This window comes from Methanogenium sp. S4BF (assembly GCF_029633965.1).
GTDB lineage: Archaea > Halobacteriota > Methanomicrobia > Methanomicrobiales > Methanomicrobiaceae > Methanogenium.
The window spans coordinates 1-115343 of the sequence record NZ_CP091277.1 but is presented as its reverse complement, the minus strand read 5'-3'; the positions used below and the strand labels follow the sequence as shown (position 1 = coordinate 115343).

The window sequence follows — 115343 nt, the reverse complement described above, 5'->3', positions numbered from 1 at the left end:
ATCCTGGATACCGTCAGTGAAGGTGAAGAAGGCGTTGCCGATCTTGTTAATGTCCTGCGTGAGGATGAGGTCACCCCTTCACTGACACAGGAAGCAGCATGTGCTAACGCCCATGAGACGGAAGACGGGCATATCAGGGCACCGCGGGTGATGTGACAATGGCAAAAGAGTACTTCTTTGATGAAGCAGACCGGACGAATGCATTTATTACCCGTCTGGACGTGGCCATGTACGAGGAGACAGGCGGCCCGCTTGAAGGAAAAGGAATTGCTGTCAAAGACAATATCTCGACAGCAGGCATCCCCACCACCTGTGCATCCCGTATCCTTGCCGGATATGTCCCGCCCTTTGATGCACATGTAATAACACGCCTCAGGGAGGCAGGCGCTGCCATTGTGGGCAAGACCAATATGGACGAGTTCGGGATGGGGACAACCACCGAAAACAGTGCATACGGCCCGACCACAAATCCCCACGATGCATCACGCGTTCCCGGCGGTTCATCCGGCGGAAGTGCCGCAGCAGTCGGCGCCGGTATGGTTGACATGGCGCTCGGCAGTGACACAGGCGGTTCAATCCGGTGCCCCGCGGCATTCTGTGGCATTGTCGGCCTCAAACCAACCTTTGGCCGTGTCTCGCGCTACGGCCTCATAGCATACTCCAACTCGCTGGAGCAGATAGGCCCTCTGGGCAGGACCGTCACCGATGTCAATATCCTGATGTCTGCCATTGCAGGCCCTGACCCCCGTGATTCGACAGCCTATGACCGCCCGTATGCGCACACCCTGTCCGGAGATATTGCAGGCATGAAAATCGCTGTCCCGGACGAATTTTTCGGCGAGGGCGTAGACCCCGCGGTGGCAGAGTGCGTGCGCACAGCTATCGGGAAGCTGGAAGATGCCGGTGCCGAGACAATGCCCTGCTCCATTCCCTCGATGGCATATGCGCTTGCTGCATACTACGTGACCTGTACGAGTGAAGCATCCTCAAACCTCTCCCGCTTCGACGGAGTGCGTTTTGGCCCGTCCGTTGAGACAAAGCGCTCATGGCACGATGAATTCCGTGACCACCGGGGTGCACTCTTCGGAAAGGAGGTGCAGCGCCGTATCATGCTGGGGACATTCGCCCTTTCTGCCGGATACTACGGCAAATACTATGCTAAGGCACAGGTGGCACGGGAGAACGTGCGCAAAGACTTCCTGAGAATATTCAGGGAGGCTGATCTCATCGCAGGCCCGACCATGCCGCAGATCGCATTTAAGCTCGGGGAGAAGAGTGAACCCCTCTCGATGTATCTCGCAGATATCCTGACGGTACCTGCAAATCTCGCAGGAGTGCCTGCCATATCGGTTCCCTGTGGAACCGTTGAGAAGATGCCTGTCGGCCTGCAGTTAATAGGCCGACACTTTGAGGATGAACGTGTTGTGGACGCTGCATTTGCCTACGAGACGGAGGTGCTCTAAAAATGACTGACAAAACCGTCATCATCGGCCTTGAGATTCACTGCCAGCTCAATACAAAGACAAAGCTCTTCTGCGGCTGTTCTACCGATTTCCAGGGAGATGAACCAAACACCCATGTATGCCCAATCTGTCTGGGGCTCCCCGGTGCAATGCCGCGCCTGAACAAACAGGCGGTGCTGTATGCCCTGAAAGTCGCAAAGGCCCTGAACCTGACCGTGCCGGAAGTCTCAGAGTTTTCCCGTAAGAATTACTTCTACCCCGATCTCCCCAAGGGCTACCAGATATCCCAGTATGACAAGCCGATCGCAGAGAATGGCATCATGGAGGTGGATGACGACGAGGGCCACCCGAAAAAAGTCCGCATCACCCGGATTCATCTTGAAGAGGACCCCGGACGGCTGGTTCACAAGTCATCACGGGACCGGGCAGGCTACTCCCTTGTTGACTATAACCGAAGTTCCATACCCCTAATCGAAATCGTAACCGAGCCTGACCTCCGGTCCCCCAAGGAAGCACGCCGCTTCCTGAACAAACTCCGATCAACACTGGAATACCTTGAGGTCTTTGACGGGGAGCGGGAAGGGTCCATCCGTGTAGACGCGAATATCTCCATAAAAGGACATAACCGGGTGGAGTGCAAGAACATCTCCTCCTATAAAGGTGTGGAGAAGGCACTCAACTTTGAGATCACCCGCCAGCGCAACCTCATCCGGAAGGGACAGAAAATAGAACAGGAGACACGCCATTTCCTGGAAGGACGGGGCATCACCACCTCTTCAAGAAGCAAAGAGGATGAGAACGACTACCGGTACTTCCCGGAGCCGGATCTACGCCCCCTGAGAGTCTCAGGATGGGTGGACGACATTGAACTGCCTGAACTTCCGGATGCACGCCGGGAACGGTTTATGGCACAGTACGCCATCTCTGAGAACCATGCCCGCACCCTCACCGGTGACCTGAAGGTCGCAAATTTCTATGAGTCCGTCGCGGATGCAGACCCCGCCATTGCAGCCACATGGGTGGCAGACATCCTCCTGGGCGAGATTAACTACCGTTCGATGCGCATTGATGACGTGCCCGCGATGAACATCGCAGACCTCATCGCACTCATCCGTGATGACACGATAACCGACAAATCCGGCGTTGAAGTGCTCAGAACGATGCTTGACCAGTGCATGGGAGAAGACCCTGAATCCTGTGAGATGCCTGCTGATATTGTGACCCGGCTGGGCCTCACCAAGGCTGCCGGAGATGATTTCACCGATATCATCCGGGAGGTCATTACCGCAAATCCCAATGCCGTTGCTGATTACCGGGCCGGGAAAAAAGGAGCTGTAAACTTCCTCGTGGGGCAGGTCATGAAAGCGACTCGCGGACGGGCTGACCCCAAAGAACTTAATACCGCAATGGCTGCCGCTCTGAAAGAAGCGGAGGACTGAACACCGATGCATCTTATCATTGCGGAAAAGAATATTGCAGCCCGGCGCATCGCAGATATTCTTGCTGCTTCAGCGGAATCGGGCAAAGGGACAAAGGTTCACACCGGAAAAGAGAATGGTGTCAGCACCTACCGGTTTGATGACGCCATCACCCTGGGACTGCGCGGCCATGTGGTGGAGATTGATTTTGAACCGGGATACAGCAACTGGCGCTCAGAGGTGAATACCCCACGGACCCTGATTGACGCGGGGACTATTAAAAAGCCAACCGAGAAGAAGATTGTCTCCCTGATAAAAAAACTCTCAAAAAAGGCGACGCTTGTCACCATAGCCACTGATTTTGACCGGGAAGGAGAACTCATCGGGAAAGAGGCCTTTGAGATTGTGCGTACCGCCAATGCAGATGTGCCCGTCCAGAGAGCACGGTTTTCCGCAATCACGCCACAGGAAATAACAGCTGCGTTTGCAGAGCCTGCGGAGATTGATTTTGATCTCGCAGCAGCAGGTGAGGCACGCCAGATCATTGACCTCATATGGGGGGCATCCCTCACCAGGTTCATATCAATTGCCGCCAAAAGGGGCGGGAAAAGCATTCTTTCCGTCGGCAGGGTCCAGAGTCCGACCCTCGCGATGATCGTCGATCGCGAAAAGGAGATTGAGGCGTTTGTACCGGAGCCCTACTGGATGCTCTCGGTGGATACCGAAAAGGACAAAACGCCGGTCACCGCACGCCACACCACCGACCGATTCCACGACAAGAGTGAGGCAATAAAAGCTGAACAGAACACCTCTGCACCCCTCGTTGTCACCAGCGTAAAGGGAGGAACGAGGATCGATCGGGCACCGGCGCCCTTTGATACCACGTCGTTTATTGTCGCAGCAGGCCGTCTGCGATTTTCTGCGGCAAATGCGATGCGCATCGCAGAAGATCTGTATATGAACGGTTATGTCTCCTATCCGCGTACGGACAATACCGTATACCCAAAGTCACTGGATCTCGAGGGTGTCTTACAGGAACTAAAGAAGACCAGCTTCTCCCGTGCGGTGGAGTGGACGCAGGCGCACCGCAGAAAAGAACCGACTCACGGCAAAAAATCAACCACTGACCATCCCCCGATTCATCCGGCAGGGGCCGCAAAAAAGGAGGCACTCACTGACGACCAGTGGAAAATTTATGAACTCATTGTCAGGCGGTTTCTTGCGACACTCTCACCGGATGCACAGTGGACGACACTGAAATACCTCTTTGACGCAGGGGCTGAGACCTATACCGCCACCGGATCACTCCTTGCAGAGGCAGGATACCGGGAAGTCTACCCCTATAGTGAGGCAAAAGAGACTATTCTTCCGGAGATGCAGGTGGGGGATCGTCTCCCAATCCTTGCCGTCAACAATGAGGAGAAGTATACCACACCGCCCCCCCGATATTCTCAGTCAAAACTGATTCAGCGGATGGAAGAGCTGGGGCTTGGCACAAAGTCTACCAGGCACGAAGTTATCGGCAAACTGGTCTCACGCCGATATGTGGAGGGGACCCCGGTCCGCCCCACCCTTGTCGGGAGGGGTGTTATTGAGGCGATGGAGAACCATGGAGTGCCCATCACAGACCCGGAGATGACAAGCATCATTGAACAGCACATGGAGGAGATAAAGGAGGCAAAACTCTCCCGTGATGAGGTCATCTCAGAATCCCAGACAATGCTGCGCCGCGTCTTTGACGCCCTCGAAGCAAACGAGGACCAGATCGGCCGTGAAATTATGGACAGAAACGATGAGGAGAGAATCATCGGAAAGTGTCCGGTCTGTGGCCATGACCTGATGATACGCCAGACCAAGGGCATGTCACAGTTCATCGGATGTACGGGATACCCCAACTGCACCTTTAATATCGGCCTCCCCGGTGCGGCATGGGGCACAGCCATTCGGGAAGAGAAGACCTGTGAGGAGCACGGTCTCAACTATGTCCGCCTCATTCGGAAAGGGGCACGCCCATGGGAGATCGGGTGCCCGCTCTGCAACCACATCAACTCCAACCGTGAAGCACTCATGATGATGCCCTCCGCAGACGAAGAGATGATTGCACGCCTGCATGCGGCCCATATCTACAGTGTGTATGAGGTGGCTAACATCGGGTCGGAACGGCTGGAGGCAGCACTCACGACCGATGCGGCAACAGTGGCATGCATGCGTGAAGAGGCTGAAGGGGTCCTTGAACTCCTCCGGAAACGCTCAGAATTAAAGAAATTCGTCCGCAAACATGTGGTGCCCCGCCGGGGCCGTTCACCTGCCAAAGTCGCTGCAGCCCTTGTTGAGGCAGGGGTCGGGGACCTGGGAGGTCTGGCTGCGATGACACCTGAGGCACTCACCCGGATGCACCTCTCCGCAGCAGAGGCAGAAGCCCTGCTGCATGAGGCACGGGCGGTCTATAACCGCGCCGCACTCCGTGAATACGGGGTGCCCGCGGTGAGTCTGAAGAAATACTTTGAGGCGGGCATCACCACACCGGCAGACTTCTGCGCCCTCCACCCCGCATACCTCAGTATCATCACCGGCATTAAGCCGGAGACGGCCTGGAAGCATGCTGCAGCGGTCTGCACAGGGATGGGTGTTGCACCACCGCAGAAGGTTACAGCAAAGATTGTGGAGACCGGCCGCAAAGAACTCCTGCAGATCCCGGGTCTGGGTGAGGCAATGCTGGAACGGCTGTACCGGGCCGGGGTTATTGACCCGGCAGGGCTGAAGGGTGCAGATGCCGGACACCTTGCACAGATGACAGGGATACCGGCAGAGAAGATTCGTGCATTTCAGGATGCATGCAAATAAAACTGATTGATAACGATGGATGACAGCTGGAAAGACTGGGTTCATATCACAAAACTGGACCCGGACAAAGTAATCGGCAACGATGCAGTCGCAGAGATTGCGACAAGCGGAACGGACGCCCTGATGCTCTCAGGGACACTGAATGTAACCAGGGAGAATATGCAGGAGCTTTTGGCGCAGGTGAAGGAGTATGACCTGCCCATCGTTGTTGAACCTGCTGGCCCTGAGGCAGTTATCCTGAATGAAGTGGACGGCCTTTTTGTACCCAGCGTACTCAACACATCCGATATCCGCTGGATGGTGGGCAAACACCAGTGGTGGGTAAAACATACCCGTGTCGACTGGTCAAAAGTGGTTCCTGAGGCCTATATCGTCCTGAATCCGGCGTCATCCGTCGGCAAAGTGACAGGTGCCAGGTGTGACATCTCAGCAGCAGATGTTGCCGCCTATGCTGAGGTGGCAGACCAGTATTTCTCGTTCCCCGTGGTATATATCGAATATTCGGGAACGTATGGCGACCCGGCAGTGGTGGCCGCAGCAGCAGAAGCTGTCTCTGACGCCCGCCTGTTCTATGGCGGCGGCATCAATAATGCAGAGAAGGCTGCAGAAATGGCACGGTATGCTGACACCATTGTCGTCGGCAATGCCGTCTATGACGACGGTGTTTCCGCACTGAAGGCAACCGTGAAAGCAGTCCACTGAAAAGAGAGAACAAAAACCATGCCAGAGGTCGAAATAGTCCTTGTTGAACCCCTGTATGAAGGGAATATCGGATTTGCCGCGCGGGTAATGAAAAACTTCGGGTTCACCCGGCTTGTCCTCATTAACCCGCCGGAGATGAGCATTGAGGCAACTGCCCGTGCATCCCATGCAAAGGATGTGCTGGAATCGGCAGTCATTGCAGAGTCGCTTGATGACGTGATTGCAGAGTCCAACATGCTTGTTGCAACAACAGGTGAACTCTCAAAGACAATATCCCATGCAATGCGCATGCCCTATTATACGCCGGGCGAACTGCGGGATATCGTAGCCCCTGTTGACGGCAGAATATCCATTCTCTTCGGGAGAGAGAACTGGGGGCTCTCCAATGAAGAGATCCGCCAGTGTGATGTCATCTGCACCATCCCGACATCACCGGTGTACCCGATTGTCAATATCTCTCATGCAGTCGGCATCATCTGCTATGAGCTTGCACACCTTCCGCGGGGAGAGTACATCACCGCCTCCCGGTGCGAAATGGATGCCCTCTACGACCATATCGACGAATTCCTTGATCTCGTTGACCACCGCGAATACAAGCGGGCAAATACCATGACAATGATGCGGCGGATCTTTGGCCGCACTCTCCTTACCGGGCGGGAAGTGACCACCCTCCATGGCCTCATCCGCCGTGCCGAGTGGCACATCAATGGGGGGAAAAGCACGGGAGATGATGATTCAACAACCGTGGACAGTGGGGTGGTCCCTGAATGACCGGGACAGAGACCGGCAATTTTTCAAGATAAAATAAATACCGCTCACAACCCATTTTCTATCAGGTATTATGATTCTCGTTGACTGGCAGATAGAGAACCGCATCGAGCGGGGATTTATAAAAATCGACCCGTTCGATCCGAAGTTTATTCAGCCCAATTCAATTGACATCCGGCTGGGGGACCATTTTGTATGGTATGAAGAGTCTGATGACGTTATCGACCCGTACGAACAGGATTCAATTGTCTCCCACGTGAGCGAGAAGCATGCAGAGTACATTGATGTTCCGCCCGGTATGTTCCTTCTTGCAGAGACGCATGAGTGCATTACGTTGCCGGACGACATCGTGGCAACCATCGAAGGAAAATCAAGCATTGCGCGCCTGGGCATTGCCCTGCACCAGACCGGCGGATGGATCGATGCAGGATTCTGCGGGACAATTACTCTTGAAATCTCAAATGCAAACCGCCGTCCGGTCCGCCTCTATGCGGGAATGCCAATCGGTCAGCTTGTATTTTATACAACAGAACGTGCAGAGAAGCCATACGGTTCAAAAGGGGATGCAAAATATCTGAACCAGCGGCAGGCAACCCTCTCACGCTACCATAAAAATATCAGGTGAACCGGTCCATACCAGGAATCCATACCCTAATTACGGAAAAGATCAAAACGGTACTCGCGACATATATACCGAGGAGTATCAACCATGCGGATTTTGCTGATTCATTCCGACCAGATAACATATGAGGCCCAGAAGAAGACACCGGTAGCAGAAGAGAACATTGTGCCGGCCGACGGACTTGAAGAGGCACTGACAGCATTCTGTGCTGTGGAAGCGCCGGACGAAGAGAATATCCCGGGTGTTGCGGCCAAAACCGCAGCGGAGATCCTTGAGGCGGCTGAGAAGCTCGGCACAACAAATATCATGATCTACCCGTATGCCCACCTCTCCAGTGACCTGTCGTCCCCAAAAGCGGCGATTCAGGCACTGACAGCAATCGAGGAGATCTGTTCCCAGGCAGAAGGGATGACCGTCAAACGTGCACCCTTTGGCTGGTACAAGGCATTCACCCTCTCCTGCAAGGGCCACCCCCTCTCTGAACTCTCCCGGACGATTACTCCGGAGGACGCAGAAGAGAAGGCAGAGAAGAAGAAAGTCACACATACCTTTTTTGTCCTCACCCCTGAAGGCGTCCGGGAAGATTCTGCGAAATATGCAGATGACACACCATTCGGGAAGCTGGTCATAAAAGAGACCGGAATCGCCGCAGAAACATCCGGTGACTCTGTGCACTGCGAACTGATGCGGGCAAAGGAACTCGTTGATTATGAGCCTCTCTCTGATGTCGGAAACCACCGGTGGATGCCACGGGGAAAGATCATCCGCGACCTGCTCAGTGATTATGTCCTCGGACTGGTGCTTGACTATGGCGGCATGCCGGTTGAGACGCCGGTCATGTACGACCTTGACAACCCGGCAATAAACGAACATGCAGGAAAGTTCGGCGAACGCCAGTACAGGTTCAAATCAGGCAACCGCAATATGATGCTCCGGTTTGCCGCCTGTTTCGGGATGTTCTCCATCATGCACGACATGCACATCTCACCGAACACGCTCCCGATGAAGATGTACGAGCTCTCCACCTACTCCTTCCGTCATGAACAGAAGGGAGAGTGCATCGGCCTGAAGCGCCTGCGGGCATTTACGATGCCAGATATGCACTCCCTCTGCCTCGACATGGACCAGACGCTCTCCTGCTTTGAAGAGCAGCTGATGATCGGCTGGCAGACCGGCCGCGACCTCGAGACACCGCTGGCCGGTGTCTTCCGGTGTACGGAAGGATTCTACGAAGAGCATGAGGACTGGGTCAAGGGCATCGTAAAGGCATCCGGTGTGCCGATGCTCATTGAACTGCTCTCTGACCGTGTGCACTACTGGGTGGCAAAGGTGGACCTTGCAGCGATTGACGGACAGGGCCGCCCCATCGAGAACCCGACCGTCCAGATTGATGTGGAATCATCAACACGGTTCGATATCAAATACTTCACCGACGAAGGAGAGGTACATCCCCCCATCATCCACTGTTCTCCAACCGGTTCGATTGAGCGGGTTATCTGCGCCCTTTTGGAGAAGACCGCAACACAGGATGTCCCGATGCTTCCGGTATGGCTCTCCCCGACACAGGCACGTATCGTGCCGGTGGCCGAGCGCCATATCCCCTACGCCACTGAGGTATGTGCAGCCCTGACAAAGGCAGGCATCCGCTGTGACATTGACGACCGCGAAGAGTCGGTCGGCAAGAAGGTCAGGGAAGCAGGCATGGACTGGGTGCCATACGTGGCAATCGTCGGTGATGCAGAAGCTGAATCCGGCACACTCACCGTGACCATCCGGAAGGAGTCACAGCCAAAGAAGCCATACAAGGAAGAGATGACACCGGAAGCACTGGTTGAGGCAATATCTGCGGTGACTGCAGGCAAACCGGTGCGGAAAATATACACCCCAAAGAACCTCTCCGTGAAACCACGGTTTATCTGAAATTTCCTTCATTTTTTTCACTCATTTCAGACACATGGTAACGGATTCATCCGCCAGTCATGAAGCGAACGCTCCATGCAATTATGCCGGATATGCTGATGAACAATGCCTGCGGACAGAGCGTCAACCGAAAGATTACACTACCGTGCCTGCCCAAACCTACACTAGTACGAGCAAAACGGAGCATCAATGACGCACCCAGATTCAGCTAACCGGATATATCAGACGAGCTTCGCCAGTGACAACAACACAGGGGTCCATCCTGCGGTGATGGAGGCCATCGTGGCTGCAAATGAAGGGGACGTTATTGCCTACGGCGATGATCCGTTTACCGGGAGGGCGGTGGACGTCTTCCGGCAGCACTTCGGTGCCGATACGGAGCCGTTCTTTGTCATGAACGGCACCGGGGCAAATGTGACCGCCCTTGCAGCCATCACACGGCCCTTTGAGGCGGTCATCTGCACGGACTGCGCCCATATCAATGTCGATGAATGCGGAGCGCCGGAGCGGGTAGCAGGCTGTAAACTCCTTCCCGTCAGCGCACCTGACGGAAAACTGACCCCGGAGGACATCGAATCGTGCCTCTCCGGACGGGGGGACGAACACAATGCACAGCCGAGGGTGGTCTCTCTGACCCAGGCAACCGAGACAGGGACAGTCTATTCACCGGAGGAAATGCGGGCCATCGCAGAGACTGCACATGCAAACGGGATGCTCGTCCACATGGACGGTGCACGCATCTGCAACGCGGCAGCAGCCCTCGGGAAGCCCTTGCGGGAGATTACCCGTGATGCGGGGGTGGATGTACTCTCCTTTGGCGGTACAAAAAACGGCCTCATGTACGGCGAGGCGGTACTATTTTTTTATCCTGACCTTGCCGCAGATTACCGGTATTACCGCAAACAGGCAACCCAGCTCGCCTCTAAGATGCGCTTTGTTGCCGCGCAGTTCACCGCCCTTCTGGAAGGGAACCTCTGGCTGGAGAATGCATTGCATGCAAACCGGATGGCTTCCCTCCTTGCAGCATCCGTCCGGGAGATTCCGGGCGTGGATATTGTACAGCCGGTGGAGAGCAATGCAGTCTTTGCGGCCATCCCAAAAGAAACAGTGACTCCATTGATGGAGCATTCGTATTTCTACCTGGCCGGCAGTGACACCCCAATACCGGTGGCCCGCTGGATGACATCATGGAGGACAACAGAAGAGGATGTGCACGCGTTTGCAGCGGCAGTTAAAGAGACGGTGCAACGTGCAGGCAAAATGGGGTGATATCCGGAAAAAGGAGAGAAAGAGTCTCAGACACCCGTCACCGTCACACTGCTGCCCATCGATACCAGCCGTTCCGTGATCTTGCCGTCCGCGACCGTGATCTGCAGGGTAACATCATCCATAGTATGCTGCGGATCCTTCAGGGACGGCATCGTGTGCCGGAAGGTATAGACAGAGTAGGGCCGGGCACCATCACCAGGCTGGTAACTGCTGCTTTCAACCGCCACAAGCGGTGTATCGTTATAGAAATCCTGCACCGTATACCCGGCAAGGGCGGGGTTTTGTGCAATCTCCTCTTCAATGAGGCGGGTCAGGGTCTCTTCTGCATCCGCCTCTGCCACCTGGAACGGGATGATGGAATCAGGTTCGCCGGCTTGCGGGGGAACCATCTCCTGCGGGCCCGGTGAGGCGAGACAGCCTGCCCCGCAGATAGCGGCACAGATGCAGGCAGCACAGAAAATGAAACTGGATGTTTTGGGTGCCACCCTATACATCCTCCATTCCATATTTTTTCACCATACTGCCGAAACAATCATTCAGCCCGCGTTGGGACATACATTCTGCACTCATTCCCTGAAATTGATCCTTCAGATACTTGGCAATAGTGATTTTTTACACGTGCCTGCCACTCCCATGCTGGTGCAGATCATCCGACCACATCAAGTGTCATCTGCCGGTCACAGATCACCCGTCCGTTCTTCCACTCACAGTCATGTTCGATATAGAGATACCGGCCGGCATACGGCCAGATCACATCGAGGTATGCATCTCCCGGACGGGCAAGAAGCACGATGCGATTTGCGCATGACCATGCGTATTCCCTGAGCATCGCTGCGACACGGGCGGCGCTCTCTTCATCATCTTCGTATATCTCAGGGTCATGCACGACCACAAAAAGCGGTGCATTCCGCGTCCGGACAAGAGAGGTCAGTTGTGACGGAGTACCGGCGCGAAGGGCTGCGGCACCGGCACGCCCGTTGACTGCCTGCACAAAGGCCCCGTCCCGCACCCGCCCACAGGTTATGACCACTGCGCCGCCTGATTCACGCAGAAGCAGGGCCGCAAGTGTCTCTTCGAGGAGCGGCCGGGGTGCTGTGACCACGGTGAGGAGCCCGCGTTCGCAGTACTCCGCAGGTTGTATGACATTCTGCTGCATATGCACATATGCGGCCCGGGGTGCATATGAATACGCGTGAGAGACGGGGTGAAAGTGTGTGTCACACGACGGGAGGAATGTTCCGGCAGGCACCGGGAGGAATCGTGAGCGAGAAGGCCGCTCCTCTGCCCACCGTGCCTGCCTCTTCGATGCCAATGCCGGTGAGATCCAGAATTTCACGTATGAGATAGAGACCATACCCGGTGTTTGAGCCAAAACCTTTCTCAAATATCCGTTCTTTCATCCCATCAGGCACTCCCACACCATCGTCCGCAAATGTGAGCGTACCGCTGCCATCTGCATTCGGCATCCAGGTGACCGCCACAGAAGAGGCATTGAATCCGTGCCTGAGAGAATTCTCCATGAGATTGAAGGCAACCTTCTCAAAGAGAGGATCTGCATAGATCTCCAGGTCGCCCGTATTGCACGAGATGGTGAGTGCAGAGAGCTCTGCATCCTGTGATACATTCCTGATGACAGAACAGATATGCTGCCATTGAGGTGTTTGCATCCCAATATCCTGATAATCTCGTGAGAATATAATCTGCCGCTCAATTGTCTCTGCAATCTCAAATAAATCTGACACATACTCTGCATCAACAGGGTCTCCTGCTGCAAGAGAATCCGCAAGCAGTTCTTTGAATAGCAGCATCGCGGTTACCTGGTTCAGGATGTCATGCCGGGTGACAGAGGAGAGGAGGGCAAGTTTCAGGTTCGTCCTGCGCAATGCCTCTTCGGCCATCACCTGATCACTGATATCGATCACCGCCCCATGGATGCCGCCAAACTCCCCGTCGCGGATAATGGGGCTGCTGTAGACCAGTGCAGGAAATGTGGTTCCGTCCATGCGACGGATCGTGAATTGCATCGCCTGTATCCGGTCCCCTGACGCAATGTCGGCGATTTTTTTCTCAGCACGGGTGACATCTTCAGGGATCACACAGTCTCTGAGAAGAAGGCCGGACTCAGGCAATTCAGGACCAAATTTCATGGAAGAAAATGCGGTCTGGTTTGCAAATGTCACGGATCCTTTTTCGTCCGATTCATAGAGAATGATGGGGATGAAATCGGCAAGTTCCCTGAACTGCTGTTCGCTCTTTCGCAACTGTTCAAGCATCTCTTTCTTTTTTTCCGTGACATCAATGCTAAAAAGGGCAACCGCGTCAATATCCCCGCGACTGCAAAAGACAGGAGACAGATGCACCTCAGTGACGCGGCTTCCCCACTCCACTTCAATAGTTTCAGACGCCATATTCTCGATAACCCGGATAAATCCTTCCTTTACCCTGTTCATCACAGGTGAATCATACTCCAGAATACCGGATTCTGGCGACGCGTTCCGAAGAAGGGAATGGTGCCGGAGGAAGGCCTCATTGCCGATGATAACCGATCCGTCCCGTCTGAACAGTGCTGCATTTTCAGGAATGCTGTCGATGAATGTCTGCAGTGCATTTTTTGAATATTTCAGACGTTTTTCAGCAGCAGTCCGCTCCCGAACTTCATCAACAAGTGCCTTATGGGAGAGACAGCCCCGTACAGATACCGCAAATTTCCGTACGACATTGCGCAATTGCGCCATTTCTTCCGCACTGAACGCTTCATTCCTGTTCTGGGCATAAATCTTGAGAATGCCATAATCTCCCAGAGGATAGAGTGCATATGCCCCTCCCCGGATCTGCTTTTCCGTTACCAGCGATGAAAATACCAGATCATGAACAGCATATGAGACCGCCTTCCCGTCGGTAAGCGGAGTAAAGAGAGGGTGCGTTATGGGCAGTGTCACAAAGTCTGCCATCACCAGCGGGTAGGCATAGACACATGTTGCATCTCCTGCATCCCCCCCGTTTTTCAGCACATCATTTCTGAGCCAGAGTGAAACAAATGAATAGTTCTTCCGGGCCAGCAGAAGTGTACAGAATGTGTCACTATTTTCCTGAAGATCAAGGGAGTTGCCTATGGAAAAAGCGAGTTCATTGACTATTGAGAGATTTTTCGAGACTTCAGACGTCTGATCAGTCCTCATAAAACCGTCCGGCCACACAGGTATAATTCAGGCATTCAAGCATCCCTGTCCCCATTGAACTGATTTCCCCGAATGAGAAAATCCCTTCCATCTTAACAGGTGCTGGTATTTCAGAGACAGCCGCTTTAACCGTCTCCAGTTCACGGAAGTATCTCTCACCGGTTATCCATTTTCGGCAAATACAGTTGATCAGAAACAGAACAGCAGATCTGTTCTCCATATCCCCGGTTGCAATCTTCGCAGAGATGGCCGCTGCATTCAGCAGAGATTCATAGGAATATTTCGCAACGCGAAAAACAGCATTCTCCGGCACATCACCTGCACAAACAAGCGACCCGTCAGGCGTGATCTGCAGCACCGCCCTGCAGACAGATTCGGGAAAATCGGTCTGGAGTAGCATCGGGTGATATGCAATCCATTCTTCCGGGCATTTAGAGGGAAAAACTCCCTGGCAATCTTCTTCAATGACTGTGAGATATTCATTCAGCGGATTTCTCCAGTTTATCTCTCTCACACAATTATGATCAGTTGCTGTTGATATCATCGATTCAGAGATCGGAATAAACCCATGCCTGGCTGCAACCATGCAGTCAGCAGAGAGAACCGCAAATACAGCTGCAGTATTTGAGAATGCTTCATTTGAAAAGACAGAAGGCCGCAAAACCATATCCTCGTATCCCATAACGGACCCAATATAGGTCACCCCGTTCCCGAACAGTCCATATATCTGCCGGAGAAAATGCGTGGAAGAATTCGGCCCGGGAAAATATATCATCACTGTCCCACCCCCTTCTGCAAAAGGCATTTCCAGGTCCTGAACAATGTCCCGTGAGATATCGTCTGTGATAAAATCCGGTACAATAAAAGGCCCTGCAGCACATGAAAACCTGCGAATTAATGCACCGCAGTCCCTGACGGTTGTCCCGACAATGAGGCCGGGTGCAATACCACCCATAAACCGGATACCCGCCCCGGTAAGTTCCCTGCGCAGCAGTTCAATATCCGGCACATCCGTATCCGCAAAGAAAAGCGTAAAAATGTCATCCTGACCGGTGTAAAGAGCCTTTGCAGCAGCAAGAACGTCGCTGACAGCTGATGATGAAATATACAGATCAATGCCCCCCCAAACGGCACCTGATATGCATCTATTCATTTACGCCAGCATAAATATTTGCCTGCAAAATGCCCGAAATACAGGTCCTGAAGCCATTTACAGATTTAAAATGTCAGATACCGTTTTAATCAAAATTTAAAGTGAAATATCTGAAAAAAAGACGCAAATCAGTATTAAAAAATTATGAGGTATTACAGTGCCCCACAGTTCCGGTATATCTCATCCTGCATATCTTTTCCGAGCTTTCCGATGGCATCAGAGCGGCACCGCTGGCAATGCCGCATCTGGCGGACATACGGGGCACATGCATCATGCATTGCCTTCTTGTCCGCAGGGGTGGGCGGAGTGATATGGGCAAACTTATACTGTGGAATGACCGGGATGATATTGAAGGTATAGACTCCCATCTCTCCCATCTTCTTTGCGATATCGACGACATGGTGGTCATTGACGCCTGGTATCAGGACTGTGTTCACCTTGACGAGCATCTTGCGTTCCACTGCCATCTCAATACCTTTGATCTGCTGTGCAAGGAGGCGTTCTGCTGCCTCACGTCCGTGCAGCTTCTTTCCTTCCCATTCGACAAAGGAATAGATCTTCTCGCCGATTGCCGGGTCAATTGCATTGCAGGTCACCGTGATGTTTCCGACATCATACTCTTCGAGGAGGTCAATAGACTCGGGAAGCATCAGTCCGTTTGTGGAGAGGCATTTGATGGGAACCGGGAATTCCTCCTTCAAGAGACGCAGCGTCTCAAAGGTCTCCTCATTTGCAAGCGGGTCGCCCGGCCCTGCAATGCCGATGACCTTGATGTAGGAGAACTTCCCCATCACTTCCCGGACCAGCGCAATGGCTTCCTCAGGTGAAAGCACCCTGCTGCAGACGCCGGGGCGGCTTTCGTTGACACAGTCGAAGTCACGGACACAGTAATTGCACTGGATATTGCATTTTGGTGCTATGGGAAGGTGCATTCTTCCAAACTTGTGACATGCTTTTTCGCTATAGCACGGATGTTCCTGGATCTTCCTGAGAACTTCGGGGTCGTACGGGATCTCCTCTCCGTTAACCGTTGCAGTGGGATATTCGCCGGATGCCATTGAATAGCCAATTTTGTTACAGATAAATAATAAACGTATGGAAACAACGCAACGAAACTGAAAGGGGACCAATATACTATATATACTGTATCTGGATCTTCTACTAGGAATCAGAAAGGACAAATTAGCCTTGCCATATTCGTGCTTTTCCTCGCTGCATTCGTGTGCGGATGTGCCACAACGGATGAACCTGCTGAACCAACACCGGTCATCACACCGGCCCCCACCGTAGAGGAGGCATGGGCTGTTACCGATCCCATCTTAATCAAATCAGCCGGCGTGCCGGACTACAAAACAGAGATACGGGCAGAACCGATTAACAATGTCTTCGGCATCTATGTCAGCCTTGATATTGATGCCACCGGAACGGGGGGCAACATGGCAAGTGAGGGAGACAATCTCTTCATGGTGGCTTTTGCATACAATTATGCAGCAGTGCCGAAGGACTTTACCATCACATCCTATAGCGACGTCATCGCATCCGGCATACCCTATAAATCATTGACAGACCGCATCTTCCCCATGAATGTGAAAACAGAAAATTTCGCCGTTGTAGGGCTGAAAGACGGGATGCAGATTAATCCCGCTGAGCCCTATAACTATGGCGTCATCATCATGCTCAGGGATGACGTGTAAAAACCATCCTCAGGGATTCTCTTTTTTTGGTGCCCGCTGAATCATCACATCAAGATTGGGGACGATCATCCACACCGGAAAATATCCGGCAAACGCCTGATCATCCACCTTGAACATATGCAGGCGGGTATATGCCTTGCTGATGGTTTCAAGTTCTTTTTCCGCCTCCTCACCAGGAGTTTCCGGAAGTGCCCGGATTCCACTGAGCAGGGTATTCTGCAGAAGCCCGTGGTTATATTCAGAGAGTTCAAGCACCAGTTTCCTGCTGTATATCCCCTGGAAGTAGCGCACAACAAGAAGCTGTGAAAGAAATACCAGAAGCAGAGGAATGGCATTCGGCCCGAGGGCAACAAATCCTTCAATTCTCATTACACTGGATAGCGACTGGCCCGGAAGGAGCAGGACACCCAGTATCAGCACCCCCGATATGGCCGCAAGGAATGCCAGGATAAGAATAAATTTCATGCCATTTGCAATTCCCTGATTCAGGCGGCGTGAGATATCAGTGCGTATTCCCATAATCCCTGAAAAGAAACCGGGAGAGTACGGTTTGATCTTCAGTATCCCGGAGTAAAATGCAATAATCGCAAGGGACTGCACAATCAGTATGACCGCTGACCGGAGTTCAAAGAATCCGGTGATAAGACCGATGAGAGCAAGGATGATGCTTACTGAAAAGAGCAGAATAAAGCCGGGAGCTATTGGCTGGCAGTTAATGAAGAAGAGGTTCCAGAGCGTCTCTGCATAGAGCTTGCGTTCACGCGTAACTGCCGTTCCGGCACTTGCCGCCGCATCCCGCACGAGGTCGGTAAAACCCCCGTTCTCTTTGCCTGACGGAAAGGCAATATCTGCTTTTTGCGTGGGAAGCATCAGAATGATGGGGTTGAACATCAGCAGAAGGAAGGATGCCACCACCCAGAATAGGCTGTAATTGGGCAGTTCTGCAAAGAAGATGACATTCATAATAAATGCGAAAAAAATCAGAACCAGTGCATATTTTCCGGCCCCGTGTGTTTTGCTGTATTCCGATATCTTCCGATCAGTATCGATAATTTCTGCCTGCATCTCTGTCATAAGACGCCGGCGTTCTGCTGTATAATTGTCACTCATTTCAGTATAACTCCCTGATATAGCTGCACTCCTGCGGCCCTCACATTCAGATATGTTCTCTCCCCGTATTGAAATTACTTCAGGAGAACGACGAAAGGGGTGCATCAGGAAGAGCGCACGGAACTCACTATACCCTTCCCCTCCGCCATTTATGCGCCGGCAGGCATCCCCGGAAGTCATTTCCGACTTCAATAGACCCTCCTGCACGGACCTCTGCATCAGCCCTTTTTCTGCATGACCGTGCCGCATGCGACACACCACAAAAAAACAGGAACAGGGAATATGACCGGAAGTCATTTTAGTTACCTGAAGTTACATTAGCTAGTATTAGCGGACGGGCAGGGAAATGGATACCATACAGAAGACTCACAGGATGATTCGATATGTTTGTGTGCTCTGCATCTGCATAGCAGCACTGACAGGAATTGCGGCAGGAGGGTTATATGAACCGACCGTCACAGCAACTGAAAGCACAGTCACACCCACAGTCCTGATGCCGGGGGATACCGGGATGATCACCGTGATTCTGAAGAACACAGCGCAGACATCGACGGCGACGACGGCTGATGCGCAGATCACCACACAGACTGATGTAAATCCGACGATCACAAGCGTCTATCTGGATGGCAGAGGTGATATCGAAGTCCTCGGCGGCAATTCACAGTTCACCGGAGACCTTGGGCCGGGACAGGAGATAACGCTCTCCTTTCTGATTCAGGCCCCGGAAGAGTCTGGCATCTATTTCCCCGTCCTGCGGGTCCGGGTCAGGGGTGCAGAAGGACTCACCTACCCGGTGCCGGTGAATGTAAATATGCCGATAGCAACCCTCAGCACGGCGATGCTTGTCGTAACACAGGAGGAGAACGGGTATGTGGTGCCGGGAGAGACCATCCACCGCACTGTGACTATTACGAACAGCGGCAGGAGCGCTGCAGAAGACATCCGTATCCGGATTGCAGACGACAACCCCTACATCGGACCTCTTGAAACAGGGGCCTTCTATCTGGAGTCACTTGCACCCGGAAAATCAGACGAAATTACGGTCAGCCTGATAACCAGCCGGTTGCTGGAAAACAGTGTGCAGGAGATCCCGCTCGAGATCACCTACGCAGTGGTGGACGGGATAGCGGTGGCGCAGACAGACTCCCTCACCCTTGATGTGCACGGGCATGCCGAGCTTTCCATCGCATCAGTGCGCACCGACCCGGCCAGGGTTTCCGCGGGTGAACCCTTTGAGATGACCATCCGGCTGGAGAATACCGGCACAGATGAGGCCATTGCAACCACTGCAGAAATGGATCTGCCTTTTGCTGGCTCAAAAGAGGCATATATCGGCAAAATAAAGCCGAACAACGATGCCCCCGCGGTTTTCTCCCTTGACAGCGGAAAGGGAGGGGACTATCCCTACACCCTGACAGTCACTTGGGAGGATGACTGGGGTATACATACAGAATCATTTGACCTCACCCTTCCGGTGAAAACGAATGACTCAACCGCAGCGATCGTTGGATTCCTGATCGTCCTGATTCTTGCAGTGGGCGGCGCCTATTACTTCCTCGTATACCGGAAGAAGACCGGGCAGGCATAAGCGATGTTTGACGATCTGAGAGTCTCTGCCTTTCTTGCCGCCCGGTCCATCCAGCGGGGAGGGAGTGGCAGGAATGCCATGAATATCATCATCATTGCCCTGGTACTCACCAATATGATCTTTCTCCCGTCGGTGATTATGGGGGCAATGGACGTATATTATGTGCAGACCGTCGATTACATCTCATCAGATGTGATTATCAAACCCCCCGAAGACATCCGGTATATCGATGATGTGGAGACGCTGCTTGCAACGGTCAACCGGGTGCCGGGTGTGGTGCGCGCCTCCGCACGTTATCCCATGGCAGGATCGATAGACTTCGAGGATAAGACGGTTGCAATGCAAATTGATGCTTTTGACCCGCGGGATGAGACGGAAGTCACCCTCTTTCACAAACACGTGAAAGAAGGGGATTTTCTTGGCAGCGGGGACCGGGACCAGATCCTCGTCGGCAGTCTTGTGGCAGGTACCAAGGATGACACCGGAGAATTCTATGCATCCCTCGGCGGAGCCACTGTCGGGGATTCAGTCGTTGTCCGGTATGCAAACGGTGTCGTGAGGGAATACCGCATCAAGGGAATATTCACTACCAAGTCATACCAGGCAGATTACATGGTCTTCGTGACAAAAGATGAGATGGACGCAGTCACCGGCCTGGGTGGTGCACAGGCAACAGAGGTGCTGGTAAAGACCGTTGCCAATGAAGATGCACCACTTGTCAAAAAGCGGATCCTCCAGTTTGGTGTAGGAGAGGATGTCGAGACATGGGAAGAGGCACTGCCCGATGTCGTGAGTGAATCGGTTGAGTCCTTTGCCATTATCAACATGATCAGTGTTCTGGGAAGCCTCGTCATCGCCGTGGTGCTCATCTTCATCATGACCACGATTAAGACCTTCAACAACCGCAAACAGATTGGCATTCTCAAGGCAATCGGTCTGAAAAAAAGCATCATTATAAACTCCTATGTGATGCAGGTGATCTTCATCTGCCTTATCGGTGCCATCGTAGGGTCAATTCTCATCGGTACCATGGTCCTCTATTTCACCACCTATCCAATTGAGTTCCCGGATGGCGATGTGACACCCATCGTAACCTGGACAATGATCGTCGAGAATACCGCATTGCTCTTCATCTCATCTGCCGTCGCCGGATTCATCCCTGCCTGGCGGGTGACAAACGAAGGGATTCTGGAGGCGATTCGCGGTGGATGATTACATCCGGGCAGAAGGACTCCGGAAATTCTATACGATGGGAACCGTCGAAGTCCGGGCAATCAACGGAGTCTCGTTTTCTGTCAGAAAGGGGGAATTTCTGGGCATCACGGGTTCATCAGGGTCGGGAAAGTCAACACTCCTCCATATGCTCGGCCTGCTTGACCCGCCGACCGAAGGGACGATCACCATCGACGGCAGGGATGTCGTTTCCCTGTCGGAAGCTGAAAAAGGGATATTCCGCCTCTCCCGGTTCGGGTTCATCTTTCAGGATTATGCACTGGTGCCTGAGCTCACAGCAGAGGAGAATGTTTCCCTTGTCGCAATGGCACGGGGGGAAGAGAGAGAATCATATTCCCGCCGCAGCAGAGACCTCCTCAGCCAGGTCGGTCTGGGAGAAAGGGTGGCCCACCTCCCGTCCGAACTCTCAGGAGGAGAACAACAGCGGGTGGCAATTGCCCGGGCGCTCATCAACTCCCCCGAAATTCTCTTTGCAGACGAGCCCTGCGCCAATCTTGACAGCGCCAATTCACGCGCAGTGCTTGATTTATTCCGGGACATTAACCAGAAGATGAACCTGACCATTATCATGGTCTCGCATGAGAACTGGCACAAAGAATACTTTGAGCGGATTATTCGCCTCCGTGACGGAGAGATAGATGAGGATTTCCGGCCCGAAAAGCCGGATGCACCCCTCGCATACGACCCCTGAACTTTCGCCCTGCACGGCCTGAATGTAAAAAGGATTTCCTGAAACCATATCACAACCAGATATGGCCCGGCCAAAACAGCCAATCGAACTCCAGCGCAGTCTTTTTTCATTTCATACCGGAGGTAACCCACCCTGCAGGGACATGCCCGGAAAAAATGCATACCGGCGCCTTTGCTATTCCTGTCCCTATGCTGAGCGCAGCGGGGGTGTTCTCTTCTGCCACCGTCATGCCATGGCCGTCACCGTACGGGATAAATACGGTCTGAAAGAATGGAAAGAGCTCAGGGAAGTCATTCTGAGACGGGATGGGCACCGGTGCAGGCTCTGCGGTGCTGAAGAATATCTCCACATCCATCACCGGGACGGCGATCCGACCAATGACGGGCCGGAGAATCTCGTCACCCTCTGCGAACGATGCCATTCCCGCGTCCATGGCCATAGGAACCGGCAGGCGTGTCAGCCACGTATTCAGGAGAAGTGGAGACTGGAGAAATAAGGTCCGGTTGCAGCGGGTGCCGGCACATAGTCCAAAAAAAAATAGCAGGTACAAACCTTCAGCACTACACGGATGAATTCTTCCCACCTTTTCATAAAGAAGTAGTGCTCCATCGTCCTCAACGGACCACCTCCCCGGAAACCAAAATACTAATAAGCAGTACGTCAATGTCCCCCTGATAGCAGGCACTGAATTATGGGGACAGTGACTGCTGCACACCAGATTACTGCGATCAGGGGGTATTAGGTATTCATTATTTGATATTGGGGAAATGGAAGGCCATAGCAGTATTAGTAATAGTTCTGGCAGGCATTTCAGGCAGCTGGGCTGCAGAGATTACCGTTCCGGCAGACGGTGCCGCCATTTATGGCGTGGATTACTATGCACAGGCAGAAGGCATCATCACCGTCGATGATGACAACGCCGACATTCCGGTGCCGCCTGCAGACTTTGCAACCATCACCGATGCACTCGCCGCATCAACGGACGGAGACACCATTCTGGTGTATGCGGGCAGGTACAGCGGGTATCATGAAGTCACCAGCAGGGTCACCCTGGCAGGCATCGGATGGCCGGTGGTCACCGGGAATGCAAATGACCCCACCAACCAGATTGGCGATGTCTTTGCATTCCGTGCGGACGGCTGCACCCTCGAAGGGTTTGATATCCGTGACGCAGAGTGGAGAAATGTGACCATCTCTTCAGCACAGGATTCTGCCGGTGTCAGAATCGGGTATGCCACAGGGAGCATATCCTCGTGGAGTTTTGGTGATGCAGATAACACCATCATCCGCAACAACCGTATTGAGGACGGATGGTATGGTATCATTGCCACACAGGGGTCAGATAACAATCAGATCTACAACAATACCATCAACGCCACCCGCTACGGCGCGTGGTTCCTGTATGCACGAAACAACAATTTCACCGGCAATACCGTGACAAACACGGCATACAGTCCTCTCAAAAACACCTATCGCACCAGTTCTGTGGACAGTTATTCAACCAATAACCGGTTCACAAACAATCTCTTTGATACTGCCGACTGGACACCATGGGGGCCGGATGGCAGCTATGGACGTGAGATTCTCATTGAGGACACCAGCGGGAATGTTTTCACCAATAATACCCTCAAGAACCGGACATATATCCGGATTGCAGGTGAAGGAAACACGGTTTCGGAGAATGCCATCTCAGGCCCCTCGGAATACCATTTTGCCGGAATTGACATCAGTGAGGACGGAAATACGGTCCAAAACAATACCGTCAGCAACCATAAATACGGCATCCTGCTGAAAGGGAGTGCCGACAATCTCCTGATGGCAGGCAATACCATTGAAGACTGCACCTACGGGTTCGGATATGCAGGCGACCTGAATTATGCCACCAACAAGCCAAAACGATATAGCATCGATACCACCAACACCGTGGATGGAAAACCCATCCACTGGATCGTGGGGCAGACCGGCAGGACTTACAATTACTCCACGCTCACTCCCGCACCCGGATATCTGGCCCTCATCGGGTGCAGCAACTGTATGGCAGAGGACTTTTATCTGGAGAAGAATGCCCAGTCCCTCCTCATATACCGGTCTGACAACATCACCCTGAACAGTGTCTCCGCCCACGGGAATGGCTATCAGGGTATCCTCATCGGGGAATCTGCAGATATTATAATCGCAGATTCACACGCGGATTCAAACGGGCAGGATGCGGTGAGTAACAGCGGCTATGCCGGCATCTTTGCAACGGACACAAAAAGACTGCAGATAATCCGCTCCACGGCAACCGCCAATAATCCGACCGGGATATTCCTCCAGTACAGCTGTCCGGACGTCTCTGTTGAAGACTCCACAGTCACTAACAACGGCCACTCCACCGATGCGGGTGAATCATACGGGATACGGAACTCCGGGTCGGATAATGTTCGTCTGACGGTGACCGGCTGCACGATAGGCAATGATTTTACCTCCCGGCAGGGAATTGGAGTCGCAAACCACGGCCGGGATGCACTCATCTGTGACAACCGTTTCTTCAACCATTCGGTTATTCACGCACAGAACTGGGGCGCAGACACCCGCTGGAATGTGACACCCGCATCCGGCACGAATATCCTCGGCGGGCCATGGATTGCAGGGAACTTCTGGGACGACTATGCGGGGGCAGACACTACCGGTGACGGACTGGGCGATACACAGGTACCGTATACTACCGGCGGGGGAACACCCGGACAGGACTTCCACCCGCTGGTTGACACGTTCATCCCGGACACAGAGCCGCCGGTGATCATCATCCATGCACCAATCGGAGGAGGAACCTACCCGGCGGCCAGTGTGCCCCTCACCGTCTCCAGCCCGGACAGCGATGTAGCCGCATGGTGGTATGCGCTTGACGGCGGGGCAAACGTGACGTTTGTCCCGGACATCATCCTTCCGCCACTCAATAACGGCTCCCACAGCCTGCTCGTGGGGGCACGGGATGTCTCAGGCAATGAGAACAGTTCGGTTGTCACATTCACCGCAGAAGTGGACACCACTCCGCCACGCATATCTGTCATCTCGCCTGCGGAGAATGCCACCTATACCACCCATGACATCCCCCTCCAGGTCGTTTCACCCGACTCCGATCTCTTCGCCTGGTGGTATACCCTCGACGCCGGTGCAACAGTTTCATTCACCCCGAATACTACGCTCTCCTCCGTTGCAAACGGCACGCACCTGCTGCGTGTCTTTGCCGATGACATCACTGGCAATGTGAACAGCACCGCAGTGAACTTCAACGTGCTGGCCACCGGCCCGACTCCCACTCCTACCCCAACCCCTCCTACACCCACGCCTGCACCCACCACCGACGACGGAGGCGGTGACAGTATACCGGCAGATGCCTACCCCTTCCCGGTGGTGGAGGAACCGGCCTTTGGGATTACCATTCTTACACCGAAGCCCGTCCGGATGACCGAACGCTTCACCGAGGTCACCTACACCGCACCCCGGCCCCTTTCACGTGCATACTACCGGCTGGATGAACAGGAGATGGTGCTGGTGGCACCCGGTGCACCCATCCTCCTCGGCCGCCTGACGCTCGGCACCCATACCGTCACGGTGACCGGTGTCGATTTCTTTGGCCGCTATGGGGAAGGGAACCTGGTCTTCGAGACAATCCCCCTGGCACTGGGAGAGGCGGGCACCGTGGGCACCGCAGCGTACCCCGACGAGGCGGCATTCAGCTTCACCGGCCTGAAGGTGAATTATACCCTCACCTTTGAGGCGCAGACCGCTGCAGAAGAGACCACCGATGTCTTCATAAACCGCCGGCTGACCGGAACCGCAGGTGAGGATGCGGTGGTCGCCTCCTCCGCTTCACGAAACGGACAGGTGGCAGTTATTGCAAATCAGGGAACAGAGTGGCGGACATACACCGTGCCAGTGCCGTCTGAGATGGTGGTGCCGAATGCAGAGAATCTCATCTCCTTCATCCACCAGAACAACCCGTACCGGACCGAAGATTTTGCCGAGTGGCATGTCCGCAATGTAGTCCTTGCACCGTCCCTGCAGGCATCCGCACCCTCCATTGAGGTATTCACGCCAAATCAGGCCTGCGGACCGGATGAGGAGTTGATGGCATGGGTAAAAATAGCAGGCGTCGCGCCGGATGACCGGTATGAGGGCACCGTCTGCCTTATTGCACCGGACGGAACAGAGTTGCCGTTTCCGGGAGGGGCCGGTGAGGTGGCACCCCTTGCCGCAGACTATGTCACGAATAACCATCACGGACGTCTGCCGGGATCATTTGTCTTCACGGGAGGCATGGAGAACGGGACATACCTCTTAAGAGCAACCCTCACGCCTGAGGGGAACGAGCGGCTGGTATCGCTCTCATCCGTTCCGGTGTACTTCAGCACGACCCCTTCCGTGCATCTCTACCGGAACCGTGCAGACCTCTCGGACGGTATGATGCTTCGTGTCACCTCCGCGGTCACCAGAGGAGAGGGGGACAGGAACGCCTTACTGACTGTGCTCATCGAACCACCGGAAGGGCCCGTTCTCTACCTGCCGGCGGGAAGCGAAGAGTATGCCTCCACCCGGATAGAGCCCCTTTCCTCAGAGTACATGCTGCTCTTAGATGAACGCATAAACGATGCGTGGCAGGACGGCACCTATACCGTCCGTGCCCGTCTCACCGGTGAAGACGGCGTACTCCTCGCTGAAGACACTCTCACCCTCTCTGTGTCACGCGATGACGGGACCCTTCAGCTGGTATTCCCCCGTGATGCCAGAGCGAAAACGGTCTCCGGGAGCAGAATCAGGCTGACGGATACATCCACACGGGAGATCGTGCAGGACCAGAGTACCGGCGGGCCACATACCGGGGTCACCCTGACCGTGCCTGCAGGGACTTATCTCATCAGCGGTGACATCACCACGACTGACGGCAGCCTGTGGATCATCTCCGGCGGCTCCTCCAACCGGGCTGTTGTCCGTGCAGACGAAACAACGGTAACAGAACTCTCCCTCATGCCACCGATGACCGACATGGCCACGGAGGTGGGCATATGAACCTAAAGAGATGCCTGCTGGTATTCATTCTCCTCGCCGTACTCTCAACACCGGCTCTCGCTGATACCGACATGTGCTCCGCACCGACCGTCTATGTGCCGCAGACCGCCGAGGGAGACAGCATACCGGCAGAAACAGCAGCACTCCTGAACCTCCGGTTCACCCAGACCCTGCAGGGGGCAAACCCGGGCGTCCGCATCAGTTCAGCAGCAGAGATTGGTGAACTCCTCCGGGACGAACAGGAGAGAATGGCTGCCGGCACCGATAACGGAGATATCAGAGTCTCAATCGGACAGAAGGTCAATGCAGAGTATGTGGCTGCATTCTCTGTCGGGCAGGTGGGATCCCGCTATGTGGTCACCTCATCAATCGCTGACGCCGACCTCTTCATCGTAGTGGCGCGGGCAGCCGTCGAAGCCGCTTCAGCAGATGGACTGGACGGTGCGGTGTCACAAGCGGCAGCAGACCTCGGCGATCTTTCAGGCCGCATCCGGGCGCATGAAAAAACCCATCCGGTCCCTCCACGGGGCCCATCGCTCTCTGCTATCATCAGTCCCACATCGGTCACGTCGGAAGACATCCGCGAGACCACGACCATAACCGTAACCGTCACGAACTGCGCCGGGAAGCCGGTGCCGGACACCAGGGTCTATTTTGAGGCCACAACCGCGAGAGGGCAGGTAACAGGCGAAGGGAAATCCGAAGAGCCCGGCTGGTACGGATGGCAGTATGCCGTCACCGGCCCGGACGGGACGGCACGGGCCACCTATCGACTGGTTGCCTCGAAGGGTACAGGTGCCGGGAAGGACACCGTCACCATCGGAACGGACGGACGCGGCGGAATGGACGCAGCGGCCCGCGTGGATATCCCCATCACCGGCGTGATGCTTGAGGCACGCCCAACAAAACCGGAGATCCCGCCGGAGGGCCAGACCGACATCACCGTCACCCTCTTTGAACTGTCGCCGGACGGAGACCGCCGCCCGCTTGCTGACCGGACCCTCAATCTCGAGAAGTTCCGGCTCTCCGACGGGGTCCGTGTCATTGTGGCCGGAGAAACGGATACAAAGGGGAACCCGGTCACCGATGCAAACGGTGAGGTGCTCCTGAAGTTTATCGCCGGAACGAAGGAGGGCACGGAACAGATGCGCATCCTCTTTCAGGATGTTGGAAGGGGATATCCCGATGCGGTGGATGCATGGGTGGAGATTCGTGTGAAAAAGGATGAGTATGCAGGCACCGTGAACTGGAAAGAGTCCGGGCGGATGGCGTATGAATACTCGTTCCAGAGCATGCATGATTTCATCGCCTATGATTATTCATTCAGCCTTACCGGGCATACCATCAAGGAGAAGAGCACGGGAAAAGAACAGACCGATGCCTCATATACCTTCACGGATTCTTCCGACATCTTCTCCTCAGGCTATACTCCCTATGAGACCTCACCCACCGGTGACCACTACGACATCGTGCCGTTTGAGGAGGAGTGGCTGGTGGAATCGTCCATCCGGGGCCGGGTTAACGATTACCCGACCATCAACAGGGTGATGAACGAAAAGTTCTCATCATATGAGATTCCGGTCAGCCCCTATCCGGTCCTGCTGCCTGCAACGGGTGCCCATTCGTATGATGTTGCGGTGACATGGTTTGTCCACGGCACCCCCCACACCGGGACGGACAGCGGCACGATTCCCGCAGTGGGAACACTCGCAGTCGGGGGGGCAAGGCCGGTGACTGCCATCCGCATGAAGAGTCTGCCGAACCTCGATTCTGAGGACCCGGACAGATGGGTCCGTGACACGCTCATGCGGCAGGGGGACGGGATTAATGAAAAGATGTCTGCACTCAGCGATGCAAGGATCACCGGCCTGATGAAACAGACCGGGAAGAACGTCTATGAACGGTCATGGTCAACACGCGACGCCGGGTCATATCATGACACGCTCTTCACGTTCCTCGACTCTGATGCGATAATGGATCTGGAGCAGTCGTTTACGCGGGACGTTACCCTCAGGGTGGTGAAATTATGAACGGAAAAACGACAACGGCGGCCGCCATTCTTCTGCTCGCCTTCTTCGTGTTTGTATGCGCTCAGGCCCAGACCATCTCTGTCACGCCCTCAGGAGGAGACTATCCCGTCCTGCAGCAGGCACTGGATACCGCCTCACCGGGTGATGTGATTATGATTGCAGCAGGCACCTATCCGGGCGGGGTGATGGTCAATGTGCCGGTCACTCTCTCGGGCGAAGACGGCGCCATGGTAGGGACCAATGCTGACACGGTCGCTCTCTATGTGAATGCAGATGATGTTGTCATCCGTAATCTGGCCTGCACCGCATCGGGTGCCGGCATCATCGCAAACGAGACGGACGGGCTGCAGGCAGACAGATGCCGGGTCATCAGCGATGACACCGGCATCCTCCTTACGGGCTGCAGTAACTGTGCAATCACCAGCACCGAGGTCACGGCCAAAAGGACAGGCATCGAAACAACATTCTGCAATGCCACAACTATCTCCAAATCCCGTGTTTCAGCCGGCAGTGTTGGGATAGCCATGAAAGACTCCTCTGATGCCGCAGTGGAAGAAGTACGCATTCTTGGCGCTGAGATTGGAATTCTGATGGAGAATTCAGGCGGATGCAGACTGGATGCCGTCACCTTCGCAGGGATCGGCGACGCTGTCCTCGGAATTGGCATCACCGACTGCACCATCACCGGTTCCGTATTTACGGATGTCACCCAGTATGTCCAGTTCTATGCGGCGTCCGGATGCAGTATTGAAGCCCCTTCTCTGCAGGGACCTGCGTTTTTTGCGGCAGACATCTTCTCCGACACCGGGTACCGGTGGGGCCCGTATTCCGTTACCGGGCGGGACTTCGCTCTGCTGTATGATTCATATGAGACTCCTGAAGGCTACCTGCTCTTCGGGGACGCAATGAACATCACGTTCATCGCAGCAGCAGAATCACCGGAACCGCCTTCAGTCACCATCACTGCAGACCTTCCGGCGAACACGACCGGAATTGCAGAAAATACCTATGGACTGTACCGCACCGATGGCACCGCACCGGTACTGGTGGCAGTCCCGGAGGTATCAGACTCAGGGCCGGAGATACTGCGGATGAACGTAACAGAACCCGGACATATCGCCCTTATGGCCCGGGCAGAAGCGGAGGAGACACCGTATTATTACATCTTCCTCTGGGTGGTTGTCGCCCTCGGTGTTTTGCTGCTTCTGGTGCTGTGGCGAAGGCGCTGACGGCAGAAGGAATAACCCACACCATTTTCCAGATGAGGTGATGAGTGCAGGGGAGTTCGTAATTATCGCTTGGTTTATCAATCAGCCCGCCGATACTCCACTGAGCACCTATGAAAACAATATATGGAATACTGATGGCAGTCACCCTCGCAGGCATTCTCTGTGCGGCAGGGTGCACCACAACTGAAACAGCAGGGGGAGATACACCGACACCTGTTGCAGTGCAGGATAAAATCGTCTCGGTTGCGCAGGACAACAACGGCGACATCATCCCGGTGGACATGCACACCGAGATCCGGATAAGACTCCCGGAGAACCCGACAACCGGCTACTCCTGGAATGTGACCGGTGCTGACGGCCTTGCCATTACGGGCGACACCTTTGTCCCGCCCGAAAAACAGATCCCCGGTGCAGGCGGCACACATGTCTGGACGCTTGAGCCGAAAGTCACCGGCATTGTGACATTCAGCGCCGTATACGTCCGCCCGTGGGAAGGCATCCAGCCGGATGACGAGACCTACACCATCACCTTCTACGTGGCTCCTGAGGGGACGTCTGTGATGGATGTTATCAGCGCAAATAACGGCACCACCATCTCCGTGTCAAAGGGCGATGCCGTCCTTGTGGCACTGGATGAGAACCCGACGACCGGATACCAGTGGACAGCTGCAGTCTCAGGCACCGCAGAGATTGCCCTTGAATCGTTTATTCCTCCCTATTCGGAAACACCCATTGTCGGTGCGGGCGGCGTGCACAAGTGGCTTGTGACCTTCACCGGCGAACCGTCCGGCACCTTTGACGCGGGATACGCCCGTCCGTGGGAAGAGACGGTGGAAGATGCAGAGTCGTTCACCGTCACCTTTGCCGGGGTTTGACACCTTCCGGCATCTTCTTTTTCGCATACCAATTCCAAAAAGATGAGAAATTACGGCAGTGGCACATCTCACACCCCTCCGGATTCAGTCTGATTTGCAGCCAGTGCAAAAAACCCATCCACAGTTTCAGCCCGCCGGGCCAACTCATAAATAGAGAATCCTGCCAATCTTCGCACGAACACTCATGACAGATTTTACCATCGCCGAGATTGCACCGCAGATGGTCATCGGCATGCGCCGCCAGGGATTTTATCAGGAACAGATTCCGGCGATGATTATGGAGCTCTTTCTCTACGTAGAGGAAAAGGGGATTGAGATTGCCGGCATGCCAATCTTTGTCTGCCACGAAACATCCCCGGAAGAAGCGATGCGGGCAGCAGAGGAGGGGAACGCCGACATTGAAGTCGCACTGCCGGTGGCGGCACCGGTTGCCATCACGGATGACGGCCCGGCGGACCTGACCTGCTATGAACTCCCAGGAGGACCGATGCTCAGGGCAACCCACAGGGGCCCGTATGAGACGTCGGAAACGACCTATTACGAGATCTTCGCGTGGCTCGAACAACAGGGAAAGCAGATCACCGGCCCGATTCGCGAGGTATACCTGAATGACCCGGCTGAGGTGGCAGCGGAGGATATTCTGACGGAGATTTATGTGCCGGTGGGATGAAGGGGTGAAAGAGAACTCCGGGTAACGTTTAAGGATGGGACAGACAGCCTGATTCATGAATGTTCAGAAATATTTTTTTCCTTCATTTGATTGGTATTTCTGAACATAATCACGTTTGTCGAAGTCATGATCAGGGATAAGAATCTGGCACAGGTATTTTTGTGAAAAAATGAACCGGATATCTGTTAAATACTTTCACAAAAAGGATGAACAGAGTATATATATCAAAAAACGAATGGGCCTGCCCGGATTCGAACCGGGGATCTTCGCCGTGTAAAGGCGATGTCATAACCAGCTAGACCACAAGCCCTGCATGCACCTTGTGCCTTAACTTCATTTTTTTCAAAGATATTAAGCCTTGCGGATTCTTCAGACAGGGATGGCTCTCATACGCCAGGATGCCCTTTCTTCCCCCTAACCCGCCCGGTGTTTCCTCACCTCACGGCACCTCCTGTCCCCCCTCCACTCTGCTGCCCCTTGTTCTGCGGTTTTCGTTCTGTGGTCTTTATAAGAGACCCCGTCATACATCTATCAAAAGGGAAACGGCGGATTTGTGCCCGCTTCGGGCCGTTTCCATCACCGTTCCCCCGGCAGGATAAAGGACCCCCCATGGATACCCTCATCATCGCCGCGGCATGCTATGTCGTGGTAAATATCATCGCATTTCTGGTCTACGGGCGTGACAAGCGGCAGGCAGAAAACGGTGCATGGCGCACCCCGGAAAAGACACTCATCATCGCGGCATTCCTCGGGCCCTTCGGGGCATATGCAGGCATGCAGAAATTCCGGCACAAGACACAGAAGCTGAAGTTTAAGCTGGTCCCGTTCTTTCTCGTTCTCCACTGCGGTGCAATCATCTGGTTCGGCATCATCCTTTTCTCCGTGTGAACGGCAGGAAGAGCCGCAGAGACACCTGCCCGCACCCGCCGGAGAAGGCAGAAAGGAAGGCACAGAGACACACCCTTTTTTGTTTCCCGTCACATCCCCCGTTTCTGGGCTCCCTCCGGTCACCAGCCTCAGATACCCGCACATCGTCCTCCCGCATAGACGGGCAGAAGAAACCCCTCCTGTGACCCGTCGCACCTGATTAAGGGGCAGTAAGAGAGAAGGGGGTCTTCCCACTTGTTAAAAAGTGATGACGTTAAAATCCCCAGAGGGACCAGACCAGAGAGGCACTCACCATCATGACAATAAAAAGAGCCGCCACGATCTTGTACCAGCAGGACGTGCAGACGCCGAGAGGGCCCATGCAGTCATCGCAGCAGCTCGTTTTGCAGGCGGCACAGGAAGCGGTTGCCGGGACATCGGGGTGCTTTTTGCAGTGCGTATGTGTCATACGTCCTGAATTGGATTAAATAGCAAAAAAGATACCGAAATCCTTTTTTTTAACTCTTTTTTCTGTCTTAAATTGTCCCGTTGAGAAACGGATTCACAAGACCATCACCTGCACCGGACGGTCACCTGAGCTGTTCACCTGCATGCAGAAAGAAGCGGAACCCGAAAAAAGGAGATATTTAGAGGTAGCCGAAGGACTGGAGGGTCACTTCGGGGTTCACTGCACCGCAGCGGTAGACCTTTCCTTCGGAGATCTCATTGATGGTCACTTCAGCAGGTGCAAAGAGGCCCTGATCAATCTTGAAGAAGTCGAAGTTTGCCTCCTTGAACGTGTCGTAGAACGGCTTGCCGTAGGAAGAGGAGGTGCTGGACGGAATCTTGTCGACATAGTCTGCGATGTCGGCACCATCGATGGTCAGGTTGATCTGGCCGTAGTAGATGGTGGCGTCATTGGTGCATCCCATTGCCTTGGTGGAGTCTGCCTTTACCGGAGCGATTGGCGCTGAACCGCATGCACAGATGACCTTCTTCGGGTCATAGTGGAGCTGCTCGAGGCGGTAGATAGCGGTCTCGACACAGCGGCCGGCGACCTGGATGGAGCCGACAACGGATGCAGTCGGTGCAACCACTGCACAGACGTTTGCAACATCGACATTGCATGCGTCTGCAATCTTCTGCATCACTGCCTCGTTGGGGAGGGTGTCGGACTCAAGGCAGATGACTGCGTAGTCACAGTCGTCTTCGTACTCAATGAGCTCGTAGCACTCCTTCGGGTTGAGGGAGAGGGCACGGGCCGGGCCGCTGCCCATGGCGAAGTACTTCTCGTGGGTGATTCTCCAGCCTGCTTCCTGTGCACCCAGGCATGCCAGTGCCGGGAAGTCGGTGTTGACCTCTATGAAGGGCATCGGGACGTGGTTAATCTGACCCATCCGGAATGAGACCTCTGCAAGGCCGCCCATGCAGATCTCGGTGAAGCGTTTTCCTGCTGCATAGCCGCCTTTTGCCTGAACACCACAGTCAACGATGCGTGCTCCGTTGTCGAGCTGGTGGAAGACCGCGTTGAAATCTTCCGGATATTCTGCAAGCTCCTCAAAGAGCTCAAGTGCAAGTTCATTAATGCTGATCATGAGAGTAAACTCCTAACGCATTAATTGTTTAAACAAAATAGATAAGTATTGTTAATTGGTGGAGTCAGCAGCTATCGATCTCTTCAATGACCCGTTCCGGATCATACCTGAGCGTTATCAGGCGGGTCCTGCCCCGCCCCTCACGGTAGTGCAGATTGACGAGCCGCATTGAGTCTAATTTTGTGACCATCTCATAGAACCGGGTATAGCCCAGTTTCATCGAAGAGGCCTTCACCGCCTCGTGCACCGTTCCTGCGGCCATCTCCTTCTTTTCGCGTGAGCATTCGGCAATCACGCGCAGAAGCGCACGCTCCTCCGGGCGGAGGGCACGGATGGTCGCCGTAAGATGCAGATACTTTGATACCTCATAAGCGCGGCAGACATCATCCCGCTCCACACTCCGGCGGGCATCCCTCTCTGCATTAAGTCCGGCCCGCTTCAGGAGGTCGATACCCACCCGGAGATCCCCGCCTTTCAGCGTCTGCTCGGTGATGAGGTCCAGCATCGCCTCACTGATGACCCCCGGATAGAATCCCTGCTTCACCCGCTGGCGGAGAATCTCTTTGATCTCGTCCTCGTCATAGGGCGGGAAGTAGATGTCCGTCGGCTGAAACACCGACGCCACCCGTGCATCCACCGTCTTCATCAGATCAACCGACATATCGGAGATCACGGTAATAACCCCGATTTTTGTGCCGGGACAGGACTCATGAGCCCGCAGGAGGGTGTAGAGCACCTTGTTGATCTCGTTTTCATACATCAGGTAGTTCGCATCGTCAAGGCAGACCAGAAGAACCGTCTCATCCTTTACCAGCAGGCGGCAGACCGCATCAAAGACCTGTTTAAACGACGTCCCCGAACCCGGGGGGAGGTGCCCGGAGAGGCGCCGGAAGATCTGGGAGAATATCGCAAATTTGGTATTGTCTATCTGGCAGTTGATATGCACCGGCACTATCTTTCGGGTGTGCTCCTCAATCTCGGTGAAGAGTTTCCGGATACTGGTTGTCTTCCCGGTGCCCGGCAGACCACGGCAAATGGTATTCAGCGGCCGCCCGCCGCGGAGACCAGGCTGTATCTGGAACGCAAGCTCCTGCTCCTGTGTGTCACGAAAATCGAACTGCCCGGGGACAAAGTCAAACTCAAATACCTCCATGTCCTGAAAGATTGACTCGTCCCACATCAGCAGGTTCTTCTTCATACCAGAGAATCTCACGGCGGGATATATAAGAATAGGTGTTTGTTCCGTTCACCCCTGTGCATCGTCAGTGCTGCGCCTTCTGGAGAGCCTCCAGACAGGGCCTGCAGAGAGGGCGGTCCACAAAGAGGCGGCCCAGTTTATTTTCCTGTCTGGAGATGGGAGCCCCGCAGTCTGCACAGAACAGTCCGGTTTCAGCCATTGCCGGAACAGTCGCTGCAGCGGCCGCCGGTGCACAGATGCCGGATGTGCTCTCCCCTCCGGCAGGTGTATCAGGCTGCACCGGCACCCCCGTGTCTGCCCCCGGTTCCGCAGGTTCTGCAGCTCCTTTCGGTTCCGGCCCGGACAGGGCCGCATCCTCCGCCGCATCCCCTCTTCCGGGCAGGACACGGAACCGGTAGTTTGCAATCTGCTTCTCGGTTTCCGGATCATTTTTCCCGAATCCGGCAAGGACGTCATCAAGATAGCGGGCCAGATTTGCTGCATCCTCAGGCGTATCGACATCTCCTTCCACCGCCACACGGAGATTTTCGTACCGCTCAAGGTTCACCGTCACGCCAATTGTCAGTCGTTTTCCCGCTGTCATACTGCTGTCAGATATAAGATATGTCTGCCCTCGGTAGTTATCTCTTCCCCGCGGAGGGCGCGAGTATTTATCACCTGATGAAAAGAAGTAGTAGTGCAAACGGCAGGGGTGCCCTGTCGGGCAGATGATGACAGTTACCCCCACTGACGCAAGAATGATGATGCTGGGGTCTGATGCCCGATTATAAGGCACCCGCCGCATTCTGTATGCTATTTTCCCCACAATGCATGTTCAGACATACCGGTCCGTCATGCCGCATTATTCGCGTTTCGCCGTCAGCATCGGAATAAAGTCAAGCGCGTCCATCAGCCCGAATGAACCCTTTTCCGCCGCTTCTTCCGAATAGGAGTCCACATTATCCGTGCCAAGCCCCATCACCGCAAATGGCACGGGATCGCTCGTATGCGTCTTCAGGGCAAGCGGCGTCGGGTGGTCCGGCAAAAGGGCGATGACCCCGTCCACATGCGCAAGGATATAGCCCACCGCCTCGTCCAGCCGTTCAATGGCACGCACCTTCTCTTCTGCGCTTCCGAGATGGCCAGCCTCATCAGGCGCCTCCACATGCATATACACAAGGTCTGCTGTTTCCAGCGCCGCAACCGCATACCGTGCCTTCGCCATGTAATCCGTATCAAGATACCCGGTTGCACCGGGGACGGTAATGATATCCATGCCTGCACACCGGGCGATGCCATTCAACAGGTCCACCGCCGAGATCATCGCACCGCGGACACCATACCGCTCTTCAAACGACGGGAGCTGCGGCTTCTTCCCTCCGGACCACGGCCAGATACGGGTTGCAGGCGCCTTGCCATCTGCAATGCGCTTTTGGTTCACCGGGTGGTCTGCAAAGACCTCCCTGCTCACCCGGACACATTCGGCAAGCAGGGGGGCATCTGCGCCTTTCGGCAGATACTCTGCAATCTCCTCGTCCACAATGTCATGCGGCGGGGTCGTCTCTGCACCCGCCCCGCCGGGCACCACCAGCAGGTTGCGGTATGAGACGCCAGGGTAGAGCGACACGTCCGGCAGTGCGGCATCAAGGGATGCCAGTAAAGCGGCACCCTCCTCCGATGAGATGTGGCCCGCCGAGAAATCACGCATCACCCCGTCCGTCACTGTCACCAGATTGCAGCGGTAGGCAATCTCGTCAGGACCCAGATCAATCCCCATCGAGACTGCCTCAAGGGGCCCTCTGCCGGTATAGTACAGTGCCGGATCATATCCCAGGACAGAGAGATTTGCGATATCACTGCCCGGTTCAAACCCGTCTTTTACTGTCTTCAGCATCCCGGAACGCCCCTCGCGGGCAATCCGGTCCATATTGGGGATATTAGCGTATGCAAGCGGGGTCTTGCTGCCCAGTGCCTCACAGGGCCAGTCAGCCATCCCGTCGCCAAGGATAATCAGGTATTTCATCTCGGAATTCCTCTGGTATGCCACTCGTATTCTGATATTCTTCGGATATTCTTCCGGTGCTTACTGAACAAAAATTCTCTGTCACCGCAGGCTCAGGGGGTGGACGATGTCATCTCCTGCAGCAGGGCACGGACAGCGGTGCGCACGGACTCTGCAGATGTCACGGGAGGCACCCAGCCGAGCGCCTTCATCTTTTCCACACCCAGCTGCATCTTCGGCACATCGCCCACCCAGCCGCGGTCGCCACCGGTAAAGCGGTAGGTGACATCGGCAAGACCCATCTCCTCCACGATGATATCGGCAATATCGGTGACACTGATCCAGTCCTCGGACCCGACATTATAGAAGTTGAAGGTATCATCCGAGTGATCGGCCGCATACAGGATACCCCCGATACAGGCGCTGACTTCAAGGTATGACTTGGTCTGCTTCCCGTCCCCGAGGATCTCAAGTTCAAGAGGATTATCCCTGAGCTTGTGCATAAAGTCCCAGATGACCCCGTGGTTGCTGCGTTCGCCGATGATGTTTGCGAACCGGAAGACCCACGCCTTCATGCCGTATGTGGCTGCATAGGCGGAGATCATCGCCTCGTCAGCCAGTTTGGTGGCGGCATAGATGGATATGGGAACCATCGGTGCATAGTCTTCCGGTGTCGGGATGACCGATGCCTCGCCATAGACGGTCGACGTTGAGGTGAAGACCAGCTCCGGCACCTCATACAACCGCATCGCCTCCAGAACCCGCATCGTAGCCTCGGTATTCTGCCGGTATACCTCGTATGCCGCCCCTGCGCTTGCCCGCACATCAGGATCTGCTGCGACATGGTACACCCGCTGTGCTCCTGCAAACGCATCCTGCCAGCCGTCTTCAAGGAGGTCGTCTGTCAGAAGCAACAGGGAGTCTGCTGCAATATGTCCGGAAAGATGGTCAGCTGTCCCGGTTGAAAGATTGTCGATGACAATGACCTCGTCCCCCCGGGCGACCAGTGCATCTGCCAGATGGGAGCCGATAAACCCGGCACCGCCGGTGATGATCGATTTCATAGCTGACGAACTATCGTCTGCTATACCATTAAAAACTCTCTTTTCACATAGAATAGTGTGACTCCTGACCCTATAAGCCGTGAATATATCTTCATATTTCTCAAAGGAATGGTGATGGGTGCTGCAGACATCATCCCCGGCGTCTCCGGCGGGACGATGGCACTGATCACCGGCATCTACGAACGGCTCGTCAATGCCATCGGCAATATCCATATCCATACCCTGCAGCACCTCATCCGGGGAGACAAAAAAGCATTTCTGGACGGCGTGCGAGCTGTTGATCCGCTCTTTATGGGCTCACTCGTCGCAGGCATCGGGGTGGCGGCCCTCATCATGTCCCGGATCATTCTCTTCCTTCTGAACGGATACGCTGTTGAGACCTATGCACTCTTCTTTGGAATCATCCTTGCATCCTCGGTGCTCATATTTGCAGAGGTCAGCCGTCGGGGAGCAGACATCATCGTATTTCTCATCGCCGGATTTGCCGTAGGATTTGTCATCGCAGGGCTAAACCCCACATCCCTCGGCCACTCCCTCCCCGTGCTCTTCATTACCGGTGCCATCGCTCTCTGCGCGATGATCCTCCCCGGCATATCGGGTGCATACATCACCCTCCTCTTCAACCAGTATGAGTATCTCCTGAATGCCGTCCACACCCTCGCCCTTCCGGAGCTCATCACCTATATGACCGGCGGGATCATCGGGCTGCTCGCCTTCTCCCGGACACTGCAGTATCTCCTGCGCACACATCACGCGGTAATGCTTGCGTTTCTCACCGGTCTTATGCTTGGGTCCACCCGGATGCTTGCAGGCATCATCATGCAGGAAGGGGGATTCGGGATATCCGCCATCCTCTTCACCGTTGCAGGGATAGCGCTTATCGGACTGATGGAGTATGCAAAACGGCGGATGGCAGCCTCTCTCCATTAACTGAGACGGATGGGGGTTAAAATACCCCGGCACATCTCATCTCACCCGTATAAATGGATTAAATAGCTGTTCCCCGACATAACAGGCAGGCATCAACAGATTATCTATAATATCATTAGCATCCACTTTTTTACGACATCATGCCTCAATGATGATTGACTTTCAGGGATTGAAAGAATGAATATTGGAATTGGTGAATTTGGAATCAAGGAGGTCTTTGGCGGCCTCCAGATTATTTTTGTGGCATTCGGCTCACTCGTGCTGGTGCCCCTTTTAACCGGGCTTGACCCCGGTGTTGCGCTCTTCACGGCTGGTGTGGGAACCCTCATCTTTCAGGTGATTACCCGGTTTAAAGTGCCGATATTTCTGGCATCGTCCTTTGCGTTTATTCCGGCAATCACGTTTGGAATCGCAACATGGGGTATCCCCTCGACGCTCTGCGGTCTTGCCTGTGCAGGTCTTTTTTATGTCCTTCTCAGTCTGTGTGTGCGCTACTTCGGTGTGGGAGTCATCACCCGGGTATTCCCGCCGATTGTGGTAGGTCCTGTTATCGCTGTCATCGGTCTCTCCCTTGCACCGGTCGCAGTCTCCATGGCGCTCGGCATGGCCGGCGACACACAGGTAATCCCTGTGGAGACAGCACTCATCATCGCCGGCATATCACTCGTGACAACGATGGTCATCTTCCTCTTTGCAAAAGGATGGCTCAAACTCATCCCGATTCTCTGCGGTATTGCTGTCGGATATATTGCATCGATTGCCCTCGGTGTGGTCAACTTCGCACCCCTCTCCACTGCCGCATGGGTGGCGGCACCGAACTTTGTCTTCCCCGAGTGGAACCTCGCAGCAGTCCTCTTCATCATCCCGGTCGCCATTGCACCGGCAATTGAGCACTTTGGCGACATCCTCACCATCAGCTCGGTAACCGGCAAAGACTACCTGAAAGACCCGGGTGTCCACCGCACTCTCTTAGGAGACGGTGTTGCAACGTTTTTTGCATCCATGGTGGGCGGCCCCCCCAACACAACCTACTCTGAAGTGACAGGCGCTGTCAAACTGACCGGCCACTTCAACCCGCTGGTGATGACCTTCGGTGCAGTCTTTGCAATATGCTTTGCATTCATCGGCAAGATCGGTGCATTCCTCAGCACCATCCCCGGACCGGTGATGGGCGGCGTCCTGATTCTCCTCTTCGGCCTGATTGCAAGCCTGGGTATCGAACAGATGGTGAAAAATCAGGTTGACCTCACCGTCCCGAAGAACCTCGCCATCCTTGCTGTGGTGCTCGTCTCCGGTATCGGCGGGCTGTTCATTCCAATCGGTGATTTCCAGCTTGCAGGCATCGGCCTTGCAGCAATCATCGGTGTGGCGTTAAACCTCATCATCCCTGAACCAAAGAAGGGAGAGGAGCCGGTTGTCGAGGTGGACTTCTGATATGGCGGTCTATCCGGTCACCCACCCCTTAATCCGCCACAAGGTGACGATGCTCCGTGACCCGGCAACGAACTCCAAGGATTTCCGGGAGATCGTCACCGAGCTCTCCACATTCCTTGCTTATGAGGCAACAAAGGACCTCCCCCTGACAACGACCACCATGACCGGCTGGCAGGGCACTCCGATCGATGTCCAGACGGTGGAGGAAAAAGACCCCTCCATTGTCCCTATCTTCCGTGCGGGCATCGGGATGCAGGAGGGTTTTTTGACCGTCATTCCAACAGCACGCATCAGCTACATCGGCTACTACCGCGATGAGGCAACCCTGCAGCCAAAGAAGTATTATGCGAAGCTTGCTGAGGACGTGCAGGACCGGCGCAATTACATCCTTGACCCGATGCTTGCAACCGGCGGCACCACTGCCGCGGTATGCACACTGCTCAGGGAGGCAGGCGTGAAGGACATAAAGGTGCTCTGCATTCTCGCGGCGCCGGAGGGTATCTGCCGGATGCAGGAGGAGCACCCGGATGTCGACATCATTCCTGCGGTGATTGACAGCCACCTGAACGAACAGGGCTACATCATCCCCGGTCTTGGCGATGCGGGCGACCGCCTCTTCGGCACGAAATAATCAGAACGGATTACCAAAATCCTCTTTTTTTCAGACCGTGATACGAACACTCCATACCGCTCGCCTTTCTTCGCTATATGTGCCGATTTCAGTAAGATAAGTATATATTGAGTCCCTGCTTTTTTTCCATGAGGGCACACTGATGCACAACCACAATCACCATTCAAATGAGAATCGGGCACAATTTGCATTTGAAAACGCATCAATAACCGCCGGATTTTATGAAACCCTGCTGATGAATGCCAATGTATGGATTGCATTTCTTGACCCAAAGGGCTGCGTCATTGTCTGGAATAAAGCGGCTGAAGATATAAGCGGATATACAGAGAGTGAAGTCAGGGGAAGCAGAGAAGTCTGGAAGAAACTGTATCCGGACCCGCCATACCGGGAAGTGGTTACCCAAAAAATTGATGATGCCATTCAAAACCGGCAGAATCTGGAGAATTTTGAGACCGTCATCCATACAAAAGGGGGGAAGCAGAAGGAGATCTCATGGAATACCAGAGAGATCCTTGCAGAAGACGGTGAAATTACCGGATATATTACCATCGGGCGGGATATCACCGAAGTGGTCTCACTGGGGAAGAAATTCAGGACGCTTTTAATGAACGCAAACGTCTGGATTGCGTTTCTTGATGCGGAAACCCGCGTTGAAGTCTGGAACAGCGCTGCAGAGGAGATTAGCGGATTCACGGCAGAGGAGGTCACCGGCAGCAATGATATCTGGAAAAAGCTCTACCCTGACCCTGAATACCGGAAAGACGTGACAACGAAGATCATCGACATCATCTCCCGCACAAAAGATCTTGAGAATTTTGAGAGCAGAATACATACCAAAGACGGGCACGAAAAGATAATATCATGGAATACCCGTGAGCTGGACAGCGATGAAGGAAAGACGCTCGGGTTTATCCTTATTGGACGCGACATCACCAAAGAGAAAAAACTGCATGCCGAGATTATTGAGTATATCGGCGAATCTGCGATGAGGCTGAAAAATCCCGTCGAAGTTATAAAGAACAATATGGATGAAATAATCACTCGGCTGGAGAACGATGAGTGTACAACGGATGACCTGATCCTGCAGATCAAAATTCAGACAAAAAATGCAGAAAAGATTATTGAAAACCTCTATGAACTGAACAAAGCGGTAAGTCTTGCTTTTGAAGATATGCCTCCCGAACTAAAGAGATATTTATCGGAGTAAGCGAGCATGGATTTGTCTTTTGATGAGAGCAGTGAGGCGGCAATTTATCTTGTACTTTCAGAACCACGGAATCTCAGGAAGAAAAATATTGAGATTATAAAGGAGATTACCGCAAAAGGGTTTACAACAATTGTCATCACCACAAACGACCCCTACAATGTGCTTCGAAAAGATTACGTAAAGGGCGGCATCAACCTCGACAATGTCCATTTCATCGACGCCATTACCAAATATGCGATAGGAAAAGAGTCCGAAGGCGCGGTGAACTGTACATTTGTCAACAATCCCTCAAATCTGACCGATATGGGGATAGCGGTCACCGAGCTGCTGAAAACCATTAATGGAAATAAGGTCTGGGTTCTTCTGGATTCCGTCAACAGTATGCTCATCTACATCTCGTCTGCAAACCTGACTAAATTCATCCACTTTATAACCAGTAAATTGAAGATACTGGACATATCGGGAGTTTTTCTCGCAGTGGAAAAAGGCATCGAGCCATCCACTCTGATGCAGCTTGAGAGTTTTGTGGACGGGGTTGTCGAAAGTGAGGGATGACAAAGAAGAATCTGATTCTTTGTCCATTTACCCTTTATTAATACAATCAACAGAGAGAATTACCTCTTTTGCATACCGCAGGGGATTGGGGTCCTAAGGAAATATGCCTCACTTTCGGACATTGCCCTGCACCAAGTAATAAACCGTATAATACCGTCTGCCGATACTAATACAGGTTAAATATGTATATTGGCATCGACCACGGCACAACAGCACTGCGGTTTGCATCGGATACTGCAGAATTCAGGATACCCCGTGAGAAGGCAACCGGGTTCACAACTGCGGCACTGGAACAGATCTGCCCGGTTGAGGAGATTGAGGGTATTGCCGTCTGTTACTCAATGGGAGATGCAATCACCGCCATCACCGACATCAGGAAGGTTAAAAACCGCGGCATCATCACCCGTGAAGGAGCCGGGAAACACACCGGCGGCGGGACCCGTGTCTATGACGAGATTGCAAAATCCGGCATTCCCGCAGTGGTCATTCCCGGCATCCACCGCGGGTCACCCACCGACCCCCGGTTCAAGGCATACTCTCACCAGACAAGCCCTGAGAAGCTCGGCATCGCCTACGCGGTGCAGCAGGCGCTGGGCGACACCTTCATTGTTTCAGATGTAGGCTCCAACACCGTGAGCCTGCTTGTCACCGAAGGGGCCATCGCCGGTGCCTTTGATGCCTGTGTCTTTGCGCCGGGCACCACTCACGGCGCCCTTGATGTGGATGCGATACGCCGGATTGACCGGGGAGAGGAGACGGCAAACGAGGCATTCCTCCACGCAGGCGTCCACCACACCACTCCCGATGACCTGCAGGAGGCAACCCTCGCCCTCTGGGCGGCAATGGAGTGCGCCTCTCTGCGCCTGCTTGCCCCCGACGCACCGGTGGCCCTTGCCGGATCACAGGCACCCGCCATCGCAGCGGAGGTATCCCGCCTCATCAGAACGCCGGTGACCATCTTCGACGACTGGGTGGCGGCCCGCGGCTGTGCACGGATTGCACGGGATGTGTTTGAAGGTGGGGTGAAGTCGGTGCTGGGGCTTGGGGTTGTGCGGTGAATGGGGGAGGCGTCACCCTCATTCAAATATTTCTGCACGATTATACATACAATTCCTGAGCCACACATTCCGAGAGCCTTTTATCCGGAATAGTGCTCTCATCCTGCATCATGCTCCGGGAAGACCCTGAACGAACAAAATGCATGCAGGGGAGCATAAAGCAGGTTGCCAGAGTCACAGGGACCATTTAGATGCAGCCAGATGCAGCTGAATCCGCAACCGGGCAGCAAGGATGCCGCGCTAAAGGTCTCCGCAAAAACGAACAGCACTCTTCTTCACAGAGCCATCCGGATTACCAAAACCACGCCGGAGTCCCCCTGCACCGGAATGCCCTGAAGACACTGCTCTGACGGAGGTTCCGGTTATTCCTGTCCACTTCTGCAAAAAAACAGACCGCATCACACCCACACCACACCACGAACCACCCACAAAACCATCACCCGCCACCCCCTCAATTCTCGCGTGTTTCCCCACGCCATTCATCCTTTTTCGACAAATAAAGCAGAATCGGCAGTTAATTTTCGTCTGGAGGGGAGACCCGGCATGCCCCTGCCAAAAATTCTTATCTATTAATCATGTAAGATTATATGGGGATATTTTTGAGAGAACTACGCATTCATGGAAGAGGAGGGCAGGGGTCTGTGACCGCAGCAGAGCTCATAGCAACCGCTGCCTTCAAAAGTGGCGTCTATTCACAGGCGTTCCCCGCATTTGGTGTCGAACGGCGAGGGGCACCGGTGCAGGCATTCGTCCGTTTCAGTGACGAGAAGATCCGCCTTCGCAGCCAGATATATGAACCCGACTACATTGTCGTGCAGGATAGTTCGCTCATTGCCGATGTCGACGTCTTCAGTGGACTGAAAAAAGGCGGCATTGCGCTTGTCAATACCGAGAAAGATACCGTCGCGGGTGTCCCCGACGGGGTCAGACTCATTGCTATCGACGCAACATCCCTTGCCCTTGAGATCCTCGGGCTGCCGATCACAAACACCACCCTCATGGGTGCATTTGCCGCGGCTACCGGTGAAATCGGGCTGGAAGCACTGGAGGAGGCACTTTCCGAACGCTTCTCCGGCTCCCTTGCTGAGAAGAATATCGCAGCAGCACGCCGCGCCTATGAACTCGTAAAGGAGGGACAGTAATATGGCACTTCGTATCGGATGCGCTGCTGCACCCGGCAGGGCACAGGATAACAAAACCGGATCATGGCGGGTTTACATGCCGGTCGTGGATATGGAGAAATGCATCCTCTGCGGCACCTGCATACTGCTCTGCCCGGAAACGGCAGTCAGTGATAATGATGGCCAGATCCTCTTTGACCTTGACTTCTGCAAGGGCTGCGGCGTATGCGCCAAGGAATGCCCTGCAGATGCGATTAGCATGATTCAGGAGGAAAAATAAGATGTTACAGATAATGGAAGGGTCTCACGCCGTTGCAGAGGCAGCCAAGCTCTGCCGGCCGGAGGTCGTCTCAGCTTACCCAATCACCCCCCAGACCCATATCGTTGAACGTCTGGCAGATTTTGTCGCAGACGGGGACCTTGACGCAGAATATATCTGTGTGGAATCAGAACTCTCCGCACTCTCCGTCTGCCTCGGATCATCCGCCGCAGGCTCCCGAGTCTACTCGGCCACCTCATCGCAGGGCCTCATGCTCATGGCAGAAGTGGTCTTCAATGTGGCAGGCATGCGCCAGCCGATCATCATGTCGATTGCAAACCGTGCACTCGGCGCACCGCTCTCCATCTGGAACGACCAGCAGGACTCCATCTCCCTCAGAGATGCCGGATGGTTCCACCTCTACGGAGAAGATGTGCAGGAGATGACGGACCAGCACTTCATTGCATACAAGGCAGCAGAACAGCATGATGTCCTGCTCCCCGGATTTGTCTGCTTTGACGGGTTCATCCTCTCGCACACCTACGAACCGGTGGACATCCCGACACAGGAGGAAATAGACGCATTCCTCCCGCCCTATGTGCCCTACAACAAACTCGATGCAAAAGCACCGCTCTCTATGGGCATGTACGCCACCCCTGACTACTACATGGAGTTCAGGTATGAGACGGATGCAGCCCTGCAGCGTGCCGGTGACGCCATCAGCAAAGCCGGTAAAGAATTCGGCGAGATGTTCGGCCGCGACTACTCCACCCACACCGAGAGTTACCGCATGGACGACGCTGATGTCGCATTCGTTGCGCTCGGCTCCATCTGCGGCACGGTAAAAGACGCCATCGACGAGATGCGTGCAGACGGCATCAAGGCAGGCCTTGTCAAGATTCGGACCTACCGCCCGTTCCCGGCAAAAGAGCTTGCACAGGCGCTCGCAGGAGTCTCGAAAGTTGCAGTCCTTGAGAAGAACATTTCCCTCGGCTCTGCCATGAAAGGAGCTGTGGGCCCTGAAGTGAAGGACGCACTGACCGGCACCGGCATTGACGTATACAGCTATGTCACCGGTCTCGGAGGCAGGGATATCCGCAAAAAGGACATCCGTGCCATTGCTGCCCTTGCAGAGAAAGGGGAAGGAAATATGTTCTATGGTCTGAGAACGGAGGTGCTCTAAATGGTCGACAAGTCACTGGAACTCTTTGACTGCGGCCACCGAGCCTGTGGAGGATGCGGCCCTGCGATGCTTGCACGGCTCATCCTGAAAGGCGCCGGGGAAGACACCATCATTGTCGCATCCACCGGGTGCATGGAGGTGTTCTCCACGCCGTATCCCGAGACCGCATGGAAGGTTCCGTGGATCCACTCGCTCTTCGAGAACGCAGCAGCAGTCGCATCCGGCGTCGAGGCTTCCCTGAAGCACAACAACCGGACAGAGAAGGTCGTCTGCATCTGTGGTGACGGCGCCACCTTTGACATCGGTATGCTCTGCATCTCCGGTGCCTTCGAGCGTGGGCACGACATCACCTACATCTGCTACGACAACGAGGCCTACATGAACACTGGTATCCAGCGATCCGGTGCCACCCCGTATGACGCAAGCACCACGACATCGCCTGCAGGCAGGATGTCAATGGGTAACTCCCGGCCCAAGAAAGATCTCCCCCAGATTCTCAACGCCCACGGCGCATCCTATGTCGCAACAGCATCGGTTGCATACCCGATGGACGTCATGAAGAAAGTCGAAAAAGCAGTCAACACGCCCGGTGCATGCTACATCCAGGTCCATGCACCGTGCAGCACAGGATGGGGTTTTGATGGTGCTAAGACCATTGAAATCGGCAAACAGGCCATCGAGTGTGGCCTCTGGGTCAACTACGAGATGGAAAACGGCGAGCTGAAAAAGGCAAAGAAAGTGCGCCGTGTCCCGGTTGACGACTATCTGAAGGCACAGAAGCGGTTCCGCCACCTCTTTAAGCCACAGCCGGTTCCCGAAGAGATTGCAAAGATTCAGGCAATCGCTGATGCAAACGCCGAAAAATACAACATCGATATCGAACTGAATGAATAACCCACCTTCGGTGGACATTCGCCACTTTTTTTAATCCCGGAAAAAGGAGGATTGGATTATCTCTTCTTCAGAAGAGCGCATGCTCCCAGTCCTGCCAGAATCCCCAGGAACCCGGAAGGTGTCTGTGTGGGCGTGGGCGATGCCGTCGGTTCTGCTGTTGCCGTCGGCTCCGGCAGGATGGTCGGTTCAGCGGTTGGAGTGGCTGTTGAGGGCATTCCTGACGGATAGGTCATCATATAATACCCGGTCTTTGTGATCGCTGCCTTCAGGTAGCCGTCATTACTGTCTGTCTCTGCGGAAACCGCATACCATCTGCCTGCGGATTCACTCCACCACCATAGATTGTGGGAGAGGGAGTTATCACCGATGAGAATGCCCAGGTCAGCAGACGGAAAGAGCGATGACCCCTCCGGGCTGATGCGGTAGGTGGATAGCGGATTCTGCCCCTCAGGGAGCGGGCCGACATTCTGCGGGTCGCCCACCATGATCATGGAAAGGGACATGAGCGCCTGCGCCTTGTCGTTTAAGGCCCGTGTCCCTTCCGCTATCGAGACATATGCCATCTTCTCCCCATCATACAGGATGGTATCTGTCTGCACAATGCCACCGGTGGTGGTATCAAGCGTGACTGTCCCGGTGCCGGTGATCAGAGTCGGAATTTCCGGAGTGGGCGCTGTCCCGACAGAATCCGTTGCCGTCGCAAGCAGGGTAAAGGTATCGCCCTCTATCCTTCCCACCACATTTTTCAGCCCGTTCACATCGGCATAGGCATAGTAGGTATACTCTCCGGCATCATACGCAGAATTGCCGGTGTCCCAGACGCAGGTAGCACCGGGCTGCACCGGCACATAGGCATAGGCAGTCTGCGGATGCTGTTCGGTGATAGATACTGCACGGGGGACGGCTGCATCGTCATAGAGCGCCGAATACGTGAACCCCCCCGGAGCCTCCACATAGATATCAATGCCGGGATCAACGGCACTGACACCCGGACGGTTGAAGATTGGATACAGGTTCGTCTCCATCCTGAACCCGAGTTTCACGCCCCGGATGGTCTTATACCCGGTGCCGTCCTCGCCCCCGCCGGAGGTGTAGACCCAGAGCTTTACCCTTGCTTCCGGCTGGTCCACCAGAAACGCCACATGAGGCGTTGCCTGTGCCACCCCGTTCGGATATGAGTACCACGCACCGGTGCGGCTGCCAAACTGCACGGGTGTCACATCAAACGGTGAAGGAGTCACAGTCACGGTAATCTCCGGCACACTCGTAACGGAAACATCCGTCCCGGACGGATACCATGCCACCTGGGTATCATTGGCTGCCAAAACGCCCGGCTGCAGGACAAGGCCCTCTTCACCGACAAAAACAGTCGACCCCTGGGTGACATCAGCCACCGATGCACCAGCCGGCATCGCACAGACACCGACAAGGCCGATAAAACACGCAAAAAGAATCAGTTGTATTCGCAATCATTTCACCTCATATATCTGGCAGATATTACCTGCCAGATATAAGAGGGTGCCGCCACGCATCCGTTGGATCACTCTTTTTTGCGGCGGACAATCAGGTACGGGACCAGGAATATGACCACAAGGCCGATCCAGAATGTCCCGAAGATGAGAAGCGCCTGTTCCTGGAAGGCGTCATAATAGCGCACCTGTGCACTCCGGGCATTCTCCCAGAGAATCGTCGTGCCGTTGCCGGTCGCATTGACAACACCGCCTGAACTCACGGAGCCCAGAAGCGGGTTTTCCACCCGGTATTTCTCTGGCAGCGATACCGTAATCGTGGAGGCATCGGCAAGAAGCACTGTGAGTTCATTTGATTTCAGGGGTGCGACAAAGTGAATCGTATAATTGCCTTCGGGAAACCGTATGGTGCCGGAGAAATCCTCTGTATAGTTCACCGGACCGGTTGCATTGAAAAGCGAGATATCCGATACCGTAATCGGCACCGGTTCGCCCAACAGCCCCGGCTCGGTGAAGGCATACTTCTCTGCCTGGAGCACCTCAATCTCTGCGGTATAGGCAGTGCCATTCTCTGCGACCGTATAGACGGCCGAGAGAGCAGACGCCGTGCCTGCACAGAGAATCAGCGCAAGACAGACAAGAGCGACTGAATATCTGCGTCTATCTCTATGGGCGGTTCGCATTGGCGGATCACCGTCTCCGGGTCTTTCAGGAGGTGCCCGGTCACCACACACACAATCCGTTCGTCAGGGTCGATGCGGCCTGCTTCCACCAGCTTTTTGATACCGGCAACCGACGCTGCAGACGCAGGTTCCACACCGATACCTTCCTTGCGTGCGAGGTCGCGCTGCATTGCAAGGATCTCCTCATCGGTGACAGACTCAGCCGTCCCGCCGGTCTCGCGGATGGCACGCAGCGCCTTCTCCGCATTGACCGGTGCACCGATACGAATGGCGGTCGCCACCGTCTCCGGCTCTTTGAATGGTATGACTTCCGGCAGATTTCCGGCGATCGCCTCGACAACCGGCTGTGACCCGGCTGCCTGAATGCCGGTCATCATCGGCATCCGGTCGATGAACCCGAGTTCGATGAGTTCACCGAGGCCTTTGTGGACAGCAGAGATATTCCCGGCATTGCCGACCGGGAGAACGATGCGGTCCGGGACTTCCCCCAGCTGGTCAATGACTTCAAACCCTATCGTCTTCTGCCCTTCCAGCCGGTAGGGATTGACTGAGTTTAAGAGATAAAGCCCTTCAGAGATGCAGAGATCGTGCACCATCTCGAGTGCGCGGTCGAAGTTGCCGCGGATGGCAATGACCTTTGCACCATGCATCAGTGCCTGCGCCACCTTTCCAAGCGCCACTTTCCCGGCAGGGAGAAGCACAACGGAAGGAATGCCTGCCTTTGCCGCATACACCGCCAGAGACGCCGAGGTGTTGCCGGTTGACGCACAGGCAACAGTCTTCATCCCGAGCTGGAGCGCCATCGAGACACCGACGGTCATCCCGCGGTCCTTGAACGAACCGGACGGGTTCATTCCTTCATGCTTTGCATACAGGTTTTTCAGGCCGAGCTCCTCACCGATTCTCTTCATGTGGTAGAGCGGCGTGCCTCCTTCCTGCAGGGAGACAGGCTCTCCCGTCACGGGTAAGAGTTCCCGGTAGCGCCAGAGTTTCAGGGGACGGCGGTCCCACTCGGCACGCGAGATATTCAGTTCATCAAGGTCGTATTTCACCGCAAGCAGATGACCGCATGCACTGCAGCGGTAGATGATTTCATCCGCTGAATATTCAGTACCACAGCCTATGCAGACAAGACGATACATGCTGTATAGATTGGTGCCCGCGATAGGTATAGATACTCCCCTTATCAACCCCCTCAGAGACAGGAATAGAGATCATCCCGGCGGTCTGCACGCACCGGAAATGCAGCACGCGCCGCCCGGACAGCGGCCGGGCTGATATCCGCACAGAGAAGCGCAGTCCCCGCATCATCTGCCCGGACAGCGGCCTCCCCCTGCGGGTCGACAACGCCAGTCCCCCCGCAGGTGCCTTCTCCGGTGAGCCCGCCTGCCGGGTTCACGCCCGCCACATACATCTGGTTTTCAAGGGCACGGGCATGCAAAAAGAGGTCCCAGTGCTTCAGGCGGGCGCAGGGCCACGCCGCAGGCACGACCACTGCATCACATCCCGCCCGTGCATAGGCAGAGAAGAGATCGGCAAACCGCAGGTCATAGCAGATAGCAATGCCAAACATGACCCCGCCGAGCGTGAATGTGGCAAGCTCGTCCCCCGGCAGAAACGACTCATCCTCCCCGCCCGGCGAAAAGAGGTGAATCTTGGCATACTCTGCAATACGAGTGCCGTCCGGGGCAAAGACTGCGGCAACATTCTGCGGCAGGGTATCCGTCTCTTTCCGGTATGAACCCAGCACATGAGTGCCTGCCTCCGCCGCCACTGCCGCCCACCCCCGGCAGATGGCACCGGACCCGTCATCCGTGAACTCCGTTCCATGGGGATCCCACCCCGTTGGATACTGCTCGGGAAATACGACAAGAGAGGCACCCCGCTGTCCCGCCTCCCGCGCAAATTCCAGCGCACGCGCAAAATTCTGTTCAGGATCGTCAGGAGCGCTCTTCGCCTGCACACAGCAGATGCGAACGCATCCCTCCCCCATCAGGAGTCCCCGGATGCCGTTGCAACAGCGCTCCTGTTCACAATAAACACCCCGGCAATGATAAGCGCAGCACAGATGAGAAGCAGCGGACCCCCAAACGGTACAGAATACCCCATTATCTCCGCTGCGATCACCGTCCCTGCAAGAACAATGGACCCGCCGACAAGAATCATCCCCCCCCTCAGTACCAATTCAGACATGATTGTACAACACCCTCCGGTTATCAGCAATAAATCTCTTCTATGCCTTCATTTACCTTTTTATTCATGCCGGCATTCAACAAATATCTCCGCCGCTGTCTCTTAATGCGGGAGAAAAAAACTAACAGACGGCATATCTATGCCCACAGGGATTGCGGATGGATACACTATCGGTGTCGGCACGGCGCCAAAAAAAAAAGAAAATTACCTGTACCGCTTATTCGTACAGGAATGCTTCGTCAATCCGGGTGTATGAGGAAATCTCTTCCGGAGCGAAATGAATCGCAATCTCGCGTGCTGCTGTCTCATCTGAGTCAGAGCCATGGATAACGTTCATTCCTATTTCCATTGCACAGTCACCACGAATGGTGCCGGGTGCTGCTTCTGCAGGGTTTGTTGCCCCGATCATCTGCCGGGTGATGGCAACGATATTTTTGCCTTCCCATACCATCAGGAAACAGGGTCCGCTGGTGATATAGGCCTTCAGACCTGCGAAGAATGGCTTTTCAGTGTGCTCAGCATAGTGCTCCATCACACGGTCTTCCGGAAGAGTCTCAAACTTTCCGGCGACCATCTTCAGGCCTTTCTTCTCAAACCGGGCAATGATTTCACCGACAAGGCCGCGCTGGACACCATCGGGCTTGATCATTAAAAAAGTGCGATCCATAAAGGGATCACTCCTTACCAAGTGCCTTGCGGCCTGCCTTGGTCCAGACAACACGACGGGGGACACGCTTGAGGTCGTAGTTGCTCTGGCATTTTGGGCTGCAGAAGTAATAGATGGATCCGTCTTTACGGACATACATCTTTCCGGTACCGGGTTCCAGCGGCTCACCGCAGAACGTACAGATATGATGCTCAACCATTCACTTCACCTTCTTGAAAGTTTCTTTGCCTCACGCTCAGTTTCGATGAGCATCAGGACGTCGCCCTCACGGATAGGACCAACCGTGTTACGGGTGATAATACGGCCTTTGTTGTTTCCTTCAAGGATACGGCACTTCACCTGCATGGCTTCCCCATGCATGCCGGTACTGCCGATGACCTCGAGGACTTCTGCCGGCGTTGCGTCTGCCATAGGTCAGTTCACCCTCTCAGTTCTTTGATCTGCCCGACAACTTCGTCAAGGAGATCTTTTGCCTTTCCGGCTTTGACGATTGCTGCTGCTGCTGAACCAACGTCCAGTCCGCTTGCGGCGCCAACATCATTCTGCTTATTGATGATCAGGTACGGAATCTGCTTTTCGTCGCAGAGTGCCGGAAGGTGCATCACAATCTCTTCCGGCTCAACGTCGCCGCCGATAAGCACGAGCTCAGCGTTTCCGCGTTCGACAGCCTTTGTTGCTTCGTTCGATCCTTTCTTAATTTTGCCTGTGTCCCGGGAGACCTCAAGAACTTCGAGAGCTTTGTTCTGGATCTCGTCTGGAACTTCAAATGTTGCGTATACTTTTGACATAACTCACCTCATTCAGGAGCACAAAATGCACCCGGCCTTCTGCCGGAGCATGTGGGTAGCGTATTGCTCCCTCATCACTCATCAGTTCGTGATTGATGTAGCCATATCATATCGACAGTGTGGGAAATAAAGGTTATTGAACCTAACCTCCACCCGCACCATATTCCGTTTGAATTCAGGCAGAAGGCGCCATAACGCGGAATATTGAGGTCCCGTTTTCCGAAAATACCTGCTCCAGAATCCCATCCGGAAGGAGGACGGTATATCGCTCATGTTCGGTATCCCCCAGCACCAGATAGTCGACCCCGTAGAGCGCTAACAGCGACGGAGAACGGGACGGATCTTCATAGATCATCTGCACATCGGCAGCACGCTGCAAGACGCCGGCATCATTCCCCCGCCACATGATCTCGTGAAACGGCATCCCGATGACCGTGGGGATGCCGGTGAATGACGATATACGGGAATAATATTTGTAGTCCCCCCCCTCAGCCTCAACAATGGTGATGTTCCCCTGCAGGGCTGAGAGATATGCCACCGCGGCAGCGTCACCCGGATGAGATCCCTCCACCCAGGCAAGACCGTCCAGCGTCTTGCCGCCGTAGCCATAGGTCAGGTCCGGAATGGCCACCGGCGCACAGACCAGAAGAAGAACCATAAGAGCGGTGCCGGCGCGGACGGCCCGTGCCGATGCAAACCGATCCCCGACATGCTGTGTCAGCCAGTCACCCAGCCAGAGGAAGGCACCGGCACTCATCATCATCCAGGCAGCCAGACCAAATTTGAATACCGTATTCATCCGGTAGTAGACATCCCCCATCCCGTCGATGAGATAGAAGAGTTCGGTGAATATCAGGACAGCCATCCCGAAGATGGAAATCACCTCAGCAGGCAGGAACTTCCGCCGCATGAGGAGGGCGGCAAGCGGCACTGCGGCAAGACCTGCAGCCACATACCCGGTGAGAACAAAGGGCACGAGCACAATAAGGAGCCAGGTGTTTTGCCATATGTCGCGAAGCGTGGCGCACCAGAAGACTACGATGAAAAATCCGTAGACCAGCATGAACTCCGGTATCGGAGAGGGGCCCGGCACGATGGCGATGCCGGCGATGCCCTGTGTCGTGAGCATCAAATAGTAGGGGGCGAAGAGGAGAACGGAGAGTACCGGACAGACCAGAAAGAGGCGCCACGGATATGGGTCAGGTACCGCAGCCTCTTTGGCCCGGTACCAGACAAGTGCCCCGACGGCAAGCAGAAGCGGCGCATACACGAGGACATCCCATGAATTAATGCCCGGCATCACACCCAGTGCGAGCGCTGCCGCACCCAGACATATCCACCTGCTCCGCTCGGATAAACCACCCCATTCATGCAGGATGTAGAGCATGAGAAAGATGAAGAGCGCCTGCACGAAGAGCGAGATGACATGGGCATGAGGGTCCCCCCAGAGAAAGGAGAAGAACGGATATTCATTGATGGTGTCAGTGATGGTGCGGGTGGAATTCCAGAGCACACCGGATGCATTGGCGCCGGAGATCACCTGAACAATAAACGAGGGGTTGACCAGAAAGAGAGCCGCTATCGGAAGTGCCCGGAAGCGGGTGAGGAGCAGGTGACCGGCCGCATAGAGGGAGACGGCTGCATTGGCTAAGACCGTCGGCAGGATGAGATTAAAGGCGACCGATGACGGTGTGCCGGAGAGAATGCCCGTCACCCCCATCATCCAGTGCCCGAGGTAGTAGTAGATCGCAAGCGACCCCCCGGCAAACCACGGGTCAGCCGGAGGCACCACCGGCGCACGCATTACGGACGCAAGGAACGCATGGTCCATGAACTTCTCTGCGTACGAGATCATCGGGTTGAAGAACCGGACCTCGGTCATGAACACGAAACAGAGCAGAAAGGCCGCGTCCCACTTCCAGACACCGGAAAATTTCCCGCGGGTGTACCAGCCGGTGGCGGCATAATACCCGATGACCAAAAGAAACGGCACCACCGCCGCCTGCACCGGGATATGCACAAGGCCCAGGTACCAGCTGATGCCGCCAAAGAGGAGGAACGAAAGGGGGTAGGAGACCGGATAGGCAAACCGCCCGAATGCATTTGAAAGGGCAGGCCAGAGTGCCATCTGCAGGACCTTCAAAATAAGCAGCCAGAGTATCAGCCCTGCTGCCTGAGCAGCCGCCCCGATCATTTGACCTCCGACACATCCAGGGAGTGGGAGAAGGCACGGCGCAGAAGGGAGACTGCCCAGTCACCAAAGACATAGAGCGAAGCCACGCCGCCTGCAACCGTGACGCCGTTTTTGACGAGATGGTCGATTACCGCAATAAGAGTCGCAACCGCAGGGTCCACACCGGCAAGCGACAGGGTGAGCGCAACGGCGATCTCATAGGTGCCGACACCGCCGGGCGTGACCGGCACCGCCTTGACCAGATTTCCGATGACAATGGCAAGCGTGACCACTACAAACGGAATGGCCGCGCCGAACATCAGGGCAATGATATAGCATATAACCACATCAGTGAGCCATATCACGATGGAAAGGGCAGAGAGACCCACAATCCCCTTTGCCGAGAGCGAGGCGGCCTTCACCTGATTCAGGAGGTCAATACCCGCTTTCAGATATTTGTTCTCAGACTGCAGCCGCCCGGCAGAGAAGAGCACCAGCACAAAGATGCCGCAGAGTCCAAGCGCCACATAGATGACGGTGATGAACCAGTCAGGGACATTCAGGACGAAGGGAAGGGTCACCGCACCCAGGAGCGCGATGGTCACGATGTCGAAGAACCGTTCCACCACCACAGACGAGAGGCCGCTCGTATAGGTCGCATCCGCTTCATGCCTCAGGATAAAGAGCCGGATCAGGTCGCCCAGTCGTGCCGGGACGATGAGATTTGCCGTCTGCGAGAGGTAGATGCAGGCAGTAGAAAGCCAGAGGGAGACAGATACCGCGAGGCTTGCAAGGATGGAGCGGTACCGGATGCCGCGAAGAAACCATGCACCCACACAGATGGCAACCGCAAGAATCAGGTATGACCAGACTGCATTCTGGACGGCGATGAGAAGGTCATCCCATACGCGGTAAAGCATAAACGCGATGATGCCAACGGCAAGAATGGTGGGCAGCACAATGGCTGTTGCCTTTTTAATCATTCAGGTGCCGCCTCAGGTGGAAGATCGCCATTCCCATTTCAGACACATCGCTGAATCTGACTGTCGTCTTGTCACTGGTCCGCCAGCGCACAGGTATTTCTGCAATACGAAATCCCCGGTTCTGCGACCGGACGAGGAGTTCTGTGTCCCAGAACCAGTGCGGGGCCTCAATGCTGTCCAGAAGGGGGAGGATACGCTCCCGGCGGACCGCCTTAAACCCGCACTGGTGGTCATACAGCGTGCTCTTCAGCACTGTGCGCACCAGAAAGTTATACCCCCGGCTTGCCACTTCACGCCCCTGTGTGCGCACAATATCGCTCTCCGGCATCAGGCGCGACCCGGTTGCCACATCACTGCCGTCACGGATGGCCTGAATCAGTGCGGGCAGGTGTGCCATATCGGTTGCAAGGTCCACATCATAATAACAGACAATATCTGCATCCACTGCACGGATGACACGGGTCAGGGCCGTCCCGCGGCCAAGGCGCTCTTCTGCATGAAAGAGCCGGACACGAGAGTCTTTGTTCTCCCATTCACGCACAAACTCCGCACTGCCGTCGGTGCTGCCATCCTCTGCCACCGCGAGCAGGAATGAATCCGTGATCCCCTCCAGCACCTCAATGGAGCGGGGGATGGCAGTCTCGAGCGCCTCCCGGTCATTGTAGACCGGAAGAATGGCGCAGACCTCGTATTCAGTCACGCGACGCCTCCCTGGACGTGATCGTCTCTGCCACCGCCTGTGCCGCAGCCACCGAACCCTCCATGCTCCGCTCCGGATAATTGGGAGAAGAGAACATTCCGGCGCAGTAGAGGCCGTCCACCTCATACGGGGGAATAAGATTTCGGTATCCGGTGGTGTATACCGGCCCTGCGGCGGTATCGGTCGTCATATAATGCCAGCGAATTTCATCACGGGAGACGCTGAAACGGTTGCAGAAATCTGTGATCATCCGCTCTTCATGGCCCTCGGGGAGCCGGTCCCGGAAGTAGGATGCCAGATAGACGATATGCTCCCCATACCACTCAAAGGGAGCAAAGTTTGTGTGCCCGATGACCGCCCCGTATGGCGCTTCATCCTTCACATTGACCCAGTAGATGCCCTGCAGTACATCACGGGAGAGGCCCATCGTCACGCAGGCCGCCCCCTGATACGGGATCTCCGGGAGCGAGGGGCCGCCCAGAGAGGTGAGAATGGAGGGGCGCACGGTTGAGACCACTGCATCATAGGGTGCCCCGTTGACCATCCATGTCCCTTCCTCCGTTTTTTCAAGGGCGTGGGCAGGGATGCCGGTATGAATTGCCCCGCCGTTCCTGCGGACTGCATCCGATAGCGCAGTGATAAGGCTCTGGTAGCCATGCCGCAGATATCCCAGCCGCTCTCCCTGCGGACCACGATCAGAACGGATGGCAATCCGCGATATCAGCCATGCAGCCGATACCTCATGCCGCCAGTCCCCGAATTTGCTGCGCAGCAGTGGCGCAAAGAACGAATCATAGGCATGCCGGCCGCAGGTATCCAGAATAAAGGCGTCTGCAGTCATATCATCATAGGATGACGCCCGATATTTTCCGGCCCTGAGCGTCAGAAGCCCAAGCCTGATTTTATCGCGCAGCGTGAGAAGCGGATAGCGGAGAATCTCAAAAGGAGTCGTCAGCGGATAGATGCGGCCCTCGCTGAAATAACCGGTGCTCCCGTTGAGCCAGGTGAGATCTGCTGCGAGACCAAGTTCATCCATGAGCGCCAGAAGGTGCGCATCACCGGAGAAGCAATGGTGATAATATCGCTCAATATTGGTATCATGGACAGGAGAGGAGGATAACAGACCGCCGGTCTCTGCTGAGGCCTCCAGCACATCAACAGAGTAAGTGCGGGAGAGGTAATATGCGGCAGAAAGACCGGTTAATCCTCCGCCTATGATGCAGATTCTCATTATATATCTATTATTAACAGGAATTGCCATAAGAAAGTTTTTGAAGTTATGAAAGAAACATGTCTTATAATCTGAAGAAGCGATTATTTTCATTCGATCGGATGGTGTGCACATATGAGAGTTTTTTTCATAGGATTCGGCCAGGCAGGCGGAAAAATTGTCGACATGTTCATTGAACAGGACAAGAAGGCACCGACAAGGAGCTTCCGGGGAATTGCAGTAAACACTGCACGGACGGATCTTATGGGTCTCGACAACATCGAGCTCAAGGATCGCATCCTCATTGGACAGACCGTGGTCAAAGGCCACGGAGTCGGCACTGACAACGTAACCGGAGCCAAAATCACCGCAGATGAGATTGACAGCATCATCAACACCATCGACAACCGCGGTACCCACGACATTGATGCATTTGTAATCTGCGCAGGTCTTGGCGGAGGTACCGGGTCCGGTGGATCACCGGTGCTGGCACGCCACCTGAAGCGAATTTACCGTGAACCAGTCTATGCGTTAGGCATTCTTCCGGCACCTGAGGAAGGCAGGCTGTACTCCTACAATGCAGCCCGCAGTCTCTCAACGCTGGTAAATGAGGCTGACAACACATTCATATTTGACAACAGTGCATGGAAAAACGAGGGCGAGAGCGTCCGCGGAGCCTATCAGCGTCTTAATGACGAAATCGTCCGCAGATTCGGCGTGCTCTTCCGTGCAGGGGAGGTCAGCAAGTCCGGCGTCGGTGAGATGGTTGTTGATTCCAGTGAAATCATCAACACGCTCCGCGGCGGCGGTGTGAGCACTATCGGGTATGCAGTGTCAGAAACCGTCAGCAAGAGCACCAAGCAGAAACAGGGATTTGCGGGCGGACTTCTGAAGGGCCTCAAAAAACGCGAAGCAGCAGAGGAAGTGCTCACCGGGGAAGACAAATCGGCAAAGATCATCGGCCTTGTGCGCCGTGCTATGCTGGGCCGTCTGACCATGCCCTGTGATTACACCACCGCTGAGCGTGCGCTTGTCCTGATAGCTGGTCCTCCCAATGAAATGGACCGCAAAGGTGTCGAGAAATCCAAGTCATGGGTGGAAGAGAACATCGCGGGTGTTGAAGTCCGTGGTGGTGACTACCCCACAGAAAGCTCAAAGGTGGCGGCAGTGGTTGTCCTTGCAACTATCGGTGACGCACCACGCATCCGTGAACTGATGGAAATTGCAAAAGAAACAAAGGAGGATGTAGTCAAGTCCAAAGAACGTCGTTCATCCATGTTCGACGGAGACGAGATTGATCCGCTCTTTGAATGAAAATCAGATGATCAGGTGAAATACACCATGAAACGGGGAGTAACACTAATACTTTCATTAATGCTCGCACTCTGCCTGGTGCAGGGTGCAGCAGCAGCAGATTTTGTTGACAGCGTCGCTGACGTAGACCCGGCATCCGGTGACCTTGCACCCGGCGAACAGGTGATTGTTCATGTCATCGTCAAACTGACAGGCAGCGGAGAGAACACATTTGATACAAATGATGAACTTGAGGCCTACACCGAACTTGTTGATCCGGAATGGGATTACACCATCCTTGTAAATAGCCAGGGTATCCCAAAACATACCACCAGCCGGTATGTGCGTCTCCTCGGATGGGACCTTGCATATCCGGACACCAATGAAGTGAGTGTGGACTATACCCTGGTCGGAAAGGTACCCACCGTCACCCAGACCACTGATGTGGCACTATTCCGCCTGCGCCAACTGGATGCAAACGGGAACATTCCATCCGGTGGAGAGTTGCTCATTGAACGTACGGTGATTAATCCCGGAGATGTAGACAAGATTCGGGACCTCCGCGAAGAACAGATCACAGAGCTCCGTGCATCAATTGATGAGTATACCGCACTTGGCGTGAATGTCGCACAGGCAGAACAGCTCTTCCAGCAGGCTGATGACAAGATTGATCAGTCAAAGACAGCCAGCTACTCGCAGGCAAATGTACTGCTTGCGGATGCAGGGACTCTTATTGAACAGGCAGAAGCAAGCCTCGAAGATGCCTATGCAGGCAAGCTTATCGATGACGCACAGCTGACCATCGATAAGGTGAACAGCGACATCACCTACTTCATCAACAACCGTAGCATGTCGGGCGACACCCGGGTAACTGCGATTCAGAATAAAGTGGCCCTTTCAGAGACGCAGATGTCACAGGCAAAGGACTTCCGAGACAATAAGGACTACTACCAGTCACGCCTGAATGCAAACGAGGCACAGCTGACAGCAAATGAAGCTCTCACAATGTCTACCGAACTAAGAAAAAATATCGGTGAAGGCGGGCTGCTCCCCGACTTCAGCGGTCTGGGGACATATGTCATCATCATCGTTGCTGTCGTCATCATTGCAGGCATCGGATTTGTGGTATACCGTCGGTTTACCAAATGGGATGAGCTGGGATAATCGTCACAGTCATCGCTTTCAGCTTTATATTTCTCCCTTTTTTTAAAAAACCGTTCTGTGCACTGATACGCCACTCTTCCACTACGGCACCTTCCTTTAATAAAAAGCACGTTTAACCGCTGTTTCTTGCAGATCCGCATAACCGGAGCAGCAACAGTTCACATAAGCCACAGTCCCGTATTTTCCTGCATTGCACGACTCACACATATTGCCCGAGAACCTGTACTCACAGGAGAGCGCTGTCTGAAGACAAAATCCCTTAATCACCGAGGAAGACAGATTTCAGCACCATCCGGTACGCACAGCACCTGTAGACATTCAGAGGACGGAATACCTATCAGTCACCACCACTTCAGAATTAGGGCAGCTGCCATTGAACACAGAGAACAGCCTATACCGGGCAACAATTTTCCGGTGCCACAATACCGCATACCGGAAATCAAATAATACCGGGAACAGAAGGGAGCAGGAAAGAGGCAAACTACTCAGAACACACAAAAAAAGGAGAGAAAGTCCGTCAGGCAGTGCCATTCACCGGAATATCTCCTGTCAGAGCCATCTCCGGGCGAACAAAGATATTCCAGTTAACGCTGCCCATCTGCCCGTCACGGAGGAAATAATATGCGAGCAGCCGGTCCCGGTTGTCATGGATGGAGAACCAGTAGCTCTGCCGGATAACATCTGTCCTCAGGTACCCCGGCAGGTCAGAAAATCCGTCAGGATTATGGGAGACGACAACATCATATCTGCCATCTGCAAAATACTCCGGATTATCCGCCGCAGACGAGATATAGGTCAGTTTCTGAGAGCCCTCACCCCGATAATACCACGGCAGCGGCCATACGCCCTCTGATGTCACCGCAGTTTTATTCCCGGCATCAATCAGGCGGAAGAGTTCGCGGAGCTCCTCAGAGTTCTGCACCTGCACGATGGGTTCATTGATGTCAGCCGGCGTAAAGGCGACATGGGCCACCATCACAACGAGGAAGAGCGAGAGGACAAGGGCCAGCAGTGCCTTTTTGCGGGTCATTAAGAAAGCCGCCACAAAGATCATCGGAAGGAGCTGATGGAGAATCAGCCACGGCACCTTCTCGCCAATGACTGCATACGTGGCAAGTGACGCACACATCCACCAGATACAGAAGAGCGTAAAGCCGAGACGGCGATTACACCCCTCCCTGTCCCCGTCTCCGTCACGACAAAGAGCACCCGCACTGGCTAAAAGGGCAGACGCTTTGCGGCGCAGCGGTGACGAACGGGTGGCCGTTTTTTCAGATACGACCGTACCTGCTGCAGCGTCCTGCCCGTCCGCCGATTCAGCCAGATCCGCTTCAGGTGCAGGTGCAGATTCAGATACAGGCTCAGGTGCCGCCGCCTCTGTCACTTCGGACCGGACAGGCGGCGTCATGCAGCACTCCGCCGCACACGCCCCACAAGCAGCAGAAATACCGTTCGCTTCCGGTATGGCACCATCCTCTCCGGCTGATGCCACGGAAACGTCAGGCACCGCTGCTTCCGTCTGCCGCCTTCCCCTCCTGAGGAACAGGACACAGACAAATGCCTGCACCGTTCCCACACAAGCGAGGAGAAGAATCGGCACCTCATAGAGCATGAAGAGGATGATATAGAAATATGGCGGCCCTCCAAGACGCTGCTGGGACGACATTGCCGTCCAGTGCTCAATGGCACGGAATGCACCGGTCCACAGCACTTCCGGATGTGCGCCAAAGGATGAATAGAAGAGCGAACCCACCGCCCCCATCACCGCAATACCGAGGATGAAATCAACCCACCATCCCTTTTTCAGATGCACCCATTTCAGCACCACGGCGGCGAGAAGGAATACCCCGAATATTGCGAGGATGATAGGCATATTCTCCTTTGAACAGCAGCCCAGCCCTGCGGCAAGGGCCGCCACCAGCACATAGCGGCGCTGCCCGTATTCAAAATAATACAGGAGCGCCACAACGATAAGCAGGGAGAAAAAGGCGATGAAGATATCATTGCGCAGGAACCGGGAGAAATATACCATATCCGGAGATATGGCAAGGAACAGCGCAGCAATAAGAGCACCCTGCCTGCCAAGATATCCCAGCCGATATATCGGCCAGACCAGAAGCACCATCAGCGTTCCCAACAGGGCCGGGACTATCCGGCCGATGAGATCCGAGTCACCAAAGAGAGCGAACATGCCCGCTGTTATGTAATACAGAAGCGGACCATGATAGACCGGGTCATATACATACGTCCCTTCTGTCAGCAGTTTAAAGGAGAACCAGGCATGCACGGCCTCGTCATGATGAAAGAGCTTCAGGTCAAGGACAAAAAAGCGCAGAATAAGCGCGACAATAAAGATTACAATGAATAAATGTTCAAACCGTAACCTACGGAGAAATGTTGGAGAGGAATCTGCGGCTTCCACGCCGCACCCTTAGTTCTCCAGAACGATTTCAATGCCAATGTCTTTTGGCACCTGAATGCGCATCAACTGGCGCAGTGCACGCTCATCTGCATCGAGGTCGATGAGGCGCTTGTGCACACGCATCTGCCAGCGATCCCAGGTTGCTGTCCCCTCGCCGTCCGGACTCTTGCGAATCGGAACGATCATGCGCTTTGTGGGCAGGGGAATCGGACCTGCGAGGTTTACGCCGGTACGTTCTGCAATTTCTCTTATGCGATCACAGACCATTTCAACTTGCTGAAAGTCTGTTCCTGAAAGACGAATTCTGGCTTTTTGCATGTTTATCACCAAAAAATGAGAGGAGATTATCTCATATCTTTGGCAATGACGTCAATGCACATGCCTGCTGCAATAGTTGAACCCATATCACGGATTGCGAAGCGACCAAGCTGCGGAATCTCTTTGATCTTCTCAATGACCATGGGCTGGACAGGGCGGAACTTGACGATTGCTGCATCGCCGGTCTTGAGGAAGGTGGGGTTCTCTTCTTTGACCTGGCCGGTGCGTGGGTCGAGCTTCTTCTGAAGTTCCATGAATGTGCATGCAGTCTGGGTGGTGTGGCAGTGGAAGACCGGGGTGTATCCGACGGTGATTGCACTGGGGTGGTGAAGAACCACAATCTGTGCAATGAATTCCTCTGCAACTGTTGGTGGCTTCTCTGCAGGACCACAGACGTCACCACGGCGGATGTCGTTCTTGCCGACACCACGGACGTTGAATCCGACGTTGTCACCGGGCTGTGCAGTGTCGTGCTCTTCGTGGTGCATCTCAATGGACTTGACTTCTCCTTCCACGTTTGCAGGCATGAAAGAGACCTTCATTCCCTTCTTCATGATACCGGTCTCAACACGTCCGACAGGGACGGTTCCAATACCGGAGATGGAGTATACATCCTGGATTGGGAGACGGAATGGAAGTGTGGTTGGAAGCTCAGGTGCAACAAGTGTGTCAAGGGTCTCAAGAAGTGTGCGTCCCTTGTACCACGGGGTGTTTGCAGAGTGGGTTGCGATGTTGTCGCCGACGAATGAGGACATGGGGATGAACTCAATGTCGTCAGGTTTGTATCCAACCATCTTGATCAGGTCAGAGAGCTGTTTTTTAACTTCATTGTAGCGCTCTTCGCTGTATTTTGCTGCATCCATCTTGTTAATGCCGATGATGAGCTGGTTGATACCAAGGGTACGTGACAGGAAAACGTGCTCCTTTGTCTGTTCCATGGGGCCGTCAGGTGCTGCAACAACAAGGAGTGCTGCGTCAGCCTGGGATGCACCGGTGATCATGTTCTTGACGAAGTCACGGTGACCTGGGCAGTCGACAATGGTAAAATAGAACTTGTCGGTGTCGAACCTCTTGTGAGCGATATCGATGGTGATACCACGTTCACGCTCTTCTTTGAGGTTGTCCATAACCCATGCGAATTCGAATGAGCCCTTACCTTTTGACTCTGCTTCCTTTCGGTAGTTCTCAATAATGTGCGCAGGGACTGCTCCTGTCTCAAAGAGAAGTCTCCCAACGGTTGTTGACTTCCCATGGTCAATGTGGCCGACCACGGCAAGATTCATGTGTGGCTTATCTGCTGCCATATTTCAATAACCTCCAAATCGTAAGGATGGGCTCGTTAGACGTCTGCCCGGTCGCTTTGATACGAGTATTATTAATAGGAGGGGTAGGTATTTAAATGATTTCTTCAGCGAAAAGAGCACAGAATTTCCGGCATGAAATTCTCACCAACCGACACCCTGATATTACATCGGATTCCACCTAAATCTTTGGATGAAGACGTTGCCACTGAACAGAACAGGCCCGAACGATATGGTAAAGGTCACATGTGCCGAGGAAAGAGAAGTTTCCGTGTACAGTAAATGTGCATTCTGTGTTCACTGTGAAGGTGTCGTCGTCGGCCGCCGCGAAATGCCAAACCCGCAGAAAAAAGCGATCGCTGACATGAGATTCGGCGGAGGGGGGGATGAAGGGCTCCAGAACGCACAGATGACCTTCAACCTCTTTATCAGGGACGGAAGCGCCCTCCTCTGCAATGACGACAAGAACGAAGGGTTCCAGTCACTCTATTCCTACTGAATCGTTCATTATCCCAATCTTTTTTCCGAGCTGGCCTCTTTGCAGCAAACACTGGTTCAGCCCTTCCACGGGACGGCCGGGCCGGCACTGCTGCCATACAGCAATGCATCCGGGTTTTTGCACTGTGCCCGGACAGTGTAGTTCAGAACCCCGTGACCGCAAGGGCAAGAAGCACCATACAGCGCGTCAGTTCATGGGAGGCTCCGACGATATCCCCGTTCACGCCGCCAAAGAGACGCCGGGTCACCGCCATAAGGACAGCAGTGGTGAGGAGCGCTGCTGCTGCTGCAACCCCCACCGAAACCGGACTGACCGGCAGGAGAATAAGCGGCACAACCAGCAGGAAGGAGAGGGGTATGAACCACCAGCGCGCGAATGTATGGATATAGGAGAACATCCCGTCACGGAATGGCTGACCTGCGGCGATAAAGATGACCTGCACCATCTTCCCCATCACCTCTGCAATGAGAATCGCCCCTGCAATCCAGGTGACGGTGGTGAGGCCCGCATAGGTGAGCAGCATGACGACCACTGCCGCACCGACCGCACCCGCCCCGAGCGTCCGGTCCGTGAGGGCGATCACCCGCTTCTCCCTGCTCCCGTGGGCCATCAGCCCGTCGCCGAGATCGCAGAGGCCGTCAAAATGGTTGAACCCGGTCAGCACCAGCACGACTGCCAGTGCAACAGCACCGGCGATCTGCGGTTGGACAAAGAGTATGGAAATGAGCGCAGCAATGCCCCCGATCAGGTAGCCCGAGAGCGGGAGGATATAGGCATGCCGCGCAAAGGCATCGTAGTCCGCATGTCCGCCCATCGGAAGGATGGTGGTAAACTGGAGCATCGCACGAAGCGCTTCGGTGATTCTCATCGTATTATCCAAGATGGACTATCACGCTATAACTGCCTTTGTATCCCCGTTTCACCAGCAAAGCAGGCTTGTTCCGAAAACAAATATAATTGCGTTAATTACTCTGATTTGTAACTGTTAATATCTCATTCAACCAACAGTCAGGCAATGAGCATCATTTCAGAGAAACCTGACATCACCTTCTCGCGCCCGATGATGGGCGTGGTAATCGGCAGCACCAGAATATCCACCGTTCCGGGGATTTCTGCTGCCGGGCCGACACCGGAGCTCACGCTTGCCACATCTGTCCTGGACGGGGAGATTATTGTCAACGGAAAAATAACCAGCGCCCCGGTCGTGCCCGTCAGCCCCACCGGATGTGCCACACCGGCCACCCTGACCCGTGCCATGGCCGAACTCTGCGGCCTTCAGCCCTTTGTGGTGAACGCAGGTGTCGCATACCCGCCGTCATATCCTGCACTTGATGTCTACGGCGCATGCGGAGGGGACCCCCGCGAGGGCGATGCAGTTCCCGACGCCGAGGCACTGTATATCCGGGGACAGACCCTCGGCACCCTCCTCGGTCAGCACTCTGACTTCCTCCTGTTAGGAGAGAGCGTCCCCGGCGGCACCACCACTGCACTCTGTGTGCTGCGGGCGCTCGGCTATTCTGCCAATGTGAGCTCCAGCCACGTGGAGCACCCGGCATCCGTAAAAGAGGAGATCTGCGCCGCGGTGCTGAAACGCATCGAAGACGAGGGCATCACCGACCCACTCGCCATCATCCGGGCGGCAGGAGACCCGATGATGCCGGTCTGTGCAGGCATCGCCTCCACCTATCCGAACACGCTGGTCCTCGCGGGCGGCACCCAGATGCTTGCAGTCGCGGCACTGGTGAAGGCCCTTGGCGGCACCCCGCCCCGGCTTGCCACCACCGTATATGTCCGGGACGACGTAAACGCCACCTTTGAAAAGACCGCCGCAGAGATTGGCACCACCGCATGGTTCGTGGACCCCGACTTCGGCAATATCGGCCATCCCGGCCTCGCCCGCTACTGTGCCGGTGAAGTAAAGGAAGGCGCAGGTGCCGGCGGCGCCCTCTGGCTGGCATCCACGATGGGCCACCCGAAGGATGCCATCTGGGAAAAGATACGCGAATTTATGAAGGATTACTCCTGAACACAGGAGTATGCCCACCCCGCATGGCTTCGTGGTGCTTCTTGGCTCGTCCCGCCTGAGCCTCATTCCCGGACTCTCCGGGGCGGGCAGGACACCTGAGGACACCTGGCAGACACCGGGCCGGGACGCTGCTTTTGTAGCAGGCTCCGGCCCCCTGCCCCCCTGCCTGACGGTGGCCGGGGTGACACGGGCGATGTGCACGCTCACCGGCATCACCCCTCTTTTTTTCCGTGCCGGGTATGCAGGGAGCCTCCCCGTTTCTGCACCCATGCTCTCACTCACACCGGCAGGCGATCCCCGTGACGGCCCGTCGGTGCCGGATGCAGAGGAAATTGTCAGGAGAGCCGCAGACGCCGGCGCCGCCCTTGGAGAAGACTGCCGTACCCTCTGGGTGGGCGAGTGCATTCCCGGCGGAACGACTCATGCACTCTGCATCCTCCGGGCATGCGGATTCAAAGGCAGGGTCAGTTCTTCTGCAGACAGAGATGCTGCCGCCGAAAAGGAGGCCCTCTGGGAGAAAGTCCGGACACGCTGCCCGGACATCTGCTCCCTCCGGGGCGCTGCCCTTGTCCGGGAGACCGGCGATCCGGTCATGGCCGCGGCACTGGGCCTCATACAGGGATTTCCTGGTGACATCGTCCTCTGCGGCGCGACCCAGATGTGTGCGGTGGCCGCCCTGGCAGATGACAACAGCGGCCGCATCACCTGTGCGATGACCGACCGTGTCTGGCAGGATGAAGCAGCAGACGTGGCAGTCATTGCCGGGCAGGCGAACCTGCCGGTGACCGTCTCCCCCGTCCCTGCCCGGTTTGTGCAGGCGCCGTCACCATCGCGTGCCTGCATCCGGCTGGTAAAAGAAGGGTTCGGTGCCGGCGGCGCTCTTGCCCTGGCACGCCGCCGTGGGTATTCAGAAGAGGAGATTGCGGCAGCTCTGGCAGCCACTATACGCTACCCCTGAACGGTCGTTTCTGCCGTACGTCTGAAAAAGATATACCCTCGCACAACAAATCACTATAAAATGCATCCCATATATGTGGTCAACAACTTTGGCCAGTTTAACCATCTTATCCTCCGGATGCTCAGGGATCTCGATATCGACGCAAAGATGATCAAAAACGATGTCCCTGCAGCAGAGGTCAGAGAGTCCTGCCGCGGCATCATCCTTGGCGGCGGTCCGGACATCAATCGGGCAGGCAATGCACCGGAATATGTGGAATCCGGCCTTCCGGTCCTCGGCATCTGCCTGGGCCTGCATATCATATCCACCGCCCGCGGCGGCTCCATCCGCCCCGGTGCATCCGGCGGATTCGGCGGCATAGAAGTCACCATCCACGACCATGACACCATCCTCGCCGGGTACCCGGACACCATTCCGGTCTGGGCATCCCACGGGGATGAGGTGTCCGTGGTGCCGGAAGGATTCAAAGTGCTTGCCACATCAAAGATCTGCGGTGTGGAAGCAATGGCCCATGAGACGGAGCCCATCTTCGGCATCCAGTGGCATCCGGAAGTCAGCCACTCGGTCGACGGAAAACGGGTGTATGAGAATTTCAACGCACTGACCCTCGACCGGGCCTGAATGTGATGGCAGATACCCGCCGCCTGGCAGAGGAGATACGCGCCACCGGGTTTACCTGCCTGATGTGCAGCGGATGCTGCACCAGGGGGGAGGATGACGGCATGCTTGTTCTGGTAAGTGCTCCGGAAGTCCGGAGAATTATGGAGCACACCGGATATGCATGGGACGATATTGCAGAGCCATATCCCGAGTGGCTGCCGGCAGAGGGGGGCGGAGGGTTCACGCTTGCGTGGTGCCTGCGCCGGACAGAGGAAACCTGCATCTTTCTGGATGAGAATAACCGGTGTACTATATACCCGGTACGCCCCCTCATCTGCCGGACCTACCCGTTTGCACTGGAAGACGGAGCGCTCTCGGTGTATGCATGCCCGGGCATCGGGCAGAAACCGGCATGCAGTGAGGCGGAGACGATTGCAGAGGAATGCATCAGGCGTGAAGCGGCAGAGGCAGAGGATGCAGAACGCACCAGAGAAATATTTATGGCAATGAAGCTGGGGCCGGACGAATGTGCCGTGGTGGACAGTGAAGGAGTGAAACGCATTGGGTGAAGTAAAGATTATCGGGACGGCCCATGTCTCGCAGAAGAGCGTTGACGAAGTAACCGACGCAATAGAGACATTTGAACCGCAGATTGTCGCCGTGGAGCTGGACCGGGGCCGCCTGATGGTGCTGAAGGGTGAAGCGGCGCCGCCGTCTGTTGATGAGGTCATCAAAGGCGGGAACTTCTCCGCCATCCTTGCCCAGTGGCTGCTTGCCTATGTCCAGCGGCGCATCGGGAAAGAGACCGGTGTCTCGCCCGGCGCAGAGATGATGACCGCCGTTGAACTGGCTGAGGAGCGGGGCATCCCGATTGCCCTTGCCGACCGTGACATCCACATCACCTTCAGCAGATTCTGGCACCTGATGCCCATTACCGAGAAACTGAAGATGGTGTATGCACTTGTGGGGTCAGTTTCAGGCGCCGGGAAGGCAGGCGAGGAGTTGGACATCGATTCGATGACGAATCAGGATGTTATTTCGGCTGCGATGGAGGAGTTCCGCCGGTTCGCACCGAAAGGTGCATCAGCACTCATCGACGAGCGGGACGCCTATCTGGCCCATGCCATTCACGACCTCGGCAGGAGATATGACCGGGTGCTTGCCGTGGTCGGTGCCGGCCACCAGGAGGGGATTGCCCGCTACCTGGAACACCCGGAAACCCTGCCCACCAAAGCCAGCCTCACCGAACAGCCGAAGACATTCCCGTGGGGAAAAGCCATTGGCTTTTTTGTCCTTGCAGTCTTCGCCTTCTTCCTTATCCTCATTGCATTCTCCGGCGCCGGTCTTGATGTGCTCCTCTCCGCGATGATCTGGTGGGTGCTCATTAACGGCATTCTCGCCGCAATCGGGGTCTTTGCCGCAGGCGGACATCCGTTTTCGGCACTGACCGCCTTCGCGGTGGCATGGATGACGTCTCTTAACCCCTTCATGGCAGCCGGATGGTTTGCCGCCATCACGGAAGCGAAAGTCCGCCGCCCGACGGCCGCTGACTTCAGCCGGATTGCAGAGGCGGATGATCTGGAACAGATGCGCAAAAACCCGCTCTTCAAGGTAGTGCTGGTGGCCGCTCTCGCCAATATCGGGAGCATCATCGGGACATTTGTCTATATCCTCTTCATCATGCCGATCCTCGGCATTGACCCGCGGGACATTCTCAGTGCCGGACTCACCAACCTGATGGCGTTTCTGGGGGGCATCTTCCCCTTCTGACGGCCACTTTTCGCGAAGCATATATTGGTGATGACTGAAACTTAGGTTATGAATCTTGGAACAACCATCATCAAGGGCCGGCGCAGTATCCGGAACTACAAGGATGAACCGATCCCCGAGGAGGCAATCGAGCAGGCAATGGAGTGCGCCCGTCTGGCACCGACCGCCCGGAACGGACAGCCGTGGCTCTTCGGGGTCACCACCAACAAGGAGACGCTGGCAAAGCTGGGCGAACTGGCAAGCCACGGGAAGTTCATCGCGAACGCTCCTGCCTGTTTTGCCATCTTCGGTCTGCGTGACGAGAAGTTCTATGTGGAAGACTGCAGTGCTGCCACCTCAAACCTGATCCTCGGACTCTGGGCCTACGGAGTTGCATCCTGCTGGGTCGCCGGTGACAAGATGGAATACAATGAGGCCGTGCGGGAACTCATGAAGGTCCCGCCGCAGTACACCCTCGTATCACTCATCCCTGCAGGATACCCGGCCATGGGAGAACGGATGGTGGCACCGACGAAGAAGCCGTTTGACGACGTCACCTTCAAAGACACCTACACTGAGTAGGTACACATCCCTGCCCGCTAAAGAATACCAAATCTTTAATTTTTTTGCATTCCAAGAGAATGGATATGAATTCTCCCCATCTGCAGGTCGCCCTGGATATCCAGGAGGCCGGCCGTGCAGTGCCAATCGCACTGGAGGCGGTTGCAGGCGGTGCCGACTGGATTGAGGCGGGCACCCCGCTCATTAAAAGTGCCGGTATGGACGCAGTCCGCCGCCTCAGAGAGGCGTTCCCGGACAATGAAATTATTGCCGACATGAAGATTGCAGACACCGGCACCATCGAGGTCGAGATGGCGGCAAAGGCCGGTGCAAGCATCATCTGTGTGCTCGCAGATGCAGATGACGCTGTCATTCAGGATGCGGTGCGGGCGGCACGCCTCTACGGGGTGCGCCTGATGGCAGACCTCATCAATACCGGAAACCCGGCAGAACGGGCCCGTGAACTTGAGGCACTGGGGATTGACATCATCAACGCCCACGTGGGTATCGACCAGCAGATGATCGGCAAAAGCTCTCTTGATACGCTCTCTGCCATCATCGGCGAGGTGACCATACCGGTGGCGGTGGCAGGGGGGCTTGATGCCGCAACGGCGGCACAGGCGGTGGCGGCAGGTGCTGCGATTGTCATTGTCGGCGGAAATATCGTCCGGTCCAATGACGTGACCGGCTCTGCGGCACAGATACGAGCCGCAATCGATGACCCGTCGATTGTGCCGCCGGAGAAAAAGTCCACCGGGGAGGAAATCCGTGCACTCTTTGCACAGGTCTCGGCGCCCAATGTGACCGATGCGATGCACCGCACGGGAGCGATGCAGCGTATCGTCTCCATCTGCGGAAGGGTGCGGATGGCGGGTCCTGCGGTGACCGTGCAGACCTTCGGCGGTGACTGGGCAAAACCGGTGGAGGCGATTGACGTGGCGCAGCCAGGCGATGTCATCGTCATCAACAACTCCGGCGACTCCTCGGTATCCCCCTGGGGCGAACTTGCCACCCTCTCAGCGATGAACCGGAAGGTGGCGGGCATTGTCATCGACGGCCCGGTGCGCGATGTGGACGATATCCGGGAATACGGCTTTCCCGTCTTTGCAACCGGCGTGGTGCCGAACGCAGGGGAGCCGAAAGGGTTCGGCGAGATTGGTGCCGGTATCACCTGCTGCGGGCAGACGGTCCGGCCCGGCGACTGGATTGTGGGGGATGAATCAGGCGTTGTGGTCGTGCCGCGTGAGCGTGCCTATGAGGTGGCACGCCGGGCGCTTGAGGTCAACAAGACCGAACGGCGCATCAGAGAGGAAATTCGCCGGGGCGCCACCCTTGCGGCAGTGACAGAACTCCTGAAATGGGAAAAGAAATAATTTTTTCCGGCCGGAACACCGGCCACATTCTTTTCGACGGCCTGATGAGAGGGGCAGAATAAACAACCCAATATACCGTGATGTCACAGTACTGAGCAGACACATGGGACAGACACTTCATTCATCAGGAGAGGCATAGGTTTGCAGGCACCTGAACTTTTCATTATCGCCATCGGCCTTGCGATGGACGCATTCGCGGTCTCTGTTTCAGCAGGCATCACCACCAGACGGTCGCTTGCCAAGACGGGAATGCTGGCGGCAGCGGTCTTCGGCGGATTTCAGGGAGGCATGGCCATTCTCGGATGGTATGCCGGCAGTGCCGTCTCCGCGTTTCTCGCCGGCTACGGCCCCCTTATCGCATTCCTGATTCTCGCCGGCATCGGCATCAAGATGATCTATGAGAGCCGGCAGGAAGGGACAGGGGAAAGCCCGATTGAGACCGTCCCGGCCCTTATGATTATGGGCATTGCAACATCGATTGACGCACTCTTTGCCGGGATGGGGATCGCCCTTCTGGGGGAGACCGTGCTCGTTCCTGCGATTATCATCGGCGCGGTGACCGCTATCCTCTCGTTTGCAGGCGTCTTTGCGGGGAGAAGGATCGGCCACCTGATCGGGGAGTATGCCGAGATTGCAGGGGGCGTGATTCTGGTGGCGATTGGGCTGAAGATTTTGTTTTTGTAATAGTGCTTCCCCACGATGCGGTGGCCCCCCTTTCTTCATCGACTCACAGGCATGGGGGGTGAATCCGGCACCGTTCAGGTGATGCCCTCGCCGACGGAGGCCAGAGTGTATGTCGATAATGATTATCGGGGCATGACTTCATCCACCGGAGAACTTATACTGCCAGACGTTCCCAGCCAACACACCCCGGAACGGCACGCATTGCTCGTCGGGGAGAACGAAACCGCAGAAGAAACAACCCGGCAGATGATACCGAACGGGGAGGTGCGGACATGCAGCCCGTAGACGCTGGAAAAAGAAAGGGCAGCCCCACCACAAGACCCTGCGCCAACAGTGAAATGTCAGGAACTGCCAATGAACAGTCGGCGGCTGACAAGATAAACATCACGGAGGCTCCACGGACAGATATCCGGGCCGGACCGGTCACGCTCTATCTCATCCCGCAGACCATCTCCGCGGAGATTCACGTACACGGCGGGCCGATCTCCGGGAGAACGGTTCTGCATTTTATGGTCTCCATGAGCAGGGCGACCGGATATCAGATAAAATGGTGATGGAATATGCGTTCGGTCCATTTGCCATACTGATTTTAAATATGCCATTAATGGCGCTTAAATATTGAAAATAGCAGTTGAACAGGTCAGCTATTCGTTTATTCCAAGCTTTTCAAAGGGGGTACAACGATATTGGTTAATAAGAAGAAAAAAATAAATATAACCAGGCAAAGGCCTTGCGAGGTAACTGTATGGCAATGAGTAAGAAACAACTGGAGAAGCAGAACAAAGCGAAGATGGCCAAGGCAGAAGAACTCTCGAAACAGGCGGGTGCGGGGAGCGAGGCGGCCAAGAAGAAGCTCAAGAAACTCAACAAAAAGATTAAGTGAACCACCCAAAATTCCCACATTATTTTATTTCTCTTTTTCTTTCAGGGGCGAATCAGACGGATATCACTGTACAGGTCGCAATATGCCCGTTTCCGGAGGGGAGCGAAAGGCTTGGGTTTCGGCTCTGCTGCATTCCCCAGGATTGCAAAACAGACTGATCCGCTTTCGTAAGGTCAGGGAGGACCATTGCAATTTATTCTCCTTGACCCGACAGCGATTCCCGCGAGACGCGGTGGTTGGCGCTGATGAGGGCTGAGCTTTCCTGAACCGAACGAAAACTGAGAGAAACGGGGAGGAAATTCCTTTGTTTATCACCTTTTTTGAGGGGCTGTATGTGTACCGGAACGAGTATCCACCCAGTTTCGACTCTCCCCTGATTATTCCCGCTCATTGCTGCATGAGCAGGCAGTGCGTGCCGCCCCGAGTATCTGAAGGGTCAATCCCTTCCGTCCATGCACCCTTCACCCGCTGAAAGGATGCAGCCATCGGTCGCAACAATAAATTGACCGATAGAAATCCATTCTCAATTGAGTGTTTTCCGGGTGAATAGCTGCACAAGGACACTATTATATTAACCCCACCAATATGAGTATATCATGAAACTAAAAGTGATCATCCATGAAGCAGAAGAGGGTGGTTTCTGGGCAGAAGTTCCTTCAATTCCCGGCTGTGTGACCCAGGGAGATACCTTTGATGAATTACTGGCCAATATATACGATGCAGTTGAAGGATGCCTCTCAGTAGATGTACATGACATCGATCTCTCCGGAAAGAGCAGGGTCATGGAGATTGCTGTGTGAAACCAGTCAGCGGCAAGAAATTCTGCAAAATACTCGAATCAGATGGATGGGAGCTGAAACGAATAACCGGCAGCCATCACATCTATGCCAAGTCCGGAGATACAGCCCGGATTACAGTTCCTGTTCACGGAAATACTCCATTAAAGATCGGGTTGCAGAAACATCTGATGAAAATAGCCGGTATTGATGAGTCAGAACTTTAAGCTGAAATAATAGTTGCATCCCTTCAGACACAACGGTTCCATCAGGACAAAAATCCAATTTTTTGGGTGCAGATTATTGGTTCAGATTATTGACAAAAAGAGGATAGCCTCTCTGCACCAGTGCAAACCACCAATCCCACAGCATGCCCCATATCTCGTCCTAATACGAATGATGCCATCCAGGCCAAATTTAGACATGAACGGACAAGTAGACCCTGGCTCGTATACGTGACCCAATGATTACCAACAACATGGATATACAACCCCTGTTTTTGCAAAAACGTGGCCCATATTGACCTCCTTTCCCAACACATGATGGCGCGTCAAAAATACGGCCATTTTGTGCATTATTTCCAATATTGAGCAAGAATTCCACACTAATAACGGTGCACCATTGCCACTCTATTTTGGGAGGATGGATTGGTAGGGTCCGGGTAAGAACGGGCCACTCCGGGCCGCTGTGTGGATGCAATTTTTCTGGACACAGATACATTTTGGGTTATTAATGCGTTGTTAGATCTGATGTCGGGATTTACCCCAAAGTTATGCGAACCATACCCTACAACTACATGAGTGAGGAAACAGCATATCCAGTACCTAACATTACTGGAAAATGACCTTCATTCCCTGACTGAGAAACGGAAGATGAAGGCAAATAGTAAATAGAATAATGATATCACACATTCGGAAAATTAACGCTCATTATAGGTCAGAAATATCTCATTTCTCTTTTCTGAGGAAACTTCTACAAGGCCAAATATTGGCTATTTTTTGGTTTAAGCAAAATTGGGCCTTGTAGAAATCCTCTAAGAAAAACGCAACCGAAAGATCGATCGTACGGGAACTCCAGTGTTATTTAACCACAAATACACTCCGGAGTTCCGTAAATAATGTCTGAGAACAGGTACATCAATCTTGTGAAAACCTCTCTCAGTGTAATCCAAAATTCTCATATACCTCTCCACTCTTCCAAATATTCGAAGAAGAAATATACCCAACACCAGCTTCTGACCCTGATTATTTTGAAGGAAGAAATTGGTATGGATTATCGCGATTTTACAGAATTAATGGAGATATTAACTCCAATACAAGAGGAGCTTGAATTGAAAAATGTCCCTCATTTTACTACACTCCAAAAATTTATGACGAGAATACCCTCCCTTTCACTCAAAATCATTCTGAAATGTGTGATTCGAATAGTGCATCAAAAAGGAGAGATGATAAAAATTACATCGATTGATTCTACGGGATTTACCCAGCTCATATGCAAGTCACTACTATTCGAAAAGGATCAATAAGACACGGAAAAGTTTCATCCAAGCTTCAATTGCTGTGGATTCGGACAAAATGACAATTCTGGGCTGGAAGTTTTCAAAAGTACCGGTCCATGACTCACAGCATGCAAAATCCCAGATAAATCAGGTCATGAGGATCACCAGATCAGAGTGCTTTACAATGGTTAAAGGATACGATTCAGAGGATATTCACAAAAACATTAGAGACACTAAGGGCACCGAATCAGTAATTTCTGTTCGAAAATGGAATGGAAATATTTACTCCGGAAAATATCGGATGGAGATGTTTGAGCAATTTAATCAGGAGAAGTACGGACAGAGAAATATGGTGGAAACGGTCTTTTCAATTCTTAAGAGAAGATACGGGGACACTGTTCGATCGAGAAAATATTACAACCAGATGAAAGAAATCAAGATCAGAATGGTCCTCCATAATATAACTCTTTGAAATAATTGGAAGGTTTTCTACAGAGCCGTTAATTCTGCTATATTGACGTCGCAATATCTGTGATGTTGGCCGAATCGGAACACACCAAAATACTGGACCGCTCATCAACCAGGAGTCCGCACCCACAGGTACCCTCTATGTGTCTTCCAATCCATATCCTGCCGATATCTATGTTGACGACATCTACTGCGACGGAACGAATGACCATGTCTATGATCTTCTGGCAGGACCCCATTCTGTAGGTATCATTAAGGATGGGTACAATTATGCAGAAAATACCGTAGATGTTGTCAGTAATCAGACCACCTATGTCCACTTCAACCTGACCGATGAATCCGGCACCGTTCAGGTGATGTCCCCGCCGACAGAGGCCAGAGTGTATGTCGATAATGATTATCGGGGCATGACTTCATCCACCGGAGGACTTGTACTACCAACCGTTCCTATAGGCGAACATCAGATTACCGTTACAAAAGACGGCTACGCACCATATATTGATAACGTGACGGTGGAAAAAAACCAGACCGTCTCCGTCACCGCGACGCTGAACAACGATGACGAGGAAGGAGACGGCCTTCTGGATGATTACGAAGAGAACGGCTTTAGAGATGGATTCGGCAACCATCACACCACCGACCCTACACTCATCGATACTGACGGCGACGGACTGGACGACTGGGATGAGGATTATCTAGAAACAGACCCATTTAATCCAGACACCGACGGTGATTTCATTTCCGATGGTAATGATGATGCTCCGTTGACCCCGGCCTACATAACAGTTCCTGTCAATTGGTTAATCGAAAAACGGGATGCAACGACCGGAGCCATATTTGGAGAGACGGGGATCAAAGGTGGATCGATGAACTGGCTGGTCGGCGATGAGGTTGCATCATCACCAGCGTATTTTATAGGCTGGATGGCATCAGGATACTATGTTGTTGGCGATATTCGAGATACTGTTGAGGCACTTTATCAGGGCGACAGCGTAGGGGCTGGCTTAAACACCCTTGGTATTGTTCCATTTATTGGGGATAGCGAACGGTCAGTAAATGCCCTAAAAAAAGTTGTGACCAGATATTCGGATAGAGCTGCCAATCTGGGACGATATTTAACAAAACAAAATATAATTCAGAGTATTCCAAGTGAATCCCTCCAATTATATGTACTGGATCACTGTTTTGACGGAGGCGCGACAGCGTTACGGAATATAGATGTTCCGATGACGCGGATACTTGAGGTCGGTAAAATCGACGGAATCCATCTGGCAAGGCACGCTGAAGCGTTAGGGATTGTTCAAGGTTCCTCACAATTGGTTAAAAGCGAAGGGGATATCGCGGAGATCATTGCAGAGAAGACCATATTGAATGATCTGTATCCGAATTCAATGTATACGTTCTACTCCAATGTAGAATTAAGAAATGTAAACAATATGGTACTCGGTGAAATCGATACTGTTATTGTAAGAGATAACGCTGTCAAAGCAATCGTACAGACAAAAATGGGACGAAATGCAGCTAAACACGCAAAGGATCAACTCAGCCGAGACATGGCTGTTATCAATGACCAGGAACGATTTATTTCAACGAGCATACCGGATCTCCTTTCAACCGCACAGTTCAGAATGGCCGAGTTAGAAACGGTTGCTATCGGTCCGAAAGACGGAAATGGATTTGATCATGTTCTCGATTATACAAACCGTGAACTACATGAACTCTACAAAACAATCGGAGTATAAGTTACCATGGGAATGGACTTTGAAATCCAGAAGTCGGACGGTACGCGGGAGTACGTGACTATGATGAGTTACGGTTCATTTAGTGACATTATTCGAGTAGGAGAAACATTGGGACTCGGTATGGATGAATATGAAAGTATTGTGGAATACTCTGGATTGGATGAAGAAAAAGTGATTCAACTGGAAGACGTTCAGAAACTTCTTCCATTTTATCGTAAGATGCTGAAACAACTTGAGGAACTTGACAGGAAGGGAATTATCCTCCTGACGGAGACAGATGAGCAAAGACGGAGGCGAGAAATGAACAGGTGTGGAACAACTCCAAGACATCGCTGGGAAGGAGCTAAATCACATCTTCATCAATTGATTGATCTGTGCGAAAGGACAATCCAATCAGGAGGTTCGATTGTCATGGTTATTTAATGGATGATTTGCTGCATTTGAAATATTGCTGTTTGCTGTCGGAATTGTAAACAAAATATTTGGCCCACTGACATCGATGGAGACGATGACGAACCCCTCATCCCTTCATACAATACAGCAATTAACGATGCGATTCGGGACCAGGTCGCCCTGCGCCTGGGAACAATCTTCGGTGAAACCGGTCTGAGGGGCGAGATATGCTATGATCTGATCGGAGGAGATACGTATTCCTACACTCCTCCCTATGTTACGGGCTGGATTGCCTCCGGCATTGCGGTATATGGGGATGTCCGTGATTTCATCTACGCAGTCTCCGAGTATGACACCTATGGAGCAGCCCTCACCGGAATCGGACTCATCCCGCTAGTCGGGGATGCAGAGAAAGTGGGCGCCGATGTTGCAACATATACCTGGAAATATCCCGAAGCCATCAAACCTCTTGGAAGACATCTTGCAGAGCAGGGGATCATCGGCCTTTTTTCTGCAGACAAACAGCTGCGGATCATTGACGATTTCTTCCCCGTCGGAGACGACGGAGTGAAGGTCGGGACACGCCTGAAAACCGAGTATGATGATCTTGTTGTGGACGACCTCGTTATGCTGATGCGCCGGGGCGTCGATCTCACGGAGGTCGTTCATGTCACGAAAGTGGGGGATGGTGCAATACCGTTTATTGAGGAAAGTTTGGACCATGCCGTTGGCCGTCACGTTGATGGGACGGAAGATGTTTTGAAAGACGCTACAACTCTTTTCCCAACGTCAGATCAAGTTGTTTGGTATACGGATAAAGGGTCACCCATTCAATATCCCGGCACATCAACTCTGACACGAGAAGAAATGAAAGAAAAACTAATCCAATGGGCTGATGAAGCGTTCGAAGCAACACAGAGTGGGTGGGCGACACAAAGCAAAAAGCCAACGTACTCTCCCCCAGATGCTCACCTATATGGGATTGATGAGATTAAGGTTCTGATCAATCCGGAAACCGGTGTCGCGTCTGTATTCCCAACGAAAGGACCACAGGTCTTTATGTATTACAATGAAAAGTGGAATCCAACAATATAGGTGAAATAGATGTTTACAATTGAATGGGATAAACGGGAGGTTAGAGAGATAGTCGAGAGAATCAGCAGATTATACCACCAACATCATGATTGCTTCAATCTTAGCACATCTGTTTATGTGCTTGTAAATGGAGTGGACATTTCCGGGTGCACAGAAAGACAGAACTGTATTTACACACGGTTAATGGACGTATTCCTTGGCGCCTTCTCGGTCTTTCGCTCCATCGACCCGGAGCGGCTGGGGGATAAACCCTTCCATCTTACCTATAATCTTGAGAACTGCGTTTTGGGAAAAGGGTTCCGATATTTCGTGCAATACGACAAAATGACTGATCTCGTGACCTTCGATTATATCTATACCGGAAAAAAAGAATTTCAATCAGTGTCTATCCCACTCAGAGACTTTGCAACCGGCGTTATCCTTTCAGCAGAAGAAATGATCGGGGAAATCCTGAGTATCTCAAAAGAATGCAGGGATGCCAGTTACCGGATCTTCAGGGCAGATCTGGATATTATCAAAGACTGGTATCAAGAGGTGTATGGGGAAGATACCTCGAAACAGATAGTTGTAAAACCTTCCCTGAACAGGCAGAATATCAATGAAACAGCCATAGTTCATCCCGGAATGATTCAGATCGTTTGGAATCGAAATGAACTGGAGGATCGTACCCGAAATGTTGTCTCTAAACTACGCTACAATCCACATTTAACATTTGAAATGGGCTTCCATTTGTTTATTGCCGATATCGATATCATTGGTGGGGCATATACGATGTTTGATTCCCTGTTTTTCTTCATTTTTTCTGATCTGTATTGGATCATCAAAGAAATGAACCCGGAATATCTCGATCCGGAAGAAATGAATTACCTGACTGATGGACCGGAAGGAGTTTCGGGTCCGGGTTTTGAATTTACCATAACTCTTCAGGATAACAAAACGTTACTGTTTGACTATCAATCTGGAGCGATGATTGATCATGCGCAGACTACTGCCCCTCTCAGGGAATTTGTCGAGACATTTGTTCAGGCAGATGAGGAGTACCTTCGGGAGGCGTTGAATGTCTGGCCGGAATTGGGTTCTTCAGACTTTTATCTCCGGAAAGTCACTGATATTTCGATACTCAGAAAATGGTATGAAAGAAGATATGGGGTATTGATTTCGTAAATTCCTGTATCCTATCCTCACATCGGAGGTAACGCCGCCCCCGGCTGAAATTCATTGATGATTTCTTCCCCGTCGGAGATGATGGGCGGGATCACTGTAGCAACCGAATTATAAGGATTTATTACGTCAGATCCAGTTGAATTGAGGTTCAGAACATGTCGTCAAAAAATTTAATTAAAATACGTATCTCTTCTCCCGAAACATGGGATAGCGATCCATTAAAGTTGTACCCAAATAGAGAGATCCAACCACACGATATTGCTGGTGACATTTATGTCGGTAATGATGATACCGTCTTGACAGAGACAGTCAGCGAATTATCGAAATACATCAACGATTATGTCTGGTATCTGATCGTTGACATGCACGCACTTATTCCAAATATTGCAAAAGGACAAATTGTCGGACTCCATTTTTTGGATGATCCTCACGTCCTATTATTTATTCCATATGGTACGCAAATTGAGGTGATATTTAAGTCGAATAATCCAAATTACCCGCCTTGGAAAGAAATTGTGGTTTCTCTTGAGGAATGGGTGGAGGCATTACAAATTGCCACAATGGATCTGATTGACCAATTATTATCAATTAATCCAATGTTAGAAGAAACTCTGGAAGTACAAAAACTCAGGGATTGTTATAACAATACTCACCAAATTCTAATGCAGTAAAGCACTGTCTCCGGAGAATCATTCCAATCAGTGGTTCACAGGTATATAAATAGATTCCAAATGAAGGATGGTATCCAACTTTGTAGGAGGAGAAACAATGTTCAGGATTGTATGGAATAAAAAGGATGTAAAGCGAGGTATTCAATCCGGAACAGGAGAAGCTGGGCCTATCGGTTTTCTAACACCCATACAGGTTTATGCAAACAGCGTTGATATATCAGGACTTGAAGAAGTTCCAAAAGGGAACAATACACATTTTGATGGCCTTTTCTTGGAATTTTTCCATATATTCCATTCTATTGATCCGGAGAATCTCCAAGAAGATAATTTTCACCATATATCAAGTGTGAAAAATCGAGTGGATGGCGGCTCATTTAATCTTTATATATATTATAATGAAGAAAGAGACAGTCTTACCTTAAAATATCACAACTTTGTACACCCCGAGTACCGGATTCTGGAAATCGATTTAAGAGATTTTGTCGATGGTGTACTTCATTCATCTATTGAAATTCTTGAAGAAGTATTGCAACTCGCTCCCGAATTAAGGGAAGATGACAATTATATTGCATTGAAAGAGGACATGGAAGTCATCCGGGACTGGTATCAGGAACGGTATGGGACGACCGCCTCGTCCCCCCCTATTGAGATGAAACCTGCCGCGACAGTCACCGATGACAGTATACGCTGGATAGGCGCTGAGGATGCCGCCGACGAGGAGATGATCGACTGCGTGCAGAAGATCCTTGACATCACGTATCCCGATGACTACCTGGCTTGCGTGAGGAAACATTCAATGGGGTTTCCTTATCCTTACAATATCATCGTCAACGAAAAAATCCCAGGGGGAAGAAACCAGTTCGTCCGTCTCTCCGGTTTCGACCCGGAGAAACTCAATATATTGTTTCTCTATTACTCCCTGAACTGCCCGGTACAGGGCTCCAGAGCCTATCTGCCGGACAATGTGATTCCTTTCGCCGATGCCCTGAACCACGATCTTATCTGCTTTGATTACCGGGAAGGCTTTCCTCCAAAGGTAGTCCACTGGGTATTCTACGAAATGGACCCTGAAAAATCCATACAATTTCTGTGCAACTCATTCACCGAACTGTTTGACATAATGGAGCGGTGCGAGTAATTGACCGGGATGAAAGGGAGAGGAGACGCGTTATGAAAGATATTCGATGGGAGAATACCGAAGAGAAAAGGGAAGACCTCAACGACCTGTTACCCTGCATTGAGAAAATGTTTCGCGTGACACTGCCGGAGGATTATACCACATGTGCTACTGAAAATGGGGGCGGGAGTCCCGTTCCGTGTCGCTTTGATGTAAGGGATGAGACGGGGAAGGCAATTACAAAACTGTTGAGTCTCGACCCGAGATCGAAAGACTTTTTCCGGAGGTATTTCACCGCCGTCGGCTGGCATTCGCCAGGTGGTCACAGCAGGGGCCCCTGCCCCATTGCACAGGATACGGAAGGCAACTACATCTGCCTAGATTACAGGAGGGGGACGCATCCACGGATCTTATACGCGACACCCGGAATAAAGAGACCAAGACGAAGAGTTGTCATCGCGGATTCATTCACTGCATTTCTGGATATGCTTTACTGAAGGGGAAATAGATGTTTACCATTGAATGGGATAAAATGGGGGTGAAACATGTAATAGAGAGTATTACCAGTTCACAACCACGACATCTGGATTGTTTCGGCATCGCATCATTATTCCATGTCGTAGTGGGTGGCGTGGACATCTCTGGACTGGAAGAAAGACAAGACTACGCTTATTCACGGTTAATGGACGTATTCCTTGGCACCTTCTCGGTCTTTCGCTCCATCGACCCGGAGCGGCTGGGGGATAAACCCTTCCATCTCACCTATAATCTTGAGAACTGCGTTTTGGGAAAAGGATTCCGATATTTCGTGCAATACGACAGGACGACTGATCTCGTGACCTTCGATTATATCTATACCGGGAAAAAAGAATTTCAATCCGTGGCTATCCCGCTCAGAGACTTTGCAACCGGTGTTATCCTTTCAGCAGAAGAGATGATCGGGGAAATCCTGAACATCTCTACACTGTGCAGAGACTCCAGTTACCGGATCTTCAGGGCGGATCTGGATATTATCAAAGACTGGTATCGAGAGGTGTATGGGGAAGATGCCACCCACACGATTATACGGACAGGAGCACCTGCGAATAGGGAAATCCCGAATTCCGATATCAAAAAATCTCCGGGTCATATACAGCTAATCTGGAACCGGAATGAACTGGAAGATAGAATCCGAACAGTATCTGCCATCCATTACGACCCCGAAACATGGAAGGGATTCGAAATGGGCTTCCATCTATTCATCGATGACGTTGATATCATCGGCGGAGCATGGACATTTTTTGATTTTCTCTTTCCCAATATTAATCTGGTGTTTCAGTTGCTTGACCCGGAACATATCGATCCGGAGACAATACATTTTTCTTCCGATGTACCGGAGGTTTCCGGCCCGGGTTTTGAATTCACGGTAACCCTTCTGGATGATAATGAGACGATTCTGGTCGATTATATGAGTGGGGCGATAAACTATCATGCGCAGACAACGGCCCCCCTCAAAGGGTTCGCAATCGCTGTTGTTCAGGGAAACGAGGAGTTCTTGCGGGAAGTAAGGGAGGTCTGGCCTGAGGTTGTTGACACCGACGAATACCAGTGGATGGCTGATGAGATTTCCACTCTCCGTGAGTGGTATTACGAACGATACCATGAGGAATTGCCGTACCATCAAATTATAGTATGTAGTCAATGAACATCTTTTGCACGAACAATGGAATCAAATGCCCAATTCCGGAACACAATAAAGGATGATAAAATAATGAAAATTGTTTGGGACAAGGAAAAACTTGAACGGAATGTCCGATCAGGAGAAGGAGAGTTTCGACTCCTTGATTTCTGGGTCCCCATCCAGGTCTATATCGAGGGAGTGGATATTTCCGGTCTTGACAAGGTACCGAGAGGCGATATCTCACAGTTTGACACCCTATTTCTCAATATATTTTTTGTATTCAAATCGATTGATACTGAAAAATTAGGTGATACGGAATTCCGTTACATAGCATCTTGTAAAAATGAGGTATTTGCGGGAGGTTTTAAATTTTTTGTTTATTATGACAAATTGACAGACATGTTGACAATAAAATATATCAATTTTGTAAATAAGGAATTTCAGTTTCTTAAAGTTCCACTCAAACAATTTACAGAGGGTTTTCTTCTTTCTACGAAAAAGCTCTTGGAAGAGATAGAAAACATTGATGCAGCATATCGTGGCGATGAGGAATTCATGTATTAAAGGATAACAGGAGAGTTATCTTTCATTGGTACAAGGAGAGGTATGGAGAAGGAGCCACTCTGGAGTTGTGAAGTATTATTTGTTTATATTGATTGCCAGATGGAAGCAGACGGAAGATAATTTTCCTGATATTACTGATTGTGAGGCATAGTTAGTATTACAACTCAATCCTCATGAATCTGAAAAACGGTTTCGCGACCGTATTCCCAACGAAAGGACCACAGGTACTTAGGTGGTATAACGATAAGTGGAACCCGACTGTGTAGGTGAGAAATTGACGTTTACCATTGCATGGGATAAACGGGAGGTTCAAGAGATAGTCAAGAGAATCAGCAGATTATACCACCAACATCATGATTGCTTCAATCTTAGCACATCTGTTTATATGCTTGTGAATGGAATGGACATTTCCGGGTGCACAGAAAGACAGAACTTTGGTCATATGGGACTGATGGATTTATTTCTCAGCGAAGTCCGGGACATCGGGACCACGATCTCCGAGGGCGACCTCGCCGCCCTCATTCCCGGATACCGCGATGCGACAAAGGTCCCGGTCATCGCCGGGACGTTCGCCCACACCGGTGTGTAAACTGGTCGGATGCATATCGGAAACGGCCCCCCTGCCTCACCCCTCTTTCTCCCCCTTTTGACCTTCTGTTTTGGGGAATCAAAAAGCGATATGGGCGTATTTTCTTATCATTATTTACCGCCGGAAAAAATAGCTGTAATATCTGTTATTTGCAAAAATAACGAATAATTGTGGACCATTAAGGGGGCACCATTGCCACCATATTTTGGTAGGATAAATTGGTAGGGTCTGGGTGAGAACAGGCTGCTCCGGGCCACTGTGTGGATGCGAATTTGGGGAGTTTTGGCCCGTTTTGTCGACTATTTATGCTTTCCTTATGCTGTTGCCGGAATCTTGCCCATTACTAGGGGTACCGAATGCACATTGGCAGGAGGAGAGAGAATACCTTCATGATCACACCGGTAACGGGGCTCTCACAGAGTTATCTCATCTATCATCTTTCGCCGGGATATTGAACGTTTTTGCAGTCACACGAAGAATCGTAGTTCGCTATGCCATATCGAACGCATCGATCCGCCAGAAAAACAGATCCCGGTTTAACCATCAGACCGATCTGTTACCAGTCAGACAAGAAGGATAAAAAGTCAGGGGAGAGGAATATTCACGAAAACTCATCTGCACTCAGGAGCGTCCCGCCGCGTGCAAGAACCTTCTCAACTGCCTCAGCCACCCGGTCAACGCGGAGAATGAGCACCGCTGCCTCACGGCCCGAGTAGGCATACGAATATTCGATATTGATGCCTGCCTCCGAGAGGATGGATGCCATCTCAAAGAGGCCGCCGGGCACGTCACGCATCTTCACAGCGATGACATCGGTGAAAGAGACCATGAACCCCATTGCATTGAGTTTCGTATAGGCGGCCTCCGGCTTGTCCACCAGTGCCCGCACGACGCCAAACCCGTTTGCCTCGGCAATGGAAAATGCGAGGATGTTTATTCCTTCATCCTGCAGGGCGCCTGCAATTGCGGCAAGCCTCCCCGGCCTGTTCTCGGAGAAGACCGAGATCTGTTTGATAGTATACTTCGTTGCATCCATTACAGAACCCTCCTGTCGATAACCCGTTTTGCTTTTCCCTCAAACCGCGGCAGTGACCCCGGTTCACTGATCTCTACATCAACACTTACGTTGAGCATATTCTTAAGCGTGTGTCCTACCTTGCGACGGATATCCAGAATATCGTTTATTTTGTCGGAGAATGCCTCCGGGTTGAGCTCCACTTTGACAAGCATCTGGTCAAGGGCACCCACCCGGTCAACTTCAATCATGAAATGGCCGGAGACTTCTGGGATGCCGAGGAGAGCATGCTCCACCTGCGACGGGAAGACATTAATCCCCCGGATGATGAGCATGTCATCCACCCGCCCGGAGAGACGTGAAATACGCGGGTGCGTGCGGCCGCACCGGCAGGGCGCATGATCGATGGATGTGATATCCCCTGTCCGGTAGCGGATGATAGGGAGAGCCTCTTTCTGGAGAATGGTCACCACCATCTCGCCCTGCTCTCCGTCCGGCACCGGACGGCCGGTCTCCGGGTCGATGATTTCGACTAAGGCGATATCACTCCACATGTGAATCCCGCTCTGTTCGGCACAGTCCGTAAACATCGGGCCGGACAGTTCAGAGGTGCCGTAGATGTTGTAGGCCTTTATGCCCATCTCCTCTTCAATACGCTCCCGCATCTGGTCAGACCAGGGCTCTGCCCCGAGAATCGCTCTTTTCAGGCGGGTGTCATCCTTGATGGAGATGCCCAGCTTCTTTGCCGTCTCACCGATATGCGCCAGGTACGAGGGGGTGCAGCAGATGGCCGTCACCCGCAAATCCTGCATCAGTTCAAGCTGGCGTTCAGTATTGCCCACCGATGCCGGCACCACCGAGGCACCGATGCGTTCTGCCCCGTAGTGCAGGCCGAGGCCGCCCGTGAAAAGGCCGTAGCCATACGCCACCTGCACCACGTCGCCGCGGCCGACACCACAGGACGTGAGGGCACGGGCCAGAGACTCGGTCCATGTGTCCAGATCATGTTTGGTGTAGCCCACCACCGTCGGCTTACCCGTCGTCCCTGATGAGACATGATAGCGCACCAGCTCTTCCGGCTCCGCCGTGAAAATCTTGTCCGGGTAATTGTCCCGCAGGTCGGATTTCACCATAAAGGGCAGCTTTACGACATCCTCCAGCCGGGTGATGTCATCCGGGTGCACACCGTGCGCCACCATCCGCTCATGGTAGAAGTTCGAGAACGAGTACAGCCGGTATACCAGCGTCTTCAGGAGCTTAAACTGCATTCGCTTCAGTTCAGCCTCAGGCATCAGTTCCATATTCGGGTCCCATGCAATCATACATCATCACCTCTCCGGTCAATGACCCGCTTTGCCTTCCCCTCATACCGGGGCAGGGAATCGGACTCAACCAGTTTCACGCGGGTCCGGAGGTTGAGCGCCTCTTTTAATGCCGCCACCACCCGGTTCTGCGCCCGTGTCAGGTCTTCGAGTTCACCGTGGAAAGTGCTGCGGTTCATCTCCACCTCAATCGTCATCTCATCCAGATGGTTCACGCGGTCCACATAAACGAGGAATTCATCGCCCACTTCGGGCACGGAACGAAGTACATGCTCTATCTGGGACGGGAAGACATTTATCCCCCGAATTACGAGCATATCATCACTCCTGCCGTGGAGGCGGGCGATCTTCACCCCGCGTCCGCAGGGGCAGTCCTCCTCCAGAAACATCGTGATATCACCCGTCCGGTAGCGCAGGAGTGGCATCGCCTCCTTCACGAGCGGAGTGACCACCAGTTCGCCGCGTTCACCGGGCCCGAGGACCTCTCCGGTCTGCGGGTCGATTATTTCTGCGAGGTACATGTCATGCCAGATGTGGAGGCCGTTTCGCTCAGGGCACTCAAAGGCAGCACCCGGCCCGTACATCTCGGACATGCCGTAGGAGTCATAGGCGGTCAGCCCGAGTTTACCCTCCAGGATCCCGCGCATATTGTCAGACCAGGGTTCTGCCCCGAATATCCCGGTCTTCAGGGTGGGGAGCGTCGTCCCCATCTGCTCCGCCACTTCGGCGATGTGCATCGCATAACTCGGCGTGCAGTGGATGGCAGTCACGCCGAAGTCGTCGATCATCTCGATCTGACGCCGGGTATTGCCTGTGGCGCTCGGGATGACCGTCATCCCGACCTTCTCCGCACCGTAATGGAACCCGAGACCGCCGGTAAAAAGCCCGTAATTCACCGCGTTCTGGAAGATGTCGTCAGAAGTCAGGCCAATCATCGTCAGGTTCCGTGCAATCAGTTCAGACCAGTGATCCAGGTCCTGCCGGGTGTATCCCACCACCGTCGGTTTTCCCGTCGTCCCGGACGTGGTGTGGATACGCACGACCTCCTTCATCGGGACGGCAAAGAACCCGAACGGGTAGCCGCCCTGGAGATCAGTTTTCCGGGTAAAGGGCAGTTTCTGCACATCGTCCACCGTCCGGATATCCTCAGGCCCCACACCTGCCTCCTGCAGCATCTTACGATAGAACGGTACGTTATTTGCCTGCTCAACAGTCCACCTGAGCCGTTTTGCCTGAAGGGCGTGCAGTGCATCACCCTTCAGGGTCTCCATCTCCCTGTTCCAGTATTTCATTCTGACAACCAACTGATTTCGCCGGGCCGGGCACCGTGGATGCCTGTTTCATCCGGATGATATTGTGTATTCCGGACGTGCAGCAGCACCCGGAATAAGTATTGTATAACTATGCAGGGGAGTGCTGAAAAAAGATTGCTATGCCGTAGCATAGCACACCCGATATTGGGTATTGTACACCGGCGTCCGGTTACATCCCGGATTCGTTCAGGGCCTTCTTCATCTCGGCCTGCATGATAAATCCAAGGACAATGGTTGCAATACCGATGATAAGGGAAAACAGGCCCATCACCCAGATGAACGCCGCAGTCAGGGCAAGCGGATAGATGATGACATAGATGCCGAATACCAGGAAGAGAATTCCGACAACAAAGAAGAGAATTCTGTACCAGTGGTATTCAGTTGCAGTAAGTGCCGTAAAGAGCGAACTAAATCCTGAGATAAATGCCCAGAGACCCAGCATGAAGGCAATGGTTAAGCCCAGCACCACCATGTTCATCAGCGCAAGGATACCGATGACGATGCCGATGACACCTAAGATTACCATGAGCACCTTTCGTCCGCCGGAGTCTTTGCTCACAATCGACTGAGCAATAATTGACAGACTGTAGAGCACGATGATAATGCCAAGAAGTATTGCAAGCAGCTCAACGATGAGTGCAGGGAAAAGCATGGCAAGACCGCCAAAGATGATGCCAAACAGGCCCTGCAGGATAAATACCCACCAGGCAGCGGAAATCAGTTCATCTCCGGAAACGATCATATCAGTTTGTTCAAATTCCATACACCAGTTAACGCATATAAACCATATATGTATTCGCACAAAGGATTAAGGGTAATTTAACTCTGAACAGCCAAATTTTGCCACAATTTGGCAAATCATTCATACATCCGGTTCCTCTTCACCGTGTGAACGCTGAAACGGCCCAAGAACGCAAACGATGAATTAATTACTGTACTGATGGAGTACTTGTGTACTGTATCTATTGTGTGTATATATGACAAGCGAACACTCCTGGCATGTTGTGGCGGGCTTCGGCGCCCACATCAAGTCAACCGGAACAACACTCAGTATTCTCTACAAGGGCGAACAAAAGGAGTTTCCACTTTCGTCAGTCCAGCACCTGCTCCTTGTGGGAGGGCACAATATCCATACTTCTGCGGTGACACGCCTGCTGCGTCAGGGGTCATCCATCTCATTCTTTGATGCGGACGGGACACCGGTCGGCATGCTCAACCCCTTTGGCAATGATGTGGGGGCGGATATAAGAAACGCCCAGCGGGCCCGGATGCCCCATACCTTTGCACAGGAGATCGCAAAGGCCACATTAAAATCACGGCTGCTCGCAATAGAGCGTATCGGGGACCAGCTGGGGGAGAGCCTCTTCTATGAAGGTGAGCAGGATATCCTGCATAATCTCCTCGCAGACCTTGAGTATCTCATCACCATGGATGAACTCCGCCGGGTGCACAAACTGACCGGCGACATGTATTATGAGATCATGGCTCGCAGCCTCTCACCGGAGCTTGGCTTCCGCCGCAGGACAACGAGGCCCCATCAGGACCCGGTCAATGCCATGCTTTCCCTGGGGTATGCGATGCTCTTCGGCAATACCATCGTCTCGGTCATCGGTGCCTACCTCGACCCGGATTACGGATTTCTGCGGGAAGGGGAACGCTCACTCGTCTCCGACCTCATCGATCCCCTGAAAACATCGATGGTGGATGCCGCAGTATTCTCCATCGCACGTGCAGGCCTGATTAACGGCAGATATGAAATCAGCACCAAGCGCTGCCATCTCAACGAAGACGTAATTGATGCCCTGATTGCCGCCCTCCGTGCCTCAATTAACCAGGAGATAATCGATGATAATGTACTCTCCCTCTCCCAGGCAGTGATGGGAGAAGGGCCGTTTACCCTGGCATACCAGATCTCCGGGCAGTTCACCGATCCTGCCCCAAAGTGCCGCTGACACCGGCTTTTCGGCACAGGACAAATCCGGAGCGCCCACCATTTTCAGGGGTTTTCCGGTGAAAGGAGACAGAACAGGTACGCATCTGATATATGATGGTGAATGAATCCTGTTCGGTGAACGGCCATGAGAAAGACCCTGTTCTTTGGTTTGGAAACGCTTGTCAGGATACAAAAGATCTGATCATCCCAGGAGTGAAACGTCGCGGACTCCGATGGGAAATATTTTTCCGGATTACGGCACGTAAGATGGTGCCTGAATATGGGCAGGCACGGTTAATCCGTGATAATGACTGAGAAGCCGTCAAATGCACAGGGTTCTGTGTCGGTTACCTGCAGGTCACGTACTACCGCACGCGGACACGAATAGAGAAGCGAGAGAAATTTTTCGATAATAACAGGTTCCGCTGTGGCACGGATGGAAACGGTCCCGTCCGGCAGGTTCATGACTTCACCTGTGACCGTCAGGTTTTGTGCCATCTTCTTCACACAGGCACGGAATCCGACATGCTGGACCCGCCCGGTGGCGATGATCGCGACTGTGCGCTGCAGGGGTGCCTCCGTGCTATCTATCTCCATATTATACCTCTGCAGGTGAGTTTGTGAGACGTTACAGATAATATATTGGATTTCCTGTTCCGCTGACTCAGCACCACTTCTGCCAACCGAACAACTGATACCTGATCCTGTGAAACAATACTATTAGTATGGCAGACATGGGAGAGATTGAGGGATATATCGGGGCAATCCTGACAGGAGATGTGAAGGCACGCCGTGAGGCGGTCGCTGCTGCTGCAGCCTGCGGCAGTGAAGCGGTTGACCCGCTCATTGGTGCACTCATCGACGCAGATGACAATGACGTACGGTGGTACCTGGCACGAGCCCTTGCAATGATAGGGGATCCTGCCATTGATTCCCTGATCTATCTGTTGACCGTCTCAGACGACCCGGACACCGCCCGGTATGCAGCTGCAGCACTCGGCGAGATGGGGGAGGCAACCCTCGAACCGCTCGTTGAACTCTTAGGGGACGAGGATGCACAGGTGCGGGGATATGCCGCTCTTGCCCTCGGCCGCATGGGTGAACCGGCAATAAAGCGGCTGCTGGTGGTTATAGAAGAGTCCGAGGGTATCCGCAAACAGTGCGCAAAGATGACACTCTACCGGATGGGAGGGGAGGGGACCGAAGCCCTTGCCCGCTCAATGATGTGTGAATAAGCCTACAGAGTTATATAGGCACTATTATCCAGTTTTTTTATCAGTTCTGCAAGCCCCAGACCGTTGACGTACTTCATCAGCTCCTCATGGTCGCGTTCGTAGTAGATATGCGCCGATACCGAGGTATGCGAATACCATCCGACCGGAAGGCCAAGGGCATCTGCAATATGCTTTTGCAGATGGGCCAGTGCATACATGTTCGCCCCCAGAGCGGAGAGCATGTCATTTGACCGGAACTCGACATGCATGTTGAGAGCACCGTCACGCACCATGCACTGGATACGCTGGAGGCAGGGCGGGTTGCGGGAAACCGCATCATACTCCGGGTACCAGGTGATACCCTCTGCCCGCCGGGATGCAGGGTCTGACCGGAGTTTATCGATGATATATGCCACCTGGTCGATACCGTCCTTACGGCCGTCGCCGCGCGTATTTCCTATCTCATCACGGCGGGGATAGTCAAAGAGGCGGTCATGGTAGGTGTAGGCAAATTCACTCTCTGACCCCTCGAGGAGGTCATGCACATACTGCTGCATCGCCCGTTCGCCGAACATATTGTACGGACTTACCATATAGTCTGCAAAGGGAGTGCCCACATGAATATTGAAGGGCTCCGGCAGTTCCAGGGTTTTTTCCCCGTCTTCGGTGACCAGAAACGTCCCATACCGCACGATGGTTTTGATCACTTCTTCATGCGCCTTTCCAAGGCAGAATGCACGGACATTAAACATAACAGATATCACTCCGGAGGCACCCGGGACAGCGGACACGGTGCCTGCCTGTATATACAGACTCTATGCCACCCTGGCACATGAAGATAACGAAGTCCGCCTGCACCCATGCATCACAGAGGCACCAACACAAATGATAATGAGTCTCCGGGAGAGACCACATCACCATGCATGCGTCACCGGAGATGGAGGCTTACTTTGCCGGGCTTGAGGCAAAGCTCAAAGAGGCAATTGGGGTCGCCAATGAGGCGCGGGCAAAGGGGATTGACCCGCGGACAGCGGTGGAGATTCCGGTGGCAAACGATCTCGCGGACAGGGTGGAGGCCCTGCTGGGATATACCGGGGTGGCCGCCCGGCTGCGTGAACTCGCGGAGACCATGCCGCGTGAAGAGGTGGCACTCAAGATTGGTGACGACTTCATCGCACACATGTTCGGGGAGACCACACGCGAGGAGACGCTGGACCATGCCATCCGGACCTCGATGGCCCTTCTTACGGAAGGAGTGGTCGCAGCACCTACCGAAGGCATTGCTAAAGTGGGAATCGGCAAAAACGATGACGGGACCGATTACCTGAAGATCTACTATGCAGGACCTATCCGGAGTGCGGGAGGTACCGCCCAGGCGCTCTCGGTACTTGTGGGGGATTATGTCCGGCGTGGACTGGGAATGGCGGCGTATATTCCCCGGAAAGAGGAAGTCGAACGCTACGTTGAAGAGATAAAAAAATATAACAGCCAGGTCTCCCTGCAGTATCTCCCGACGGATGATGAACTCAGGGTGATCATAAGGAACTGCCCGGTCTGTGTGGAGGGAGAGCCGACCGAACGTGTAGAGGTCTCTGGGTACCGCAACCTGGAGCGGATTGAGACCAACACGGTCCGTGGCGGCATGGCACTCGTCGTGGCAGAGGGGCTCGCCCTCAAGGCGCCGAAGATCAAAAAGACCGTCGATAAGGTGCGCATGGAAGGCTGGGACTGGCTGGATATCATCATCTCAGGGGCATCGAAGAGCAAAGACGATGACGATGACGGCGAGGAGAAGAAACCCGGTGTCAAACCCAAGGACAAATACATCCGGGACCTGATTGCAGGCAGGCCGGTCTTTTCATACCCGATGCGGGCGGGTGGATTCCGGCTCCGCTATGGCCGGTCACGTAATACCGGGTTTGCAGCAGCAGGGTTCAGTCCGGCCACCCTGCACCTCCTCGGCAATTTCCTTGCCGTCGGCACCCAGATGAAGGTGGAGCGGCCGGGCAAGGCAGCAGGTGTGGTGCCGGTCGACAGCATCGAAGGGCCGACCGTGAAGCTGGAGGACGGCAGTGTCCTGCGCATCGACGACGCAGAGACTGCCGTCCGCCTGATGAGCAAGGTGGAGGAGATCCTTGACGTTGGAGAGATGCTCGTTTCATACGGTGAGTTCCTGGAGAACAATCACCCGCTTATTCCGCCGACCTATTGCGAGGAGTGGTGGCGTCTGGACGGCGGCACCCATACCCCGGCAGACGAGACCGAAGCAATCGGGATGGCATGTGCGGGAGGCTACCTCCACCCGGCATATACCTACATCTGGGACGACCTCACCGCAGCGGAGGTACGTGCCCTTGCGGACTGGGTGGCCGCCGCCGGAAGCATTACGGCAGAGGGCCTCACACTCCCGGCGGATGCACCGGAGAAGCGGCACCTGGAGATTCTTCTCGTCCCCCATACCGTTACCAACGGGGTTATTCTCATCTCTGCCCCGAAGGTGCTCTGTGCATGCCTTGGCCTCACCGCAGATTTGAAGACGCGGAGTGAATGGGAGAGTGCACCGGATGCTGACGGCCTCTCTCTTGCCATGCACCTCTCGGGACTGCAGATGCGGTCCCGTGCGGGCATCCGAATCGGCGGAAGGATGGGGCGACCCGGGAAGTCAAAGGCACGCGAGATGCGCCCCCCGCCCCATGCCATCTTCCCGGTCGGGGATGAAGGCGGATCACGCCGTTCATTCCAGGAGGCCTCAAAAGGGAAAGGCAACCGTGACGGCACTATCCATGCTGACGTCGGGCGGCGGCGGTGCCCCTCATGCGGAGAGGAGACCTACAAGTGCATCTGCAGTGAGTGCGGAACGCACACCGAAGCGGTCTTCACCTGCCCCCGCTGCGCCCGTGACCTCAGGGATGAGACTACCTGCCCGGTCTGCGGCGCTGAGGGTGTCTGCCTCCAAAAAGAGGAGATAAATGTCAAGGAGGAGTACGCACGCGCCCTCACCGCCCTTGGGATGCGCCCGAATGAGGTCGAACTCCTGAAAGGCGTCCGCGGACTTATTTCAAAGGAAAGGACCGTTGAACCGATTGAAAAAGGAATTCTCCGGGCCAAAAACGGGTTGTATGTCTTCAAGGACGGCACCCTCCGCTACGATATGATCGACCTGCCCCTCACCCATATCCGGCCGAATGAAATCGGGGTCAGCGTCGAAAGGCTTGTTGAACTGGGGTACCCGCAGGATATCGACGGCGTGCCCCTCACCAGCCCGGATCAGGTACTGGAGCTCCGGGCACAGGACATCCTCGTCTCAGAAGACTGCGCCGGGTGGCTCCTGCGGGTGGCAAAATTCATCGATGAGATGCTGGAGAAGCTCTACGGAATGCCCCCCTATTATAACGCAAAGACACGGGAGGACATCGTCGGCCAGCTGGTGATGGGTCTTGCGCCCCACACCAGTGCAGGAGTGCTTGCCCGTGTGATAGGTGTTTCAAAGGCGCCGGTGGGATATGCCCACCCGTATTTCCATGCAGCAAAGCGCCGCAACTGTTTTGCGGCCGATACGATGATCGACGTGTATGACGGTGCAGAGTGGCGCAGCCTTCCGATCGGGCATTTTGTGGTCGAGAACTTTGATCTGGACCGGCCCGGTCTGGACCAGGTGGGCACCTATTACTCTGACCCGAAGGCTGCCTTCTGGGTCCATGCCCTTGACACCGGCGGGATGATACACCTGCAAAAGGTGACCTCGGTATCTGTTCACCGGGCACCCGATCACCTGATCCGGTTCACCACATCGCGGGGAAAGCACGTGACCGTCACATCCGACCATGCGATGCTGGTGTCTGACTTCGCCTACCAGCGCAAGGTCCGTGCAGTCGAGCTGAATGAGGGCGACTGCGTCCCGGTCTTTGAAGGGCAGATGATGATCACTGACACCATACAGGCAAAGGAATACATCCCAAACTTCGGGGAGTATGTCTACTGCCTGACGGTTGCAGAGGATCATACACTCGCTGCAAACGGCATCTTTACCGGCCAGTGCGACGGTGATGAGGACTGCGTGATGCTCCTGATGGACGGACTGGTAAACTTTTCGCGGTCGTTTCTGCCGGAAACCCGAGGCGGCTCGATGGATGCACCGCTTGTCCTTACCACCAAACTGGACCCTGCCGAAGTGGACGGTGAATCACATAATGTCGATGCCTGCCGGTCGTATCCGATTGAACTCTATGAAGCGGCACTGCAATACCGCCATCCCAAAGAGCTCTCAAAAATCATCGATCATCTGGAGAATCGCCTGGGCACACCGGGCCAGTATGAAGGGGTGGGGTTCACGCATGATACGAGCAATATCTCGGCAGGGCCGCTCCTCTCCACCTATACCACACTCACCACCATGTCTGACAAACTGGAGGCAGAGTTTGAACTGGGAAGAATCATCCGGGCAGTGGACGAGGACGATGTGGCAGAACGGGTGCTCAAAACCCATTTCATCCCTGACATGCAGGGCAATCTCAACGCCTTCTCACGCCAGAAACTCCGGTGCCCGACGTGCAATACGAAATACCGGAGGATGCCGATGGCAGGAAAATGCCGGTGCGGCGGTAAAATCATCCAGACCGTCCATGAGGGGTCGGTCAAGAAGTACATCGATATGTCACGGAAAATATGCACGGACTACGATATCTCGGAGTATACCCGCCAGCGTATCGAGATGCTGGATATGTATCTTGTCTCAACATTTGGTGAGGAAAAGGAGATTCAGCTCGGGCTTGCGGATTTCATGTGAGAGAACGGAACCCTTTTTTTCCTGCCAAAAAGATATGCTGATGCACGGATACCGGCATGTACGCAGGGGCAGGCACCCGCATCACACCGGTCTTAAAAAACCGGAAGTGGATTTCAGGATTTCACGCCCTCTTCTTTGGCCCCTGCTGCCTGTGGTATTTTTTCTGAAGCCCGGCCGTTGACCTGACGCCATTCTGCCGCTTCCCCCGTAACCGGACAGAATGAAACACATTTGTTCTCAAGTGTTGTCACCGTGCATGGTTTCCTGCACATTTCGCATCTGAATATATTCATTTTTCAACCCCCCGGTTTAAAAAAAACAATGGACAACAGTATGCACTATCATATATCAAATTGCGCGAGGCGGTGGCAGGAAAAGCATCGAAACCGTGCATGACGGGTATCTCAGGAAGTGCATCGGGGCATCCCGGAATAAAGGCACGGATTGCGGTATCCCCGGCGGATACGGCGGCGTATCGGGATGACAGAGACAGATAAGCGGTCTCACCTGCTGGTGAGGAAAAGGGGATTTGGCCGGCATTGATGAATTTATGTGAGGGAGATGCCTGCCTGCCGATTCTGTGAAACTTCACATATACCGGCATTCATGCGGGGACGGGCATACTCACCACATGGGGCAGAAGAAATAAAAATGATTTAAGATAGTGCTTCTTCGCCGGTTTCGGCTGCAAGCGGCATCTTCTGTGAGGCCCGGCCATTGACCCGGCTCCACTCTGCCGCCTCCCCCGTGACCGGACAGAAGACAGGTGATTTCTCATCCAGCGTAGTTATGGTACACGGTTTTGGACACAGTTCACATCTGTATATATTCATCTCTTCAACCCCCGGTTTTAAAAAAACCGTAAACTATCGTGCCCCCGGAAAAAGTATAAAAGTATACACCAATGCAATGACTAAAACCGGCAAAAAATGTTTAAATAATAAATTCAGCAGACGTATGCGCTTTAAAAAAGAGACAGAACCATTATAACCCACCCCATATTCCGAAATATAAATACACGCATCCCTGCACCACCGGTTCCTCCCGGAAATCCTTCATGTATGCCATTGAACGGCACAGGCCGGCCCATCCATGATTTCTACGATAGAACACCCCTGCTTCACTCAGGGAGTGGCAGGGTTTTTTTGCCGGAGCGAGGCGGTGCCGGATGCCTTTCGGCAGGCAGCCCTCCGGGCGGACGGCCGCACACTACCGTGCACCGGCGGACATATTACCCCCGGCGTCGATGCACTTTCTTAAGATCACATGACTCCTGACGGGAATCCACCCCTCCGGCGCACCCTGACACTGCCGGAAGTCGTCATCTCCGGTGTCGGCGTGATACTGGGTGCAGGCATCTATGCACTGATTGGTGAAGCGGCAGCGGTGGCGGGCAATGCCCTCTGGATATCCTTTATTCTCGCTGCACTCATCGCATCCTTCACCGGACTCTCCTACATGGAGCTCTCGTCCATGTTCCCCGGCGCCAGTGCAGAGTACGAATACTCCCGCTATCCCTTCGGGAGGAGTATTGCGTTTGTTATCGGCATCATGGTGATACTCTCCGGCATTGTGGGCGCTGCGACGGTCTCTCTCGGATTTGCCGGCTATTTCGCCGGAGCGACGGGTGCTCCGACACTCCCGGTGGCAGTCGTCCTGTTGATCCTGCTCTCCCTTATCCTGCTGGCAGGCATCCGGCAGTCGGCAGTCTTTGCCATCATTTTCACCCTGATTGAGGCAGGCGGGCTCATCGGAATCATCATTATCGGCCTGCCGTATCTCGGATCGGTTGATTATTTTGCCGCACCCGAAGGTATTCCGGGCGTATTTGCCGCAGCGGCCCTCATATTCTTCGCATATCAGGGGTTCGAGGAAATAGTCAAGCTTTCGGATGAGACCATCCGGCCGGAAAAAACCATCCCGGCGGCCCTTCTCATGGCAATTGCCATCACGATTGTACTCTACATCGCCGTCTCGGTATCGGTGGTGAGCATCGGGGGCTATGAGGCCATTGCCGGATCGCCAAATCCCTTTGCGGAGATTGCCGGGCAGGCCTTTACCGGTGGACATCTGCTCTTTACGGTCATTGCACTCTTTGCAACGGCAAACACCGCCCTGCTGATGATGCTTGCGTCATCCCGTATTCTCTACGGCATGGCTGAGAAGAAGACGCTGCCTGCTGCTTTTGCCTATGTGCACCCGGGGAGAAGGACACCGGTGGTGGCCATCGTGGGGACGGCGCTCGTCTCCATGCTCTTCCTGTTGCCGGGGAACATCCGGGACGTAGCCCTGATTGCAAATTTCACGCTGTTTATCACGTTTATCGTCATCAATGCGGCGGTGATCCGCCTCCGGCAGACTATGCCTGACACACCCCGGCCGTACCGGGTGCCCGGCGCCGTCCGGAATGTACCCGTCCCTGCGGTGCTTGGTGTTCTGACCTGCTTCTTCTTTATGTTCCAGCTGGAGTGGGAGATCCTCTTCATCGGCATTCTGCTCATCGCCGGTGCTGCCGGTGCCGGCCGGATTTTGTCACGGAAGAAGACGGAACAGTGATGGCAGGTAATGTGTCCGGTCTGACCTTTTCCGGAGTGACAAAGCAAAGAGAACGGGAAAAAGAGGAGTTTTGGTTTCGGGTTATCTCTTCCGGCCGCATGCGGCCACGGCAAGGGCGCCTGCTGCACAGAGCACGCCGAATCCCGGAGCAGCAGTCGTCTCCGGCACAGGAGTGGCGGGGTCTTTCGCTGATGCCGGTTCCTGCCATGTCGCAAGCACCACATGAGAGTCAGCCATCATTTTTGACTGCACCCATACCGCCCGGTCACCGTCGACGGCCGGGAAGGCCACGTCGCCGTCGATTTTGAGATGGGAGACTGACCCGGTTTCTGCATTCACGGTAATAACATCAGACTCCGATATCCCCGTCTCAAGCACCCAGCCGATGGTCTTTCCGTCGGTGAAGAGGGAGCCAAAGGCTGCATTCCGCTCGTCTGCCGTGAGATTTTCCACCGGCAGTCCGGTGATGGGGCTCAGGGTGACGTTTGTCTGGCTGGCGATAGAATACCAGGTCAGGACAGTGGAGATGCTGCGTTTCGGTGAGAGCTCAAGGATACGGGATGTATAGAGGAGCACATCCCCACCCATCGCATAGGCATCGACCATCGTGTCCGTCGCATTGGTATGGACAGGGACCATGACTGCGGTGTCCGTTTGGGAAGGGATGTCATACAGGGTGAGAACGGAGGTGTTCGCATCCCGGAAGGCGATGGTATCACCCTCAAGCACAACAGAAGAGCCATCCATCGGATGAACCCGCAGGTCTTCGGTCGTCTTTTTCGCAATGTCATAGAGTGAGAGGAATGAAATGTAGGTATCACCCGGTGTTTCTGACCAGACTATCCGGCTGCCGTCTGTCTTCGGCCATTCGGCCGACGGGGACGAACGGATGGCTGTCGTTATGCCGGACGCAGGGGAGAAGAGCATGATGCTGTTGTTCAGGCCTGTGGTGTTACTGAGCATCGCCTCCGGCTCCTCAAACCAGACGACCGCATCGCCTGCAGTCTGCCCGCCGGTGAGGGTCATCTTCCCGGAGGCGTTTGCAAGGGAGACGGTTGTGCCGGTATCTGCGTCATAGAGCAGAAGGCCGCGTGGTGCGGAGAGATTCATCGCTTTTCCGTATGCCACGGAATAAACCACATGAGAACCGGAGATGTCGGCTGCGATGGGCTCGGGATCAAAGGTCGATACGGCTTCTGTCTCCCAGCTACCGGCAGCGGATGCCGGGACGGCCAGTATGAAAAGAACAAGAATGGCTGCCGCCGCGGACCAGCGGGATATGCCGTTGAGATTCATGATATGAGAATGAGGGGATGTGCCCGGATAATGATTCTGAAATCTCTGCTATCATTCTTCCGGACGGGAGACGAGACCTGTCCGGCAGCGGGCAAGCATCTCTTCGGTCTCACCCGGATGGCGGACGTCGGGGATGAGGAGGGCGTCATGGGGCAGCATCTGTATGGCCCGGAAGATGCTCTCCCAGGGAATAGCAGCATCTCCGTCCCCTTCAGCGGGCCGGAGGAAGAAACCCCTGAGGGCGTCTGCCGGGAGCGGTGAGAGAAACGCGGAGAGAGGGGCTTTTGCACGATGGGCGGCGGTTTCGAGGGCGGACAGGTCCAGCAGCACCCCGCAGGTATCACAGCATTCCGGCACCTGCGCCTGCATGGAGAGCCAGAATTCACGGATATCGTCCCCGGACTGTATCAAGGAGGGATAACCGTTTTGAATCAGCACGACAGGAACGGTGCCGCAGGCATCTGCATAGGTCTTTTGGATATACCGCATCGCACGTGCGACCGCTGAGAATGTCATGCCATGCGCCTTGCCGGGATGGATGACAATCACATCGGCAGGCTTTCCGAGGTGATCGGAGATGAGAATCAGCATCTCGACAAACTCGGTCAGCCAGACGCGATCGTCCCACCGGAGGACGGCGGCCGGGTGCCGTTTGCCGAATCGGTCGGTGTGCGGAAAGGACTGTTCCGTGTTGAAGAGGTACCGCATCCCGGCGGGGAGATTTTTGCCTTCGCCGTAGAGCGTGGAAATCGCAGCCGGGGTCAGCATCGCATGCATGGGAAGCCCGGTCGCCTCCTCCTCTGCGATGCTGCAGACAAAGCCTGCGGTTATTTCACAATAGGTGCACCCATGCCGGGCGGCCTCCTCCCAAAGGCCGGCAAGCCCCCCCCGGAACGCGTCAGTCTTCTGCCTGAGAGACGGACAGACATACGATACCTGCGCCATATCTGAACAGAATGTCTGATCACCAAGAGGGAAAAATGATGTGGATTCCTTCTGCGGATGAAAACGGATGAGCGCACAGCAGAACGCGGGGCTTCCGGCGCCGGAATCTCCCGGAAACAGCTGATTCCCGGCAAACCTGCATCTGTTCATCCGATGCGTCTGCCGCACGGATCTGTTCATCTGCGACCCTGCCGGTGCAGAGAATCATGCCAGCCCGACAACTGCCTTGTGCATGATATAGAGGGTGATCCGCAGGGCCTTCCCGGCGTCCCGGAGATGGTAGTAAATTTCGCGTTTCTTCATGGCGTTCATCGCATCGCCGGTCCGGAACAGATCCGTCATGCAGGTGATATACATATCCTCGATGGCATGGACGTGCTTTCTGCCCTTCCGGATGGAGTCCTCGACCCGTGCCTTGTCGGTCCCCAGGTATTGCGTCCCCTCCACCACATGACGGGTGCCGTAGAGAAGAGACAGAGACATCTCCCGGATGGGTTCGTCGGGGCTGACACCGAACGCATGCATCTCACGGGCGGTCTCAACGGCATAATTCAGGATATAATCGATATTCCGGGAGAGCGTGTAGATGTCCTGCCGGTTGAACGGCGTGGAGAACGCCTCGATGAGCTTCGCTTCCAGTTTATAGCGGAGAAGGTCAACCTCACTGCCGATTCTGATGAGTTCATCCGGGGGAGTGAGCGTGTCTTCGTTAATCCACTGGAGAAATGCCTCCATCCCGGAAAAGGTACTCTCTGCCTGTTCGACCAGCATCGCCTCAAAGTCATACTTCAGGGGGAAGAGCGAGCCGAACATTCCCCGCATTCTCCCCGGTTTTTTTGGATCATTCGTATTTTCGTTCATATTTATTACCATTCAGATATGCTGCACAAGAACCAGCAGCGCCCCGGAGAGGAGCATGGTTGAAGGAATCGTCACGAACATGGAGAGAATCAGTTCCTCACCCACCCGCCAGCGTACATTCCGGGGATTTTCTGCGGCCCCGACGCCGATCACAGACATGGTGATGATGTGCGTGGATGAGACGGGCGCACCGGCAAGGGTGGAGAGCCCCAGTGTCACCCCGGATGAGATCTGGGAGTCCATGGAGTGCACCGGCTTCAGGGAGAAGATCCGGTTTCCGATGGTCTTCATGATACGCCATCCGCCGCCGAGGGTCCCCATGGTGAGCAGCAGGGCACAGACACCCCGTGCCCAGAGGGGCACGGCGAAAACGGCAGATTCTCCCGCGGCAAAAAGGACGAGGGCGATGATGCCCAGCTGTTTCTGGGCATCGTTTGAGCCGTTGAAGAAGGCCATCCCTGCCGCAGCCAGCCAGTTGATGCGGATAATGCTCCGGTTTATGGTGCGTTTTGCATTCCTGAACAGCACCCATGTACACCTGCGCATCAGGTATCCCCCTACAAGCCCCAGCACGATGGAGAGCACGAAGAAGAGCAGGACCTTGACCATACCGGTGATCTCGTGCGGGGGGGAGAGGAGGTCTGCCACCCCCCAGTAGATGCTGCCGATGCCTGCCGCCATGATGCCCGCTCCCATCAGCCCCCCGATCAGCGCATGGGTGGAGGAGGAGGGGAGGCCGAGGTACCATGCACCGACATTCCATGCCGCTGCGGCGAGGAGCGCGGCGAGGAGGACTTCGAGGAGAAGTGGGCCGGACGCAATGGTGAGCAGACCGGAGAGCGTGAACGCGACCGCACTGCCGCCGAGGATGGCCCCCAGAAAGTTCATGCCCGCCACCATGATAATGCCCTGCCGGGGGGTGGCTGACCCGGAGGCGATGAACGTCGCCGCTACGGTGGCCGCATCCTGAAACCCGTTGGTAAACGTGAAGGCAAAGGCGATGAGGATGGTGAGTGCGGCGATGAGAAGCATGAGAGCAGACCTTAGGTAAACGCAGTATGGGTTTTCCGGATTATTTGAATGGTGGGGGTGATTTCGGTATTATCGGGTAGGATTCGATAAGGTTTGGTAGGTTTCGATATGTTTTGCTTGTTTTCGCCACGTTTCGGCATATAGGTGTGCGGATGGTGATGCCGGGGGGTGAATGATCCGGGTGATGAAGTGATGGGGTGAGCTGGAGGGGTTGGGGATGGCACGAGCGGATGATGGAATGATTGGAGAATGAGCGTATGGAAGGAGTGGCACAGTGCGTGGTCCGGAACAGTGCGTGACGGAACGAATGGGGTGGATGGCTGTATGGATGCATGACTGCCTACCCATCTGCCTGCCCGCCCGTCTGCGCCACCGGGTTTCCCGGGGTCTGCATATTCACCGGACTGACCTCCGGCGTTTCCCATCGGATTTACGTCTGATTTGCATGTTACTGACCTGCTAACAGAAATCCGGCTTCCCGCCATGCATCCGGATGGATTCTCCACCGGCCGGCCACATCGTCTTCGCCCAAACCTGAGATGAACGCCTGAAATTCAGATGCAATTCCTTATTACCCTTCGGAATAAACAGATTAGCACCCTGTCCTCACTGGTTCACACTAACACAAACCCTTTGCAGGTCAGGGTCCTGAACCATTTTATTCATTTTGCCCGAAAATTTGGCCGAATATGCTTTATTTTTCCGTTATAGCGATTATTTAGTCAGCAAAGGCATTGAAAACAGTGGTTTTTATCCCTGATGCGGCAATCACCATGAATACCGGAACCGTGGTGAACAGACGGAACGCGCCGGACAGACGGGCCGGACGAAGGTGAACCGAAACAAACCGGTTAAAACAAAAGCGCAGGACAAAACAGGCCCATGCCGGACCGTGTCGTGGGACTCTGCGAGGCTCAGCGTGAACGCCACGGGATTTCCGGCGCGGACAGGGGATCGCGGTGGCAGGGTTTGCCGTGAGACGGGGATAAATCGGGAGATGCAGACCTTTTTCAATGCCCAAAACCTTCTCAACCCGTAAACTCATTATCAAAGAACACCAATTAGGTTATGCACATTCCTGTGCGAGGGTAGCCAAGTGGTCAACGGCGGTGGACTCAAGATCCACTCGCGCAGGCGTTCGCGGGTTCGACTCCCTCCCCTCGCATTTTATTTATTAATATTTATCTGGAAATCGTGAGCTTCTGAAATGTTCACACATATATAATGTGAATATTTTTTTCTGTAGAAATCCTCTGCTTAATTCTGAATAGGCTGGTTAAATGGTAAAAATAAGTCAATTATCTGAATTTTAAAAAAATGGGATTTCTACAGAGCCCAATACAGAGCCCAATATTATTATCTCGTGATTACAGAACCTCTGGAAAATTCGAATTATTCACTTCCCCCTCCCCGGATCCGTGTGGTGGGAAAACTACTACAGCCCACTCCTCGAACGGCTGCCCGACCTGAAAGAGGCGGCGGCCGGCAATCCCGACGCGGAAAAATGTTCGTCGCGTTCTCGAAGCGGGAGATTGAGATGCACCGGGAGCACGGAGACGAGTACGGCTACGAATTCTTATTCCAAAGAGCCCTTTAACCGTCAGGGATGGGCCGGAAGACCCTCCGCCTCATCGGCACCAGCTGCCCCCCCCGGGAATGCCTGAGAAAGGATGGACTGCCGGAGCTTTGCAGTGCGGGCAGACTCATCCTGATCCCGGATGCATACGAGGGAAGATGACTTCGAAATACCGGAGAAATCTGTCCCGACCCGACATGACACGATCATACCATGTGAGCCATAACGAACGCAGCCCTTCAGCGGAGAACGATATAATAGACAGGTATCTGTCACATATTCAGATATGACCTATATGATACGGGCCGTTATCAGCTCCATGAACAACGGGATGACGAGATGAAGGGGTGCGTCGCCAATATCACCGATGAGGGATTGTGCCTTCTTCCACCGTCTTTCGTTGGAGAAGGCATCCAGGAATGCATAGCCTTCCCGTGTAATCGAATAAATGGCATATCCTTCGGGAATTTTTGAACCCTCAGCACACACAATGTTCGCCCGGATGATATTCGCCTCTTTCAGAAGCATGACATGGTAGGCAATCTCCTCATGAGAATACCCGTCAATCTGCATGCCTGATATCGCACCTTCGTCTTCATTCACATCAACGGAGCGTAATATTTTTCGTACCAAATCCATGTCTCGTTTCATGTTTCCACCATCCCGGCGTACGGATTTATTGTACATCTATTGATGCAGCCGAAAATAACATCCACCATTTCGTATGAGATGACGTGGGTTTGACATGCTTTTCAGAGGGGATCCGGACAGGTGCAGAATAACGGATCAAAATCCCCCGTGTCTGCCAAAAAGCTCCCGGCTTTCCGAAAATGCGGCCCTCTCACCGGTTACTGAAATCCGTCCGAAACCCCGCAGGAACATTTATATTTCCCCACGTATATCACCGCACCAGATGGAGGATTGAATGAAGTATGGCATGGGATGACTGGGTGTTTGGCATAGCCACAGGGGGGCTGTACAATCTCGGAAAGACGACGTATAAAGCAGGAAAGGCGGCCGATCAGGCAGGAGATGCATTAGAAGAAATTGCTGACAGTGTGGGGGAGGCACTCAGCATCATCGGGATGACCTTCACCGAACTGGCGGACGAACTGAATTCCTTTGTAAACGAACTGGAGGATCTCCTCACCACAGAACGGGTCACCCCCCGGTCGGATGATGATCTCTGGGATGAAGAGCTGGCCCGGCTGAATCTCCTCAGGCAGCAGGAGACGGCGCTTAGCACCGAACTGGAGGCATTCGGTGAGATATCCCTCCCGACGACGTGGTACGAGTGGATGTCGTTCGACTGGTCCGGGTACATGGAATACATGATGGTGCTTGCAAAGCTCAATCTGGTTAAAAACGCCATCAGAGAGATTCTGTATCAGGAGCCGGGCGTTGTCCCGACTGCGATTTATGATTTCAAGGAGGTGCTTGAGCGGTTTAACACCCTTGAACAGCCCCGGATAGAAGCCATCATGGATGCCACCGGGGATTCGATGGAAGAGATGCAGGAAATTCTCACGGAGGTGCACAAGCTCTTCGTGGTCACCCGCTGGAAAAAGGTCACCGAGCTCTCGCCTGTGATGCAGACCGAACTGGAGCGGCTGGAGGCTACACTGTCCGTGTATGACACCCTTATTGGGAAAAACCAGCTCATTGCCAGCCAGCTGCAGGACCCTCTCGTCCGCATTCATCCGGAGGAGGACCTGCTCTCTTCGGCAATACAGAAAACCGGGAAGCCGGATGTGAAATCGGGGATGGTGATAACGGATTTCGGCATTGTCAAAGAGAGCGCTCTGAAAACCACTCCGCCGGAGAAAACTGCTGTTGGAGGAGCAGCGCCTGCCGGTGTGGTGCACCGCGAGACAGAGATACCGACGGGCATACCAGCGGTGAGGACACCCGCAGTGATGAAAACAGCACTCCCCGGCCGGAGTATGAAGGAGAAAGCGCTCACCGCACGACCGGTGGGAGAAACCCTCGGTTCAGTCATCAAAACACCGGAGGTGAACGCATACCTCGGCGGATACAACACGGTCATCGGACGCATCCGGTACCTTGAACGGGAGCGTCTGAAGATTGAGAAGGCGGCCTACCGGATCAAATGGGTGAAGATAGAGGAGCCCGGCGTCATCCCGAAGACACTGGACGAGGTGGAGCGGACGATCAACCGGTTCCGAACCGAGGAGCAGCCGCGGATTGAGATCATTCTGGACAGCATGAATGAGACCATCCTTGAGTCAAAGGCGCTTCTTGAAAATGTCAATGAATCACTGGACAAATCCCAGGGATGGCTCGACTTTCTCGCCTCCTATCGCACACCCATCCTGATACTCTGTGCCATCAGCAGTGCAGTCGTCTTCGCCATCATGATAGCACTCCTCGTGGTGCTGGTAAAACTGGCAATCACCATCTGAGCGAATGTCAGTTTACTAATCCCCCCTCCCCCGGGCAAACACGGGCAGGATGCACAGAATCGGTAGATCAAAGCACGTAATCAGGAGAGCTCCCGGCATCAGTACGAAGCGGCCTCCCCTGATCGGTCTCAACGATAAGAAATCAACGGGGCAGGGAAGCGGATAACCTTTAATAATATCTTCGTCTTTGGAAGTCACTATGAGTGAGTTCATTGACGTATGCAGCACCCTCGACGTGCCGGACGGTTCGCTGAGAAAGCGTGCAATTGACGGGCGTGAAATCCTCCTCGCAAAGGCCGGAGAACGCTACTACGCCGCTGATAATCGCTGCCCCCATATGGGGGGAGATCTCTCACAGGGGACACTGGAAGGAACGATAGTGACCTGCCCCAGCCATCACTCCCAGTTTGATCTGCGTGATGGACACGTCCTCCGGTGGACCGACTGGTCGGGGATCAAACTATCAGCAGCGAAACTGCTCAGGCGCCCGGGACCCCTGAAGACATACGAGGTGAAAACTGAGGAAGAGCGAATCCTCGTCAGATTCAGCGATTGAGGAGAATTCCTGCTCCTGAAATGAGTCCAACGACAACCATTTGATGATACAATCCAAAGAGAGAATGAAGCCCTGTTGCAATCTCTATGACACCACCGGTACGAACCCCGCCACCGCAGGAGGCGGCTTCGACCTTCGTACATTCCGGCATGTCCTGCGGATCGGAGGGCTCATTCCTTTTACCGGGTGTGCAATTCTCATCGGATTTGTGGTAACCCTTTGGGAAGTCGGTTTTTCCGGTGCTGACTGCCACTTGTTTGTACTCGTGGTTGTCGCAGTTATTCTCATCCACATCGATGCCCACCTCTGGAATGACATCATAGAGGCAGAGACCGACCGATATGAGAAGAGCAAAGAAACAAAGTGTGAACGGCCCCTCATATGCGGATGGGCCACGCGTGACGATTACCGAAGAATTTCAAAGATGCTCCCGTACCGCAGAAGAGATGCGGAGCATCAAACCAAACCAACAGAGAAATGTCTCTGTTTGCCATCCGGTGCCTGAGTGCAGTCAGGAAAGGTGTCCCTGTTACCCATCATTCCCGTTTCCTCTCCTTTGGGGAGTATCTTAAAACCGACGGAAGAGGGGAAAACGGAAAAAACACCTGTACCGTCATGCCGGAACCGACCCCCGCTCAGGGGGCCGGGGGCATACGAGCCGCATGGGTCACCACCGGAACTTCCTCTGTTTCTCCTCAATCTCCTCGGTTGTCAAAAGCTCATATGAGTGAATAGCCCCTTCTTCATCGAACTCAATATCGAGCATCAGGCCCGCTTCTTTATGCCGGAACTCTGCTGATGCAGGGTCTGAACCTCTCTGGATGTAGCCCAGTTTCATGAGCACCTTTTCCATATCCTGAAACGATTCCGGCGAGCATTGTTCAAACAGCTCTTCGGTTTTCCTCATAACCTCTTCCCTGCCAAGGTACGTATGCATGGACCGTCTATTATCCCCGGCGGATAAATCTCTTGTGCCCTAATCACACACGGGCCGCGGGCACCAGTATCATACGGATGAGAAGGATGGCGGGACAGAGAGTGATGTGTTTGACGAACGGATTTTCCGTGTTCATTCGTTGCGCAATGGGCCATACGCCAGACATGACGCTATCGTCGGCAGATGGGAGAAAATAATTAGTATTTGCCCGCTCTTTGCAGATACCGCTGCGTCCACGGACACGCAGCAATACATCTGCCGCACACGGGATGCGCAAACCCCATCGCATCAGCAACACGCTGTGCCTCTGCATAGCAGGCCCGGGCGTCCCAGAAGTCGTCGCGGGCGAGTCCCGGATACCACTCGCGTCCGGACGGAGCGTCAGCCGGGCATACCGTCCTGCATTCGGTGCATTCTCCACAGAAGGAGCGGGTGACAGGCGTGCCGGGGATGAGGGGGGCGTCCGTGAGAACCGTTGCAAACCGGATGGCAGACCCGTATTCACGGGTGACGAGAAGCGCACATTTCCCCACCCAGCCAAGGCCCGCACGGGTGGCGGCGGTCTTGTGGGGGAAAACAGCCGAAAGGGTCTCTTTGTCAAAATCACCGGTCGTGGGAGCGACACAGAACGAACGGTATCCGGCATCTTCAAGCGCTGCTGCAACGCGGGCGCCAAGGGATGCGAGCAGGCCGTTCACGCCAGTATATTCACCGACATAGGCAGCAGACGGAGAGTCACGAAGGGATGCGACAATCTCCGGGTTGAGCGCAATTCCAAAGATGACGGCTTTCGGGAGGGTCGAAACCGGGCTGAGATTGTCGTCACCGAGGTCTGCGACGCCAACCAGTGATGCATTCTGTTCGAGAAGCATTCCGGAGATCTCTGTCGTGAGGTCCTGCATTACCAGAGAGTGTGAGGCAGGGAGAGATAAATCTTCATCCCGGACGATACCCGTCTACCGCTTTCATATCACAACATCGTCAGTCTTATCTGCTGCATGTCTGAAGGTATACCGTTCAGAGACATACGCTGTCTCTCAGGCACCATCCCGCCACCCGTCAGAAACAATGAACATGGGACCGTTTTGTAAGCCCACCGTGCGATATTCAGGAGAAGAAACATGCATTTTTCCACCAGCCTCCCGGAAGCCGACCCCGCCCGTGAACATGCACTTACTGACGATGGCTGGATCCTGCTCAAAGAACCCGCAGGTGCTGGTGGTACCCTCCTGTCTTCTGTGCCGTTCATGATCCTTGCAGCGGGTATCACCCTCCTGATCGCTGCAATCTTTGTTCCGGTCTCTCCGGGATATTTTGGTCTGTACGGAGAAACATTCTCTCTCAGCATCGGACTGCCTGCGGTGCTCGCCATTGCAGGTATTCTTGTCTTCCACGAGCTCATCCACCTGAGCTGCATTCCAAAAATCGCACGTGCCGGCCACACGTATCTCGGGATCACCTGTGCCGGAGGCTTTGTCGTCTGCGAAGAGATACTGGAGAAAGACCGCCACCTGCTCATCAGCCTCGGCCCATTCCTTACCATCTCTGTGGGAGGAACGATTGTGTGCGGGCTGACCGGCCTTCTCAGCCCCCTCGTACTGGCAGCCTTCACGCTCAATGCTCTTGGCTCATCTGTTGATCTTCTCACCACCGCAAATGTTCTGCGTCAGGTGCCAGAGGGTGCACGGATCACCGCATCGGGGATGCACACCTACTGGAAAGCCTGATGCAGGGAGACAGAGGGCACAGACACACCATCAGCGGGATAAACAGGCACTGGTCTTATCATCAGGGATGTAAAAATAATCAGATCATGATCGCGACAGGGCACGAACCGTTCAGTATGCAGGAGGAATGCCGCCATCGCCTGTGAGTGCTGCCAGTGCGGCAACTGCTGCAGCAATATGCAGCTTGTCCATGCCATAACAGAAGACCGGGGCAACTACACCTTTGTCATCTACAACTACTATTCCGGCGACGTGAAGGAGGTGCGGGTGGATGCCGACAAGATTGCCCTCTATGAAGACAGAAGCAGTCTTGAAAATCTGCCGCAGGCATGCCCGTTTCTGCGGTTTGACAGGGAAACCGGGAAGGCATGGTGCACCGTCCATCTGACCCGCCCGGATATCTGCCGTGATTACTGCTGCTGGCGCCTTCTTATTCGTGACGCACAGGGCAGACGAGCCGGGCGTGTGCTGTACCAGCGAACCTTTCTCCCGGATACCACCGAACTCGGAGGGCTCTGGGAAGAGATGAAGCCGACACTAAACGGGCTTGACGACCGGGAATGGGACAAGGCAGTCATCCGTTTTCTCACGGCAGCCGGCTACCGTGTGCGGCAGTAGCTGTGCGAGATGAATGTATCAAAATAAACGTTTTTGCAGAATTGCAGGAAAAATCGGGAGCAATCCCCTCTCAATACCTCTCCACCGCGATCGGAATCCGGGATATTTTCTCATACATCTTCTTTCTGCGGAGAAGGTCGTGAAAATCGTAGAAAAAATGCTCGTACGTGTCCCAGATGGTCACCCAGTTCATGATAGTGATGAATGCACCGGGTAAAAGGACGGAGAACGATTCTAAGGAGAGTTCGTATACCGTTACGATGGAGAGGAAGAGAATGGCAATTAAGGCATTGCAGATGGCGATGCCCAGACTGTAGAGGCCTTCCCTCCGGGAGAGGCGCCGCTCATGCATCAGGTCCTGCACACGGAAGGAAAAATGCCGCCGGACGGCCTCAGGGAGAAGCAGGGATTCGTCAGGCGTGATATCAGCTGCATTAAGCGAAAGGATCAGGGATACCGGCAATTTCAACCGGTATTCATCCAGATATCCGGCAATGAACTCCTCGGCAATCTGGGTCAGCTCAGTTCCGGGCAGGGGGGCGGGGTCATCCGAATCGAGCAGCTGTTTAATGCTTTTGAACCGGAACGAAAGGGTGACACCGTCATCTTCCGTTTTCCTGTCCACGCGGATCTCTCTCATGGTCTATTCCGGACGAGAGGTGGTCCTGCCACTATAAAATCCTGCCTTCGGGAGGAGACGGTTCATCCGGACCTGCCTCCGCCAGAGCCGCCGGAATCAGTCTCTGACATCTCACGAAACACCATCACCGGCCCGTGCTCCCTCGTGAACCGTTCATCTGAATGATAACAGGGCAAGGAAGGAAATGGATGACAAAGGGTGAGGCACTACTCATCAAAAAATGATGACAAACACCCCCGCGGTACAGGAGTCTAATCTTCTTCCAGCGCCTTCTTCAGTGCCGCCCGTGCAAGCAGGCGGGTGGAATCAAGCACCGGCAGCGGGCACGTATTCGGGTCGACAATGAGCGAAATCCCGACGCAGCCGAGAATAACCGCATCGCATCCCCGCTCCCTGAACTTCCTGACCACTTCATTGAAATAGAGACGGGATTCTGAGGTGTAGATCCCGTTGACCAGCTGACTAAAGATGATGGTGTTAATCCGTTCACGGTCCTTCTCGTCCGGAATTTCACAGGAGATGCCAAACCTGCCAAACCTTTCGGAATAGACAGACCCTGCCATCAGATATTTCGTTCCCACAATACCGACTCTGGTATACCCCTGTGATTTCGCCTCCGCTCCGACGGCATCCGCAATGTGAATCCACGGGACCGAGGAGGACCCGGCAACCTGTTCAAATACCTCATGAATCGTGTTGCCCGGACAGATGAGCAGTTCTGCCCCGATAGAGCTGAGTTTCTCTGCAGATGAGAGCATCAGCTCTGCCACCCCATCCCAGTTTCCTGACCGGATGTGCACCATATAATCTCCCAGCGGATAGGTGTGCATGGAGACTTCCGGGTGCAAGTACTCCCCCATTCGTGCCGGCGCCTCGCCGCAGAGAGTCCGGTAGCAGAGTGCCGCCCCTTCGGCACTGCATGCAACGATTCCGATATGCTTTGGCATAGTCCCCCTGTAAGGGATCATATAGCTTTATTGTTTGCGGATGCCCCACCCGAAATCATAACGGGCATTCCGGGCATGATTGGTGAGAGGAAACACGGGAATGCGGTACGAACAGAACAGATATCCTCTTTTTCGGGATAGGGGAAAGTGACCTGACATCGATTAATTTCGTCATGGAGCGTGGATAATTGCCGGACATCCGCTTTCGATATCAGAATATGTCAGCACAGTCTGACCGGTCGTACAGACGAAACCCTGTTCGCATCCGCCTCCTGCCTCACTCCCCTCTCCTCACCTCATTATAGATAGATACCACCGAGAGGCTGATCAGGTTCATCGTGGTGGCCGCATACCAGAGATAGGCCTCAAACTGGGTAAGCTTCGTTATCCACCCGGACCAGAGCATGAAACAGATTATGGTAAACGAGAGGAAGGTATCGACGGCAAGAAACACGAGCGGCCGTTCCACAATGCTTCCTGCCTGCGCAATCGTGCAGTACTCAAAGCGTGCGGGTCGTCCCAGAATATCGAAGACACTCCTGCCGGTGTTCATCATCAGATCTGCTGCTGCCCAGCCAATGACACCCCAGCCAACCGCGACGAGGGCAGGGGATGTCTCCATCCCGATGCGGACAGCGGTGATGCCGAAGAGCAGCTTGAACACACAGAACGGGATGCCTATGGTGAGGCTCAAAAAGAAGGGCCGGATAAAGAACCGCTGGATGCGATCCGCCTCCTTTTCACGGCAGGTCTTCTCCGGGGCGTCGGCAGGTGTCTTCATTCCTACACCATTATTGACGTAGAGGCACATAACAGGCATTCCCGGCCAGGGGCAGGATATTCCTCTTCCCGGCCGCCATCTCATGGGAGATGCCGGGGAATACAGCTGTCATGCACGTTCTTTCACGATTTTTACCGATGATTCCGTTTCACTTCGAGAAACCGCATCGCCTTCCGGTTTCCCTTGCACCGTATCTCCCCGGTATCCACCAGATGAAGTAATCTGCTGTAGATGAAATTGTCACCGGTCTGATGATATTCGTCACTGAGCTTTCCCAGCGCTTCTCCGACAACCCGTGCGGCATACCTCCAGACATCAGGAACAAGACTGCAGATCACATCATCATAGAAGTCATCGTCGGCCGAATACAGCTGTCCCCTCCATAATGTCCTGAGATTCGTATTTTCATCCTGAAGCCTTGCCCATATTGCACAATAGTACGCAGCTTCATCGTCCCGGAGAGGCCGTGATGTGCTGAGTGCAGAGCAAATCCACTCCGGTTTCATCGCACCGACTGCATCAGTCACGATTTTGTACGGCTTTCCGCCATACATCTCTGCATCGACACCAGGGATGCCATCTGTCAGATCAACCACTTCAATCCGGGACAGATCGTGCTGCCGTGATAAAAACTGGAGAAATCCCGCATATTCCATCACAGAGCGCCGTGAGAACCAGACCACTTTCTTCTCATACGGTTCTGACACAGATTCCCAGAATTGTTCCGATAACGCCTTCATCTCATCTGCATATCGGGCAAATTCACCCCCGGGGCACAATGCGGTGAAAAAGTCAATCCTCTTTCGGATATCATAGAATTGTATTGGTCCGATTCCCAGGTCATCGGGGAGGGAGATTACCGTGCAGTCGGTCTCTTTCAGGGCATACCTGACAGTACCTCTGCCGGAGTCTGAAAACGTAATATGCTGTGTTCCTGTGTGCAT

The 115343-nt window shown here is 53.9% G+C and carries 114 protein-coding genes, 2 tRNA genes and 1 pseudogene (1 of these 117 running past the window's edge); 65 read left to right on the top strand and 52 right to left on the bottom strand.

Annotated elements, in window-relative coordinates; all coding sequences use genetic code 11:
• The 9 genes from gatC to L1S32_RS00545 form a co-directional block, all read left to right on the top strand.
• Nucleotides 1-156: the 3' portion of an Asp-tRNA(Asn)/Glu-tRNA(Gln) amidotransferase subunit GatC gene (gatC, locus tag L1S32_RS00585; protein WP_278155445.1), read on the top strand. It extends 114 nt beyond the left edge of the window; only the last 156 of its 270 coding nucleotides appear in the window; the start codon falls outside the window, past its left edge; it ends in the stop codon at nucleotides 154-156.
• Nucleotides 157-158: 2 nt separating this feature from the next.
• Entirely contained in the window at nucleotides 159-1463 is a 1305-nt protein-coding gene (gene gatA, locus L1S32_RS00580) for an Asp-tRNA(Asn)/Glu-tRNA(Gln) amidotransferase subunit GatA (RefSeq protein ID WP_278155444.1), read from the top strand.
• Nucleotides 1464-1465: 2 nt separating this feature from the next.
• Nucleotides 1466-2902, top strand: coding sequence for an Asp-tRNA(Asn)/Glu-tRNA(Gln) amidotransferase subunit GatB (gatB, locus tag L1S32_RS00575; protein ID WP_278155443.1), 1437 nt, complete (start codon nucleotides 1466-1468; stop codon nucleotides 2900-2902).
• 6 nt (nucleotides 2903-2908) lie between these two features.
• Nucleotides 2909-5725 (top strand): DNA topoisomerase I, encoded by a 2817-nt coding sequence (locus tag L1S32_RS00570; RefSeq protein ID WP_278155442.1) that lies wholly within the window; start codon nucleotides 2909-2911, stop codon nucleotides 5723-5725.
• 15 nt (nucleotides 5726-5740) lie between these two features.
• The gene (locus tag L1S32_RS00565) at nucleotides 5741-6427 is read left to right on the top strand and encodes a phosphoglycerol geranylgeranyltransferase (RefSeq protein WP_278155441.1); all 687 of its coding nucleotides are present in this window, start codon (nucleotides 5741-5743) and stop codon (nucleotides 6425-6427) included.
• A gap of 18 nt (nucleotides 6428-6445) precedes the next feature.
• On the top strand, nucleotides 6446-7198 hold the full coding sequence (locus L1S32_RS00560) for an RNA methyltransferase (protein WP_278155440.1): 753 nt from the start codon (nucleotides 6446-6448) through the stop codon (nucleotides 7196-7198).
• 70 nt (nucleotides 7199-7268) lie between these two features.
• Entirely contained in the window at nucleotides 7269-7820 is a 552-nt protein-coding gene (gene dcd / locus L1S32_RS00555) for a dCTP deaminase (RefSeq protein ID WP_278155439.1), read from the top strand.
• An 84-nt stretch (nucleotides 7821-7904) separates the two neighbouring features.
• The gene (locus tag L1S32_RS00550; RefSeq protein ID WP_278155438.1) at nucleotides 7905-9737 is read left to right on the top strand and encodes a threonine--tRNA ligase; all 1833 of its coding nucleotides are present in this window, start codon (nucleotides 7905-7907) and stop codon (nucleotides 9735-9737) included.
• Between the two features lie 189 nt (nucleotides 9738-9926).
• Nucleotides 9927-11006 carry a low specificity L-threonine aldolase gene (locus L1S32_RS00545; RefSeq protein ID WP_278155437.1) on the top strand — a complete coding sequence of 360 codons (1080 nt, stop codon included), beginning with the start codon at nucleotides 9927-9929 and terminating at the stop codon, nucleotides 11004-11006.
• A 26-nt stretch (nucleotides 11007-11032) separates the two neighbouring features.
• Here the strand turns inward: L1S32_RS00545 and L1S32_RS00540 are convergent, their stop codons facing one another.
• The 5 genes from L1S32_RS00540 to nifB form a co-directional block, all read right to left on the bottom strand.
• Nucleotides 11033-11491: a hypothetical protein gene (locus L1S32_RS00540; protein ID WP_278155436.1), complete on the bottom strand. Its 459-nt coding sequence runs from the start codon at nucleotides 11489-11491 to the stop codon at nucleotides 11033-11035.
• A 161-nt stretch (nucleotides 11492-11652) separates the two neighbouring features.
• On the bottom strand, nucleotides 11653-12162 hold the full coding sequence (locus tag L1S32_RS00535) for a hypothetical protein (RefSeq protein ID WP_278155435.1): 510 nt from the start codon (nucleotides 12160-12162) through the stop codon (nucleotides 11653-11655).
• 61 nt (nucleotides 12163-12223) lie between these two features.
• Complete coding sequence (locus L1S32_RS00530) at nucleotides 12224-14185, bottom strand: PAS domain-containing sensor histidine kinase (protein WP_278155434.1); 1962 nt, start codon at nucleotides 14183-14185, stop codon at nucleotides 12224-12226.
• On the bottom strand, nucleotides 14175-15338 hold the full coding sequence (locus tag L1S32_RS00525; RefSeq protein WP_278155433.1) for an FIST C-terminal domain-containing protein: 1164 nt from the start codon (nucleotides 15336-15338) through the stop codon (nucleotides 14175-14177). The genes L1S32_RS00530 and L1S32_RS00525 overlap by 11 nt, the downstream gene beginning before the upstream one ends.
• Nucleotides 15339-15490: 152 nt before the next feature.
• On the bottom strand, nucleotides 15491-16396 hold the full coding sequence (gene nifB, locus L1S32_RS00520) for a nitrogenase cofactor biosynthesis protein NifB (RefSeq protein ID WP_278155432.1): 906 nt from the start codon (nucleotides 16394-16396) through the stop codon (nucleotides 15491-15493).
• Between the two features lie 141 nt (nucleotides 16397-16537).
• Between nifB and L1S32_RS00515 the strand changes: the two genes are divergently transcribed.
• Nucleotides 16538-17032, top strand: coding sequence for a hypothetical protein (locus tag L1S32_RS00515; RefSeq protein ID WP_278155431.1), 495 nt, complete (start codon nucleotides 16538-16540; stop codon nucleotides 17030-17032).
• 9 nt (nucleotides 17033-17041) lie between these two features.
• Here L1S32_RS00515 and L1S32_RS00510 read toward each other — a convergent pair whose 3' ends face one another.
• The gene (locus L1S32_RS00510) at nucleotides 17042-18334 is read right to left on the bottom strand and encodes a hypothetical protein (RefSeq protein WP_278155430.1); all 1293 of its coding nucleotides are present in this window, start codon (nucleotides 18332-18334) and stop codon (nucleotides 17042-17044) included.
• Nucleotides 18335-18515: 181 nt separating this feature from the next.
• On the opposite strand from L1S32_RS00510, the gene L1S32_RS00505 reads away from it, so the two are divergent.
• The 3 genes from L1S32_RS00505 to L1S32_RS00495 are packed head-to-tail and all read left to right on the top strand — an operon-like array spanning nucleotide 18516 to nucleotide 21654.
• A complete protein-coding gene (locus tag L1S32_RS00505) occupies nucleotides 18516-19730 on the top strand; it encodes a CARDB domain-containing protein (protein ID WP_278155429.1) in 1215 nt (404 codons plus the stop codon).
• A gap of 3 nt (nucleotides 19731-19733) precedes the next feature.
• Nucleotides 19734-20942, top strand: a complete 1209-nt coding sequence (locus L1S32_RS00500; RefSeq protein ID WP_278155428.1) for an FtsX-like permease family protein — start codon at nucleotides 19734-19736, stop codon at nucleotides 20940-20942.
• A gap of 37 nt (nucleotides 20943-20979) precedes the next feature.
• Nucleotides 20980-21654: an ABC transporter ATP-binding protein gene (locus L1S32_RS00495; protein ID WP_278157099.1), complete on the top strand. Its 675-nt coding sequence runs from the start codon at nucleotides 20980-20982 to the stop codon at nucleotides 21652-21654.
• 106 nt (nucleotides 21655-21760) lie between these two features.
• On the opposite strand, the gene L1S32_RS00490 is transcribed toward L1S32_RS00495, so the two are convergent.
• A complete protein-coding gene (locus L1S32_RS00490) occupies nucleotides 21761-22075 on the bottom strand; it encodes a hypothetical protein (protein WP_278155427.1) in 315 nt (104 codons plus the stop codon).
• Nucleotides 22076-22413: 338 nt separating this feature from the next.
• Here L1S32_RS00490 and L1S32_RS00485 point away from each other — a divergent pair, with 338 nt between their 5' ends.
• The 5 genes from L1S32_RS00485 to L1S32_RS00465 all read left to right on the top strand — a co-directional run bounded on the left by L1S32_RS00485 (nucleotide 22414) and on the right by L1S32_RS00465 (nucleotide 31510).
• Entirely contained in the window at nucleotides 22414-26706 is a 4293-nt protein-coding gene (locus L1S32_RS00485; protein ID WP_278155426.1) for a NosD domain-containing protein, read from the top strand.
• Nucleotides 26703-28736: a hypothetical protein gene (locus tag L1S32_RS00480; RefSeq protein ID WP_278155425.1), complete on the top strand. Its 2034-nt coding sequence runs from the start codon at nucleotides 26703-26705 to the stop codon at nucleotides 28734-28736. The genes L1S32_RS00485 and L1S32_RS00480 overlap by 4 nt, the downstream gene beginning before the upstream one ends.
• A complete protein-coding gene (locus tag L1S32_RS00475) occupies nucleotides 28733-29965 on the top strand; it encodes a NosD domain-containing protein (protein WP_278155424.1) in 1233 nt (410 codons plus the stop codon). Before L1S32_RS00480 ends, L1S32_RS00475 begins: the two co-directional genes overlap by 4 nt.
• 110 nt (nucleotides 29966-30075) lie before the next feature.
• Nucleotides 30076-30840 carry a protease inhibitor I42 family protein gene (locus tag L1S32_RS00470; RefSeq protein ID WP_278155423.1) on the top strand — a complete coding sequence of 255 codons (765 nt, stop codon included), beginning with the start codon at nucleotides 30076-30078 and terminating at the stop codon, nucleotides 30838-30840.
• Nucleotides 30841-31024: 184 nt separating this feature from the next.
• The gene (locus tag L1S32_RS00465; RefSeq protein WP_278155422.1) at nucleotides 31025-31510 is read left to right on the top strand and encodes a GyrI-like domain-containing protein; all 486 of its coding nucleotides are present in this window, start codon (nucleotides 31025-31027) and stop codon (nucleotides 31508-31510) included.
• Nucleotides 31511-31746: 236 nt separating this feature from the next.
• Here L1S32_RS00465 and L1S32_RS00460 read toward each other — a convergent pair.
• Nucleotides 31747-31820, bottom strand: a tRNA-Val gene (locus tag L1S32_RS00460).
• Nucleotides 31821-32119: 299 nt separating this feature from the next.
• On the opposite strand from L1S32_RS00460, the gene L1S32_RS00455 reads away from it, so the two are divergent.
• On the top strand, nucleotides 32120-32398 hold the full coding sequence (locus tag L1S32_RS00455; protein ID WP_278155421.1) for a DUF1294 domain-containing protein: 279 nt from the start codon (nucleotides 32120-32122) through the stop codon (nucleotides 32396-32398).
• A 253-nt stretch (nucleotides 32399-32651) separates the two neighbouring features.
• Here the strand turns inward: L1S32_RS00455 and L1S32_RS00450 are convergent, their stop codons facing one another.
• From L1S32_RS00450 to L1S32_RS00425, 6 genes are all read right to left on the bottom strand, one after another.
• Entirely contained in the window at nucleotides 32652-32846 is a 195-nt protein-coding gene (locus L1S32_RS00450; RefSeq protein ID WP_278155420.1) for a hypothetical protein, read from the bottom strand.
• Nucleotides 32847-33024: 178 nt separating this feature from the next.
• Nucleotides 33025-33972: a methenyltetrahydromethanopterin cyclohydrolase gene (mch, locus tag L1S32_RS00445; protein ID WP_278155419.1), complete on the bottom strand. Its 948-nt coding sequence runs from the start codon at nucleotides 33970-33972 to the stop codon at nucleotides 33025-33027.
• 64 nt (nucleotides 33973-34036) lie between these two features.
• On the bottom strand, nucleotides 34037-35170 hold the full coding sequence (locus L1S32_RS00440) for an ORC1-type DNA replication protein (protein WP_278155418.1): 1134 nt from the start codon (nucleotides 35168-35170) through the stop codon (nucleotides 34037-34039).
• Between the two features lie 64 nt (nucleotides 35171-35234).
• A complete protein-coding gene (locus tag L1S32_RS00435; protein WP_278155417.1) occupies nucleotides 35235-35753 on the bottom strand; it encodes a hypothetical protein in 519 nt (172 codons plus the stop codon).
• A 258-nt stretch (nucleotides 35754-36011) separates the two neighbouring features.
• Nucleotides 36012-37172 carry a cofactor-independent phosphoglycerate mutase gene (locus L1S32_RS00430; RefSeq protein WP_278155416.1) on the bottom strand — a complete coding sequence of 387 codons (1161 nt, stop codon included), beginning with the start codon at nucleotides 37170-37172 and terminating at the stop codon, nucleotides 36012-36014.
• A gap of 92 nt (nucleotides 37173-37264) precedes the next feature.
• Nucleotides 37265-38215 (bottom strand): NAD-dependent epimerase/dehydratase family protein, encoded by a 951-nt coding sequence (locus L1S32_RS00425; protein ID WP_278155415.1) that lies wholly within the window; start codon nucleotides 38213-38215, stop codon nucleotides 37265-37267.
• Nucleotides 38216-38272: 57 nt separating this feature from the next.
• Between L1S32_RS00425 and L1S32_RS00420 the strand changes: the two genes are divergently transcribed.
• The 10 genes from L1S32_RS00420 to L1S32_RS00375 all read left to right on the top strand — a co-directional run bounded on the left by L1S32_RS00420 (nucleotide 38273) and on the right by L1S32_RS00375 (nucleotide 47487).
• Nucleotides 38273-39145 carry a DUF368 domain-containing protein gene (locus L1S32_RS00420; RefSeq protein WP_278155414.1) on the top strand — a complete coding sequence of 291 codons (873 nt, stop codon included), beginning with the start codon at nucleotides 38273-38275 and terminating at the stop codon, nucleotides 39143-39145.
• A gap of 177 nt (nucleotides 39146-39322) precedes the next feature.
• Nucleotides 39323-40579 carry a uracil-xanthine permease family protein gene (locus L1S32_RS00415; RefSeq protein WP_278155413.1) on the top strand — a complete coding sequence of 419 codons (1257 nt, stop codon included), beginning with the start codon at nucleotides 39323-39325 and terminating at the stop codon, nucleotides 40577-40579.
• Nucleotide 40580: 1 nt separating this feature from the next.
• A complete protein-coding gene (gene upp / locus L1S32_RS00410; protein WP_278155412.1) occupies nucleotides 40581-41210 on the top strand; it encodes a uracil phosphoribosyltransferase in 630 nt (209 codons plus the stop codon).
• 142 nt (nucleotides 41211-41352) lie between these two features.
• Nucleotides 41353-42417, top strand: a complete 1065-nt coding sequence (locus L1S32_RS00405; RefSeq protein ID WP_278155411.1) for a PAS domain-containing protein — start codon at nucleotides 41353-41355, stop codon at nucleotides 42415-42417.
• A gap of 6 nt (nucleotides 42418-42423) precedes the next feature.
• A complete protein-coding gene (locus L1S32_RS00400; RefSeq protein WP_278155410.1) occupies nucleotides 42424-42972 on the top strand; it encodes a hypothetical protein in 549 nt (182 codons plus the stop codon).
• Nucleotides 42973-43154: 182 nt separating this feature from the next.
• A complete protein-coding gene (locus tag L1S32_RS00395) occupies nucleotides 43155-44030 on the top strand; it encodes a methanogenesis marker 12 protein (protein WP_278155409.1) in 876 nt (291 codons plus the stop codon).
• A 599-nt stretch (nucleotides 44031-44629) separates the two neighbouring features.
• Nucleotides 44630-45172 (top strand): pyruvate ferredoxin oxidoreductase subunit gamma, encoded by a 543-nt coding sequence (locus L1S32_RS00390; protein WP_278155408.1) that lies wholly within the window; start codon nucleotides 44630-44632, stop codon nucleotides 45170-45172.
• 1 nt (nucleotide 45173) lies between these two features.
• A complete protein-coding gene (locus L1S32_RS00385; protein ID WP_278155407.1) occupies nucleotides 45174-45431 on the top strand; it encodes a 4Fe-4S binding protein in 258 nt (85 codons plus the stop codon).
• A gap of 1 nt (nucleotide 45432) precedes the next feature.
• Nucleotides 45433-46593, top strand: coding sequence for a transketolase C-terminal domain-containing protein (locus tag L1S32_RS00380; protein ID WP_278155406.1), 1161 nt, complete (start codon nucleotides 45433-45435; stop codon nucleotides 46591-46593).
• Nucleotides 46594-47487: a thiamine pyrophosphate-dependent enzyme gene (locus L1S32_RS00375; RefSeq protein ID WP_278155405.1), complete on the top strand. Its 894-nt coding sequence runs from the start codon at nucleotides 46594-46596 to the stop codon at nucleotides 47485-47487.
• A gap of 56 nt (nucleotides 47488-47543) precedes the next feature.
• On the opposite strand, the gene L1S32_RS00370 is transcribed toward L1S32_RS00375, so the two are convergent.
• The 13 genes from L1S32_RS00370 to L1S32_RS00310 form a co-directional block, all read right to left on the bottom strand.
• Complete coding sequence (locus L1S32_RS00370) at nucleotides 47544-48956, bottom strand: DUF3821 domain-containing protein (protein ID WP_278155404.1); 1413 nt, start codon at nucleotides 48954-48956, stop codon at nucleotides 47544-47546.
• Between the two features lie 71 nt (nucleotides 48957-49027).
• The gene (locus L1S32_RS00365) at nucleotides 49028-49639 is read right to left on the bottom strand and encodes a DUF5803 family protein (protein ID WP_278155403.1); all 612 of its coding nucleotides are present in this window, start codon (nucleotides 49637-49639) and stop codon (nucleotides 49028-49030) included.
• Nucleotides 49579-50781, bottom strand: coding sequence for a threonine synthase (gene thrC / locus L1S32_RS00360; RefSeq protein ID WP_278155402.1), 1203 nt, complete (start codon nucleotides 50779-50781; stop codon nucleotides 49579-49581). The genes L1S32_RS00365 and thrC overlap by 61 nt, the downstream gene beginning before the upstream one ends.
• 53 nt (nucleotides 50782-50834) lie before the next feature.
• The gene (locus tag L1S32_RS00355) at nucleotides 50835-51632 is read right to left on the bottom strand and encodes a nitrilase-related carbon-nitrogen hydrolase (protein WP_278155401.1); all 798 of its coding nucleotides are present in this window, start codon (nucleotides 51630-51632) and stop codon (nucleotides 50835-50837) included.
• On the bottom strand, nucleotides 51632-51832 hold the full coding sequence (locus tag L1S32_RS00350) for a hypothetical protein (RefSeq protein WP_278155400.1): 201 nt from the start codon (nucleotides 51830-51832) through the stop codon (nucleotides 51632-51634). Before L1S32_RS00350 ends, L1S32_RS00355 begins: the two co-directional genes overlap by 1 nt.
• A gap of 217 nt (nucleotides 51833-52049) precedes the next feature.
• On the bottom strand, nucleotides 52050-52499 hold the full coding sequence (gene ndk, locus L1S32_RS00345; RefSeq protein ID WP_278155399.1) for a nucleoside-diphosphate kinase: 450 nt from the start codon (nucleotides 52497-52499) through the stop codon (nucleotides 52050-52052).
• A 7-nt stretch (nucleotides 52500-52506) separates the two neighbouring features.
• Entirely contained in the window at nucleotides 52507-52698 is a 192-nt protein-coding gene (locus tag L1S32_RS00340) for a 50S ribosomal protein L24e (RefSeq protein WP_278155398.1), read from the bottom strand.
• Nucleotides 52699-52703: 5 nt separating this feature from the next.
• A complete protein-coding gene (locus L1S32_RS00335) occupies nucleotides 52704-52910 on the bottom strand; it encodes a 30S ribosomal protein S28e (RefSeq protein WP_268185794.1) in 207 nt (68 codons plus the stop codon).
• An 8-nt stretch (nucleotides 52911-52918) separates the two neighbouring features.
• Complete coding sequence (gene rpl7ae / locus L1S32_RS00330; protein ID WP_278155397.1) at nucleotides 52919-53287, bottom strand: 50S ribosomal protein L7Ae; 369 nt, start codon at nucleotides 53285-53287, stop codon at nucleotides 52919-52921.
• A gap of 175 nt (nucleotides 53288-53462) precedes the next feature.
• Complete coding sequence (locus L1S32_RS00325; RefSeq protein WP_278155396.1) at nucleotides 53463-55481, bottom strand: DUF2298 domain-containing protein; 2019 nt, start codon at nucleotides 55479-55481, stop codon at nucleotides 53463-53465.
• A complete protein-coding gene (locus tag L1S32_RS00320) occupies nucleotides 55478-56443 on the bottom strand; it encodes a lysylphosphatidylglycerol synthase transmembrane domain-containing protein (protein WP_278155395.1) in 966 nt (321 codons plus the stop codon). The genes L1S32_RS00325 and L1S32_RS00320 overlap by 4 nt, the downstream gene beginning before the upstream one ends.
• The gene (locus L1S32_RS00315) at nucleotides 56436-57143 is read right to left on the bottom strand and encodes a glycosyltransferase (RefSeq protein WP_278155394.1); all 708 of its coding nucleotides are present in this window, start codon (nucleotides 57141-57143) and stop codon (nucleotides 56436-56438) included. The genes L1S32_RS00320 and L1S32_RS00315 overlap by 8 nt, the downstream gene beginning before the upstream one ends.
• Nucleotides 57136-58374 carry an NAD(P)/FAD-dependent oxidoreductase gene (locus L1S32_RS00310; RefSeq protein ID WP_278155393.1) on the bottom strand — a complete coding sequence of 413 codons (1239 nt, stop codon included), beginning with the start codon at nucleotides 58372-58374 and terminating at the stop codon, nucleotides 57136-57138. The genes L1S32_RS00315 and L1S32_RS00310 overlap by 8 nt, the downstream gene beginning before the upstream one ends.
• A gap of 114 nt (nucleotides 58375-58488) precedes the next feature.
• Between L1S32_RS00310 and L1S32_RS00305 the strand changes: the two genes are divergently transcribed.
• Together L1S32_RS00305 and L1S32_RS00300 are read left to right on the top strand one after the other, a co-directional pair.
• Nucleotides 58489-59667: a tubulin/FtsZ family protein gene (locus L1S32_RS00305; RefSeq protein WP_278155392.1), complete on the top strand. Its 1179-nt coding sequence runs from the start codon at nucleotides 58489-58491 to the stop codon at nucleotides 59665-59667.
• A gap of 27 nt (nucleotides 59668-59694) precedes the next feature.
• Nucleotides 59695-60810, top strand: a complete 1116-nt coding sequence (locus L1S32_RS00300) for a hypothetical protein (protein WP_278155391.1) — start codon at nucleotides 59695-59697, stop codon at nucleotides 60808-60810.
• A gap of 517 nt (nucleotides 60811-61327) precedes the next feature.
• On the opposite strand, the gene L1S32_RS00295 is transcribed toward L1S32_RS00300, so the two are convergent.
• Genes L1S32_RS00295 through tuf form a run of 3 tightly spaced genes read right to left on the bottom strand, consistent with a single transcriptional unit; the run spans nucleotide 61328 to nucleotide 64854 of the window.
• Complete coding sequence (locus L1S32_RS00295; protein WP_278155390.1) at nucleotides 61328-63232, bottom strand: flippase activity-associated protein Agl23; 1905 nt, start codon at nucleotides 63230-63232, stop codon at nucleotides 61328-61330.
• A gap of 9 nt (nucleotides 63233-63241) precedes the next feature.
• On the bottom strand, nucleotides 63242-63550 hold the full coding sequence (rpsJ, locus tag L1S32_RS00290; RefSeq protein ID WP_278155389.1) for a 30S ribosomal protein S10: 309 nt from the start codon (nucleotides 63548-63550) through the stop codon (nucleotides 63242-63244).
• 26 nt (nucleotides 63551-63576) lie between these two features.
• Entirely contained in the window at nucleotides 63577-64854 is a 1278-nt protein-coding gene (tuf, locus tag L1S32_RS00285) for a translation elongation factor EF-1 subunit alpha (protein ID WP_278155388.1), read from the bottom strand.
• 268 nt (nucleotides 64855-65122) lie between these two features.
• On the opposite strand from tuf, the gene L1S32_RS00280 reads away from it, so the two are divergent.
• On the top strand, nucleotides 65123-65350 hold the full coding sequence (locus tag L1S32_RS00280; protein ID WP_278155387.1) for a hypothetical protein: 228 nt from the start codon (nucleotides 65123-65125) through the stop codon (nucleotides 65348-65350).
• Nucleotides 65351-65492: 142 nt separating this feature from the next.
• On the opposite strand, the gene cobS is transcribed toward L1S32_RS00280, so the two are convergent.
• A complete protein-coding gene (gene cobS, locus L1S32_RS00275; RefSeq protein ID WP_278155386.1) occupies nucleotides 65493-66218 on the bottom strand; it encodes an adenosylcobinamide-GDP ribazoletransferase in 726 nt (241 codons plus the stop codon).
• A 147-nt stretch (nucleotides 66219-66365) separates the two neighbouring features.
• On the opposite strand from cobS, the gene cobT reads away from it, so the two are divergent.
• The 23 genes and pseudogenes from cobT (at nucleotide 66366) to L1S32_RS00160 (ending at nucleotide 85921) form a co-directional block, all read left to right on the top strand.
• Nucleotides 66366-67376, top strand: coding sequence for a nicotinate mononucleotide-dependent phosphoribosyltransferase CobT (cobT, locus tag L1S32_RS00270; protein ID WP_278155385.1), 1011 nt, complete (start codon nucleotides 66366-66368; stop codon nucleotides 67374-67376).
• A 10-nt stretch (nucleotides 67377-67386) separates the two neighbouring features.
• A complete protein-coding gene (locus L1S32_RS00265; protein WP_278155384.1) occupies nucleotides 67387-68334 on the top strand; it encodes a hypothetical protein in 948 nt (315 codons plus the stop codon).
• A 60-nt stretch (nucleotides 68335-68394) separates the two neighbouring features.
• On the top strand, nucleotides 68395-68955 hold the full coding sequence (locus L1S32_RS00260) for a GMP synthase subunit A (protein WP_278155383.1): 561 nt from the start codon (nucleotides 68395-68397) through the stop codon (nucleotides 68953-68955).
• 5 nt (nucleotides 68956-68960) lie between these two features.
• Nucleotides 68961-69503: a YkgJ family cysteine cluster protein gene (locus L1S32_RS00255; RefSeq protein ID WP_278155382.1), complete on the top strand. Its 543-nt coding sequence runs from the start codon at nucleotides 68961-68963 to the stop codon at nucleotides 69501-69503.
• Entirely contained in the window at nucleotides 69496-70704 is a 1209-nt protein-coding gene (locus L1S32_RS00250; RefSeq protein ID WP_278155381.1) for a TraB/GumN family protein, read from the top strand. The genes L1S32_RS00255 and L1S32_RS00250 overlap by 8 nt, the downstream gene beginning before the upstream one ends.
• A gap of 48 nt (nucleotides 70705-70752) precedes the next feature.
• Entirely contained in the window at nucleotides 70753-71265 is a 513-nt protein-coding gene (locus L1S32_RS00245) for a nitroreductase family protein (protein ID WP_278155380.1), read from the top strand.
• A gap of 65 nt (nucleotides 71266-71330) precedes the next feature.
• The gene (locus L1S32_RS00240; RefSeq protein WP_278155379.1) at nucleotides 71331-72617 is read left to right on the top strand and encodes an orotidine 5'-phosphate decarboxylase / HUMPS family protein; all 1287 of its coding nucleotides are present in this window, start codon (nucleotides 71331-71333) and stop codon (nucleotides 72615-72617) included.
• 141 nt (nucleotides 72618-72758) lie between these two features.
• Nucleotides 72759-73301 carry a manganese efflux pump MntP family protein gene (locus tag L1S32_RS00235; protein WP_278155378.1) on the top strand — a complete coding sequence of 181 codons (543 nt, stop codon included), beginning with the start codon at nucleotides 72759-72761 and terminating at the stop codon, nucleotides 73299-73301.
• A gap of 272 nt (nucleotides 73302-73573) precedes the next feature.
• Nucleotides 73574-73855: a hypothetical protein gene (locus tag L1S32_RS00230; protein WP_278155377.1), complete on the top strand. Its 282-nt coding sequence runs from the start codon at nucleotides 73574-73576 to the stop codon at nucleotides 73853-73855.
• Nucleotides 73856-74052: 197 nt separating this feature from the next.
• Complete coding sequence (locus L1S32_RS00225; protein ID WP_278155376.1) at nucleotides 74053-74184, top strand: hypothetical protein; 132 nt, start codon at nucleotides 74053-74055, stop codon at nucleotides 74182-74184.
• A gap of 596 nt (nucleotides 74185-74780) precedes the next feature.
• Nucleotides 74781-74984, top strand: a complete 204-nt coding sequence (locus L1S32_RS00220; RefSeq protein WP_278155375.1) for a type II toxin-antitoxin system HicB family antitoxin — start codon at nucleotides 74781-74783, stop codon at nucleotides 74982-74984.
• A complete protein-coding gene (locus L1S32_RS00215; protein ID WP_278155374.1) occupies nucleotides 74981-75187 on the top strand; it encodes a type II toxin-antitoxin system HicA family toxin in 207 nt (68 codons plus the stop codon). The genes L1S32_RS00220 and L1S32_RS00215 overlap by 4 nt, the downstream gene beginning before the upstream one ends.
• An 890-nt stretch (nucleotides 75188-76077) precedes the next feature.
• Nucleotides 76078-76930: pseudogene (locus L1S32_RS00210) on the top strand (IS5 family transposase).
• Nucleotides 76931-77069: 139 nt separating this feature from the next.
• Nucleotides 77070-78668 (top strand): PEGA domain-containing protein, encoded by a 1599-nt coding sequence (locus L1S32_RS00205; RefSeq protein ID WP_278155373.1) that lies wholly within the window; start codon nucleotides 77070-77072, stop codon nucleotides 78666-78668.
• Nucleotides 78669-78674: 6 nt separating this feature from the next.
• A complete protein-coding gene (locus tag L1S32_RS00200; protein WP_278155372.1) occupies nucleotides 78675-79091 on the top strand; it encodes a hypothetical protein in 417 nt (138 codons plus the stop codon).
• 384 nt (nucleotides 79092-79475) lie between these two features.
• Complete coding sequence (locus L1S32_RS00195) at nucleotides 79476-80156, top strand: hypothetical protein (RefSeq protein WP_278155371.1); 681 nt, start codon at nucleotides 79476-79478, stop codon at nucleotides 80154-80156.
• Nucleotides 80157-80165: 9 nt separating this feature from the next.
• Nucleotides 80166-81320 (top strand): hypothetical protein, encoded by a 1155-nt coding sequence (locus L1S32_RS00190; RefSeq protein ID WP_278155370.1) that lies wholly within the window; start codon nucleotides 80166-80168, stop codon nucleotides 81318-81320.
• 155 nt (nucleotides 81321-81475) lie between these two features.
• A complete protein-coding gene (locus L1S32_RS00185) occupies nucleotides 81476-81991 on the top strand; it encodes a hypothetical protein (protein ID WP_278155369.1) in 516 nt (171 codons plus the stop codon).
• A 97-nt stretch (nucleotides 81992-82088) separates the two neighbouring features.
• The gene (locus tag L1S32_RS00180) at nucleotides 82089-83129 is read left to right on the top strand and encodes an SMI1/KNR4 family protein (RefSeq protein ID WP_278155368.1); all 1041 of its coding nucleotides are present in this window, start codon (nucleotides 82089-82091) and stop codon (nucleotides 83127-83129) included.
• Between the two features lie 32 nt (nucleotides 83130-83161).
• On the top strand, nucleotides 83162-83605 hold the full coding sequence (locus tag L1S32_RS00175) for an SMI1/KNR4 family protein (RefSeq protein ID WP_278155367.1): 444 nt from the start codon (nucleotides 83162-83164) through the stop codon (nucleotides 83603-83605).
• An 11-nt stretch (nucleotides 83606-83616) separates the two neighbouring features.
• Nucleotides 83617-84792 (top strand): hypothetical protein, encoded by a 1176-nt coding sequence (locus tag L1S32_RS00170; RefSeq protein ID WP_278155366.1) that lies wholly within the window; start codon nucleotides 83617-83619, stop codon nucleotides 84790-84792.
• 18 nt (nucleotides 84793-84810) lie between these two features.
• Entirely contained in the window at nucleotides 84811-85332 is a 522-nt protein-coding gene (locus L1S32_RS00165; protein WP_278155365.1) for a hypothetical protein, read from the top strand.
• A 451-nt stretch (nucleotides 85333-85783) separates the two neighbouring features.
• Entirely contained in the window at nucleotides 85784-85921 is a 138-nt protein-coding gene (locus tag L1S32_RS00160) for a hypothetical protein (RefSeq protein WP_278155364.1), read from the top strand.
• A gap of 601 nt (nucleotides 85922-86522) precedes the next feature.
• On the opposite strand, the gene L1S32_RS00155 is transcribed toward L1S32_RS00160, so the two are convergent.
• The 4 genes from L1S32_RS00155 to L1S32_RS00140 all read right to left on the bottom strand — a co-directional run bounded on the left by L1S32_RS00155 (nucleotide 86523) and on the right by L1S32_RS00140 (nucleotide 90334).
• Nucleotides 86523-86957: an ACT domain-containing protein gene (locus L1S32_RS00155; RefSeq protein ID WP_278155363.1), complete on the bottom strand. Its 435-nt coding sequence runs from the start codon at nucleotides 86955-86957 to the stop codon at nucleotides 86523-86525.
• Nucleotides 86957-88258, bottom strand: a complete 1302-nt coding sequence (locus tag L1S32_RS00150; RefSeq protein WP_278155362.1) for a phenylacetate--CoA ligase — start codon at nucleotides 88256-88258, stop codon at nucleotides 86957-86959. The genes L1S32_RS00155 and L1S32_RS00150 overlap by 1 nt, the downstream gene beginning before the upstream one ends.
• On the bottom strand, nucleotides 88255-89550 hold the full coding sequence (locus tag L1S32_RS00145; RefSeq protein WP_278155361.1) for a phenylacetate--CoA ligase: 1296 nt from the start codon (nucleotides 89548-89550) through the stop codon (nucleotides 88255-88257). The genes L1S32_RS00150 and L1S32_RS00145 overlap by 4 nt, the downstream gene beginning before the upstream one ends.
• A 190-nt stretch (nucleotides 89551-89740) precedes the next feature.
• Nucleotides 89741-90334, bottom strand: coding sequence for a DUF308 domain-containing protein (locus L1S32_RS00140; protein ID WP_278155360.1), 594 nt, complete (start codon nucleotides 90332-90334; stop codon nucleotides 89741-89743).
• A gap of 214 nt (nucleotides 90335-90548) precedes the next feature.
• On the opposite strand from L1S32_RS00140, the gene cas1 reads away from it, so the two are divergent.
• Entirely contained in the window at nucleotides 90549-91523 is a 975-nt protein-coding gene (gene cas1, locus L1S32_RS00135) for a CRISPR-associated endonuclease Cas1 (RefSeq protein ID WP_278155359.1), read from the top strand.
• Nucleotides 91524-91798: 275 nt separating this feature from the next.
• Here cas1 and L1S32_RS00130 read toward each other — a convergent pair whose 3' ends face one another.
• Nucleotides 91799-92101: an acylphosphatase gene (locus L1S32_RS00130; RefSeq protein WP_278155358.1), complete on the bottom strand. Its 303-nt coding sequence runs from the start codon at nucleotides 92099-92101 to the stop codon at nucleotides 91799-91801.
• A gap of 128 nt (nucleotides 92102-92229) precedes the next feature.
• On the opposite strand from L1S32_RS00130, the gene L1S32_RS00125 reads away from it, so the two are divergent.
• Entirely contained in the window at nucleotides 92230-92739 is a 510-nt protein-coding gene (locus L1S32_RS00125) for a HEAT repeat domain-containing protein (protein WP_278155357.1), read from the top strand.
• Between the two features lie 2 nt (nucleotides 92740-92741).
• Here the strand turns inward: L1S32_RS00125 and L1S32_RS00120 are convergent, their stop codons facing one another.
• On the bottom strand, nucleotides 92742-93470 hold the full coding sequence (locus L1S32_RS00120) for a thymidylate synthase (protein ID WP_278155356.1): 729 nt from the start codon (nucleotides 93468-93470) through the stop codon (nucleotides 92742-92744).
• Between the two features lie 167 nt (nucleotides 93471-93637).
• Between L1S32_RS00120 and L1S32_RS00115 the strand changes: the two genes are divergently transcribed.
• Nucleotides 93638-97504 carry a DNA-directed DNA polymerase II large subunit gene (locus L1S32_RS00115; protein WP_278155355.1) on the top strand — a complete coding sequence of 1289 codons (3867 nt, stop codon included), beginning with the start codon at nucleotides 93638-93640 and terminating at the stop codon, nucleotides 97502-97504.
• A 113-nt stretch (nucleotides 97505-97617) separates the two neighbouring features.
• Here the strand turns inward: L1S32_RS00115 and L1S32_RS00110 are convergent, their stop codons facing one another.
• A complete protein-coding gene (locus L1S32_RS00110; protein WP_278155354.1) occupies nucleotides 97618-97776 on the bottom strand; it encodes a hypothetical protein in 159 nt (52 codons plus the stop codon).
• 384 nt (nucleotides 97777-98160) lie between these two features.
• A complete protein-coding gene (locus tag L1S32_RS00105; RefSeq protein WP_278155353.1) occupies nucleotides 98161-98337 on the bottom strand; it encodes a hypothetical protein in 177 nt (58 codons plus the stop codon).
• A gap of 433 nt (nucleotides 98338-98770) precedes the next feature.
• Between L1S32_RS00105 and L1S32_RS00100 the strand changes: the two genes are divergently transcribed.
• Complete coding sequence (locus L1S32_RS00100) at nucleotides 98771-100060, top strand: APC family permease (protein WP_278155352.1); 1290 nt, start codon at nucleotides 98771-98773, stop codon at nucleotides 100058-100060.
• Between the two features lie 81 nt (nucleotides 100061-100141).
• On the opposite strand, the gene L1S32_RS00095 is transcribed toward L1S32_RS00100, so the two are convergent.
• From L1S32_RS00095 to L1S32_RS00075, 5 genes are all read right to left on the bottom strand, one after another.
• Complete coding sequence (locus tag L1S32_RS00095) at nucleotides 100142-101356, bottom strand: hypothetical protein (protein WP_278155351.1); 1215 nt, start codon at nucleotides 101354-101356, stop codon at nucleotides 100142-100144.
• A gap of 51 nt (nucleotides 101357-101407) precedes the next feature.
• The gene (locus tag L1S32_RS00090) at nucleotides 101408-102451 is read right to left on the bottom strand and encodes a hypothetical protein (RefSeq protein WP_278155350.1); all 1044 of its coding nucleotides are present in this window, start codon (nucleotides 102449-102451) and stop codon (nucleotides 101408-101410) included.
• Nucleotides 102452-102505: 54 nt separating this feature from the next.
• Complete coding sequence (locus L1S32_RS00085) at nucleotides 102506-103162, bottom strand: DUF47 domain-containing protein (RefSeq protein WP_278155349.1); 657 nt, start codon at nucleotides 103160-103162, stop codon at nucleotides 102506-102508.
• 12 nt (nucleotides 103163-103174) lie between these two features.
• Entirely contained in the window at nucleotides 103175-104194 is a 1020-nt protein-coding gene (locus tag L1S32_RS00080) for an inorganic phosphate transporter (protein WP_278155348.1), read from the bottom strand.
• 718 nt (nucleotides 104195-104912) lie between these two features.
• Nucleotides 104913-105239 (bottom strand): hypothetical protein, encoded by a 327-nt coding sequence (locus tag L1S32_RS00075; protein WP_278155347.1) that lies wholly within the window; start codon nucleotides 105237-105239, stop codon nucleotides 104913-104915.
• Nucleotides 105240-105276: 37 nt separating this feature from the next.
• On the opposite strand from L1S32_RS00075, the gene L1S32_RS00070 reads away from it, so the two are divergent.
• Nucleotides 105277-105359 (top strand) — tRNA-Leu (locus tag L1S32_RS00070).
• Between the two features lie 435 nt (nucleotides 105360-105794).
• On the opposite strand, the gene L1S32_RS00065 is transcribed toward L1S32_RS00070, so the two are convergent.
• Together L1S32_RS00065 and L1S32_RS00060 are read right to left on the bottom strand one after the other, a co-directional pair.
• Nucleotides 105795-105980 (bottom strand): hypothetical protein, encoded by a 186-nt coding sequence (locus L1S32_RS00065; protein ID WP_278155346.1) that lies wholly within the window; start codon nucleotides 105978-105980, stop codon nucleotides 105795-105797.
• An 81-nt stretch (nucleotides 105981-106061) separates the two neighbouring features.
• A complete protein-coding gene (locus L1S32_RS00060) occupies nucleotides 106062-106421 on the bottom strand; it encodes a DUF2513 domain-containing protein (protein WP_278155345.1) in 360 nt (119 codons plus the stop codon).
• A gap of 281 nt (nucleotides 106422-106702) precedes the next feature.
• Here L1S32_RS00060 and L1S32_RS00055 point away from each other — a divergent pair, with 281 nt between their 5' ends.
• The 3 genes from L1S32_RS00055 (at nucleotide 106703) to L1S32_RS00045 (ending at nucleotide 109254) form a co-directional block, all read left to right on the top strand.
• Nucleotides 106703-108193, top strand: a complete 1491-nt coding sequence (locus L1S32_RS00055; protein ID WP_278155344.1) for a hypothetical protein — start codon at nucleotides 106703-106705, stop codon at nucleotides 108191-108193.
• A 199-nt stretch (nucleotides 108194-108392) separates the two neighbouring features.
• A complete protein-coding gene (locus L1S32_RS00050) occupies nucleotides 108393-108749 on the top strand; it encodes a Rieske (2Fe-2S) protein (protein ID WP_278155343.1) in 357 nt (118 codons plus the stop codon).
• A 43-nt stretch (nucleotides 108750-108792) separates the two neighbouring features.
• Nucleotides 108793-109254, top strand: a complete 462-nt coding sequence (locus tag L1S32_RS00045) for a hypothetical protein (RefSeq protein ID WP_278155342.1) — start codon at nucleotides 108793-108795, stop codon at nucleotides 109252-109254.
• 162 nt (nucleotides 109255-109416) lie between these two features.
• Here the strand turns inward: L1S32_RS00045 and L1S32_RS00040 are convergent, their stop codons facing one another.
• A complete protein-coding gene (locus L1S32_RS00040; RefSeq protein WP_278155341.1) occupies nucleotides 109417-109686 on the bottom strand; it encodes a hypothetical protein in 270 nt (89 codons plus the stop codon).
• Nucleotides 109687-109883: 197 nt separating this feature from the next.
• Nucleotides 109884-110588, bottom strand: coding sequence for an epoxyqueuosine reductase (locus tag L1S32_RS00035; protein ID WP_278155340.1), 705 nt, complete (start codon nucleotides 110586-110588; stop codon nucleotides 109884-109886).
• A gap of 219 nt (nucleotides 110589-110807) precedes the next feature.
• Between L1S32_RS00035 and L1S32_RS00030 the strand changes: the two genes are divergently transcribed.
• Both L1S32_RS00030 and L1S32_RS00025 read left to right on the top strand, forming a co-directional pair.
• On the top strand, nucleotides 110808-111413 hold the full coding sequence (locus tag L1S32_RS00030) for a DUF3267 domain-containing protein (RefSeq protein ID WP_278155339.1): 606 nt from the start codon (nucleotides 110808-110810) through the stop codon (nucleotides 111411-111413).
• Between the two features lie 177 nt (nucleotides 111414-111590).
• Nucleotides 111591-112031, top strand: coding sequence for a YkgJ family cysteine cluster protein (locus L1S32_RS00025; RefSeq protein ID WP_278155338.1), 441 nt, complete (start codon nucleotides 111591-111593; stop codon nucleotides 112029-112031).
• Between the two features lie 70 nt (nucleotides 112032-112101).
• Here the strand turns inward: L1S32_RS00025 and L1S32_RS00020 are convergent, their stop codons facing one another.
• The 4 genes from L1S32_RS00020 to L1S32_RS00005 all read right to left on the bottom strand — a co-directional run bounded on the left by L1S32_RS00020 (nucleotide 112102) and on the right by L1S32_RS00005 (nucleotide 115343).
• A complete protein-coding gene (locus tag L1S32_RS00020; protein WP_278155337.1) occupies nucleotides 112102-112671 on the bottom strand; it encodes a hypothetical protein in 570 nt (189 codons plus the stop codon).
• A gap of 251 nt (nucleotides 112672-112922) precedes the next feature.
• Nucleotides 112923-113618: an amino acid racemase gene (locus L1S32_RS00015; protein WP_278155336.1), complete on the bottom strand. Its 696-nt coding sequence runs from the start codon at nucleotides 113616-113618 to the stop codon at nucleotides 112923-112925.
• A gap of 277 nt (nucleotides 113619-113895) precedes the next feature.
• A complete protein-coding gene (locus tag L1S32_RS00010; RefSeq protein WP_278155335.1) occupies nucleotides 113896-114399 on the bottom strand; it encodes a hypothetical protein in 504 nt (167 codons plus the stop codon).
• Between the two features lie 131 nt (nucleotides 114400-114530).
• Entirely contained in the window at nucleotides 114531-115343 is an 813-nt protein-coding gene (locus tag L1S32_RS00005) for a DUF3658 domain-containing protein (RefSeq protein WP_278155334.1), read from the bottom strand.

Coding starts and splice junctions, on each gene's coding strand:
- gatA (WP_278155444.1), top strand. CDS start 159: ATGGCAAAAGAGTACTTCTTTGATGAAGCAGACCGGACGAATGCATTT.
- gatB (WP_278155443.1), top strand. CDS start 1,466: ATGACTGACAAAACCGTCATCATCGGCCTTGAGATTCACTGCCAGCTC.
- L1S32_RS00570 (WP_278155442.1), top strand. CDS start 2,909: ATGCATCTTATCATTGCGGAAAAGAATATTGCAGCCCGGCGCATCGCA.
- L1S32_RS00565 (WP_278155441.1), top strand. CDS start 5,741: ATGGATGACAGCTGGAAAGACTGGGTTCATATCACAAAACTGGACCCG.
- L1S32_RS00560 (WP_278155440.1), top strand. CDS start 6,446: ATGCCAGAGGTCGAAATAGTCCTTGTTGAACCCCTGTATGAAGGGAAT.
- dcd (WP_278155439.1), top strand. CDS start 7,269: ATGATTCTCGTTGACTGGCAGATAGAGAACCGCATCGAGCGGGGATTT.
- L1S32_RS00550 (WP_278155438.1), top strand. CDS start 7,905: ATGCGGATTTTGCTGATTCATTCCGACCAGATAACATATGAGGCCCAG.
- L1S32_RS00545 (WP_278155437.1), top strand. CDS start 9,927: ATGACGCACCCAGATTCAGCTAACCGGATATATCAGACGAGCTTCGCC.
- L1S32_RS00535 (WP_278155435.1), bottom strand. CDS start 12,162: ATGCAGCAGAATGTCATACAACCTGCGGAGTACTGCGAACGCGGGCTC.
- L1S32_RS00530 (WP_278155434.1), bottom strand. CDS start 14,185: ATGAGGACTGATCAGACGTCTGAAGTCTCGAAAAATCTCTCAATAGTC.
- L1S32_RS00525 (WP_278155433.1), bottom strand. CDS start 15,338: ATGAATAGATGCATATCAGGTGCCGTTTGGGGGGGCATTGATCTGTAT.
- nifB (WP_278155432.1), bottom strand. CDS start 16,396: ATGGCATCCGGCGAATATCCCACTGCAACGGTTAACGGAGAGGAGATC.
- L1S32_RS00505 (WP_278155429.1), top strand. CDS start 18,516: ATGATTCGATATGTTTGTGTGCTCTGCATCTGCATAGCAGCACTGACA.
- L1S32_RS00500 (WP_278155428.1), top strand. CDS start 19,734: ATGTTTGACGATCTGAGAGTCTCTGCCTTTCTTGCCGCCCGGTCCATC.
- L1S32_RS00495 (WP_278157099.1), top strand. CDS start 20,980: ATGGGAACCGTCGAAGTCCGGGCAATCAACGGAGTCTCGTTTTCTGTC.
- L1S32_RS00490 (WP_278155427.1), bottom strand. CDS start 22,075: ATGGCATCGTTCGCAGAGGGTGACGAGATTCTCCGGCCCGTCATTGGT.
- L1S32_RS00480 (WP_278155425.1), top strand. CDS start 26,703: ATGAACCTAAAGAGATGCCTGCTGGTATTCATTCTCCTCGCCGTACTC.
- L1S32_RS00475 (WP_278155424.1), top strand. CDS start 28,733: ATGAACGGAAAAACGACAACGGCGGCCGCCATTCTTCTGCTCGCCTTC.
- L1S32_RS00470 (WP_278155423.1), top strand. CDS start 30,076: ATGAAAACAATATATGGAATACTGATGGCAGTCACCCTCGCAGGCATT.
- L1S32_RS00465 (WP_278155422.1), top strand. CDS start 31,025: ATGACAGATTTTACCATCGCCGAGATTGCACCGCAGATGGTCATCGGC.
- L1S32_RS00455 (WP_278155421.1), top strand. CDS start 32,120: ATGGATACCCTCATCATCGCCGCGGCATGCTATGTCGTGGTAAATATC.
- L1S32_RS00450 (WP_278155420.1), bottom strand. CDS start 32,846: ATGACACATACGCACTGCAAAAAGCACCCCGATGTCCCGGCAACCGCT.
- mch (WP_278155419.1), bottom strand. CDS start 33,972: ATGATCAGCATTAATGAACTTGCACTTGAGCTCTTTGAGGAGCTTGCA.
- L1S32_RS00440 (WP_278155418.1), bottom strand. CDS start 35,170: ATGAAGAAGAACCTGCTGATGTGGGACGAGTCAATCTTTCAGGACATG.
- L1S32_RS00435 (WP_278155417.1), bottom strand. CDS start 35,753: ATGACAGCGGGAAAACGACTGACAATTGGCGTGACGGTGAACCTTGAG.
- L1S32_RS00430 (WP_278155416.1), bottom strand. CDS start 37,172: ATGAAATACCTGATTATCCTTGGCGACGGGATGGCTGACTGGCCCTGT.
- L1S32_RS00425 (WP_278155415.1), bottom strand. CDS start 38,215: ATGAAATCGATCATCACCGGCGGTGCCGGGTTTATCGGCTCCCATCTG.
- L1S32_RS00415 (WP_278155413.1), top strand. CDS start 39,323: ATGAATATTGGAATTGGTGAATTTGGAATCAAGGAGGTCTTTGGCGGC.
- upp (WP_278155412.1), top strand. CDS start 40,581: ATGGCGGTCTATCCGGTCACCCACCCCTTAATCCGCCACAAGGTGACG.
- L1S32_RS00405 (WP_278155411.1), top strand. CDS start 41,353: ATGCACAACCACAATCACCATTCAAATGAGAATCGGGCACAATTTGCA.
- L1S32_RS00400 (WP_278155410.1), top strand. CDS start 42,424: ATGGATTTGTCTTTTGATGAGAGCAGTGAGGCGGCAATTTATCTTGTA.
- L1S32_RS00395 (WP_278155409.1), top strand. CDS start 43,155: ATGTATATTGGCATCGACCACGGCACAACAGCACTGCGGTTTGCATCG.
- L1S32_RS00385 (WP_278155407.1), top strand. CDS start 45,174: ATGGCACTTCGTATCGGATGCGCTGCTGCACCCGGCAGGGCACAGGAT.
- L1S32_RS00380 (WP_278155406.1), top strand. CDS start 45,433: ATGTTACAGATAATGGAAGGGTCTCACGCCGTTGCAGAGGCAGCCAAG.
- L1S32_RS00375 (WP_278155405.1), top strand. CDS start 46,594: ATGGTCGACAAGTCACTGGAACTCTTTGACTGCGGCCACCGAGCCTGT.
- L1S32_RS00365 (WP_278155403.1), bottom strand. CDS start 49,639: ATGCGAACCGCCCATAGAGATAGACGCAGATATTCAGTCGCTCTTGTC.
- thrC (WP_278155402.1), bottom strand. CDS start 50,781: ATGTATCGTCTTGTCTGCATAGGCTGTGGTACTGAATATTCAGCGGAT.
- L1S32_RS00355 (WP_278155401.1), bottom strand. CDS start 51,632: ATGGGGGAGGGATGCGTTCGCATCTGCTGTGTGCAGGCGAAGAGCGCT.
- L1S32_RS00350 (WP_278155400.1), bottom strand. CDS start 51,832: ATGTCTGAATTGGTACTGAGGGGGGGGATGATTCTTGTCGGCGGGTCC.
- ndk (WP_278155399.1), bottom strand. CDS start 52,499: ATGGATCGCACTTTTTTAATGATCAAGCCCGATGGTGTCCAGCGCGGC.
- L1S32_RS00340 (WP_278155398.1), bottom strand. CDS start 52,698: ATGGTTGAGCATCATATCTGTACGTTCTGCGGTGAGCCGCTGGAACCC.
- L1S32_RS00335 (WP_268185794.1), bottom strand. CDS start 52,910: ATGGCAGACGCAACGCCGGCAGAAGTCCTCGAGGTCATCGGCAGTACC.
- rpl7ae (WP_278155397.1), bottom strand. CDS start 53,287: ATGTCAAAAGTATACGCAACATTTGAAGTTCCAGACGAGATCCAGAAC.
- L1S32_RS00325 (WP_278155396.1), bottom strand. CDS start 55,481: ATGATCGGGGCGGCTGCTCAGGCAGCAGGGCTGATACTCTGGCTGCTT.
- L1S32_RS00320 (WP_278155395.1), bottom strand. CDS start 56,443: ATGATTAAAAAGGCAACAGCCATTGTGCTGCCCACCATTCTTGCCGTT.
- L1S32_RS00310 (WP_278155393.1), bottom strand. CDS start 58,374: ATGAGAATCTGCATCATAGGCGGAGGATTAACCGGTCTTTCTGCCGCA.
- L1S32_RS00305 (WP_278155392.1), top strand. CDS start 58,489: ATGAGAGTTTTTTTCATAGGATTCGGCCAGGCAGGCGGAAAAATTGTC.
- L1S32_RS00300 (WP_278155391.1), top strand. CDS start 59,695: ATGAAACGGGGAGTAACACTAATACTTTCATTAATGCTCGCACTCTGC.
- rpsJ (WP_278155389.1), bottom strand. CDS start 63,550: ATGCAAAAAGCCAGAATTCGTCTTTCAGGAACAGACTTTCAGCAAGTT.
- tuf (WP_278155388.1), bottom strand. CDS start 64,854: ATGGCAGCAGATAAGCCACACATGAATCTTGCCGTGGTCGGCCACATT.
- cobS (WP_278155386.1), bottom strand. CDS start 66,218: ATGAGAATCACCGAAGCGCTTCGTGCGATGCTCCAGTTTACCACCATC.
- cobT (WP_278155385.1), top strand. CDS start 66,366: ATGAGCATCATTTCAGAGAAACCTGACATCACCTTCTCGCGCCCGATG.
- L1S32_RS00265 (WP_278155384.1), top strand. CDS start 67,387: ATGCCCACCCCGCATGGCTTCGTGGTGCTTCTTGGCTCGTCCCGCCTG.
- L1S32_RS00260 (WP_278155383.1), top strand. CDS start 68,395: ATGCATCCCATATATGTGGTCAACAACTTTGGCCAGTTTAACCATCTT.
- L1S32_RS00255 (WP_278155382.1), top strand. CDS start 68,961: ATGGCAGATACCCGCCGCCTGGCAGAGGAGATACGCGCCACCGGGTTT.
- L1S32_RS00245 (WP_278155380.1), top strand. CDS start 70,753: ATGAATCTTGGAACAACCATCATCAAGGGCCGGCGCAGTATCCGGAAC.
- L1S32_RS00240 (WP_278155379.1), top strand. CDS start 71,331: ATGAATTCTCCCCATCTGCAGGTCGCCCTGGATATCCAGGAGGCCGGC.
- L1S32_RS00230 (WP_278155377.1), top strand. CDS start 73,574: ATGCAGCCCGTAGACGCTGGAAAAAGAAAGGGCAGCCCCACCACAAGA.
- L1S32_RS00225 (WP_278155376.1), top strand. CDS start 74,053: ATGAGTAAGAAACAACTGGAGAAGCAGAACAAAGCGAAGATGGCCAAG.
- L1S32_RS00220 (WP_278155375.1), top strand. CDS start 74,781: ATGAAACTAAAAGTGATCATCCATGAAGCAGAAGAGGGTGGTTTCTGG.
- L1S32_RS00200 (WP_278155372.1), top strand. CDS start 78,675: ATGGGAATGGACTTTGAAATCCAGAAGTCGGACGGTACGCGGGAGTAC.
- L1S32_RS00190 (WP_278155370.1), top strand. CDS start 80,166: ATGTTTACAATTGAATGGGATAAACGGGAGGTTAGAGAGATAGTCGAG.
- L1S32_RS00185 (WP_278155369.1), top strand. CDS start 81,476: ATGTCGTCAAAAAATTTAATTAAAATACGTATCTCTTCTCCCGAAACA.
- L1S32_RS00180 (WP_278155368.1), top strand. CDS start 82,089: ATGTTCAGGATTGTATGGAATAAAAAGGATGTAAAGCGAGGTATTCAA.
- L1S32_RS00175 (WP_278155367.1), top strand. CDS start 83,162: ATGAAAGATATTCGATGGGAGAATACCGAAGAGAAAAGGGAAGACCTC.
- L1S32_RS00170 (WP_278155366.1), top strand. CDS start 83,617: ATGTTTACCATTGAATGGGATAAAATGGGGGTGAAACATGTAATAGAG.
- L1S32_RS00165 (WP_278155365.1), top strand. CDS start 84,811: ATGGAATCAAATGCCCAATTCCGGAACACAATAAAGGATGATAAAATA.
- L1S32_RS00160 (WP_278155364.1), top strand. CDS start 85,784: ATGGATTTATTTCTCAGCGAAGTCCGGGACATCGGGACCACGATCTCC.
- L1S32_RS00155 (WP_278155363.1), bottom strand. CDS start 86,957: ATGGATGCAACGAAGTATACTATCAAACAGATCTCGGTCTTCTCCGAG.
- L1S32_RS00150 (WP_278155362.1), bottom strand. CDS start 88,258: ATGATTGCATGGGACCCGAATATGGAACTGATGCCTGAGGCTGAACTG.
- L1S32_RS00145 (WP_278155361.1), bottom strand. CDS start 89,550: ATGAAATACTGGAACAGGGAGATGGAGACCCTGAAGGGTGATGCACTG.
- L1S32_RS00140 (WP_278155360.1), bottom strand. CDS start 90,334: ATGGAATTTGAACAAACTGATATGATCGTTTCCGGAGATGAACTGATT.
- cas1 (WP_278155359.1), top strand. CDS start 90,549: ATGACAAGCGAACACTCCTGGCATGTTGTGGCGGGCTTCGGCGCCCAC.
- L1S32_RS00130 (WP_278155358.1), bottom strand. CDS start 92,101: ATGGAGATAGATAGCACGGAGGCACCCCTGCAGCGCACAGTCGCGATC.
- L1S32_RS00125 (WP_278155357.1), top strand. CDS start 92,230: ATGGCAGACATGGGAGAGATTGAGGGATATATCGGGGCAATCCTGACA.
- L1S32_RS00120 (WP_278155356.1), bottom strand. CDS start 93,470: ATGTTTAATGTCCGTGCATTCTGCCTTGGAAAGGCGCATGAAGAAGTG.
- L1S32_RS00115 (WP_278155355.1), top strand. CDS start 93,638: ATGCATGCGTCACCGGAGATGGAGGCTTACTTTGCCGGGCTTGAGGCA.
- L1S32_RS00110 (WP_278155354.1), bottom strand. CDS start 97,776: ATGTGCAGGAAACCATGCACGGTGACAACACTTGAGAACAAATGTGTT.
- L1S32_RS00105 (WP_278155353.1), bottom strand. CDS start 98,337: ATGAATATATACAGATGTGAACTGTGTCCAAAACCGTGTACCATAACT.
- L1S32_RS00100 (WP_278155352.1), top strand. CDS start 98,771: ATGACTCCTGACGGGAATCCACCCCTCCGGCGCACCCTGACACTGCCG.
- L1S32_RS00095 (WP_278155351.1), bottom strand. CDS start 101,356: ATGAATCTCAACGGCATATCCCGCTGGTCCGCGGCGGCAGCCATTCTT.
- L1S32_RS00090 (WP_278155350.1), bottom strand. CDS start 102,451: ATGAACAGATGCAGGTTTGCCGGGAATCAGCTGTTTCCGGGAGATTCC.
- L1S32_RS00085 (WP_278155349.1), bottom strand. CDS start 103,162: ATGAACGAAAATACGAATGATCCAAAAAAACCGGGGAGAATGCGGGGA.
- L1S32_RS00080 (WP_278155348.1), bottom strand. CDS start 104,194: ATGCTTCTCATCGCCGCACTCACCATCCTCATCGCCTTTGCCTTCACG.
- L1S32_RS00075 (WP_278155347.1), bottom strand. CDS start 105,239: ATGAGTTTACGGGTTGAGAAGGTTTTGGGCATTGAAAAAGGTCTGCAT.
- L1S32_RS00065 (WP_278155346.1), bottom strand. CDS start 105,980: ATGATCGTGTCATGTCGGGTCGGGACAGATTTCTCCGGTATTTCGAAG.
- L1S32_RS00060 (WP_278155345.1), bottom strand. CDS start 106,421: ATGAAACGAGACATGGATTTGGTACGAAAAATATTACGCTCCGTTGAT.
- L1S32_RS00055 (WP_278155344.1), top strand. CDS start 106,703: ATGGCATGGGATGACTGGGTGTTTGGCATAGCCACAGGGGGGCTGTAC.
- L1S32_RS00050 (WP_278155343.1), top strand. CDS start 108,393: ATGAGTGAGTTCATTGACGTATGCAGCACCCTCGACGTGCCGGACGGT.
- L1S32_RS00045 (WP_278155342.1), top strand. CDS start 108,793: ATGATACAATCCAAAGAGAGAATGAAGCCCTGTTGCAATCTCTATGAC.
- L1S32_RS00040 (WP_278155341.1), bottom strand. CDS start 109,686: ATGCATACGTACCTTGGCAGGGAAGAGGTTATGAGGAAAACCGAAGAG.
- L1S32_RS00035 (WP_278155340.1), bottom strand. CDS start 110,588: ATGCAGGACCTCACGACAGAGATCTCCGGAATGCTTCTCGAACAGAAT.
- L1S32_RS00030 (WP_278155339.1), top strand. CDS start 110,808: ATGCATTTTTCCACCAGCCTCCCGGAAGCCGACCCCGCCCGTGAACAT.
- L1S32_RS00025 (WP_278155338.1), top strand. CDS start 111,591: ATGCAGCTTGTCCATGCCATAACAGAAGACCGGGGCAACTACACCTTT.
- L1S32_RS00020 (WP_278155337.1), bottom strand. CDS start 112,671: ATGAGAGAGATCCGCGTGGACAGGAAAACGGAAGATGACGGTGTCACC.
- L1S32_RS00015 (WP_278155336.1), bottom strand. CDS start 113,618: ATGCCAAAGCATATCGGAATCGTTGCATGCAGTGCCGAAGGGGCGGCA.
- L1S32_RS00010 (WP_278155335.1), bottom strand. CDS start 114,399: ATGAAGACACCTGCCGACGCCCCGGAGAAGACCTGCCGTGAAAAGGAG.
- L1S32_RS00005 (WP_278155334.1), bottom strand. CDS start 115,343: ATGCACACAGGAACACAGCATATTACGTTTTCAGACTCCGGCAGAGGT.